A 115,343-nucleotide genomic window follows, 5' to 3' on the forward strand; every position below is an offset into this window, starting at 1 on the left:
TGGCACTGCGCGAAGCCATCGGACCGAACACCTGCGCATTCTTGTTCGAGCCGATTCAAGGCGAGGCCGGCATCCGCATCCCGCAAGACCATTACTTGCGGGAGTGTTATGAGCTATGCCAGGCGAATAACGTGTTGTTCGTTGCGGACGAGATCCAAACCGGATTCGGCCGAACGGGTCGTCGTTTCGCCAGCGATTGGGAAGGTGTCACGCCGAACCTGTACATCATGGGCAAAGCGCTCGGCGGCGGGGTGTTCCCGATCTCAGCGGTCGCCGGTGATCGTGAGATTCTTGAGGTGTTCGAGCCTGGCTCCCACGGCTCGACGTTTGGGGGTAATCCACTCGGCTGCGCCGTAGCAATTGCTGCACTGGAGGTCATCGAGACTGAGAAGCTTGCAGAGCGCTCGGATGAACTTGGTGCTTATTTCCTCAACCGGTTACAGGAAATTCAATCCCCGTTGATCGTGGAAATTCGCGGCCGCGGGCTGTTCATTGGTATTGACCTTAAGGTTCCAGCTCGCCCCTTCTGTGAAGAGCTAAAATCGAAGGGTTTACTGTGTAAGGAGACACACGAACATATTATTCGTTTGGCTCCTCCATTGACGATCACAAAGGAAGAACTTGATTGGGCTTGGCAGCAAGTATATGACGTGCTAAATGACGCGTAAGCAGGGCGACTTTGCTCGGATTTCAACGTAGAGACGGCCTTTTTCGACCACTCAAGCTTCCTTTCCGAGTATGCCCAATTCACAAAAAGGCTCCAACTCTTCTAAGGAAAGTTGGAGCCTTTTTTCATTCTTTTACAAAAACCAGTGTCCCAAATCGCTGTGGCATATGGAAATCCACTTTACCGGTAGGTGACCAAGCCCAATAATGTCGATTTCCTTCTGGATCATCATCAATTCTATATAAATTCCAGCGCCACTCGACACCATGATGAGGCTTCAGCATCCGCTCCTGCTCTAACTCCAGATCTGCAAAAGGAATGCGCAGATTATAAATCCGCCACCCGTCTACCTCATCGAAAACCTCGGTATACATTCCCTTCGCATCCCATGATACATCAACCTCTTTATTCCCATCCAGGCTATTGTAAATCAAAGCATCGAATACGACGTTGCGCGGACTCACTTCGAACTCGTAATAGACTGTTCCGCTGCCGATTGTATCCACAAATATCTCTACGACATCTTCCAAATAAATAGGATCATCTCGACGCGCCATTGTCGCCACGACGTGATCATCCTCGCATTCAAATCGGATATGTAAGGAATCCCTTGTCCAACAAGCACGAAAGCGAGTCTTGAGTCGCGGCTTCTCACCCGTTACAACATCCCTTAAATAATTGACCTCAAAATCTTTCCAATCAAAAAATCCATCTTCTGCATCGATGTAGCGACAGACATATCTCATCCCAGCTGTCATTCCTCACTTTAGAATTAACTCTTATATACAATATTAATATCATATTCGTTATGTAAAAAGGTAGAAATTTGATCTCTCGCTTCGGACTTTACATCTCTCAACCAGGAAGCGTCCAGCTTCTCAATGGTTTCCATTCTTAAATTTTCGTATTTCGTTTTCGCTTTTTCCATCCGAGTCACACGATTTCTTGTAAATAGGAACAGTGAAATACAAGCCAGAAGCGAACCCGATAGGAGCGTGTTTGAAATAAGCAAATCGAGAATGGCTAATGCATTGCCGCCTGAAACCAATAAAACCTTTCGATAGAAAGAGATAATGAAATAGAGAATCAAGCCACTTGTCAGAATCGCGAAAAAGGGCTGAGTATATTTGATATTGTCCCATTTCCGCTTCCTATCCCGAAGTTTGTAAAGCAATTTAATCGTATCGTCACTTAAATTAAGATCAGGCCATGGCAAAGGTTCTCTTGGCATAAGGAATTCCCCCCTCTCTGCCAGTGTATGCTTGTTCGCAGCTATTCTTTCCAGAAAAAAAGACCGAAAGCATCTCTCTTCAACCTAGGCCGAAGATGCTTTGGGTCTTTGAATTCAACTAGAAACGTTTTTTCCCTACCAGAAACTTCTTATTTCCTTTTTTAGCCGTCACAGGCACATGTTTATAACTGCGTACCATCGGATTTTTGCATAATGGACAAGTTGGTAAAGCTTCCGTAACGAATTCTTTGCGAACCCATGCTTTACAATCTGTCTCTTTACATTTCCAAATTTCAATCTGTTCGACTTCTGGCTTTTGTTCTTCTGTCACGGTGCTCGTTGATGTAGACATTCAGTATGTTCTCCCTGTTTCGTAGATTAGACTACTTATTATTATACAGATCAGATCGAATATCAAGTCTTTCCCGTGTTCAAAACTATTTACCAGTGGTAGAATTGAAAATGCAGTTACAATTTAGACACAGAATACAAAGGCAGGATATGGCATGACAAACTTACTTCGAGAATGGAAGTCTCAATTTGATGGATACAGCCGAAATATTATGCTGTTCTTTTGGTTTAACTTTGTATGGAACTTAGGTTTAGGCATGTTTGGGCTCGTCTATAACCTATATGTTAAAAGCTTAGGCTATGAGCAAACGACAGTCGGCAGTATCGTAGGCATGACGTCACTTGCCGCGGCTATTATTCTAATACCCGCAGGCATCATGAACGATCGATTCGGACCTAAACGCATCATTACGTTTGGTCTCGTTTTCACTATTGGAGCATTGACAGCACGCTCCCTTATTGAAGCCAAAGAGGGCATGCTCATCTCTTCCTTCTTCGGCGGAATGGCACTTGCTGTAGTTTCGGCAACCATCCTGCCTTTTATGGCTAACAATTCTACCCCACAGCAGCGCGTTCATCTATTCAGCTTTAATATGGCGCTTGTTATGCTTGCGAACGTAATAGGTATTGCACTGGGTGGGGTTCTCTGTGACTTTTTCCAATTCATTATCGGATTAGACGAAATTCGAAGCTTGCGCTTTACACTATTGATCGGAGTTAGTTTCGCTGCACTTGGCTTTATACCTGTAGCTTTATTCAAAAAAAGTGAGCAAGAAATACAGCCGCGCAGCAATTCTCTAAACTGGAAGCAAACGTGGAGCGTTCACAAACCATCCCTTCAAGTCATTGGTATTTTCTGTTTACTAGGCTTACTGTCATCATTGGGAGGGGGGATGATTGTCCCCTATTTAAATGTGTATTTTGAAGATCGATTTGGCGCTTCGAAGTCCGCAATTGGCATCGTTGTCGCACTAGGTCAAGGCGCTACAGCGATAGCTTTTCTCATCGGACCCATGATTGTGAAAAGGTATGGGGAAGTTAAATCTGTCGTTTACCTCCAGTTAAGTTCAATTCCATTCCTCCTCTTAACGGCCTTTTCGGCTAACTTTTATTTATCTTCGGGTGGATACTTGTTCAGACAAGCATTAATGAACGCTGCGAATCCTTTCTACAACTCGATCAAAATGAGCTACGTCCACCGTTCCCTCCGCGGGTTGGCATCCAGTTCAGGAGAAGCTGTTTTTAATTTAGGCTGGTTCTTAGCATCTCCCGTAAGTACAGGCCTTGTTTTCCGTTATGGCGCTTATTACGGTTACGCGTATGCTTTCTGCATCACAGCTGTAGTGTATACAGTAATCTCCTATTTATTCTATACCTTTTTCGGAAAAAATCGGTTCAAACCCGTTGAAGAATCCGTATAAAAAATGGTTCTTTCTATCGTTGACTTGGGCGATGGAAAGGAAATACAATAAATGAGAGCGCATACAATTATACTGCTCATTATCGAAGATCAATTGTGAGGGGACTTCCAAAATGAAGAATAAAATCATCTTTAATGGACAAAGTATTGTCTTAACATGGATGATCTCCTATATCGTCATTCTCCTTTTACCTGTGGCAATTGGCCTATTATTGTATGTGGAATCGAGTAGAACACTGAAAGAAGAGATTCAGCAAGCGAATGATTCCTTATTGAAACAAGTACGCGAAGTGATGGACAACCAGTTTAAAGCTATGGAACAATTGAACTTCGAGATCACCTGGAATGTGAATATGCAGGAGCTGCTTTATTCCAACAAGTATGAAGCTTTCCCTAATGAATATAGATATGACGTCTCTCAAATCGCACGCAATCTCTCAATCTACAAAACCTCCTATCCACTGATCGATTCTTTCTATGTCTATTTGTATAAAGATCAATCTGTCGTTCTTCCCACTACCGTTCGATCAAGCAGCTTTGCCTATCAAACCTTACATATGAGCGATGCCTTCCCCTTCTCAGCCTGGCAGGACATCATGACTCGAACCTATTTCAAAGGCTTTATTCCCATGTACCGGGTTGGCGATGATAACATTCTGCAGAAAACAGTAGCCTACATCAGTACGTACCCCATTGAGCATAATCAGCCGCTAGCTACCAACGTCATTATGGTCGATCAGTCACGTATTCTTGGTGCCATTCAAAATATGGAGATTTTCAACAAAGGTCACGTACTCATCCTCAATGAGGAGAATCAAATTTTAGCTTCCAATTCCAAAGATACGCTTCCAACTGATTTTCCTTACAATAAATTAGAGAACACTCCAAACTTCTATTTTTCCGGTTCAGATGGTGAGAAATATGAAGTTTTCAATATTCAATCACCTCGTTCCAAATTAAAATACGTATCGATCATGCCCAGTACGATTTATTGGCAAAAGGCTGCTCATATCCGTAATCTGACTTATATAAGCATGGGGATCAGCTTGCTGGGCGGGGGTATTCTGACGATTGTCTTTCTTCGAAGAAATTATAATCCCGTTCGCCGCCTGGTTCATGCATTTTCCAAAAAACAGACCTTTAAATCTGGTCAACGCTACAATGAATTTCATTTCATTCAAGAAGCCGTGGATAGTACGCTGATTGAAATTGCTGATTTCAAAAGTAAAATGGAGCAGCAACGGCACATTGTCCGCTCTCACTTTATTGAAAAGCTCCTGAAAGGAAAGCTGGACAGCCAAATTCCTATCGATGAAGCCTTAACAACCTTTGAGATGAAGCTAGATCGGCAGCATTTTGCCGTCATGCTGTTCGTTGTCGATAAGAGTGAAACCTTCACTGATCGTGTTAACCATATGCCAGAAGCGGATAAATGGAAACTTCTTCAATTTATCATTATGAATGTTTTAGAGGATCTATTATCCAAGAGGCACAGGGGCTATGTAGCAGAAATCGATGATACGCTTGCTTGTTTAGTAAATTTGACGATGGACGATGGACCTAGTCCGAAAGAGGAGCTGCTTCGCATCGCAGAAGAAGCTCAAACGTTCCTCTCTTCCACCTACGACATTCACCTAACAATTTCAATCAGCAGCATCCATGAGCACATCACCAATGTCCCGCAGGCTTTCCTAGAAGCTTTAGATTCCATGGCTTATAAGCTGGTTATGGGAGGGCGTGAGATTCTCGCATATGACGATTTGCAAGTTAATGTGGTTTGCGAGTCTAAGACTGGCTATTATTATCCCATGCAGGTTGAACAGCAATTTATGTATGCCGTGAAATTGGGTGAGCTTGAAGAGGCGCGGAGTATCCTTACCGAGATTATGCATAAAAACTTTGAATGTCGTGAGATTTCTGTCTCCCTAACCAAATGCCTGATGCTGAATCTGGTAACGACTATGATGAAAAGCATTAGCGAAACCGGGGATATCCAGGAAAGCTTCTTCATTCGTAATCCTAAACTCCTCGACCGCCTGCTATCTAGCAAGACCGTCCAAGAAATGCATCAGCAGTTGAATGATATGCTGGTTCAAGTTTGTGCATACACATCAGCTAAACGTCAGCAAACAATATCTCAATCCAGGCAAAAGGCGCTTCATCAATTGGTGGAGGAAGTTTCGGCCTATATCGAACACAATTATACAAATGCCAATTTGAATGTTACGATGATTGGCAGCCATTTTGACCGCAAAGCCACCTATCTGTCAAAGCTATTCAAGGATTATGTGGGAGAAGGGTTACTCGATCGAATTAACAAGGTCAGGATCGACAAATCTAAGCAGTTACTAAGACGTCAGGAGCAATCCGTTGGCGATGCTGCTTATGGGGTAGGCTTCAATGATATCAATGCTTTCATCCGTGTTTTCAAAAAAGTAGAGGGCATCACACCGGGGAAATACAAGGAACTCATTGAAAAATAATCACTTCGTTCGAAAATAGACTCACTACAATTGGGGCAGCCGCAGGGTTGCCCTTTAAATCAACCGTTTCATGCTTCAAATTGGCTATTTTCTTGATTCAATTGGACATTTTGTAGAGCATTCACACAGAATTCGAGAAGCAATTGGATAATTTGCAGATGGTTAAATTGTAAGCGTTATCATATAGTGAAAAAAGACATATGGCACCTCTACTCGCACAATCATAGCCAGTTTTTCCGGCGAAAAACTCAGTAACGCTTTCGATGCCAGTTTTTCTGGCGAAAAACTCAGTAACGCTTTCGATGCCAGTTTTTCTGGCGAAAAACTCTTAGGAGGTCAACCATGCAAAAAAACAGAAAGAAAATGTTCGCCGTTCTGGTTGCAACAACATTGATGGGGAGCTTAACTGTCGCATGTACATCGAATACCCCAACCGCAAGTAATAGCGCTAGTCCTAAAGCAACTACCGGGGGAACGGCTGCTCCTAGTGCAGCAGCTGTTACTTACCCGCTTAAAGTGGACAAAACGTTAACTTATTGGGGAGAAATTACTGGCAACCTAGTGGGTGTTAAAGCAGCTCATGCGGATGTACCCTTCTTCCAAGACTGGCAGAAGAAAACGGGTGTTAATCTAAAGTTCAGCGCTCCTCCTACGAATCAAGCCGCACAAACTCTGAACGTCCTGTTAGCGTCAGGAGATCTGCCCGATATGATTGAGTTTGATTGGCAGGGTCAGTTCCCTGGCGGACCTGAGAAGGCGATCAAAGATGGATACATTCTAAAATTGAATGATACGATTGATAAATTTGCACCGAATTTGAAGAAATTTCTCAAAGAGCATCCGGAAATCGATAAACAAGTAAAAACCGATAACGGCAGCTATTATGCCTTCCCTTTCATCCGTGGCGATGATGTTCTGCGTGTTTTCCAAGGTCCCATCGTCCGGAAGGATTGGCTCGATGATCTTGGTCTGCCTGTTCCACAAACCATTGATGAGTGGTATACGACGCTCAAAGCGTTCAAGGAGAAAAAAGGAGCAACAGCTGCTTTCTCAGTGGTAAGTGTTCCTAGACCTTTCCAAGAACTGGCAAATGGCGCTTTCGCAGGCGCTTTTGGCGTGACGCGTGATTTCTACACGGATAATGGAACGATCAAGTTTGGTCCCGCTGAAAAGGGCTATAAAGACTTCCTGGCCACCTTCCACAAATGGTATGAAGAAGGTCTGATTGATAAAAACTTTGCAACGGCGGATGGTAAAGCCTTAGACGCCAACATGGCTTCCGGAGCAACAGGCGTTACCGTAGGAAACGCAGGGGGCGGTATCGGTAAATGGCAGCCGCTTATATCGGCTAAAGATCCTAAGGGTGTCCTCATAGGAGCTCCATATCCGGTACTTAAAAAAGGCGACGTTCCTATGTATGGCCAAAAAGATCCAGCTAATGCTCCTGGTGGTTCCGTCGCTATCACAGCTTCTTCCAAAAATATTGAAACCGCAACAAAGCTTCTTGACTATGGTTACTCCGAAGAAGGTCATATGTACTTCAATTTCGGAACCGAGGGCACTGCTTATAAATTAGAGAACAACTACCCGAAATACACGGATTTGCTCATGAAAAATCCGGATAAATTAGCTCCGGCACAAGCCATGTCACTTTATATCCGTGGCAACTATAATGGACCGTTCGTACAAGATAAACGGTATATTGAGCAATATCTCGCTATGCAAACACAACGGGATGCCCTTACCACTTGGCAAAAAACAGATGTTGATAAACATAAACTGCCGCCAATTACGGCTACACCGGAAGAAAGCACAGAGCTTGCCAAAATCATGACAGACCTCAATACCCTTGTTGATGAAATGACTCTAAAAATCATTTTAGGCACAGAGCCAGTCGATAGCTTTGATAAATACATGGAGAAATTCAAATCCGTTAAGCTAAGTCGTGCTCTTGAAATTAAAAAGGCATCCTTAGATCGTTATAACAAAAGATAGAAAACAAGCCAGGGGAAGGGCAGCGGCCCTCCCCACTTTACTAAATCCCACGGTGAAAGGAGAGATATCATGCGTAAAGCCGGGGAAGCTACCTTCCAAACTCGCTTCAAGCGCGATTTTCTGCTGAATAAATATTTATACCTGATGATGGTTCCCGTTCTGGCTTACTACTTTACTTTCCATTATGCGCCGATGTATGGAGCCTTGATTGCGTTCAAAGAGTATACTCCTAATAAAGGCATTCTGGGTAGTGCGTGGGTTGGCTTCCAACATTTCAATGATTTCTTCAGCAGCTATTATTTCTGGCGAATTCTCAAGAATACGGTCATTATATCCCTCTACTCCCTATGCTTTGAGTTCCCGGCTCCCATTATTTTGGCGGTTCTCATTAATGAGCTTACGAATAAGAGGTTCCAACGCTTCGTTCAGACGGTCACATACATGCCGTATTTTATTTCACTGATCGTTATTGCCGGTATGATCAAAGATTTTACGAATAATGGCGGTTTAATTAATAACTTTCTGACTTACTTTGGCGCCAATGATACGGCTATGCTGCAAAAACCGGAATTGTTCCGAACAATCTATATCTTATCTGAAATATGGCAAAAGATAGGATGGGAATCCATTATTTATCTAGCCGCACTCATGGGCATTGATCAAGAGCAGTACGAAGCAGCGAAAATAGACGGGGCCAGCCGAATAAAACAAATATGGCATGTTACCTTGCCGGGTATTCTCCCTACCATTGCGATCATGTTCATTCTGCGTATGGGGAATTTATTGAACGTTGGCTTTGAGAAAATTATTTTGCTCTATAACCCCAGCACCTACGACACGGCTGATGTCATTTCCTCCTTCGTATATCGAAAAGGGTTGATTGAATTCGGTTGGAGCTACAGCTCAGCCGTTGGTTTATTCAATTCGGTCATTAATCTAGCCCTACTCATTTTAGCAAACAAAATAAGTAAAAAAATAAGTCAAAACAGCTTATGGTGAGAAAGGAGGTACTGAAGTGAGAACTAACTATTCAGACAAAATCTTTGTCACGGTCATCCACGTTTTATTGCTTTTGCTTGTTGTCGTTACCTTGTATCCACTTCTCTATGTCACCTTCGCTTCCATCAGCGACGCTGGCCAATTGATTACTCACAAAGGTTTTTTGTTTAAGCCACTAGGCTTCAGCATTGAAGCTTACAAAAGCGTTTTTCATAATCCTGCGATTCTAAACGGGTACCGAAATACGCTGTTCATCCTCTTTTTTGGTGTCACGATTAACCTAACTGTAACTGCATTGGGCGCGTATGTGCTCTCTCGTAAAAATGTCATGTGGAACCGTGTATTCATTTTCATTGTTGTATTAACGATGTTTTTCAGCGGTGGACTTATTCCGCTCTATCTCGTTGTTAAGGGCGTTGGTTTAATCGACTCGCTTTGGGCGACCATTTTCCCTTTTGCCGTTAACACATTTAATCTGATTATCATGCGTACAGCATTCATGGCGGTTCCAGAAAGCCTAGAGGAATCAGCGAAAATGGATGGGGCCAATCATTTTGTGATTCTTTTTCGTATCATCATCCCGCTTTCCATGCCCGTCATTGCCGTGATGATTTTGTACTATGCCGTTGAGAAATGGAATGGCTGGTTCTATGCATCCATCTTCCTGAAGGATCGTGAACTCTACCCGCTCCAGCTCACCTTACGGGAAATATTAATTGCGAATAACACCGATTCCATGTCATCAGGCGCTAATGCTGCAGAGCAATTTCAGATTGGGGAAACGATTAAATATGCAACCATTATGGTAGCTTCAGTGCCCATCCTGGTCCTATATCCTTTCGTGCAAAAATACTTTGTTAAAGGCGTCATGATTGGCGCTGTCAAAGGTTAAAACAAATCGCCGTTCGCCTCTTCCGAGGTGACGGCGATTTCTATAAGAAAAGCTATTTACGATCATTAATCGCTTTGATCATTTCAACTGGAATTTTCGGCTTTCTATCATAAGTGAGTAAGCCGTTAATTTCCTGCTCAACATCAGTTAATTGCGTGTAACAGTAACCTTGTACAACACCTGAATTCAGTAGTGGACGCATCACGGCCCGCAGCTTTTGCTCATAATCTTCGTCATTATCCGCCCCGGAATACCCCCAGCCTTCCCATTCGCTCTTCTTGTAAGCAATACCGCCAAATTCTGTAACAAGAATCGGTTGGCCTTCATACGGGAATCCTTCAACAAATAAGCGGCGGTTTGCCGGCATCGCTAGAACAGCCTTATCGCTTGCGCTGTAACGCTCTTTCAGCACTTCTTCACGCCACTCATAATCATGAATGGTGAACAGATCCGTTTTCACTAGCTCCCAACCATCATTAGACACAACTGGACGCATCGGATCGAGCGATTTGGTCAAATGATACATGGTTAATGCATGCTGCTGCTGCAGGTTATCAATTTGGATATTGGGAACTCCCCAGCTCTCATTAAGGGGAACCCAGGCAATAATCGAAGGATGGTTATAATCGCGCTCTATGGATGCTATCCACTCCTTCGTAAATCGTCCAACATATTTCTCCGTGTACTCGTAAGCATTAGCAGCCTCACTCCAGATAACCAAACCAAGCTTATCGCACCAATACAGGAATCTTGGATCCTCCAGCTTCTGATGCTTTCGCGCGCCGTTAAAGCCCATCGCCTTCGTTAGTTCGACGTCTTGTTTGATCGCGTCATCACTTGGCGGCGTCAAATTTCCGTCGGGGAAATAGCCTTGATCCAGAACCATTTTCAAAAAATAAGGGCGGTTGTTTAAACATAATTTGCCATCCTCGATCGATACTTTACGCATGCCAAAATAACTCGTAACCTCGTCTACAACTTGATTATCATTGATCAGCTTGAACGTGACATCGTATAAATTTGGATGTTCCGGCGTCCACCAAGCGCCTAGGCCATGATCGTTGAAATCCTTCAAACCAATTTTTCTCGCTCCGGACCCACTCCGAATCGAATACGTATCTTCCGAAACGAGTTTTCCCTTAAATGAAATCTCTACCTTCAGCAGTTGCTTGTCCTGTGCCTCGGCACCTTGAATAAAGAATTGGAATTCCACTTGTTTCGCATCGATATCCGGCGTAATTTTCACTTTATCTAAGTAGGCGTCAGGAGAAACCGCTTCTATCCATACGGTTTGCCAGATACCTGTCGTTCTTGTATAGAAAATACTTGCCGAATCGGCATGCCAGTATTGCTTGCCTCTTGGCAGAGTTACATCTTTGCTATAATCTACGGCTTGAACAACCAGCTTGTTCGTTCCATCCTGAAGGGCATCCGTGATGTCCGCATGAAAAGGGGTATGCCCGCCTTCGTGCTTCGCAACAAGAACCCCATTCACCCAAACCGAGGCTTCGTAATCCACCGCTCCAAAGTGAAGCAAAATCCGCTTATTTTGGAAAGAGTCCGGTAAGGTTAAATCTCTGCGGTACCACACAACATCATGAAATTCATTGCTGCCAATGCCGCTCAATTTACTTTGAAACGCGAATGGCACTTGGATAGTCTTGGATAACGCCTTACTCCCTAAATGCCATTTCTCTTTATTGCCCACTCGATCATCATCAAATTCAAATTCCCATTCGCCATTCAGGTTCATCCAGCTGTCTCGCACAAATTGTGGCCTTGGGTACTCTGCTCGCGGTTGGTTGATCATAAGTAAATGCCACCTCCATAAGATTAATTTTAAAGTTAATTAAATTAGATGAATATAACTAAGACTATTATCATTCCGAGCCTAAAAAATGTCAATATGTGTTATTTGATTAACTTTAAAGTAACACAAAAGCACCTCTTCTCAGAGGTGCTCTGCTTATCTTTTTGATTAATCGATGTATCCGGCGAACCCATTTTTCATTAAATAGTCCATCTCTGCTTCAAGAATCGTATCCACCGCAAGCTCCGTCAATTTCACATCGGGTCTGCTCAAAATATGATCGATTAGTTCATCACTGTCGATATCAACTTCCCCTTTGGCATTTTCTTCTGCTTTGTTAATAAAAGCTTTCTCAACCTGCAATACCAGCTGAATTTGCTTGGGATCTGCCTTCGTTTTCTCTACGATGAATTGTAAAAGCTCTTGTTCGTTTAATTGCTCAGTCATTTAAGGTCATCTCCTATTTGTTGTTTATGACTATTGTAGCATAGTTGTCCGAATTTTATTTTCCCTCCTTTATTACACGAATTACCCGAGGCTTGCTAACAACTCTTTGTTTATCGATTGGCTATTTGGTAATAATATCTAAAAGCGCTATCTGTGACTGCGTTTTCTAACCGTTAGGAATGTGAACATTCCTTGAAGTCATTGCATTCATCAAAAAAATAAGATATATTTTACTCTTGCAATAAAGTTCATATATAATATGTATATTTTTACAAAAAAATACATCGTAAGATGAAGAGGTGTACAATTATGACATTGAAAAAAACAGCAGCAGGAGTTCTTCTGCTTACTATGATGGTTTCCGGAGCAGCATGCTCCTCCGCACCAAAGACGTCTTCAAGCCCAGCTCCAACAACTAGCGCAACCGCTGCTCCGCAAGCAACTGCAGAGAGCCAAGATGCTGTCAATATGAAAGGCTATATCGGGGCTAGAATCGCTCAAGAGAAGGTAGGTTTCTTATTCGGAGAAGCTAAATCCAAAGATGGAAAGTTGATTCTTAACCCAGTCGCTGCAGACAGCAAAGAAAAAGCAGTGAAATTCCTTTCCAGCTATTTCGATACAGCAATGGCAGACAAGTTAGCTGCACATTACTTGACTGAACAAAAGGCAGATGGGGCCATTGTAACGAATACCACATCGTTCTTCCCAACTGACCTGCTCAGCACAAAAAAAGAAGAAATCACTTTCGATGCAGCTAATACGAAGGATCAAGTCAAATTCACTACCAAAGATGGCGTAACGTATACGACGAAAAAAGTGAATGACAAGTTCGTTCTCGGTGAAGTAGTGAAAAAATAAAAGAGCTTTCTCATAAGGACAGGCGAATGTTAACATTCGACCTGTCCGTTTATTTTCATTTGCGGAAGAAGGCAAATAGGTTAAAAAAAGAGACCCACAGCAACGGGCTGCGGGTCTTAAGGTATATATATTTTAAAGGGGGTCGAGTTCTATTATAAGCCTCTTTCATTAAGCCTAGATGAATAACACATTTCTTTTTGATTACAAATTTTATAACATTATGACAGTTAACTTCCTTTATGGCACTTTTATGGTAAATGGTACGATGAACACTTCATTCTGATGTTGAAACTGACCCCAGATTTTGTAGATGCCGCTTTTGGGGAAATTGATGGTGAAAGCTGCTTTAGGGCCCGAATCTTTCGTGTCATTGGGGTGGACATGTACGTATTCTTTGGCGTCTTCGCTTATGGCAATCACATGGCCCAGACTGCCCAAATAAGGTTGTAAATCGGTTATAGGCATTTTCGTTTCTGCACTTTTAATGGTGAAGATCATGTCTAAGCCCATTCCTGCCATCAAGTGGTCGAAGGAAAGGGTTACTTCTTTGTCACCTACTCTTTTTGTAAGATAAGGATCCGGTTGAAGCGTTTCTTTCTTTTTCTCCTGACCGTTAATCGTTACCCAGTGCGTTTGCACTGTCTCCCCCATTCCTTGCGGGGTAAAATCAGCGATAAGCTGGTAGTAGCCTCCTGCCGGGAACTTTGTCTTGATTTCAAATCGTCCCTCACCGACATATTCCGGATGTAGATGGTCAAAATAGGAAAGATCCTTACTGACGATGATCAAATGCATCATTTTCTCATGCATGATATCGAATTTATCAATGGGATTATTCCATTTATCTTGAATGAGTATCGTGACCGCAGCATCTTCATTAGGCATATAGTTGGTCGACGCGACTGAAAAATGAGCTATCGCATCATTGCTATGAACATGATCTGATGGAGAGACAGCCTTCATAGGCATCCCCATCATATTATGTATAGGGGCTTGCTTACCACAAGCAGTTAGCAGGATTGAAATAATACCAATAAGAACAGAAACCGAAAGCCTCATTGGATTCTTCTGTGCGTAATCGGTGTCGTTAGAATACTTAAACCCATAGAACATAACCCACAGATAAACATAGTTCCTCCCCAAAGTTCAGGTGCCCAATCCAATGTTTGATGCATGCTCATATCCGCAAAATATAAGCCCCAGATTAAAACAGGTAAAAGGAAGAAGACAACCCGATACTGCCAAACGCAGGATTCCTTGTTTTTGATCGATCGGAACAATATATCCCCGACAATCCCGCTAATCAATAGAATCACAATAGAGCCGTAATGGGAAAACCCATCAAGAACAGCCATCAATACCGCTTCAAAGACAAAGAAATAAGTCACAGTACCAAACGGAAGCTTCCATCTTCTTAATACTAGCATAATGGGCAAAACGAGAAGCATCGTTGTAACCATAAAATCCACGACGGCTCTTGCGACCGCATCATCTTCCCTTGCCATCCACAAATTTTGGCGGAATGACCAAGCGTACATGAGGAAAAAGGCCATAACAGCAAAGGTTAATGCCACCGAGGTCAAAGCAGGTAACAATTGACGAAACGATGGTGCTGCCTCATTCTCAGAGTGACTCATCGCGCGGTACGGACTGGTCAGAATCATAAGTGCCCCCGTCAATAAAATCAGATGCGTTGGGCTCAAGAGTGCAGCAATATTCTTCTCGATTCCAAGTACAGTATGCCAGTACATATCACCAAGACCGCCAATGAAAAAAACAATTACCCCGGCTACCCCAAACTTATAACCAGTCGGAATCGCCTCTGCCCAAGATGCCTGATGATTAGCCCTAGATTTGTTCTGATAGGTCAAAATAAATATCCATACGGCACATGCCAAATACCCCGAATACAAGATTGCATGCCAGGGTGTAAAAAAGGTTTCCACCGCACCGTGGTTATGTGCAAACCCGTCGATAAACAAGCCTACGATAAGCCACATCCCCATCAACATCGTGATAGAGTGCTTAAAATTACCGATATTCTTTCTCGTTAACGTCGTTGGCAGCTGCATTGACAAACCGATCATCTCCCTGAAATTTGTCTTTATATCCGTATTATAATACATATACTGGATGATTGAATATGACTGGATAGAAAGTAGGCTCTCTGTTGACTTCCTTTAGCGTCCGAATCCGCCAATGTGAATCCTGCTGCACTTGAAAGCGCAGTACGCGAATCATCTGAGCAATTATTTACGACAATGTCCTGTTATGAATTTGCGAAAATGATTGAGGTTACTCAATTGGAAGCACTCTGGGGACGCTTTGATGCTCGAGAGCATCCATCCTTCCTGGAGCTAGAACAGCTCTATATCAGAAGAACGCATGGACACAAGGTTTGCTCAAATTGGGCATCGATGATCCTCGATTAGCTGAAATTCTTGCCCAGCGATTTGCTCGCGAACGAAGAGAACGTCCCTTGGTTTATGAAACAACTTTCGAGGTTCTGAATGCTTTGCAATACAAGTATCAGCTATGAGATAGCCACATTGCCTGAATTGCTTGCCATTTTACTTCCTGAACAGCGTTAACTAAGAAACGCGAAAAAAAAGAGGCACCCTAGGATGCCTTCTCTTCTTCCTAGATTATTTTGAAATCCGGCTTCACCTTTGTGAAATTTGGGTTCTTCCCAGCTACCATCAGACCCATGCCCCAGTCGAAATGCGTTTTTTCGGTCGGAAAATCACTTGGATCACGGTACTGGAACAACACATTCCTTCTCGTTCTTGAACTGCGATTGGATTCTGAGCCATGAATCGTCAGGTAATTAAAGAACAGCACATCGCCGGCTTCAGCAACACACGGCGTCCCCTCTTTGATCGGATATTCCTTATGATTCAAGTAATAAGAGCCTACGTGCGGCAAATTACCGATGTTATGTGAGCCTGGGATGACGCGCAGGCAGCCATTTTCTTCATCAGCGTTATCCAAATGCACACTTGCAGCCAGCATCGTGTGCCGCTCATGAGGGAAATAAGGGTAATCCTGGTGCATCGGGAACGCTGCGCCGTTCTCTGGCGGCTTCACAAGCATTTTGGAATGATGCAGCTGCACGTTAGGTCCAATAATCTGGGTAAGCACAGCAGCCATATTCGGATGAATTACTGCTCGCATAAAAGATGCATCGTGATAATGCACATCATGAAAGCCTTTTAAGACAAGCTTTTTCAGCTCCTCTGCGGGGAGGAAGTCTCCTTGCCATTGTGCATTATGGTCAGCTTTCGATTGGGCTGCACGTGTAATAATCTCCTCTACGGCTTGTCTCATCTCCCCCACTTCCTGCTGATTGAAAACACCCTTAACGAGTAAATATCCATTTTCTTTATAAAATTCTACATCCTTTTGTGAGATCACAGACCATTCCTCCATCTTTGTGGTTGATATTAAATTGCTTTCTTATCTATAATTATAGGGAAAAGAATAGCGTTCTGTCTTTTTCTCCAAAGGACAGCTTTTTGCAGAATAAGGACATTTTATACATTAAGGATGATGATGGATGTACCTGTGTAAAGATACAAATTCCATGTTGAATGAAGTCGTAACGGTTATTCTTGGACCAGCAGCATGCTTTAAAATTCAATATTGGGGAGTTGACCCTTGCTTATTCGACAATCAGCCCCATAAGCATTCTTTCTTTGAGGTTTGTTATATCATTGGCGGTGAGGGTGAATATACAGAAGAAGGCGTTATTTATCCCCTAAGGGCAGGTACACACTTTTGTTCAAGACCGGGTATTACTCATCAAATCCGAACGAAAAATGGTCTATTTATTGTTTTTGTAGCTTTTGAATTGGATGAAACACAAAGCGAAGATACGATGCGTGAAGCCTTTAGCGATCTAGCAGAGCATGCCGAGGTTTGCATGTATGATGCGGATCATCACCCAACTGCCCTCTTGTGGAAGTCACTCTTGATTCGAGAGGGACATGGCAGCTTGCCAGCTGCTGCAATTCCTTCACTTGCCTACGCTCTGCTAGTTTCCTTTCTCACCTTATTCGGAAAAGACAATCGTAAACCGTTCGTTCATCGTAAAAATACGAATATGCTGCTTCAGCGAGCCAAGCTTTATATCCGCGATAACTTATCCCAGCCCCTACATCTTGGACATGTTGCTGGATATCTCAATGTTTCTGAGCGCCATCTTTCTCGCTTGTTTTCAGAGGGTATTCATGAAACCTACACAGATTTCATCCGAGGTGAACGCATACGCCAAGCAGCCCACCTGCTGCTGACAAGTGTGCTTTCGATTAAAGAAATTGCGGAAGTCACGGGCTTTTCTTCCGTTCATTACTTTTCTCGTACATTTATGGAAGAAAAAAAATTACCTCCAGGTAAGTTCCGCAAGCAGGAACAGAATTGAAGGTAGAGGGGGAAGCCATCTTTTATTTAGCGTGCTTAACGGCTGTATACCAACGGATTCAGCGCGGTAGCTGCCAGATCGCCTGGATGAGCACCGGGGAACCACGCTTTCAAATCGTTCTCGCGCGCCTTACTGTCCGGCTCCGCTATACGAATTCCGTCTGCATAATAGATTACAGTCATTACTTTACGCATCTTTTCTGTAGGATTACCAGGCGCGCTGTGCAAGGTCCACCCCGCGTGGAACGTTGCATCCCCCGCCTCCATAGCGCCGTGCGACATCGTTTCGAAGCCTTTGCCTTCAATGTAGCCGGCAAGCGTACGGTGGGATTCGTCGGAAATGACCATTTTATTAATATAACCGATAAGATGCGACTCCGATGCAAAGGTCATAGATCCCACCTCTTGCGAAATGGGTACTAGCGGCATCCACATCGTGATCGTTTTATCCGTGTTTAGCGGCCAATAGATTTGATCTTGATGCCAAGGCGTATGACCTCCATAAGGTTCTTTAAATAGGGCTTGATCATGATAGATTCTTACGCCATCCACCCCCATTAAATCAGCGGCAATTTTGGCAAACCGTTTAGCTAACACGAATCGGCGGACTGCTTCACTTTTCTCCCACAAATTTGAGATTTGGATAAACGCTTTACCATACGTATCTCGCTGCTCAAGTGGCTTATCCTGTTTATTTAATTCCTTCACCAAGTGACTAATGACGGGCTCGTAGGAAGAGACTTCTTCCCTGCTTGCCACCTGTCTAAGAACAATATGTCCTTTTTTCTGATAGCTTTCTTTCTGCTGCGCAGTCAGCTCATAGTTGTCTTCCAAAGAGGGTAACTCATTGATATTACTTGTTTCTTGCATGCTCATCCTCGGATCACCTCTTATTGTATATTTATAGCTTTATTATAGTAGTCAGCTAGTACGAAATCTTTGTCAAACAAGGTTTTATTATTGTCAAAAACAACTGGATTAGATGTACAATTAAGCACTACAATAAGAGATAAGAAAGAACTATTGCAGTCAGAAAGGATTCTGCATGCTCACCGAATTATTGAAACTACATCCGATTGTTCCTTTCGTAAGGCAAAGCGAGTTCGCCGTTCGCAAGCCGTGGACTTATCCAGAACGCAGGTTGCTTGATTACCTCTTCGTTTATATTCAAGAAGGTACTTGCTGTTTCAGTGTAGATCATCAGAAGTATATGTTTCAAGCGGGTCAATTCTGCCTTGTACAACCAGGAAGTTTGCTGTCATTGGAAGGGCTGACGAATACCATTACGCCCTATATTCATTTTGATTTATATTATAACGCCGAACGCGAAAACAGTTTCCCCACCCGTCCCGGTCAGATTGATTTATCAGCTTACTTGAATCTGCTGCAGCCAACAATCAACGATATCTATGGAATTCAAATGCCGGTGCATGTTAGGCCCTCTAACCCGTTAAAATTGAAAGAAACACTCTTTCAAGTCATCGAGCAGGCCGAGCTGCAGGATCCGCTCATACAGCTAAAAACCCAACATTTAGTTACAGAAATCATTATTTCGTTACTAGAAACATATTACCAAGGGACACAAACACCAACACATACGTTTGACTGGATTATTTCTTACTTTTCACATCATCTGAGTGAGCCCATTTCCTTAGAAAGTATGGCCAATCGAGCCAACTTGTCTATTTCTAGATTTAGCATTATGTTTAAACAGCGATACGGCCTATCCCCACACCAGTATTTGATCAACATGCGGGTTAATCATGCCAAGGAGCTGCTTACAAACACAGATCTTAGTCAAGAGTCCATTACGCTCTATTGCGGTTTTGCAGATTTGCATCATTTTTCCAAAACATTCAAGAAAAGAACAGGCTGCACACCTGGGGAATATCGAAAGGCAACCAAGTGCATTTGATAACCACTAAAAAACTAAAAAAATCCCCTTCCTCCGATAAAAATCTCGAAGAACGGGGATTTCTCATTTCCTAGGAAATAGTCTAAACTAGTCGAAATACACGGCTTTTCCTGTTTTCGCTGATTCATAGATCGCTTCTAAAATTTCGGACACCACACAAGCTTGCTCCGGTGTTACAATAGGATCTGTATCATTCTCAATGGCTTGAATCCATAAGCGCATTTCTAAATCCGGTGCACTTTCTGTCTCACCGTCATAGAAGGCAACGCCGCCAGCATTCAGTTCAACTTCGGTCGTGAATAAGCGGCTGTGCTTCTCGCCGTTAATGCGAAGACCGCCTTTCATGTCCGCGCCGCCCTCTGTTCCACTAAGCGTACATTTCGCTTCATCCACTTCAAGTGTGTTCAGCGCCCAGCTCGATTCTAGAATAATGGTAGCACCATTTTTCATTGTAATCATACCGAAAGCGGAATCCTCAACCGTGAACTTGGAAGGATCCCAAGGTCCCCAAGCATTTGCTGCATTTTCACGTTGGGATAATTTATGATATGAAGTACCAAGAACGACTTTCGGTTCATAATTATTCATCATCCACATGGTTAAATCCAGTGCATGCGTACCGATATCGATCAACGGGCCTCCGCCTTGCTTCTCTTCATCAAGGAATACGCCCCAAGTAGGTACTGCGCGGCGACGAATTGCATGAGCTTTAGCGAAATAAATCTCACCCAGCTCACCTTCCGAACATAATTGGTGCAAATGCTGACTATCGCTGCGGAAGCGATTGTTGTAACCAACGGTCAGCTTCTTACCCGTGCGTTTAGCTGCTTCCACCATACGGCGTGCATCTGCAGCTGTTTTGGCCATCGGCTTCTCCGACATGACATGCTTGCCTGCTTCTAGTGCAGCAATCGTAATTTCCGCATGCGAGTCGTTTGGCGTACAGACATGGACGATATCAATGGTTTCGTCTTTCAGGACCTCACGGTAATCTTCGTAAACACGGGCTTCGTCTTTACCATACTTCGTAGCAGCTTCTTGTGCCTTTTCAGAAACAATATCACAGAAAGCAACCATTTCTACATTCTTTAATTTGTTCAAACTTGGCATGTGCTTGCCATTGGCAATGCCTCCACAGCCGATAATTGCAATTCGATACGTTTTGGACATGATGATCCTCCTTAGATATATATCCATTATGCTTCTCACATCTGCTCATAGCTAGTACTATATAAGAGTATAACAAAAACCAACAAAAATAAAATTTCTGATTCTGGCGAAAATTGTATGCAATTGTGCCATGATGGAGGTTAATAGATGCTAATTAATGAAATTTCCAACAAGCTTGGCGTCACAGCCAGAGCCATTCGATTCTATGAGCAAAAAGGACTGCTGACTCCAACCAAACAGAAGGAGAATGGTTATCGAACTTACAGCGAGCAAGATGCGTGGAGATTACAAACCATTATCTCTTTAAGGTAAGTCGGAATGACACTTGAAGATATTCGGCTAACATTAACCCAAACCGATTTAAATGCTCAGGACGAAGTCCTAAACGCCCTTCAGATGCAGCGTTCCATGCTGTTCCAACAGTGGACAGAGATGAAGCAAATGATCGGAACCATGGACCAGATGATCCTTGCCGCGCAAGGGAGTGATCGACTGCCAACTGAACTGCTCTATGAATTGGCTAAGCAAAGCAAAGAGCTGCGTGACCTTCGGTTAAGCTGGCGCGACCATTGGGATTTCGATAGGAAGGCTTCACAGTTTGATATGCTGCTTCAGGCCGCTCCCTCTTTTGTAGATATCGCAGATAACGAGCAACAGACTGACAAGAGCAGCCTTCCTGTACATACAAGTTATCAAGCCGCTTTAGCTAAAATCACCCAGCTTGTTTCCCCGATTCATAACCGAAAAGGCCTGGATGTAGTAACAGGTACCGGCAACTTGGCTGGTAAGCTCCAGCAAATGGGGATGATCATGTCCGCCATCGACCAATCGAAACAAATGCTCAAGCTATGCGCAGCCAAATATAGGCAAACATAGAACTCAAGCTCGGCAATCTACCCCAAGAAAGACTTATTTCTAACCAACCTCATCTCATCTGAGGCCACTAAGCTGCCTATGATGCATGAGCAGGTCGAACTCTACATGACATATACACATTTAATGGCGTGGTTACATACACATACAAGTCATGTTACATCGGAACAAATTGGGGACAGCATCTACGTTGTTTACGCGCAAAAATGAGCCTGGGCCGCTGTTTAACCAGCACCCTAGGCTCATTATTTTTTGACGATATTCGCTACCAGTTTGTACCCAACTCCACGGATGGAATCAATCTGAACCGATTGCTGATTCATTTCCAGCTTCTTACGAAGCGAGCTCACATGTACATCTACGGTTCTCTGACCTCCAATGTAGTCGAAGCCCCAAACAATATTCATGAGGTCGTCTCTTGTCACAACAACGCCTGGGCGCTGTACGAGATAAAGCAGGACCTCAAACTCCTTTGGTCTTAAGGGAATAGATTCCCCATTCAGAACAACTTCATATTTCTCTGGATAAATGAACAATTCACCAGCCTGAATCACTTTCTCATTGGATTTTAGTTTGTCGGCTATCGCATCATCCGATTGTGTTCTGCGCAGAACAGCTGAGACTCGGGCAAGTAATTCTGCCACCCCAAAAGGCTTTGTTATATAATCATCAGCACCATGCTTAAGACCTTGAACAACTTCATCCTCTGCATTACGTGCTGTTAATATAATAACAGGGGTGCTGTTTCCTTTTTGTCTTAGCTTCGCCAATACTTCGAATCCGTTCAGTCCTGGCAGCATAATATCCAGTATAATTAAGTCATAAGACTGCTGCAGCGCCTCTTGAAGCCCATCTCCACCATGATCGACAACCTTCGTATTATACCCTTCCTGGGAAAGATTGTAAGAGAGTAATCGAGCTAAAGTCGGCTCGTCTTCGATAACTAATATTTTTTGTGCCATGGGATCCCCCGCATTTACAGTTTATTAACATTGCACAACCTTATATTACCACAGCATTATAAAGACAATGTAAATGCTTCATCAACCCCATGTAAATTAGTGTATGACAGGTAATTCGATCGTGAATTTTGTCCCTATTCCGACCTCACTATCGACGCGAATCGTTCCTTTATGCAGCTCAACTAAATGCTTCACAATGGATAATCCTAGTCCCGTTCCGCCTGAGCTTCTAGAGCGCGCTTTGTCTACACGATAGAATCTCTCAAAGATACGAGGTAAATCCTTCTTAGGAATCCCCATCCCCGTATCGGATACGATCAAACGCAGCCGCTCATAGTCACCATCCGCATTCTTATCAAGCGGTTCTACACGTACCTTGACCTTACCGCCATCTTGCGTGTATGCAATACCATTGGAAAGCAGATTGATGATAATTTGCCGTAACCGATCTTCATCCGCCTCGATATACATATCGTCATCGAGCTGCATACACAGCTCAATATGCTTCTTCTCCGCTTCTTTTTTTAATACGCTGAAAGATCTTTCCAGAAATTCAGGCAAATAGATTGGCGAGAAATTCATCGGAATCCGCTTCGATTCAATTTTGGATAACTCCAGAATATCCCCAATCAACCGATTCAACCGCTCACTCTCATCAAAAATGATTTGTAAGAACGATACGGCCGTTTCCTTATCGTTAAGTGCTCCTGCAAGCAGCGTTTCAGCAAATCCCTTCACGGCTGCAATAGGTGTCTTTAATTCATGTGATACATTCGCCACGAACTCACTGCGCATCCGCTCGAGTCTACGTACAGCCGTGATATCGTGAATCACGATTAGAACACCGGACCATTCTTCATCTTCTTGGGCGATTGGGCTTAAATGAATATCCAGAATGCGTTCCGCCGGGTAATAAAAAATCATCTCATCACGAATCGGCTCTCGCGTCTCTATACATTCTTGAATCAGCTTCGTAAATTCATACTGCTGCTTGGCTTCATTATATCTCTTTCCCAGCAGTTCTTGTGAGGAGAAGCCCAAAATATATTCCGCTGAAGGATTTAATAACATAATCCGTTCTTCTCGGTCAATCATCATGATACCGCTCATCATATTTTCCATAACGCCTTGAAGTCTGCGTTCATTTTCCCGAATCCGTGTCATCTGCTGCTGCAAGCTCTCAGACATCCGATTGATCGCCTGGCCCAGCTGTCCAACCTCATCATTGCTATAAGCCGGAACGCGAGATCCATAGTTCATATTCGTAATCTGCCCAGCTACTTTGGTCATTTTTTCAATGGGACGGGTGATCCCTTTTGCAATTCGGTAGCTAACGACACCTGCAATCAAGAACAAGACGATTAACCCTAAAATGAGAAAATACCATAAGCTGCGGATCGACTTCCCCACCTGCTCCAGGCTCATGGAAATACGTAAAAACCCTGTTGTTACCTGGGCATCGTTTTTTACCGGAATTGCTGCATACAGCATGTTTTCCATGAGGGTATCGCTGTATCGAGTACTATAGCCAACTCCATTTACTGCTGCCGCTGCAATTTCCGGTCGATTCATGTGATTGTCCATCTGCTCTGGATTTTGATCTGAGTCACCTAACACTTTTCCGTCTGCACGAACATAGGTCAATCTTTCATTTGTTGCTTCTTTAAGCAGTTTGGCTTGTCCGGAATAGTAGGAAATCAGTTCGGCATCAGTACCCTTTCGGTTCCAATCACCAGTTGCCATTATCACTTGAAGCTCGCGTTCCATGTTATCTTGCAAAGACTGTACGTGAGAATCCTCAAGCACCTTAGCCATAAAAATGCCGGCGATCAGCATCGAACATCCAATCAATAAAATCAAAATAAAAGTGAGTTTGGCACGGAATTTGGTCATCTGATATCTAGCCTCCGATAGATCAAGTCTGTCCATATTTTATGAAAACAAAAAGGAAAGGGCTACTCTACATAGTAACCTTTTCCTCCATGCCTAATCCAGTTATTTATTTGTAAAGATGAAAAAGAACGTACTCGTTCTGAATATTATTTGAAAACAGGCTCTTTTAGAGCTGACAGTTTCTCAAGCGAATTCTTCTCTACGTCAGCATGCAAGCTGTTGCCATGTGAATCCATGGTTACGATAGCAGCGAATCCTTCTGTTTCTAAGTGCCACATTGCTTCCGGAATTCCGAACTCCATGTAATCAACGCCTTCAACCTTCTTGAAGCATTGTGCGTAGTATTGTGCCGCACCACCAATAGCGTTCAAATATACGCCGCCATGCTCTTTCAGAGCTGCCAACGTTTTCGGTCCCATTCCGCCTTTACCGATAACCGCGCGAATCCCAAACTTCTTGATAATCTCGCCTTGGTAAGGCTCCTCACGAATACTCGTCGTCGGTCCAGCCGCTTTTACATGCCATTCGCCAGCTTCATCCTTACTCATAACCGGTCCACAGTGATATATGGCAGCGCCATTAAGATCTACTGGTGCATCATGGTCCATCAAATACTTATGCAGAGCATCGCGTCCTGTATGCATCGTACCGTTGATGACGACAACATCGCCGACTTTCAGGCTGCGGATTTGCTCTTCGGATATTGGCGTCGTCAAGACGATCTCACGGCGCTCTTCTTGCGGCACGTTCTTAACCGCTTCAGCACTTGCTTCGAAAGCCTCTTGGAACGAAACCTCCGTCCCTCTTGGATAGGACCAGCCATTGATTTCTCCGGTTTCCGCATTCAAGATTACGCCTTGACGGCGGAACGCCCAACAGTTGTAAGCAACCGAAACGAAGAAGCTTGCTGGCAAACGGTTCATGACACCGACTTTACAACCCAGCAGTGTCACTTGACCTCCGAAGCCCATCGTACCAATACCGAGCGTGTTTGCATGCTCCATAACGTACTCTTCCACTTTACGCAGTTCCGGATGTGGATTCACATCGTCAACGTGACGGAACAATTGATGCTTAGCCAATTCGTAACCGCTTGTACGGTCGCCACCGATACCAACACCGATAAAGCCGGCGCTGCAGCCTTGACCTTGCGCTTGATAGACTGCGTGCATCACGCATTTACGAATACCGTCAAGATCACGTCCTGCTTTACCTACACCCTCAAGATCGGCAGGCAAGCTGTACTGGATATTTTTGTTCTCACAGCCGCCGCCTTTGAGGATCAGCTTCACTTCAACGTCATCACGTTCCCACTGCTCAAAGTGAATAACAGGTGTTCCAGGTCCGAGATTGTCACCGCTGTTTGCTCCTGTAAGGGAATCTACCGAGTTCGTACGAAGCTTGCTCGCTTTAGTTGCATTGGCTACAGCTTCGAGAATTTGCTTCTTCATGATAATTTGGTTTGCCCCAACCGGACAGTGTATAATGAATGTTGGCATGCCTGTATCCTGACAAATTGGAGATACATTGCATTCAGCCATATGAATGTTATCGGAAATACGGGATAGGGACAACGCAGAGCGGGTTCCTTTGTCCTCGTTCTCCCCAGCGGCTTGAACCGCACGACGCACATCACCCGGAAGGTTTGTGGAGGTTTCGACAATCAAATCGTAGACGCTTTGATAAAAATGCTGCATGACTAGAAATGGCTCCTCTCTCGACTAACAAATGATAATAATTACAAACTATTATAACATACAAGGAGATACCCTGACATGTCCAAAAGAATCGCTATTACGATTCTACTGAGTCTAATAGGCCTCACGCTTCTGCTTACGCCGCTGCAGGCTAAGCGATCTCCAGATATCTACTATCAGGATCAGGTTGCCGTCCTCATGTATCATCATATCCATGACACAGATAAAAGCTCAAGTACGATCACTACAGCGCTGTTCCAGGAACAACTTCAGTCTTTGCTGAGCAAGGGCTATCATTTTATTACATTGAGCGAATTCAAGCAATATATGGAAGGTGCAACGGTTCCTTCCAATGCCGTTCTCGTCACGTTCGATGACGGGTATCAGAGCTTTTATACAGCGGCCTATCCTATACTTAAAAGCTTACGTATTCCCGCTGTGAACTACGTGATTACGAATGATTTGGCCAACCCGATGGGTTCCTACATCCCTTCAATGTCCAAGGAACAGATCAGCGAAATGACCCATGCGACGAATTTTATCGATATTGGCTGTCATACCAATAACCTGCATCACAAGCTGTCTGATGGTAACGCAGCACTTGTTGGAAGATTGGATGCGGAGAGCGATGATGCCTTTAAGCAGCGAGTGCTCAAGGACACACAAGCATGCGTCGGCAAGCTTGCAGGGCTAACGGACGCGCCGCTAGACACGATGGCGTACCCGTTCGGCATCACGTCGCCTATGGCGACGGAACTTATTCAGCAGGCGGGCATCCGCTACGCCTTCACGATCACCCCCGAGATGGCTACGCGCAGCACTGATCATCTGCTTATCCCGCGGATCAACGCGGGCAGCCCAGGCATCACGCCGGCGCTGCTCCACCGCTCGATCCAGCGCCGGGTCTTGGCGCAGCCGGGCAGCGCGCCGCTGCGCGTGGACGCTGCCGCTGCCGCTGCGCAGCTCGGCGGCAGCGCAAGTGCGGAAGGCGGGGCGCTGCGCCTCCGCCTCGGGAGAGAGGCATTCACCCTGCAGGTGAATGCCAAGGCAGCGACGCGCGGGGTTACGCGCGTCGTACTGCGTGAGCCCGTGCTGCGCGAGCACGGGCAGGTCACGATCGCGCTCGACGATCTTGGGGCGCTGATCGGGCTGCCGCTCGTCTACACCCCGGCCACCGGGACGGTGGCAGCGCGGGTGACACCGAGCGTCAAATAGAAAAGGCCGTCTGGCTTCTTCTTGCCAGACGGCCCTTTCTTTGCGCAATCAATTGGCTATTCCGCCAACTTGCGGTACGATAGGAAGACTTGAAATAGAAGGAGTGCAAGCAGCCCGATGAACCATCACTTTTTTGCTTATTTATACCGTCTTAAATATATCGATCGCTGGAGTCTCATGTGGAACATGCGCAGAGATACCGTTGCTGAGCATTCTTACTACGTGTCTGCAATCGCTCATATGCTTTGCACCATCGCCAATGAAGTCTATGGCCGCAATGTACCAACAGATCGCGTCGTTTCCATTGCTTTGTTCCACGATGCATCCGAGGTATTAACCGGAGACATCCCTCAACCCGTGAAGCATAATAACGAGAAGATCCTGCGAAACTTCCGCGAAATCGAAGATGTTGCCGTCGAACGTCTCATTCAAACCATTCCTCCTGAGATCAGCGGCATCTACCGCAATCTAATACAAGATCCTGACCCTGAGCTTTATCGTTGGGTGAAAGCCGCAGACTTGCTCGAAGCCTACATCAAATGCTTAACAGAGCTCTCTACCGGCAACCGCGAGTTCGTAGTTGCGAAACAGCAAATATTAGAAAGCCTGCAGAGAATGAATATGCCTGAAGTCGATTATTTCCTCGAGCATATGAGCGCATCGTTCGAGAAAACATTGGATGAAATCACATTGAATTCGTCCCAGGAAAATTAAGGACCTTTCAGAAATCAAACAAAAAGAGCATGCCATCAACGAAGATGAGCATGCTCTTTCTTTTTCGCACGAACTTAAGCAAATAATTGTGGATTTGTCATAAATAAAACAGCGACGATAACCGCTGCCGCTGCGATCCAGCTAAATGTTTTAATTTTCGCAGCATCGGAAGCTGTACTTTTTCCTGCTTTGCTATTTGCAACCAGCTTCTTGATTCTGCCTCCGATCATACCTGTGACCGCTCCTATAATAATCAACAAAACGACAGCTAGCGCCATCCACAGGGCGGATGGTTTAGGATCTACTTGACTAATCATAGCTCCACCTGTAAGGAATGTCACGATCAACGAAAATTGGGCAACTCGGTTCAACGTGGACAGAAGTCCCATGAAGATCTCTAGTGCAGCACCGGATAAAGTAGCAGCACGTCCCACAATGAAAGGGAACACGACATACGAACCAAGCAATAAGGCACTAATTACATGTAAAAAAATCATTACTTGATACATTTTGATAACCTCCGCAATTTTAATTAGAATGGATTCCCTTCAGTATACCGAATAGGAATCTTCTGGACAAGAAAGCGATGTCATAAAAACTGTAAATTCACCATATCTACATAAAAATGTGACTAAAACAGCAGAAAAGAACCCCAGGTACTCAAAAAGGGTCCAAGGGTTCTTTGTACTCTGTATTTAAGGCAGCGGCTGGAGGAGTATCTCCTAGCGCGTTGTACGGAAACGCTCACCGAAATTGGTAGACAACCAATCTGAGCTTGCAACAATTGCATCGCTGCCAGCCTGCTTCCGCTGTGCTCCTTCTCATTAACATCTCCCTCCATCCATTTGGAATAAATGACCAATTCAGTGGCCTGTAATAAATTCCTATTTATAAAACCAAAAAAAGAGCCAACTCCCTAATAAATAGGTAGTTGGCTCTTTGCATGAAAATCGATTAGCCTGTTACAATTTTGATTACGTTGCGAACGGAGTTAGCCGTTTTGTCCAAAGCTGTTTTTTCTTCCTCAGTCAGCTCGATGTCAAGAATTTTCTCGATACCGTTAGCGCCAAGCACAGTCAGAACGCCCATGAACAGATTATCATAGCCATACTCGCCTTCAAGAAGGGCAATGGTAGGGATGATACGTTTTTTATCTTTAAGGATTGCTTCAGTCATTTGCACAAGAGAAGCTGCCGGTGCGTAGTATGCACTACCGTTACCAAGCAGGTTTACGATTTCGCCGCCGCCAGTACGTGTACGTTGAACGATAGCTTCAATGCGCTCAGCTGGGATCAGCTTCTCGATTGGCACGCCGCCAGCGTATGTGTAACGAACGAGTGGAACCATGTCATCGCCGTGTCCGCCGATAACAACCCCTTTTACATCCTCAACGGATACATTCAGCTCTTGGGAGATGAATGTCAGGTAACGAGCTGTATCGAGTACGCCGGATTGACCGATTACGCGATTTTTGGGGAATCCAAGTGCTTGAAAAGCTACGTAAGTCATCGCATCAACTGGGTTACTCAAGATGATAACGATGGAGTTAGGAGCTACTTCTCTCACGTTCTCACAAACGGATTTCACGATGCCAGCATTCGTGTTAACCAGATCGTCGCGGCTCATACCCGGTTTACGAGCGATACCTGCTGTGATGATGACAATGTCGGAATCAGCAGCATCTGCATAGTTGGAAGTACCTGTAATTTGGCTATCGTAGCCTTGAACTGGACCTGCTTCGAGCATGTCGAGCGCTTTCCCTTTTGTAGGGTTTTCCAGTTGCGGGATGTCGAGAAGAACAACGTCACCAAGTTCTTTTTGAGCTAACATAAGAGCAGTTGTTGCTCCCGTGAAACCTGCGCCGACAACGGTAATTTTATTACGACGAATTGCCATTTGAGATGTGCCTCCTAATAGTTTTTAGTAGATCAACTTTTTCTCAAAAGAATTAAGCCATGTTTTTGATGATTTCGTTCGCGAACTCGGAACATTTGATTTCTTTCGCGCCTTCCATCAAACGAGCAAAGTCATAAGTGACGGTTTTGTTATTGATGGATGTTTCTAATCCTTTGTAGATCAATTCAGCCGCTTCCAACCAGCCAAGGTGCTCGAGCAGCATAACGCCGGATAGGATTACGGAACCTGGGTTAACTACGTCAAGACCCGCATATTTAGGAGCTGTACCATGCGTAGCTTCGAAGATTGCGTGACCAGTCAAGTAGTTAATATTCGCTCCTGGAGCGATACCAATACCACCAACTTGTGCAGCAAGTGCATCAGACAGGTAGTCACCGTTCAAGTTCAATGTTGCGATAACGTCGAAGTCAGTCGGACGAGTCAATACTTGTTGCAAAGCGATGTCGGCGATAGCATCTTTTACGATGATTTTGCCAGCTGCTTCTGCATCTTTTTGAGCTTTGTTAGCTGCTTCTGCACCTTGCTCTTCTTTAATGCGGTCGTATTGTGCCCATGTGAATGTTTTGTCTCCGAATTCACGCTCAGCCAACTCGTAACCCCAGTTTTTGAACGCGCCTTCTGTGAATTTCATGATGTTACCTTTGTGTACCAATGTAACGGTTTTACGGCCATGTTTGATTGCGTACTCAATCGCTGCACGAATCAGACGCTCGGAACCTTCGGAGGAGACTGGTTTAATACCGATACCGGAAGTCTCTGGGAAACGGATTTTCTTAACGCCCATTTCATCTTGAAGGAATTTGATGACTTTTTTAACAGCGTCGGAACCGGCTTCCCACTCAATACCTGCATAGATGTCCTCTGTGTTTTCACGGAAAATAACCATATTAACCAGCTCAGGACGTTTAACCGGTGAAGGAACGCCATCGAAGTAACGGACTGGACGGGAACATACGTAAAGATCTAATTCTTGACGAAGTGCCACGTTCAGGGAACGAATGCCGCCGCCGATTGGCGTTGTAAGAGGTCCTTTGATGGACACGATGTATTCGCGCATAGCTGTTAATGTATCGTTAGGCAGCCAGTTGTTGAATTTGTTAAAAGCTTTCTCGCCAGCAAATACTTCGTACCAAGCGATTTTCTTCTCACCTTTGTAAGCTTTCTCAACAGCAGCATCCAGAACGCGTACAGAAGCAGCCCAGATATCAGGACCTGTTCCGTCACCTTCGATGTAAGGGATGATCGGGTTGTTGGGTACTTGCAGAACACCATTCTCGATGGTGATTTTTTGACCTTCTTTTGGAAGCTCGTAGGATTCGAATTGTGGCATGATAGTTCCTCCTAAAATTTATGTAGATTAGTTTATCAAAAAGTTACTATTGCGCGTTACGTTGCGTGCTTTTGGCAGTGCCTTCCGACCGCTGTTATCATCCTGTCCAAATGAATTTATTACAAGGAGAGACTTTGATCTCGATCAAAGATCCCTATATATGGTATGGACAGGATTCTAAAGGCGGCCACTACGTTTCTCCAGGCACTGCCAAGCACTCCACTTAGCTACATAGCTGCTGCGAGAAACTTCCTAAGAAATTTAACTCGTCACCGTAGAAGTATGTAGGTAGACACACAAAAAGTGACGGGAGTTGCGGTACTCCCAGGGGTGAACCTGATGGAGATGGGTACCGAACTACCCGCACCTTGAGCTTAGATCAATGACAATTAGCGAGCGCTAATTGGGATATATTTTTGGTTAACCGGACCTGTGTACTCAGCGCGAGGACGGATTAAGCGGTTGTTCTCGTACTGCTCTAGGATGTGGGCAGCCCAACCGGATGTACGGCTAATCGCGAAGATCGGCGTAAACAGGTCGCGTGGGATTTCCAATGTTGTATATACGGAAGCCGAGTAGAAGTCTACGTTCGGTTTCAAGCCTTTTAGGCTAGTAACCAACTCATCAGCTTTAATGGACATTTCGTACCATTTCAAGTTGCCAGTCAGCTTACCTAGCTCATATGACATTTTTTGCAAGTGCTTCGCGCGCGGATCTCCGTTTTTGTAAACACGGTGTCCAAAGCCCATGATTTTATCTTTGCGCTCTAACTTATCGTTGATGTAAGGAACTACGTTTTCTACAGTGCCGATCTCTTCGAGCATTGCCATAACTGCTTCATTTGCACCGCCGTGAAGAGGTCCTTTAAGCGTGCCGATTGCAGAAGTAATACCGGAGTATATGTCTGTTAATGTTGCAACAGTAACGCGTGCAGCGAATGTGGAAGCATTCAGCTCATGGTCAGCATGTAAAACTAATGCTTTGTCCAGAGCTTCAATAGCGACCTTATCCGGTTTGTTACCTGTCAGTTGGTACAAGAAGTTAGCAGCTACAGAAGAATATCCTGGGGAAGCTAATGGTTCTTTACCTTCACGGATACGCGCGAATGCCGCGATGATGCCAGGAATTTGTGCTTGCAGCTTGATCGCTTTGCGCACATTGGATTCTGGACTCAAATCGTTAGCTTCATCATCATACAGCGCAAGAGCGGATACGGCTGTACGAAGAGCGGCCATGGAATTAACATCTTTCGGGAATGCTTTCAACTGGTTGATAACAGCATCAGGCACCTTGCTGTAAGCGTTCAGGTCGCTTTGCAGTTTCTCGAGTTCCGTTTGCTTAGGCAACTTACCGAACCAAAGTAAATAAATAACTTCTTCAAATGTCGCATTTTCTGCGAGGTCATCAATATCAATCCCGCGATATGTTAGTACTCCATCTACTATGGAGCTGATCGACGAGGTCGTGGCTACAATTCCTTCTAAACCTTTGGTTGCAGACATGGGAATCTCTCCTTAGCTTACTCTATTAGCAAAAAATTGCTTTTTTCCTAACTTTAATAATAATGTATTTTGCTCGGTAAGTGAACAAAAGAGGACATAAAACTTCATTATCACTACCATAAAGAATCTTTTTGGCAGAATTCGCCTCTGTCTTTTGGATCCACATCTTTAAACGCACGATACAAGTTTTTGTTAATTTCCTCGATTTATGCAACCAAGGAGTAAAAATTTGTCGAGACAGGTTGAGATTGATACAATGTAGGCACAGTAATAGTGATTTTTCTCTGAAAAAAGGAGCAAATACATGAGCAGCGACACAAGTATCGGCATCATTGATATCGGGTCCAACTCGATTCGACTCGTTATCTACGAAATCAATGCCCTGGGGGCATACCGTGTTGTGAGTGAGCACAAAGATTCAGCTAGACTCAGCGAGCGCATTGGTTACGATGGCATTTTACATAGCAAAGATATTATTTCCATTGTCCCCATTCTATCCCACTATGCTCTGCTATGCAAAGTTCATGAAGTTCAGACGGTAAGAGCCGTTGCAACGGCAGCCATACGTAATGCGAATAATTCAGCCGAAATTGTACGCGTTCTCGAAGGGCAGACCGGACTAAGCATCGAAGTCCTGAGCGGCACGGAGGAAGCTCGCTATGGCTACGTAGGTGTGGTTAATTCGATCGATATTCGGGACGGCCTGATCATTGATATTGGCGGAGGGAGCACGGAAGTCACTTTGCTTCGTGACCGGAAATTGCTGCACAGCGTTTCCTTTCCTTTCGGTGCGGTGAACACCACACGTCAATTTATGAAAAATGAGAATCTCACCGAGCAGGAAATCGTAGATATTCGCCAGATGGTTCAAGTTGCAATTTCGGATCATCCTTGGATTACGGATTCTCCGAATCTGCCTATGATTGGACTAGGTGGAACGATTCGAACTCTAGGAAAAATGAGTCAAAAACGCAGTAAATATTCACTCCAGCTTGCTCATAATTACGTGTTAAAACCAGGAGAGCTTAATGCCTTCCTTACCTTGTTATCCTCATTACCTATAGAAAAGCGAAAAAAAATAGATGGTCTCTCCAAAGAGCGTGCAGATATTATGGTTCCGGGACTGATTATTCTGGATACTCTATTCGAAGCGGCGGGCGCATCCGGGTGCATTATCAGCGGGTCAGGACTTCGAGATGGCCTTTTCTATGAAACACTCGATCCTAAGCACCCGATCAAGCCTGATGTACTTGAAGCAAGTATTCATAATTTACTTTTACTCCATCCGAACGCTGCTGAGAAACATGTTAGGCATGTGGATAAATTCGCAACTCAGCTTTATGAAAAGCTCTCTGCAAGATCTGAATTGGAAGAACAAAACCAACGATATATGCACACGGCTGCCCTCCTGCATCGAATTGGAGCCAGTGTTCACTATTATCAATATCTCAAGCATACTCAGTACATGATGGCATGGTCGCGTATCGACGGTCTTAGTCATCGAGAAATTGTCATTTGCTCCTTCATTGCTACTTATAAAACAAAAAGCCGGACCCACCAGCAAATCCTTGCATACAAGGACCTGCTGGCGGAATCCGACGAGGCATTAATTGTAATGTTAGGTACACTTCTTAAGTTAGCTATAGCCTTGGATCACAGTGAGACACAGCCTGTTCAAGAGCTGCAATTAACACAAACTGAAACGACTTTGACCCTTAAGCTGTTATGTGTCCACAACCCCATCATGGAGTTAAAGGAACTCGGCGCTATAGGCAAAGAATTTGAAAAAGTCTGGGGTCTAAAGCTTAAGATTCAAGCCGGAGTTTTTTCCAAGAAGTAATTTTCATCGCCTCGAACTGACTCCGATATGGGGTCAGTTCATTTTTTATCCGACTGTACATCCCGTTCGGCATCAGTTCCCTTGCTTTAACGTTATCGCGTAGGCTGACATTTAGAATTTGAATCATCACTTTCTTCATTTGATTATCAATGACTGGGCACATCAGCTCAATACGGCGACTTAAATTACGTGTCATCCAGTCAGCCGAAGATAAATAGACATCAACTAAACCGCCATTTTCGAAATAATAAATGCGTGAATGCTCTAAAAAACGATCTACGATACTCCTAACCGTAATATTCTCACTAAGCCCAGACACTCCTGGACGTAAACAGCACACGCCGCGGATAATCAATTCGATCTTAACACCCGCTTGCGAAGCCGAATACAAGGCATCTACCATTTCTTGATTGGATAGTGAATTCATTTTAGCAATAATTTTGGCTGGTCTGCCCGCTTTGGCATGCGCTGCCTCACGTTCAATAAGTTCGAACAGCTTATCTTTTAAATCGGTTGGAGCCACAGCGAAGGACTGCCAATCATGCGGAGCAGAGTAGCCGGTAATCTCATTGAAAAGTGCCGAAGCGTCTTCACCAATTACGCTGTTTGAGGTGAAAAGTCCAACGTCGGTGTATAGACGAGCTGTGCTATCGTTATAGTTACCCGTTCCCACATGTACATAACGGCGCAGCGTATGCTCCTCCTGTCTAACGACTAGCGTTATTTTAGCATGAGTTTTGAGCCCTACAAGTCCATAAACGACATGACAACCTGACTTTTCTAGCATTCTTGCCCATGCGATATTCCGCTCTTCGTCAAATCGGGCTTTCAGCTCAACAACAACTGTGACCTGTTTTCCGGACTCCGCGGCTCTGGCTAGCGCTTGAATAATCGGTGAGTTTCCGCTCGCCCTGTACAGCGTCATTTTGATCGCCAGTACGTTAGTATCATAGGCAGCATGGATGATGAAATCGGTCACCGCGTCAAATGTTTCGAATGGATGATGCACAAGTACATCCATTTGTTTGAGAACCTCGAAGATATCATTCGTATCCTCGAATTCAACTGGATATTTGGCAATGACACGCGGATAGCGAAGATTTTCATAGCCATTTAACGAACTTGCCAGCTTCATAAAATAAGTGATATCCAGCGGTCCATCAATTTCAAAAATTTGCTCTTCAATCTCAAACTCATCCTGAAGCTGGGCAAGAGCATAGGGATGAATCCCTTCTTGCACTTCAAGTCGTACTGGAGAGCCCCAGCGCCTGCGTCTAAGCTCCTTCTCGATCTCTTCAAGCAGATCTTCCGCCCCTTCTTCATTGAGCGTTAAATCGGCGTTACGAGTCACTCTGAACCCATGCACAGAAATCGGGATGTATCCACTGAATAGCGATTGGATATGGTGCTTCATCAATTCTTCAAGAAGAATAAATTCCGTCTTTTTACTATTCGGCCGTGTTGGGACAGGAATGTAACGGGATAAATTGCTGGGAACTTGAACGATAGCAAAATAAGGCTCATCATCCGGGTCATCCCCATCTCGCACAAGAAGCACGGCTAAATAAACGGACTGATTATGTACAAGTGGAAATGGACGACTTTGATCCACAGCCATCGGAGTTAATACGGGAAAAATGATGTCATGATAATACGCATCCATGGCTTTCTTCTGGCTCGTATTCAAATCTTCATATTCAGCGAACACAATGCCTTCTTTGGTCAACAGTCTCGTTACTTCACGATACGTTTTATACTGTTCTGTCACCATTTTGGCCGTGCGCTTCATAATTCGTTTAATAAGACCCGCAGGGGTGTAGCCCGTGAAGTCTTTCTTGGTATATCCAGCCTTGATTTGATCCTTGAGTCCTGCGACACGAACACTCATGAATTCATCGAGATTGCTAGAAACGATAGCCAGAAATTTCATACGCTCAAGCAGCGGAGTGCTCGAATCTTGAGCTTCCTCCAGAACACGCCAATTGAACTCGATCCAGCTTAAATCACGGTTTAAGTACTTGGTCGAAATCTCTTTGACTTCTTTGTGCTCTTTAGCTTCCTTCAAATCAGGTTCTCGCGCAATACCCATAAAGCCTCCAATTTTGTTGTCTATTTTTGCCATATTGACATCTATATTGTACTATGTGCCCTGTACACCGACAATGCGGATACCCCTCTATTACTATATGAAGATTTTGTAAAGGAATGTTTGTTTCCTTATTTATCCATGTTCATGTTACAATAAAAAGACTTGAACTTAGGAGAGAAAAAACTTTGGGTATCCTGAATCCACGATTAGTTCACCAAATTTTCAGGGGCATTTGGGTTGCATCTATTATTGTTTTAATTAGCTTCGCTTTCTATTATGTAATTCCACTTATTTACCCATTTATTTTTGGCTGGATCCTAGCACTTATGCTTAATCCTCTTGTGAACTTCTTCCAATTCAAATTAAAATTTCCACGTTGGCTTGCCGTCACCTTATCTATGATGATATTTTTGGGTGCCATGCTTACGGCCATTTCCTTACTTGTCGCAAATATCGTTGTGGAATTAGGTTCGCTTGCCGAAACCTTGCAGTTTCAGATTAACAGACGGATGGAGCAATTCAATGTGTTCATTAATTCTTCAGCTTTCCAGAATTGGATTGAACGCATTAATGAGTTTTTTGAAAATAACCCGAAATATCAAGAAACCGTCAACAATAATCTTTCTTCAACAGCAGGCTCGATTGCAGATGTCAGTAAATTCATAATTAGTTATGTTTTTGACACGCTAAAAAGATTTCTAACCTCACTGCCGAATATCGCGACAATTACAATTATCGTCATGCTGGCCACCTTCTTTATCAGTAAAGATTGGTATCAGCTTATCAGAAGATATAAAGGAATCTTCTCCGAGATGATTGTGAAGACGACCCGCTTGATACGGAACGACTTGCAAAAAGCATTGTTTGGCTACATGCGCGCCCAGCTGATCCTCATTTCGCTTACAGCTCTTGTGGTCATCATCGGATTACTCGTATTGCGCGTTGACTACGCGATAACCATTGGCTTATTAACAGGCTTAGCAGACTTGATGCCTTATTTGGGGACCGGTGCCGTCATGGTGCCGTGGATTCTGTATGTGTTCTTCGCGCAAGGAAACCTTTACCTTGGAATTGGACTAAGTGTGCTTTATGGCGTCATTGTGATTGCTAGACAAATTATGGAACCTAAGGTGCTGGCCTCCTCCGTCGGCTTAGACCCTCTGGCTACGCTAATCGTTATGTTCGTCGGACTGAAGCTATTCGGACTGCTTGGGCTCATTATTGGTCCTGTAAGTCTCATTATGATTTCGGCTTTCTATCGCGCAAGAATCTTTCATAATATTGCTGCTTACATACAAAAAGGCTCGGTTCCTCCCGAATAGGTGGATGACCGAGCCTTAGTTTTTACATACCGCGAACAACTACCGTCCGGCTTTATCTGCGATTTATGAAATTAATTCGGCCTTTGCCGATTTGTTTTTGGATCAGCGCAAGCAGCATAACTCTGAAGATCGGTCTCGTGTAGGGAAAAACAAGCAGAAATCCGAAAATATCTGTAATGAAACCGGGCATGATTAATAAAATACCTCCGATGAAAATACAGATTCCATCAAGCAAATGCTGTGCAGGCAGTTGGCCCTGCGACCACTCATACCGAGCATATTCCAGTACTTTGCGGCCTTCGCGCTTGGTAAAATAGGCACCTAGGAAGCCGCTTAAAATAAGAAGCGCGAATGTGGTCCAGCCGCCGATAAGATGTCCCATGGTGATGAGGAGTGTAATTTCTAACGCAGGAACAAGAATAAAGATGGCAAGAATAATACGAAACATAAGCTCAGCCCCTTTTAAGAATACTTAGATAGCAGCTGCCATAATTCTGGCGCTTCCTTCTCTATACGTATTGGCTTCCAAGAAGGATTCACCCAAACATGCCGCGTTGTTCCTGTCACAAGTAATTCGCCGGTAGGTTCTGCAGCAGAATCTATGGTCAGATCCGTCATTTCTTCTGATACTTTACGGATTTCATAGGCAAAATGGAGCCGAACGCCGGTCATTTCGACCACACGCGTATGGATGGCTACTAAATCGTCGTAACGAGCCGGCTTCTTGAATTTAACCTCCGCCTCAACAACCGGCAGCAAGTGCCCTTTGTCCTCGATTCTACGGTATGGATAGCCAAGCCCTCTAATTAGCTCGGTTCGCCCGATCTCGAACCACGTCAAATAGTTGGCATGGTAAACAACTCCCATTTGATCCGTTTCTTCATATCGTACGCGAAGCTGATGCTGATGCCAACGTTCCTGAGTCATGATAATGAATTCCTCCAGTGACAAATTCTTAGATATCATTATAACACAGCTCGGACGTTGAGGATTGTGCCGTCACCCAGGAAAGTAATTTATATAAAAAAAGAGTGAAGCCGAGAATACATCTCGCTTCACTCTTCGTTATAACTAAAGAACGCTCGCTTGACCGGAGTAGATAACCCCAACTTCCGGATAGATCGAAACTTGTGTACTGTCTTTGATGATTTCTACTGCGTTCTCAACGCCGACAATAACCGGAATCCCAAGGCTTAGTGCTACTACTGCCGCATGGGAAGTGATGCCGCCTACTTCGGTAATCAGCGCCGAAGCTCTTTGTATGGCCGGCATATATTCTTTATCTGTCGACACGGTTACAAGTACTGCACCGTCTACCATTTTAGCATTAGCTTCTTCAGGAGTACGAGCCGTTACAACAATACCGCTTGCCGTTTGCATGCCGATACCTGTTCCTTTGGCAATCATCTCACCAACTTGATGAACCTTGATTAAGTTCGTAGTTCCAGAGCGTCCAACAGGGACGCCTGCTGTAATAACGACGATATCTCCAAGAGACACGATACCTGTTTTAATACTGCTGTCCACCGCAAGGTTGAACAGCTCGTCCGTTGTTTTCGCGGTATTTCCCTTCACCGGAATAACACCCCATACGAGGGATAAACGACGAATCACTTGCTCGCTAGGAGTAACTGCAATGATAGGCGCTTTCGGACGGTATTTGGATACCATTCTAGCTGTATATCCACTTTCCGTAGCCGTTAGAATCGCTTTTGCACCCAACTCCAAAGCAGAGTTAGCTACCGCTTGAGAAATCGCTTCGGTTACCGTAACTTGTTGGGCTTGTGCTTGACGAAGGAAAATTTCCTTATATTCCAATGCTGCTTCCGCACGCTCAGCGATACGAGCCATCGTTTGCACGGATTCAACCGGGTATTTACCTGCAGCAGTTTCACCTGACAGCATCACAGCATCCGTACCGTCGAAAACTGCATTCGCAACGTCACTAGCTTCTGCGCGCGTTGGACGCGGGTTACGCTGCATCGAGTCGAGCATCATCGTTGCCGTAATAACCGGCTTACCTACGATGTTACATTTTTTGATCATTTGTTTTTGAACAACAGGAACGTCTTCAGCTGGAATTTCAACACCAAGATCTCCACGAGCAACCATTAGACCATCGGAAACTTCAAGGATTTCGTCTAAGTTATCAACGCCCTCTTGGTTTTCGATTTTACTAATAATTTGGATGTGCGATGCATTATGTCTTTCCAGCAATTCACGAATTTCCATAACATCACTTGCTTTCCGAACGAAAGAAGCTGCGATGAAATCTACGCCTTGCTCGATTCCGAACACGATATCGTTCGCATCTTTTTCAGTGATACCTGGAAGGCTGATTTTCACGCCTGGCACGTTAACACCTTTTTTGCTTTTCATTGTTCCACCATTGATAATACGGCACTCGATTTCTGTTCCGCGAATATCAACAACCGAAAGACCAATCAAACCATCATCGATTAGAATGGTAGATCCTACCTCAACGTCACGCGGCAGATTCGAATAAGTAACCGAGATACGGTCTACATCCCCCAAAATTTCTTCTGTTGTCAAAATGATGTGCTTGTCCTGAACGAGCTCAATCGGCTCTTCTTTCAATTTACCCGTACGAATTTCCGGTCCTTTGGTATCAAGCAGAATAGCGGCTACTTTGCCTGTCTCAGCAGATGCTGCGCGAAGGTTACGAATACGTGCGCCATGCTCATCAAAATCTCCGTGGGAGAAATTAAGACGGGCAACGTTCATTCCCGCTTCAAGAAGTTTTTTCAAATTCTCAAGTGATTCGCTTGCAGGTCCAATGGTACAGACAATTTTCGTTTTACGCATGGTTTCCCTCCTGAGTGAATGTGAACCGACCTATATCTCTAAATTTGCGGTAACGGTCCTCGAGCAGCTCCTGTCCGTTCATACTTAGCAAATGCTGAAGCTGTTCCCAGATAGCTGTTTTGATGAATTCTGCTTGTGTTGCCGGATCTCGGTGTGCGCCGCCTTTGGGCTCCGGAATAATACCGTCGATCACGCCCAGCTCCAAGATATGATCCGCAGTAATTTTCATAGCTTCTGCCGCGTGTAAGGCTTTGGAAGCATCTTTATATAAGATGGAAGCTGCGCCTTCGGGACTAATAACCGAATAGATAGCATTCTCCAACATTAACACCTTGTTTCCTACACCTAATGCGAGTGCGCCACCACTGCCGCCCTCTCCAATAACAATACAGATGATCGGCACACGAAAAGAGGCCATTTCCAGTAAATTTCTGGCAATCGCTTCTCCTTGACCACGCTCTTCTGCAGCATTCCCTGGGAACGCACCTTTGGTATCAATAAACGTAATGATAGGACGTTTAAATTTGTTAGCTTGACGCATCATACGCAGCGCTTTACGGAATCCTTCCGGATGCGGACATCCGAAGTTGCGAGCGATATTATCCTTCGTATCTTTCCCTTTTTGATGACCGACAACAGTGACAGGAATTCCGTTCAACTTGGCTAGTCCGCCTACTATCGCAAGGTCATCCCCATATAGTCGATCGCCATGAAACTCTATGAAATCTGTGAAAATAGACAAAATATAATCAATCGTCGTTGGCCTTTGCGGATGACGAGCTAACTGCATTTTTTCAGCAGAAGACATACTCGCATAAAGTTCATCCTCCAGCTGGACGTATCTTTCTTCCAAACGGCGTATTTCCTCTGAAAAGTCAATTTGTTTCTCTGCACCGAATTTACGCAGTTCAGCTATCTTGCTCTTTAGTTCCGCCAGCGGCTGTTCAAACGGCATTTCACCCGCCATAATTCGCCTCCTCCTTCACTCCGTGCATGTCCAACAGCTTGATTAACGTAGGTCTCATATCCTTACGGCTTACGACCTTGTCGAGCTGACCATGCTCGAGATTGAATTCAGATGTCTGGAAATTGTCCGGCAGTTTTTGTTTAATTGTTTGTTCAATGACACGGCGGCCCGTGAATCCAAATGGCGCTGCCGGCTCGGCAATAATAATGTCACCCAACATAGCAAAACTCGCGGATACACCACCGAAAGTCGGATCCGTAATGATCGAAATAAACAATCCGCCTTCGGCACTGAGTTTGGACAAAGCAGCGCTTGTTTTCGCCATTTGCATCAAACTAAGAATGCTTTCTTGCATACGTGCTCCACCTGATGTGGAGTAGATGATAATGGGAACTTTCTTCTCAATAGCGGCTTCGACCGCCCTAGTTATTCTCTCTCCAACAACGGAGCCAAGTGATCCGCCCATAAAATCAAAACTCATAGCCGCAACAATAACCGGATAGCCACCAATCGTACCTTCCCCGGTAATAATCGCATCTTGTAATTTCGTTGTACTCTTCGCTTTATCTAATTTCTCTGCGTAATCAGGGAACTGCAATGGGTCTTCGGAGATCATATCCGCGTCATATTCCAAAATCTGGCCTTCATCGAGCGTTAATTGGATACGTTCCATTGCGCTTAAACGATAATGGTAGCCGCAGGCTGTACAGACTTTAAGGTTTTTCTCAAGCTCTTTGCTCGTTTGAATCGTACCGCATTTCGGGCATTTATTCATTAAACCTTCGGGAATTTCCCTTTTTGTTTTCTCAGAAGGAATCGTTGCATATTTACGCTTTTGAAATAAATCCTTTAGCACATTTCCACCTCTAATTGGCTATTATCGTGAATCGCTGACAAGCCATGTTACTTATTTCTACTTTTCACTATCTATGTAAAATAGAATTGAGCACTTCTTGCACTTCTTCTAATTCCCCTTCGGGAACAACGATTTCGAACTGATTTTTGGATAAGGAGATACCCCTGACTTGTACGAGAAATCCTTCTTCCGTCAGCCTCTGTTTAATCCGCTCTGCAATTTTCGCGGTAGGAGCTATGTATATCACCGTCCACATGAAAAAAAAAACCTCCTATGAAGTACAACTACACGGATTAGGGCAAGTTAGCAACGATGATAGTAAACATCCTTTATAAGCACAGGCACACACAATGGAATAATGATATCATAATTTCTCTTTTTCCCGCAACAGAGCACTTTCATGAAAAAAAGTGAAGTCTGAACTATTAGGTCTAGTCCAGACGTAGTTTACTGCTATAATCAGGCGCATGCTCATTCTGATGAGCGATTCTGGCAGAAGCAGCTGCCGCTAATCCACAGATCAAATCATCTAAAAAAACATGCACAGAACTCCGATCATCATTCAAGGTCCGGATTATACCCATTTTTTCTTTATCCAGATAACCAAAACTAGTTAAGCCAATCATCCCATACACATGAACAATGCCCAGGGCCAGAGTTTCATCAACACCGAACAGGGGTTCATCTGCCTCAAGAATTGACTGCAACGGCTCGGGTAACAGCTTCTTCTCCGCCAATTCATCAAGCGCAATACCCGTGTATAGCGTATACTGCACTTCCCGCTTGGAAAGAACAGCCAGCACACTTTCGATACACTCTTCTTCGGAAAGTTGATCATTATAGGGCTTTTGCAGCCTGAACACAATTTCAGAGATTTGTTCTACCGTTACACCACGCTTTTGCAGCAATTGGATCATATGTTGTTGTTCGGTCATAAGTCCTCCTCCATCGCATGTATTGACCCTGAAATGCCGGGTTCCTATTCATATGCGGAGGAAGCATTCTTTATTTCACTCTGACCGAATCTTTGCCCATGATGGTCTCAATCATCCGGATCAGATCCTTGGAAGGATCGACCAAATATTGATCACTCAGGGCCAAGAGCTTGTTGCTGCTTTCGTAGAATAGCGCAACCGCGAGCGGTCCTTTGTACAGCTTCAGCAGCGCCTTCAGCTGCAGCAGTTTGTCCGGCTGCTCGCAGTCAGCCGAGATCTTGACGAACACCCGCTGCGCCTTCGGCTCCGCAGCGGTTTTCTCGCTGCCCGCAGCCTGCGGCCGGGCAGCGCTTGTCCGCGCAGGCTGCGATGCAGCGCGGGGCTCCTGGCGGCCCGTTGAGGCGGCCGCCTGCGTTACGGCGGCGACGCTCCGCGCACCGCCAGAGCCGGCTGCCGCACGCGCAGGCTGCCGGCGAAGCCGTTGGACGCCCGCAGGGTCGTCCAACGCGACAAGCTGCTCCGCGAGCAGCTTGGGCGGGTCCTCGTCCTGAAGCTGCAGCTTCGCCCGGACGAGGACGAGTCTGCCCTTCTGCACGAGCGGAGCCGCGTTCTTCCAGGTCTCGGGAAACAACACCACCTCGGCTTTATCGATTCGATCCTCTAGCTCCATGAATGCCATGGGCTGCCCCTTCTTCGTGACGATCGTTTTATTCGAAAGGATCATCCCAGCTACAAGCACCTCGCTATTATCCGGCAGCTCGCCCAGCTGATGAATCATAACCGCTTCCATCTCTGCTAGCTGCAACGCGAAGGCATCAAGCGGATGCCCGGATATATACATGCCAAGAAGTTCCTTCTCGAGCTCCAATTGTTTGCTCTGCGGCATCTGTGGAATGTTCGGAACCTCCACTTCCCAGTTCGGTTCCTCAACGAAGCCGAAAAGGTGGAGCTGCAGATCATCCCGCTCCTTGCGCCATTTCGTAGCGGAAGCAATCGTTTCATCTAGTATGGCCATCAGCTGAGCGCGATGCCCGCCAAGGGTATCAAAGGCCCCTCCTTGTATCAGTGATTCAATGACCCGTTTATTACACACGCGTAAATCAACTCGTCTGCAGAAATCAAGTAAGCTCTCGAAGGGCGATTGCTTACGTTCACTAAGAATAGCATCGATCGCTTGGGTACCCACATTCTTAATCGCTGCAAGTCCAAAGCGGATCGCCCCGGCCATAGGATCAGGTGTAAACACCGTTCCGCTCCCATTCACATCCGGCGGCAGCACAGCCAGCTTCATCCGTCGACATTCATCCACATATTCGGCTACCTTCCTGTGATTCCCCATCACCGCCGTTAACATAGAAGCCATGAAATAAATCGGATAATGCGCTTTTAAGTAGGCGGTTTGGAATGCCAGCACCCCATAAGCCGTTGCATGCGCTCGCGGGAAACCATAATCTGCAAAACGCACGATCATATCATACACATGGTTAGCATCTTCGGCATTAAACCCTTGACGCAAGCTGCCCGAAACGAAATGTGCCCGTTCTTCATCCAGCACTTCCCTTTTCTTCTTGGAAACAGCTCGTCTTAACAGATCCGCTTCACCTAAGCTAAAACCAGCCATTGATGAAGCAATTTGCATAATTTGCTCCTGGTACACGATAATGCCGTACGTATCCCGAAGGATAGGTTCTAACGTGGGGTGCGGATAGACGACCTCCATCTGTCCGTGTTTCCCAAAAATATATTTCGGTATAAACTCCATCGGACCTGGACGGTACAAGGCCAAAACGGAAATAATATCTTCAAAAACAGAGGGCTTCAAATCCTTCAACACTTTGCGTACACCTGTTGACTCCAGTTGGAAGACGCCCGTCGTCTCCCCCTTACTGAGCATACCATAGGTCACTGCATCCTCATCCATATTAAGCACATCAAAGTTGAGGCGCACGTCTTCCATCTGTGCAATCCAGTCAACCGTTCGTTCTATAATAGACAGCGTCCGCAAGCCGAGAAAATCCATTTTCAACAGTCCGATGGCTTCCAAATGTTCCATCGTATACTGGGTAAGAGCTGTTTGAGCCGTGCCTTCTTGGAGAGGAACATACTGCGTCAACGGTTCTCTGGAAATAACAACACCTGCAGCATGTGTTGATGCATGGCGCGGCATTCCTTCAACACGCATCGCCATTTCAAGCAATTCTGCTGTCTTGGGCTGTTTGGATACCAGCGCTTTTAAATCAGAGCTAACCTGAAGTGCTTCCGCCAAGGTCATACCTAGTTGATTCGGAATCGCCTTGGCCGCACGATCAACATCTCCATATGGTACATTTAGTACACGTCCGACGTCCCTTACCGCGGCTTTGGCCGCCATCGTCCCGAAGGTAATAATTTGCGCGACATGCTCGTGCCCATATTTGGCAACCACGTAGTCAATCACTTCATCCCGGCGTTCATCGCTAAAATCGATATCAATATCCGGCATCGTAATCCGTTCTGGGTTAAGAAAACGTTCAAACAACAGCTTATATTTAATCGGATCCACATTCGTAATGCGCAGTACATAAGCAACTAGACTTCCGGCAGAAGATCCTCTGCCTGGTCCCGTCATGATACTCTTCTCGTGAGCAAAACGGATGAAATCCCATACGATCAAGAAGTAATCTGAAAATCCCATCTTCTCAATGACACCTAACTCATAAGCAAGACGTTCTTCCGCTTGTTTCCGCAGCGGTGAATCCTCTGAATACCACTCCGGATTAGAAGAATAGCGCTGCTCTAACCCTTGTAAACAGAGTTCCTGCAAATATTCTCCAGCCGTGAGATGCTCAGGAATAGGACGAAAGCTTGGCAAAATCGATTTGCCGAACTCTAGTTCGAGTTCACAGCGTGAAGCCACAACGTTCGTATTCGTAAGCGCTTCGGGAACATGAACGAATAAACGGCTCATCTCCTCTTCGCTTTTCAAATACATCTGGCTCGTTCCCATGCGAAGACGGTCCGTGTCCTCCACGGTTTTGCCTGTACCAATACAAATGAGGATGTCCTGCATCACATGATCCGGTTCTGTCACATAGTGCACATCATTCGTGGCGATAAGCGGGATTCCCGATTCTTTACTCAGCTCGATCATCGAGATCATCACTTTTTTCTGTTCAATCATCCCATGATCTTGAATTTCCAGAAAGAAATCATCACCGAAAATGCCGCGATAGCGTTCAGCAGCTTTTTTGGCTTCATCGTGACGATTGTGAAGCAAATGCTGAGAAACCTCGCTGCCTAAGCAGGAGCTCAGACAAATAAGTCCCTCTGAATGCCTGGCTAAATGTTCCAAATCGATACGAGGTTTATAGTGAAAGCCCTGTAACTGTCCGATTGAACAGAGCTTCATTAAATTTTGGTAGCCTTGAAAGTTCTTAGCGAGCAGAATGAGGTGATAGATAGGCTGTTCTTGTCTCGTCCCTTTATCGCGAATGGAGCCTGCTGTGAAATAGACCTCACACCCAATAATAGGTTTGATGCCTCGTTGTTTGCATGCCTTATAGAAGGCGATTGCACCGTACATAACACCGTGATCCGTCAAAGCCAGAGAGGTCATGCCAAGATCAGCCGCATGTGAAACAAGCTCCTCCATACGTGCGGCACCATCTAATAAACTGTATTCACTATGCACGTGTAAGTGTACAAACGAACTCATCAGCATTTCCTCCCTTCTCTCATTTTATTCCTTACATATTATCATATTGTAGCTGATCTTTCCCATACATTAAGTATAGAGAGTTTGTCCTCTTTAACTCAGTTAGAAAGGAAGCGATAAGGACATGTATGTCTTTTTGGCCGATATTATCATGCATTTCGCAATTTCCTTCGGGGTTGTATTCGGAGGCAGCATGTTAAGTGGAATTGCTGCCGTACTCACCCTTCAATCACCTACGGAAAAAATGCTGACTATTTCAGAAAACATTAAAATCTGGGCCATGGTGGCTGCAGTCGGCGGCACGATTGATCCGATACGCTATATTGAAAGCCATGTAGCTGTTGGGCATTTGAATCCGGCGATTAAACAAATCGTTCTGATCGTCGTTGCCTTCACTGGGGCACAGATGGGCACTTCACTCATTCAAATGATCTGCAGGGGAGGCCATCAGTCTTGAGGATCCCTCCTTTTGCCCGATATCAACGTCTGCTTTCGAGCTTCGGACTGATGGTTTCGGGGGCCATAATTGGGAGCGCAATTTATATGAGCATACATCAGCACACCTATAATGAGCTCTATGTGCAGATGCATAAATATTTGGAAGAAAACGCCGAACTTCGTTCCGATATCGAGAGCTTAAATAAAACGCGAAATAAACAATCATTGATTAATGTAGTCAACGTGCATTTACTTCCCAAAAGCCAAAACGATCTCATCAGTGAAGATATTCAGAAAGAAATCGAGGGGGATGTGAAGAGTGAGCTCAAACTCGTAATTGGTCAAAAAGTCGCGTTCGTGCGGGACTCTCAGCCCCTTTATGAAAGAATTATTACCCAGCGGACATATGTTTTACATGATAAAAAGTATATCGTTGAGGTCAAATCCATCGTATTAATTCAAACCGAGCTGACCGTCTGGATTACAGCTCAAGAAAAACGAACCTAACGATCTAGATAGTCGAAGATTGCAATCTTTCGATAAAATCGCTAAAGTAAACAGTAAAATCGCTTAAAGGACGGATTATACATATGTTCGCCATTCAAATCACTTTATTCTCCCTTATTTGCATACTGCTAGGGCTGTCCGTGTATTTCAGCTTCCGCTCTCGACGCGAGGCGGATATGGCCAAACGCGGTTTATTCTCGGCTCGCATGAATATTTGCATGGGATTGATGCTAGTTCTGATCGCGGTCACCCAAATCTTCTTCTTTAGTGAATCCAGCTTTCGCCGCATCTTCGGCACCGTTCTTGTCTTGCTGGGTCTGTTCAACTTATTCGCCGGCATTCGCAATCATGGGCACTTCGATCGGATGCTGCGTTAGATCACTTGAGCGGTTAGCATCGCTTTGGAAACCAAAGTGCCTGCATGATATATTTCTACATCTATTTTGCCAAATTTACGGCTCACCTCAATGATGGTGGGTCGTATTTCTATTTTCGAATCTATTTGCAGTGGTTTTAAGAAATAGGTCGACATATTATCCATGACGAGATCACCCTTCTTGTGTTCCTGCACAATGCGGTAAGCTGCCTGGGTCATTAACGTTGTGAGAACACCTTCCGATACCGTTCCCAGATGATTTGTCATCTGCGGAGTAATGACGCCGTGAAACTGCAGCGCCCCCTTCTCATCCCTGACCTCTTCTAGTCCGGACCAGATTAAATCCTCAAACGTTTCGCCATGCTGCGGCTGCTTTTGGATATACTGCATGGCTTTCAGCACATCACTGCGGTTCAATACACCCAGCATCTTGCGGTTCGTATCAACAACAGGCAGCAGTTCAATGCCTTCCCATACCATCATATGAGCAGCAGAGGCTACAGAGGTTTGAGGTGAAACGGTTAGGGGACTGCGCGTCATCAGTTTATCCACCGTTTGCAAAGAATTGGCACCCACCATATCCTTGGAGGTCACGACACCAATAATACGATTCCACTCATCGACAACGGGAAAACGGCTATAGCCCGTATCCTCCGACATGCGCTGCCAGTCTTTCAATGTGCTATGTGCCTTAAGCGCATAGAGGGAAGCACCTGAAGCTAGGATGTCCTCTACAAGCATAATCTTCTTCTTAATCAATCGATCATATATTGCTCTATTAATCATTGAGGCTACTGTGAATGTGTCGTAACTGCTCGAAATAATGGGCAGCTCTAGCTGGTCAGCTAGTACTTTCACCTCTGAACTGGTATCAAATCCCCCTGTGATCAACACACCTGCGCCTTGTTCTAACGCACAGAAATGGGCCCTGTTTCGGTTACCTACGATAAGAAGGCTGCCAGCCTCAATGTAACGCATCATGGCGTCCTGCTCCATCGCCCCGATGACGAACTTGTGCAGCGTCTTGTGGAGTCCACGTGAGCCTCCAAGCACTTGTCCATCCACCATATTCACGACTTCAGAAAAAGTCAGTTTGTCAATGTTTTGCCGCAGTTTCTTTTCAACTCTCACGGTTCCGATCCGCTCTTTGGTCGAGACCAAACCTTGATTCTCAGCCTCTTTAATTGCTCGGTAAGCGGTGCCTTCACTAACTTCCATGTTCTTTGCAATCTTTCGCACCGAGATCCGGCTGCCGAGCTTCAAGCTTTCAATATAACGTAATATTTGTTCATGCTTTGTTAAATTATCCACGGATTGTGTATCCAACTGTTACACCTCATTTACTTGTTCCTGTACTACTCTGTACTACTAGTATAAGCGTTCCAAAGGGTAAGAACAATGAGGAAAGCTTTCTTAAAGAAAAAATCCAACCCTATTGGATTGGATGCTTTATTCTTATTATAGCAAACATATGTTCGTTGTCAAAATGGAAATCTCATCTTAGCGCTATTTGCGAAATTGCAGCATTTTTCTGCGACCTTGGACAAGCTGTTCCAACTTCCATCTTTTCATTCGATTGATGCGGCTCAGCTCTTTGCGTTTCTCTTCATCCACACCCAGTATTTGGTGCAGATGAGACGCTATCACGAGAAGTGCCATCGCGATCCAGATGACACTAAAAATCATAGGCAAGGACCCCACATCTCGAAACTCTAACTGGGGAACGGAGTAAAATAGCATGCCTAATGCTAAGCTCATGTACACAACATTTTTTAAGCCTTTCAACATGGTCACACTCCTTTCGCTCTGATAACCTCAAACCTGTCTCTTACCTTCTTCATTGTATGAGACAAGTTCTTGTTATATGAGTTCAAAGCGAAAGATTAAAGGCTTACTCAACCAAGAAGCCCTGTTCGCTCAGGAACGCTTTCATGTGCTCGCGCGGCCGCTGCGCTTTGGCGGCCATTTCTTTGGACCAGGTCGTATCCACTTTCCCGTCGGTACGAACCTTCATATAGTCGCGGATGCTCTCATCGTACACGTCGACTGCGACTGGATTGTCCGTATACCGATTCTCGTGGTACACGGCTTCTCGCGGAAGCCGCGGGCGCTGCAGCGGCTCTTGATCCGGCATACCGATGCACATGCCGAAGACGGGGTACACCAGCTGCGGCAAGCCCAGCAGCTGAGACACCTCAGCAGGCTTGTTGCGCAGCCCGCCGATAAATACTACGCCGAGGCCAAGCGACTCGGCGGCAATGGCTGCATTTTGCGCAGCGAGTGCAGCATCTACCGTGGCAACGATGAAATTCTCAGCATTGCCAGTAACCGGCGTGTCCCCATGACGGTGGACAGCCTGCGCGTAGCGGTGCAAATCGCCGCACCATACAAGGAACAGCGGACACTCGCTGACGTAAGGTTGATTGCCAGCAAGCGCGGCAAGCTGGCTCTTGAGCCCTTTATCCGTAACGTGGATAAAGCTGTACGCCTGCATATTGCTTGATGTAGAGGCCGCTTGAGCAGCTGCCAGAATAGCGTTCAACTGCACTTCACTGACAGGTTGATCCGTAAACTTACGAATCGAGCGATGATTTTGCAATAAAGTAATTATTTCGTTCATGCTTGAACAACCTTTCTTCTGTAAGAGAATTTATTTTTGAGACTCTCACCGCTATGGTCGACAAACCATCATAACGGATCCTTCATTGTCTGCATATCTAATTTCAGTATCTGCTAAACGAAATTTTTTAAAACCTAAATCTAGGAGCCGCTCCTCGCGTTGGCATTCGTTCTATGAGCCTCCCCATAGCTGACAATGGCGAGGAGAAGTCCTGCGATAATCAGCTTGCGGAATTCGTTGCTTTCATGACTTCAGCAACGATTTGATACGATTTTAACCGCGCCTCATAATCAAAAATCTGAGCGGCGATAATCCATTCATCGGCTTCCGTTTGCTGTTGCAGAATTCGCAGCTTCTCGCGCACGGTATCCCTATTCCCTACGATGGAATAACTCAATTGTTGGTCAACATACGCTTTTTCCTGAGGAGTCCACAGAGGCTCCAAACTGTCTACCGGAGGATTCAACAGACCTCTTCGACCGCGGATAATATTTAAGAACTGCTGCTGCAGCGAGGTAACCAGCCTTTGGGCCTCTTCATCCGTATCGGCGGCAATAATGTTAATCCCCACCATAGCGTAGGGCTTATCCAGCGCTTCCGAAGGACGGAAACTGCCGCGATACAATTCGAGTGCCGGAAGCAGATAATCCGGGGCAAAATGGCTCGCGAAAGCGAAGGGTAGCCCAAGCTGTCCTGCCAGCTGAGCGCTAAAACCGCTAGAACCCAGCAGCCAGATGGGAATATTAAGTCCTTCCCCCGGAACGGCTCGAACACCCGGTACGGCGGATTCTAGCGATGGATCCAAGTACCCGCGCAGCTCATTGAGCATTTCAGGGAAATCATGTCCATCGCCTCCTAAGCCGCGGCGCAGCGCACGCGCAGTTAACTGGTCAGACCCTGGAGCTCTGCCCAAACCTAAATCGATGCGACCAGGATACAACGATTCCAAGGTTCCGAACTGCTCCGCTATTACAAGTGGAGCATGATTGGGCAGCATGATGCCGCCAGAGCCTACACGGATTTTTTCTGTCCCGCTTGCTACATGACTGATGACTAAGGATGTGGCCGAACTTGCGATTCCCGGCATATTGTGATGCTCGGCGAGCCAATATCGATGGTAGCCCCATTGCTCGGCATGTTTCGCCAGATCCAGTGAACGGTGAAAGGAATCTCTAGGCGTCCCGCCTACGATAACAGGAGCTAGATCTAAAATAGAAAAAGGAATCATTTAATGGTCAACCTCCATTTTATATAACTATAAGCATGTGCTTACTTTTTGTAAATTAGTATATTTTTATATGAAAACAAGCCTCTGCAATAATAGGCAGATAGCCTATAGCTTTCAGAAGCTTGTCCGAATTTATTCTAATCAGACTACTATCGCTTTGGTCTTTGGGCGAGCCCAGATTTGGTGTGGAAGTCATTCAAGCCGTGAAAAAGGAAATGCCTGCTGAGATGCCGCATCTTTCCGCATCTCTGCTGTCGAGTACGCTGACGGCGGATACGATATCGATCATGCGATTGAACTGTCCGGCACTGGAAGTGCCAGTCGTTGCTGTAGGCATGCTGGAAGACCCAGCACTTGCTCAATCTATCGTTGGCAACGAGGACGCAGATTTAATAGCCATCGCACGCGGTATGCTGCGAGTTCCTTACTGGGCTGTACACGCAGCCATTACCCTAAAAAATGAACAAACTAACATCCCGCACAGTACAAAAGCGGATACTAAAAAACACAGCCTCCGGGAGTATTTATACGCGGAGGCTGTGTTTTTTGTTGAACGATGTTCACCTCATAGCCATCGGAAACCATACTTTTCAGCTAAACCCAAACTTTACCTACCATGCTGAGAAAAAGCATTTATAATCAAAATAAATTACTCTCAGAGGTGTTAGAGATCAGGCGGAACCAGAAAGGGAGGATATGGCTTTCATGAAGTTACACGTGTCACAGGTTTATACCATTACGGGATTTATGATATCCATGGCAAACACAACAATGTTCACAACTTATGCAGTCTATTATATCATGACGCTTGGATTGAACCCATTCCAGCTGCTTATGGTGGGAACGGTATTGGAATTAACTGTTCTTATTTTTGAAGGAATCACGGGCGTTATCGCCGATACATACAGCCGTAGGACATCGGTCATCATCGGGATGTTTGTAGTTGGTGGGGCGTTCGTGCTCAAAGGCAGCGTGATTTGGCTGCCGATGCTTAGTCCGATGATCTCGCTATTTATTGGCCTTCTCATTGCAGAAGCCATACGCGGTATGGGGGAAACCTTTATCAGTGGCGCCCATTCGGCTTGGATTGTCGATGAGGTTGGGGAAGAGAACGTTGGCCGTATTTTCCTGCGGGCTAAGCGATTGTCCCTCTTCGGTACATTGACAGGTATCGCATTGAGTGTAGGCTTGTCTACTGTAGCAACGAACCTGCCGTATCTCATAGGTGGTATGATTTATTTGGGTGTAGGCGTCTTCCTTGTCTTCTTCATGAAGGAGACGAAGTTTGTTCGTTCAGCACGTGCCGCTGACCCCTCGAATTGGCAGAACATGAAGACGATGTGGTTGTCTGGCACGAAGGTCATAAGCGGGAATCCCCTACTGCTGATGATACTCGTCGTCACCTTGTTTAGTGGTGCCTCTTCAGAAGGATATGATCGGCTTTGGGAAGCGCATCTAATAAAAGAAGTCGGCTTCCCGCTAGGCAATACGCTTCCTATTTCCGCATGGCTCGGTCTAATTGCTGTTCTCTCCACTTGTCTCAGCCTGTTTACCATGTGGATTGCCGAGAAGCGGTTGGATATGGGCAGCCAACGTGTCGTCTTCGTCGGCATGTTCGTGCTGACCGCGGCACGTATGGCCGCCCTACTCTCGTTCGGCTTCTCTCCGAACTTTGCTTGGGCGTTGGTCTCTGTTCTCGTTCTCGGCGCAATCAGAACTCTCAGTGCACCAATTTACGACACGTGGCTCAACCTGAACATCGACAGCAAGTCCCGAGCAACCGTCCTCTCGATGATGAGCCAATCGGACGCACTCGGCCAAACCTGTGGCGGGCCGCTTGTCGGTTGGGTCGGCAACCGATTCTCGATCCGAACGTCGCTTGTGATTGCAGCTGTGCTGCTATCTCCGATTCTTGTTGCTTTTAGTCGGGTGCTTCGTAAACGCTAAATACAGTAAAAGGGAAAGCTTTGGCTTCCCCCAAAACAGACAAAAGACCCCGCAGCAGCAAGGTCTTCCCTTCACACTTCACTCAAATCGATAGCAGCTTTCTTACTTTGCGGTAGAGCAGAGTCAGTACCCAAGGAATCGCGATAATGAGTACAAAAACGATCACGTTGTACATATTGAATAACAAAATTGAGCCCGGCATATGAACCTTATACTTCCAAAGAGATAGCAGCGCTGGATGCATCAAGTACACACCAAATGATACTGAGCCTAGTGAAATGAGAAATCTTGCCAAATTGGCTGATTTTTGCAGAAGCCATTTCGCTATCCAGATAAAGCCTACACCTATTCCAATACTATAGAGCAGCCATAGCAGCTCATACCACGTATTTTCAAACTGATATCCTTTTAATCCCAGTAGAAAGAGCATTGTATACGCAATTCCGCTAAAAATCGCACCCGGAAGAATCCAGCCCTTGTTACGATCGAGCCAAGAACGAAATGCCCCGTAGTTCATACCGATTGCACCACCAACAAGGAAGTACCCGAAATAGGTGATACAAAGCTCTGGTTTATGGCTAATCGTACCGAACCAATGACTATAAATATACACGCCCGCCTGAATAGCTAATCCCCACAGTGCCAGCGTTTGTCGAAACCAACGCGCATTTCTTACGGCCCAAACTAGCAGCGGAAACAGCAGGTAAAACTGCACGATAATAATCATGAAATACAAGTGATAACCGGAATCAGCCCATTTTAATTGCTCCAGAAACACACGTAGATCGACCTTTATGGGATGCCCAGGCGTCCAAAGCCAAGGATTATATATATAGTAGAAAAACGACCAGACGATATAAGGAACTAAAACCTGACGGACACGTTTCCAATAAAAGATGACGGCCTGCTTGGCGCTCCAATTATCCGTATATATGTAGAACAAAACGATACCACTCAAAAAAATAAAAACAGGAACGGCAAAATAGCTGATTTTGTTTAAAAATAAAATGAGCAGCTGCGTGCTGCTTCCCTTTAAAGCTGGATCCACTGTCCAGTCCGCTGTAACGTGAATCAGGACGACAGCTAGGATAGCGAATGCTCTAACGATATCGAGCTCCTTGATTTTTGGTTTTGCCATGTCGGTTTCAAGTCCTCTTTTCCTAATAAATACCCTTTAACTATAGACAGTTTCGACACTTTTCGCAATATCAAGACCAACAAAAAGTTCCTATATCACTGAAATAGGAACTCCTTTCCTCTATACAGGATACGTCTCCTGCTCCCGAACCTGACGCTTGCGAGGGCGAAAAACAAAACGAACGGCCGTTAAACCAACTAACAGGATCCCCGTACTGACATACATGGCTTTGATAAACAAATTTGAACTGTCTGTGCCTATATAGAGCCCATGAACCAAGGATAAAATAAAAATGGGGTATGACAGCAGGTGCAAGGCAAACCATAGCTTCCTTTTTAATTTATGACGAATGTCTGTCGTAAAGATGAGCAGCAGCAGTCCATACAAAGCAATAGTACCGATGCCATTCAATCCTGCAGACTGCTTGGCTGTAAAAGGAATCAAAATTTCCTTCCATTCAAAAGGCATGAACGTATCGATGACTAATAGAACGGTATGCAGCAGAGCCAAACATGTGCCCAATTGATTCGCAGTCGTGTGCCAGCGGAGCAATTGCGCCTTCATTTGACCCTTCCATGTTGGAAAACTATAGGTAATACCAAGCGCCATCCCGACAAATAAACTGAGATAGGACAAGATACCAAATAGACGGATAAGTGTCCAACTTGGTAAATCAACCAGAAATTGAATCATTGTTTACTACCCGCCTTTCTCATTCGAATCATATATAAAGTCTGCCTCGAGACCCATCCATTGACCAAAGGACACATTCGTGGTTGGCTTCACATGATGGAGGGATCCATCCTCTGTGTAAATAAGAGCTTCCATTCGCTGCGTACTCCGCCTAAAAAGGGATAACCCCTCTTCGATGCCTAAGATGCACACTACTTTCGCCCAAATCTCGCAATCAACCAAATGATCACCCACAACCGAACACTGAATCACAGAGGAGCTGCTTGGCTTCATCGTACGGGGATCAATAAGATGATGCATCCTTCCCTCGCTGGTTTCCCAGCTTCTGCGCTGCGTATTGGATGTAGCAACAGCCCCATCCACCATCAAGAGCAGCACTTCATCTGACGGTTCGGTTCGATGAGGATTAGCAATCGCAATCACCCAAGGTTCTTCATCAGATGCGCCTCCCCATACTTCAACATCGCCCCCCGCGTTAACGATCCCACTTTGTACATGCCATTCCCTACGAAGTGAGGCCGCAAGTCCTTGGACTGTCCAGCTCTTCACAATGCCGCCTAGATCCATTTGCTGCTTAGCGGTCATCTGTACGGACTGCATCGCCGTGTCCAAATCCATTTGTAGGCAATCCATTTGAGTTGACGATATTGGATCAGTTGATACCTCTACCGATACATCGCCATTGCTTAAGGTCTCGAAAGTACGCTGATACCCATATCGCTCAAGGGCGGGAAGGATTGAAATATTAAAGACACCCTCCGTAATTTCAAAATAATGCCGGGAAAGCTCAAGTACAGCTGCCATTTCCTTCGACACCATACATCGGCTACCAGCCTGTTGGTTTAATCGTGAACATTCACTGGTTGGAAGAAATCGACTGAATCGTTCCTCCGCACTTTTAAAATGCGAAATGATTTCCGTTTCGAATCTCGATATCTCGTATTCTGAAGCTAGCAATACTTGAATCTGTGTATTCATCGATCGAAAGCTTAACTCCTGGAGCAAAACGCATCATCTCCTTACTCATTACGAAGCCTGACTTCTTGTATGTGGTTTCAACTGAGACTGAGAAGACCCCGTCGCACCGTTTGCCACCCGGTCATGATTTCTTCTCCGCGGATCCGTGTTATCAGTCATTCGATTATTGGAATGCTCCTTCTGAACAGTTACTGGAACAATCTTCTGTTTCGCCGCTGAAGCTGCAGTCACAGCAGCTAGAAACTGCGGGCTAGCTTTAACCTCTTGAAATAAATAAAAGAGGAGAACGCCCATAACGATTCCGATCTGCCATTTCCTCCACTTTGACCTCTTCATCCTGATCGTTCCTTCCCTCTGCTCGTTTATACCTATCTTCATTATAATGGCTTTACTGTCCATTAGCCTGAGCATAGCCTTAACAAAAACTGAAAATTTACTGAAATCAGAGTTTCATATGTATGAACGTAAGTCTCACAAAAGGAGGCTATCCGATTAAGTAGGTCTACTACTTCTCGGATAGCCTCTTTTTAATTTCAACATCGCCATCGATCCGAGAGCGCATTTCTTTCATTCCCCTATATTCGATGCTTTCCTTTATTGCATTTGCCAATTCATAAGCCTTATCATGTACATTCATGTTTCTTTCCCCCTAATTTTTCCCTTTTATGGTTGGGCTCTTCCGATAATACTTTCAGATAGATACCTAAGCACCAAGGGATATATGTCCTCATATGATGGAGTAGTTTACTTTGCTTAAGCAGCAATGCCATTTTTGATGCTGGAAGGAGTGTTCGCTATTGACCAGGACGAAAGTTGGAATATCCATTCAAGGCACCAGCATCTATTTGGATGATCGGACCGTTGTTCTAAGTGAATCCATTGCTAAAAAATGGAAAATTCCGTCCAATCAAACGATTTCCATGCGATTCGGCTCTGCCAAGCAGGATATCAAAGTTGTCTCCGCCGCAATGAAGAACAGTTTACGTGTAAATCCTGTTCTCGCTTCAAAAATCGGTCTTCATAACGGGGCTCAGCTCAATCTCAATTATAGGCAAAATACGAGGACCTTGTCGATCGGACCCCTGATTGGTGTTATGATTAGCCGCGTTTATGCCGGTTCACCGGATCGCCCATTCGGTGCTATCACCGCTTTTTGTAAAGAAATGACGGATGCGTGTGAACTATTCGGGGCTATTGTGTGCTTTTTTCCGCCTGATGAAATGCATGGAAATGCCCAAACATTATCCGCGTATTCGTATTCCAATGGTTCCTGGAGCAAAAAAACGTTTCCGATTCCCAATGTCATCTATAACCGGCTCACCTCGCGCAAATTCGAAAAAATGACGAATGTTCAACTATTCATGAAGGACGTCAAAGCACACTTTGCCACTAACATCTTCAACGAGAAATATTTGGACAAAACGGAAGTATTTGAAGCCCTGCGCAAAGATAGCAGCCTCCATGGATATTTACCTGAATCCTATCTCTTCAAAAATTATCAGATGCTGAAATCCATGGCTGCCCGCCATAGTGTCCTATTCCTTAAACCGATTACCGGAAGTCTTGGTAAAGGTATTATTCGCATTCGCAAAGAGCATGGAGAAGCCTTTACCTGTCATTTTACAAATCTCGCCGGTGCTCGTAAACAATCTTTCGCCTCGTTAACCGATGTGTTCAAGGCATTATCCGGCAAGCTCAAGACACAACGTTATCAATTACAACAAGGACTTGATCTCATCACTTCTGACGGTAATCCAGTTGATTTCCGTGCACTTGTGCAGAAAGGGGCTCAAGGTGAATGGGCAATAACCTCGATTGTTGGGCGAATTGCCGGAACACAGCATTTTGTCTCTAACCTGGCACGAGGCGGAAGTCTAACAACTGTGGCTCAAGCACTTGCTAAAACACTGTTTTCGTCGCCCACACGTGTCTCTGTCATGGCACGTTTGCGCAAGGCTTCTCTGGATATCGCCAAAGGGATCGAAACACAAATCCCCAATCATTTTGGAGAGCTAGGGATCGATCTTGCTGTAGATAAAATGGGTAAGGTTTGGTTGCTCGAAGTGAACTCCAAACCATCCAAGGATGATAACACTCCTCTTAATAATGAACGAAAAATAAGACCTTCTGTGAAAAAAATCGTTCAATATGCTCGTTTTTTAGCGAAGTTCTGAGGTGAAACCATGAGGCAATGCACACATCATCCCTTGTTAGGGATTATGGTCACGGAATTGAATGGAGAGCTGCCTTTTGCGAGTTCAGACTTTTATGAGCGTCTCACCTACTATGGTGCTACTCAGGGTCTAAACGTGTTCGTTTTCTCACCGAATCGAATCAATTGGAAGCAAGAAATCGTGCGGGGCTACACCTATGTGAGTGAGAGGCAAGAGTGGATCAGGAAGCTCTTTCCTCTTCCCTCGCTGATCTATGATCGATGCTTCTTTAGCAGCAAAGACAGCTATCATCAATACCGTTTCCATGTGCGCAAACTGCGTGGCACACCCCATATTCGTTTTCTCGGTTATGGTTTGAGCGGGAAGTGGGAAGTGGATCAAATCCTACAAAAGGATAGTACTTTGCAGCTCTATTTGCCTGAAACGCGCATGCTCACAAGTGGCACCGGCCTTAGGAAATGGCTTTATGCAAAGAGCGATGTCTTCCTCAAGCCACAGGGCGGCAGTCAAGGCAGAGGTGCTATGCACCTACACAAAGTAAGCAAAACGGACGGAAATAGCTCTTTTCATATAAAAGGGCGCGATGCCCATAATCAGTCCATAGAGCATCAATTTAATCACTTTGATCCTTGCTGGTATTGGCTCCGTAATCAGATTGGGATGCGGCCTTATCTCATGCAAGACTACCTAGCCCTGCATTCAACTGAGGGTATGGCTTTCGATGTACGTTCTCTCGTGCAAAAAAACGGCCGTGGCTTGTGGGAAAGCACCGGCATGGCCGTACGGCTCGGTAAACCTGGAAGCATAACCTCCAACCTGCATGGCGGAGGCACAGCTGAAGATGTGTCCTCATTCCTGACAAAGGAGTTCGGTGACACCAAAGCATCGGAGTTAATTGCAACTCTCACAACGCTTTCAAGCCGTATACCCCCTGTACTGGAAAGCCATCATGGGCGACTTGCGGAGCTCGGGATTGATCTGGGGATCGATACCTATGGTCGCGTGTGGATTCTGGAAGTGAATTCGAAGCCGGGCAGGACGATTTTTGCGCGACTGGGAAACGAAAATGCACGCATGAAATCCATTGCAAACCCCATAAATTACGCTGGATTTTTACTAAACAGAAAGCTAGTTAAGCTTGGCTTTGCCGGTAAGTGCCCGGGTAGGCAGATGGTCAAGTCTGCCTGCTTTGACACGGAAAGCCCCGTAGGGCAACAAGTTTAGGAGGGTAACCTAATGAGTTTGACAACGTGTATGCTCCACGCCGTACAACGAACAGATAGATCGGTCTACTTAACAAGTGAACTCGTCAAAGCTTTACGGTTAACCGGCAATAAATCGATTACTGTAAAGGTCGGCAGCAAAGCCTCAACACTACCGATTCGCCTGATCAAAAAGAGTGGTCAGCATATGTACATCCCGCTTTCCATGATGGCCTCTTTGCGTATTCCTCGAACTGGGAACGTATTGGTTGCCAGCAACAATAATAAAGAACTCCGTATCGGTCCAGTCATTGGTATCCTAACCAATGTGAATAACAGTACTTCTCCTTTCGGTTCAAAAACCGGATTTATTCACCAAATTATGAATACGGCCTCTAGTAAATCCTTTATTTTCGCTTTCAGTCCCCGCAGCGTGAACTGGATTCAAGAAACCGTTACAGGCATAATCCCGAAAGAAGACGGAGGTTGGATTCGCAAAACGTTCCCATTGCCAGATGTCGTCTATAATCGGCTTTCTAGCCGCAAAGCAGAGAAATCAGCAGGTATCGAGGGCTTCAAGGATCGATTTGTACGAAGAGGGATTCCCCTTTTTAACTGGAGCTTCTTTGATAAATGGGATGTCTACAAAATGTTAGATGGTGATGATGCTTTCAAATTCGTCCCGGAATCCCGGATTAATCCTTCCGCTGATCAAATTAAAGAAATGCTCGATAAACACAAATTCATTTACTTGAAACCAACAGCAGGCAGCCTAGGCATCGGTATTTACCGCGTGACGTATAACCCAAAGCGAGGTTACTTCGTTCGCTACCGCAAAGGCGGTAAAAATGTCCTCATTCGTTACGGAAAATTCGATGGTTTGATGCAAATGCTCGGAACTGGACGTGGTCGCCTAACAAACTACGTGGCACAACAAGGGATTCGTCTTATAGAAATTGACAGCTGTCCCATTGATTTCCGTTTCCATTTGACGAAGAACGGTAATAACAGTTGGGTCGTAGCTGCGATCGGCGCGAAAAAGTCCGGCAAAGGCAGCGTCACAACCCATATCCGCAATGGCGGTCAGTTGATGACGCCAGAGCAGGTGCTTCGTCAGATTTACGGCAATCGTGCGGAGCAAGTGCTTACCAATGCCAAAGAAACAGCCATTAAGCTCGCCGAGGGCATCGAGAATAACTATAATCATTTGCTCGGAGAACTCGGATTCGATATCGGTATTGATCAAAGTGAGAAAATTTGGATGTTTGAAGCGAATGCCAAACCGGGGAGATCCATTTTCAAGCACCCCTCATTGAAAGAAGGGGACACTGCCACGTTACAAAATATTTATGAGCACTGCCTCTTTTTGAGCCGCTTCCGCACTAGGAGGGAAAACTAATGGGTTTCTTCCTGCATGAGAGAGGACCAAAGCCTACGCTTGCCATTCTCACCGTCAAGGATAATAATCGGGTATTCCGCGGTAATTTGGACAATTTCCTGGATTTAATTCAGACCGGTGAGCAACTTGGTGTTGATGTTTACGTCGTGACTACGAATGACTTCAACTTATCCAGCCCTCAAATATTTGGCTATCGCTTTAATCCCGAAATCAAAAAATGGAGCAGGGAACTCGTTCCCGCTCCACAAGTCGTATACAATCGTATTCCCTATCGCAAGATGGAAATGCAGCCCGAGGTCCAACAAACCATTCAAGCATGCAACCGCAGCTCCAGCGTTCAATTATTCAATCCTTCCTTCTTCAACAAATGGACATTGTTCAGTTGGTTGAACAGTGCCAACGAAAGCAAACCTTACATGCCCGACACGAAACAATTAAGCTCGGCAAACGATCTGACTCAGTTATTGCGTAAACACGCCGTTCTCTATTTAAAACCAGTTAAAGGAAAAGCCGGGATTGGCATCATGCGGATTGAGCAGATAACAACTAAAAACGACCACATTCAATATCGGTTGAGCCGCCAAGAGGATAAAAAGATGGTCTATAGCTACCACGACTCCACCGATGATCTTTGGAATGAATGGAATAGACACCGCGGCTCCAATGATTACATCGTGCAGCAGGGAATCGCTTTAACGAGATATAAAAAGCGGGCTTATGATTTACGCGCTTTGATCCAGAAGACTTCCAAAGGGGTATGGAGTGTATCCGGCATCGGTGCTCGTGTTGCGGGTAAAGCCAGTATCACGACGCACGTGCCGCGCGGCGGTTCAATCGACGAGCCGCTCAAGCTGCTTTCGCATGGCTTTGGTGACAAGGAAGCGAAAAATATTCTGAAGCGAGTTCGTAAAGCAGCGGTTATACTTGCCAAGCAAATTGAGAAATCAGCCGGCAATCAACTTGGCGAAATGTCGATGGATATCGGAGTCGATACTGCAGGACATATCTGGTTCTTCGAAGCTAACTCTAAACCAATGAAATTCGATGAACCAAAAATTCGTCAAAAATCACTTGAACGTATTATTCGTTACAGCCTCTACTTAATCAATCATGGGAGAAGAAGGTGATTATGCTTGTCTCCACTTCGACTGGGCGTACTCGCTATATATTTAAGCAAAAGTCGGCTCGAAGAGCTTTCATATTTTCAACGGCTTAGTAAGGAAGGAAAGAAACTCGGCCTTCAAGTCGAAGTATTTACTCCGGATGACGTCGAAAGTGACAATGCCGTACGCACGTTGACTTATGATTCCGATCTAGAGAAATGGATTCGCCGACGCACTTCATTCCCCCCTATTATCTATGATCGCTGCCGGTATAAAGCAGCGGCAAATTATCAAATGCTCAAAGCATTTCGTAATCGTCATGCAAAGCTTACCTATTTAAGTAAACCATTAGCCAATAAATGGTCGATGCATCAAATCCTTTCCGAGAATGAAAGCATTCGTGCCTATTTGCCAGCTACAGTGCGATATAGCTCCGTACAGGAGTTGCTGAAGTTTCTAAAGAAGCATAAACTGATCTATGTCAAACCGAAAAATGGCACAGGCGGAAGAGGCATCTTACGTATTGAACAGCTCGGCCCTGATCTTTATTTATTACAGGGAAGGAATCAGCAGCGAACCATCATCGCCCCATACCGCGCAACAGAAAAGCAGCTTATGATCAAGCTGCACACGCTGAAGTTAAGCCCAGACTTTGTGGTTCAACAAGGGATTCAGTTGACTTTGAAGGATGGCCGCGTGCATGATTATCGCTTGCTGATTCAGAAAAATGGGCGTGGCGAGTGGGAAGTGACCGGGTGTGCTGGCCGAATTGGTCCTTATCGGAGCATCACTTCGAATCTTCATGGCGGCGGGAGCGCGGTAACCCAATTTAAATTGTTAGCGTATCGCTTTCCTTCTGTAGAAAAAAAGGAAGCCATTAAGAATGAGATGAACAGCTTTGCTCATAAGCTCGCTAATTATTTGGAAAGCAAATTCGGTAAGCTGTGCGAGTTAGGACTGGATATAGCCGTAGATCCCAATGGTCATGTTTGGCTCCTTGAAGTCAACCCCAAGCCTTCTCGAGAAGTATTTCGTAAAATTGGGGAAACCGCGAATTATCAGAAGGCGGTTACAAGGCCACTAGAATACGCGATCTGGATGATGAAACAAAAGAAAAGAAAAATAGAAGAACAAAACACAGAAGAACAAAACACAGAAGAACACATAGCCGAACTATAATGCAAGCAAACGGAAGCGTCAACGATAGGCTGTAACCTGCTTCCGGCCTACATATGCTGAATATGCCCCAGCGTTTGAACAAAAATTTGTTCAATATGATCATCGTCAAGTGAATAAAAGACCGTTTTTCCTACTTTACGTCTTTTGACAATGTGAAGATCCCGTAAGTAGCGCAGCTGATGAGAAACAGCAGACTGCCCCATCTCCAAAGTTGTTGACAGATCATGAACGCAAAGCTCACTTTGCAGCAGCAAAAAGATTATTTTTACTCTAGTCGGGTCTCCTAAAGCTTTGAACACCTCAGCTATCCCCACTGCTTGATCTTCCGTTAGTTGGGGTTCTTGCCCTTGCCTAGAAACTCCCGCACCTGTGCAAGATTCCTCACAAGCCTCAAGATAAGCTTTTTCCATAGAAATCCCTCATCTTCCCTATACTTTTAATTCCGAATGGACATTAGTCGAGTTTTCGATTTGAATGGTTGCGTGAGTGATGTGAAATCGTTCCTCAATTAGATGAATCGCTTTCTGTAAAATCACTTGACTATCCTGATCGTCTGCAATGAGTAAATGACAGCTTAAGGAATCAAGGCCTGACGTAATCGTCCAAATATGCAAATCATGAACGTTGATAACCCCATCAATGCCCTCCAATATTTGTTTAACTTCTACTAGAGAAACAGCCGCGGGAGTTCCTTCCATCAAAATATGAACGGTCGATTTTAGAATAGCCCAAGCCCCCTTTAGAATAAGCAGAGACACGATGATGCTAATGATCGGATCCGCAACATACCAGCCGAAGATCAACATAGCCCCGCCGGCTACGATTGCTCCTACAGAGCCTAAAGCATCACCTAGAATATGCAGATAAGCGCTGCGGAGATTCAGATTGCCATGCACATCCCCTTTACGCATAAGTGACCAAGCACTTAACAAATTCGCCATTAACCCAACACAAGCTATGAGCATCATCGAACCGCTAGCAACAGCAGGAGGATGAAGAAATCGTCCGCATGCTTCCCAAATAATGAGGCCTGCGATCAGAAAAAGTGTAACGGCATTGAATAGAGCCGATAAGATTTCTATTCTAAGAAAACCATAGGATTTATTGGTTGAGGATGGCTTGGCTGCGAACCAAAGTGCAATAAGACTTAAGGCAAGTGACCCAGCATCACTTAACATATGGCCCGAATCCGAGAGCAGCGCCAAGCTGTTGGTCCATAAACCACCTACAAACTCTAATATCATGATTCCAACTGTGATAAACAGCGCAATTAGGAGTCCCTGTTTATTTCCGCCCTGACCATGATGGTGATGTCCATGGTGCGTGTGATCATGTCCGTGGCGGCCAACATGACCGCTGCAATGAGAGTGTTCCTTGTGAGGATGTGATTGTTCTTCAGATTCATGATGATGCATGGATTTCCCTCCCCGTTCTCTGCCCCCTAGTTGGAGTGCTGTCAATTGCATTATACATCGCATTAGATATATGAGCACCTACTCATATATCAATCATAGTAAGTTAAACATGCGAATGTCAATGACGTTCTTCTACAAAAGAAAAAGACCGATTCATTTGCTCATCACATGAGCTTGAATTGGTCTAAGCGAATGATTATTGAACCTTTAGGTCCCTGTTGCTACCTTATTTGCTCCAGCATCTACAACATCTGGATCAAATGTAATCGTTGCATTAAAGAGCGTGCTGGATATTGTGAAATCTCCCGTAATCCCACCACCGCTGCCTGAATTCGATTTGGCTGCACTTGTCGGAGCTATAACGACAGTATCTCCGTTCACCAGGCTTCCTTCATTCCTGACAATGTTGAATATTCCTACAAAAGAAGGCATTCTGATCAGCACCCTTTATCTGTCAATGTGCTACAGTGTATGCCCGCCTAACCCTGTTTGCGACAACCATCATCTAAACATATTCAAGCAGCTCGGTGAAGTTGCGGATTCGAATATGCGCGCCTTCCAGCTCTCCGGATTCTCGGAATCCGGCATAATCGCAAGCCGCTACGGTTAGGCTATTCTGGAGTCCTGCCTCCACGTCAGAGGAACGGTCTCCCACCATCCAGGCAGATTGAATCTGATGTGTTTCCAACAGTATTTTTACTAAATCCACTTTGGATCTCGTTTGATATTGCCCCGCGCTGTACAATCCTTCGAATAAGTGTCCGAGACCTTTGGCTTCAATGACATGCCTCACGTAATCCTCCAGTCCATTGCTCGCTACAAATAACCGAATTCCTTTGTCACGTAAGACTTGTAGGGTTTCAGCTACGCCTTCATACAGAACGCCTTGCCCCTGCTGCAGTCCTTCCATTTGATACCTAAGCAGCAGCTTATCGGCTTCCTGACGAGTATCAATAGAAGCATCTGGTATTACCCTCATCCATATGTGCTCTAGAAGCATACCCAGCGCTCCCAGGATACGATCTTCGGGTGGAGTCTCCCCGGTGAAAAGATCTTTTGCTCTAAGCTCATCAAATGTTGCATGGTAAGCCGGCAGTAGAAGGGTCTCCGTTTGAAATAGCGTTCCATCCAAGTCAAAAAGCATAGCTTCGGGTTGGCTTCTCTGGCTACTCATCATCCAGCTCCTTCTCACGTTCATGGATTAATAAATGATTGTTATGATCTTAGATAAGGATGGCAAACATATCCTTGTAAGTCAATGCTTCTATTTGGGAAAAAGCCTGTTGCCGGAACGAAAAATTTCAGTTATGATTGAAATGAGAATAATTCTATAAAAAAATGATTCTTTTATGCAAAACAACTTCATAATTGAACAAAAAAATATGTATTTATATGCACCCCCTACTTGATAACTTTTCTATGAAAGTGAGGAAGACGATTTATGAACCTTCATATTTTTCAAAATCAACAAGAGCTGAATGAAGCAGGAGCTGGCATTATTACCTCGCTTGTCCAAATGCAGCCTAAGGCTGTTCTAGGCTTAGCCACGGGTGGAACACCTGTAGGCATTTATGAGGAGCTAGTTAAAGCTTACGATAAAGGACGAGTTAGCTTTAAATCGGTCACTACCTTTAATTTGGATGAATATGTCGGCTTGCCGGTAGATCACCAAGAAAGCTATCATGCTTATATGCAGCAGCATTTGTTCGCACATATTGACCTACCCGCTTCTCAGGCTCATATCCCCAATGGGAATGCAGTAGATTTGGAAGCAGAATGCGAGCGATACAACCAACTTTTAGAAGAAGCGAAACAGATCGATTTACAAATCCTCGGTCTAGGCCATAACGGGCATATTGGCTTCAATGAGCCTGATCATTCCCTGATCAGCGGCACACACCGTGTGGAATTGAAGTCCGAAACACGCGAAGCGAATGCGCGATACTTTAACGCCATCGATGAAGTTCCTACCCACGCCCTAACCATGGGTGTAGGCACCATTTTGAAAGCCAAAACGATCCTGTTGATCGTTCGTGGAGCCGATAAAGCAGAAATCGTACATCGCGCGCTTACAGGTCCGATTACAACTGAGATACCGGCAACACTTCTACAAACTCACCCACACCTTGTTGTTCTTCTTGATGCTGAGGCTGGGAGGTTATTCGAATGAGTGAACTTGTCATTACGGGGGCTAAGATCGTTACGGGACAGGGGATAATCGAGCATGGCTATGTTCATGTGAAGAATGGTGTTATCACTTCGGTTGGTGATATGTCCGAGTGGGATCCTACTGCTTCTTCTGCAGTGTCCGTCGATGCCCATGGCAGCTGGTTGTTACCCGGATTCATCGATGTCCACGTTCATGGCGGATACGGCGCTGATTTCATGGATGCCAATCCAGAGACACTGAATACCATTACGCGGTTTCATGCGCTCAATGGCACAACCTCCATGTTGGCAACGACGATGACAGCGACTCGAGATGCTATTGATCGTGTGCTTGACGAAGTGCACCTTTATATGAGCCAACCAATGCCTTACGCTGAGCTTCTTGGCGTCCATATGGAAGGGCCTTTCATCTCGCCCAAATGGGCGGGCGCACAGGATCCGAAGCTTATGGTGGCGCCGCAGCTCCCATGGCTTGAAGACTGGCACGAGCGCTACCCGCAGCTCGTCAAGCAGTTGACCCTGGCCCCCGAACGCGAGGGGGGCCTAGAGCTGATCGCGTGGTTGCGCGATCAAGGTATCGTTGCCGCCTGCGGCCACACCGACGCGACCTACGCCGACATTCAGTCGGCGGTTCGCGAGGGGCTCACTCATGCGGTGCACACCTACAACGCGATGAAGCCGCTGCATCATCGCGAGCCCGGAACCGTCGGTGCGATACTCACCGACGAACGCGTCAGCTGCGAGGTGATCGCTGACGGGCACCACGTACACCCAGCAGCGATTCGCCTGCTGACGCTGGTGAAGCAGCCGCATGGCTTGCTGCTGATCACGGACGCCATGTCCGCCGCGGGGCTCGGCGACGGCCAGTACGAGCTGGGCGGGCAAGCCGTGACCGTACAGTCGGGCGTTGCCCGGCTGACGGAAGGCGGCGCGCTCGCCGGCAGTACGCTGACGATGATCGAAGCGCTCCGGTTTATGGTGCGCGAGGTCGGTGTCAGCGTCGAAGACGCGAGCCGCTTCGCGAGCGGCAACCCTGCGAGGCTGCTGCAGCTGGAAGCGTCGCACGGCTCGATCGCGCAGGGCAAGCAGGCCGACTTGCTGCTTGTCAGCCCTGAACTAGAAATCGAACAGGTATGGGTTCGCGGCAAAGAAATAAAAGCATAAGATTTACGCACATTCCTTTTCGATACAAGCTCCACTTCGTTATAATCACGAAGTCGGGGCTTTTTTTCGTCCATCCCTATTCAGCTATTGTCCAATTGCAGGAAATGACAAACACTTGTCGAAAAACCACTAGCATCATAAACATGCACGCACAAGAAAGGACTTGGCTTCCGTTATGATCTATTTGATTAAAATCGCTTACACCTTATTGCTCCCACCGGGAATTATCATTCTACTCCTTGTGAGCATCGCCTTTTGGCTGCAACAAAAAAAAGAGTACATCGGTACTCTTCTCGTTGGGTTGGCCGCACTTCTTCTTTGTGTATGCGCAATGCCATATTTCAGCAATTCGTTGCTAAATTCTATTGAAAGAAGATACGCACCACCGGTTCAAGTGTCCGGAGATGTGCTTGTTATGTTGACGGGAGGAGCAACCTTAGATACCTTAGACCCTCTTACGAAAGGCGAAGGATATCTGACCGGGAACACGGCTGCCCGCGTACTAACGGTTGCAGAACTATTTCGGAGCACGAAGCTGCCCATCCTTTTATCAGGCGGTCAAGTGTTCAGTGACTCGGGCAATGAATCTCAGATTGCCAAACGGCACCTCCTTACGCTCGGTGTTCCCGAATCTGCTATTTATATAGACGATACGAGTCGCAATACCGAAGAAAATGCCCTAAAAACACAAGCTATTCTTACAGAAAAAGGCTGGAAACGACCAATTCTCGTCACATCTGCGTTCCATATGGCCAGATCCGTAAAGCAATTTCAAAAACTCAAAATTGAGGTAGTCCCCTTCCCAACCGACTATATATCCCAGCAGAAGCAGCATCTGAGTGTAGGCAAATTCATTCCGTCTTCTAACGGTTTATCCAACACAACGATCGCGTTGAAAGAATTCTTAGGTTTGCTTGCAGCAAGGAATTAGTGACACTAAATCCTAACCTTCAACTTAAAAAAACTTCTTCTCCTCCCTGTCCTCCTTCAATATTTCAACAGCCTCTCTAAAGCGGAGGGAATGCACAATCTCCCGCTCGCGGAGAAACTTTAAGCTGTCCTGAAGATCGACGTCGTCCGTTATATCAATTAACCATTGATAGGTGGCTCTTGCTTTCTCTTCGGCGGCAATGTCTTCGTAGAGGTCGGCGATAGGGTCTCCTTTGGCTTGTATGTAAGCGGCCGTCCACGGCACACCGGATGCATTCTGATAGAAAACCGCTCTATCATGGCTCACATAATGATCGTCCAGACCTGCCGCCTTAAGCTGATCTATCGTGGCATCTTTTGTAAGCTTATAAACCATCGTTGCAATCATTTCTAAATGGGCAAACTCCTCCGTACCGATATCGGTTAACAGCCCCACCACCTTATCAGGAATCGAATACCGCTGATTCAAGTATCGCAAAGCCGCAGCAAGTTCCCCATCTGCCCCCCCATATTGTTCAAGAAGCAGTTTGGCCATCCGAGGATCGCATTTACTGACTTTGACCGGATACTGAAGCTTTTTTTCATAAATCCACATGCGTTTTCCTCCTTCTCAGACTTGCCATGGCCATGGAGGTTCACACCACTGCCAGGGTTGTTTGGTGTAGGCTTGACCGTATGACATCAGAGGGCCGAATTCCAACTCAAACTGCTGCGCAATTTGTTTTCTCTTCTGTGTGAATTGATTATATTGTTGAATTGCGCCTAGATCATCTGGATGCGTATCCAAATACAGCGTCAGCTCGATTAAAACGAAATCAACAGCCTGCAGATCGTGAAGCTGTCTGTAATAAGACTCATGTACCGCGGGTTGACTCATGTCTATGGGCTCCCTTCCACTGCTTTTGATTCATAAGGGCCGTAAAGCGCAGGCCAGAGCGTTCCTTTTTTTAATGCTTCATAGGGGCTATACTGTGGCAAGCCGGGCGGTTGAAAGTTTATATATAATTGTGGCGGCGTGTTATACAATTTCACGCGGATAGGCGGACAAGGATCAAATGGACCAATGTAGGGATAGTATTTTTTGAATTGCGAATACATACGTCTCCTCCTCTTCTAACATCGAAGTAAATGAAATCAGGCATAGCGACAGAGTCCTATATGCTCGTTATATGCGGCATGACTTGACCAAAATAACAAGTTTTCCAATATCCATAAAAATAGAAAAAGTCCCTGTTTGGTTGCTATTATAGCAACTAAGCAGGAACTTCTGTTTATTGGGCAGCTTTTGAGGGCAACGGAGCAGATTTGCTGCTCATACAAATAGTACAGCTCGTCACTTTTCTTTTGAATATTGATTTATTGGTATACTTTGGATCAGTCCATCTTGATGTTTAATTTCAAGAGACCTGCTTTGCGCATCGCTTGATAAATAATAACAACCAATGGCCCTAGAAATAGTCCTGCAATTCCTAACAGCTCAAAGCCTACATACAAACTAATCAAAGCAGCGAGCGCATTAATCCCTACAGCATCACTCAGTACTTTAGGCTCGACAATGCGGCGGAATATCGTCAAGACTAAGAATAGGACTAACAACCCCACACCCATCCCCGTGTGTCCAAGCAGCAGCTGATAGACGAGCCAAGGAATGAACACTAGTCCTGTACCGACTACTGGGACGAACTCCATAACCATAACTAATAAGGAAATAGCCAGCGGATAATCAGCATTTAATACTAGTAAGCCTACGAACGTGACTAAATACGTTAACACTGCCATTATGAGCTGAGCCCGTATGAAACCAAAGATGGCTTCCCGCATATAAATTAGAACATTTTCCATCTTCCTTTTGGATTGCTCCTCAAACATAGACAGAAAAGCAATCTTCAGCTTAGGTAAACTAAACATAAATAAATATAAAGCGATGACGAATACGATCATTAAAATAAATAAATTTGGAATTTTTCCAGCCAAGTTAAGAAAGAATCCAGAAATACCGCTTAAAGCATCAGTTAACGCCTTTGTTAAAGTTTCTGTACTTCGTTCCAGCCAAGTTTGCAATTGTGCGGCCATCTCTGGTGACAAGGATTCATAGAACACTTGTGTTCGGATGACAGCCTGATCGATATACTTATTCACTTCATCCATATAATTGGGTGCTTTGCGACCAAGGTCAATAAGCTCGGTAACGACGTTTAACCCAATGAAATAAAATAAGGTTAGCGTCAACAGTGTAAAGAGGGTACTAATGATCGACGCTGCAATTAACCTGTTCACCCTTATTGCACGCATAAGAAGTACGGTCAGAGGGTCCAGAAAAATAGCTGTTACCAAGGCGAGTAGGAATGGCAGCCCTATGGTAAACAATCCGTACAGTAGCAATAATCCAAGCACCATGATTAAGATGGTCTTAGCCGACATAGGTACTCCTCCGCTTATTCATTTCCAGGTTTGATTAAGTTAATTTTCGTTATGTGAATGCGTACGATACGTAGTCGATCCACTTCGGACACTTCAAACATGTGATTGCCAAAAGCCACTCTTTTTCCTTTTACCGGAGCACCTTCAAGCTTTTTAAATAACCAACCACCTATAGAGTTAACATCATCATCCTCTATGTCTAGATCCAGCATGTCGTTTAAGTCTTCGATCAGTACTCGGCCATCTACGGACGTATACTTATCTTTTACCTCAACTCCAGGGCGCTCATCGATATCGAACTCATCGTGCATTTCCCCAACAATCTCTTCCAGAATATCCCCCAGTGCTAGAAGACCAGCCGTTCCACCGTATTCATCAACAACGATAGCAAGTTGGGAGTGTTTTTTCTGCATTAATTTCAATACACGACTGACTTCCATCGACTCTGGAACATTGAGAATTGGACGAATAAAGTTTTTAATTTCCTGCTCTTCATCCGGATCAGCTGTCAGTAAATCAGCAATGTGTACGAAACCGACAATGGTGTCTTTATCCTGATCAGCAACAGGGTAACGTGTATGCTTCGTCTCATGGACTATACGCAAGTTATCAATAAAGCTTAGCTCTAGGAATAGACAATCCATATCCGTCCGAGGCAGCATAACCTCACGGGCAATGAGTTCTGAGAATTCAAAAATATTATCGAATAGCACCATTTCATCTTGATCGATATGGCCGCTTTTGACACTTTCATCCATAAGGATTCGAATTTCTTCCTCCGTATGAGCTGCTTCATGCTCGCTTGCGGGTTCTACACCAATCCATGATAGAAATTTATTAGCCGCACCATTCAGCAGCCAGATAATCGGGCGAAACAGCTTGTAGAAAAATAACAGCGGCGCAGAGAGCCATAGCGAGGTTAATTCCGCTTTTTGAATTGCGAACGATTTCGGGGCTAACTCGCCGAGCACAATGTGCAAGAACGTAATAAATCCAAATGAAACGATGAAAGACAATGTAGTCGTATAAACCGAAGTCTCTACACCAAACGTATGTAAGAGGGGTTCCATAATCAACTCCGAGATGGCAGGCTCACCAACCCAGCCTAGTCCCAGAGAAGCAAGTGTAATCCCCAATTGTGTTGATGATAAATAAGTATCTAACTGCGACGTTACCTTGATGGCATACTTTGCTTTGCCGTTGCCTTCATTGACAAGCTGTTGAATGCGGGATTGTCGAACCTTCACAAGCGCAAATTCAGCAGCAACGAAGAAACCATTGAGCAGTACTAATATCATGACTACTATCAGGTTAAGAACAATGGAACCGAAATCAAACGAAGTATGTGGCAATGCGTATATCTCCTTCAGAAATATGATTAGATAATAGCTTTACGAGTTTTGAAATCAACAGAACGGTAATATGAGTCGGCTACCAGCAGGTTAGGCCCGCAGCAGGAGGCGCTGCTGCAGAAGCAGTTCACGCGCTGATTCAGAGGATTATTTTCCCAACGGGCAAAGATTGTATCCAACTGGTCGTCATGGATGCTGCCCAAAGGGGGTTCATTCGCAAAATCGGTTACGAACACCTCTCCTGTAAATGTGCTTACGTTCAAGCGATTTCGTCCATCCGGATCATTCCGTACTGTGACATTCGGCTCCTCACGAAGCCTTTTAACCAAGATTTGATCCTCTTCTAAATCGTTACACGAAAAGAATGGAAGTGTGCCGAACAGCATCCACATCTCACGATTCCGGCTGTCGAGCAGATGATGAATGCTCGTTCTTAACTCGTCCAGAGAGACCATTGGCAAATGGGAAGCAAAGGAGCTGGCATACATCGGGTGAACCTCATGACGCTTGCAGCCCATTTCATCAATTAGTTTATGAATCTGCGGCAATTTTTGATACGTTCGTGTATTAATCATCGATTCTGCAGAGACATAAAGCCCGCCTTTGCTAAGCGCTATTGTATTTTCTACCATGCGTTTATACATACGTACCGCGGTTTCTTGACCAACTGGACGTTCGCTATTAACAAAGCCTACTTGGTGGAAGTCGTCTGCATTCAAGTAATTGAAAGAAATATGCATGACATCCAGATAAGGAGCGAGAAGCTCATAACGCTCTAAATCAAGCGTTAAATTTGAATTGATTTGTGTACGAATGCCACGCTCACGCGCATATTTAAGGATTGGCAGCATATAGTCTTTGACGATTTTGATGTGGTAAGAAGGCTCCCCGCCTGTCAGGCTGATCGTCTCTAAATGCTCAACCTGATCCAGCTTATTCAGAATGATTGGCAAAGGAATACGTGGACCTTCCGTCATAGTTAACGAATCCCCTACCGCGCAATGCTCACATCGCATATTACACAGATTCGTTATCGTCAATTCTACACTCGTTAGTACGTGTTTCCCGTATTTTCGATAAGACCGGATAGGGTCCCAAGGATCATTAGCGGGGGTTAGCTCCGGTAAGATGGAGCGTGTTCCATTCATATTCATGCTGTTTACACCTGACCTATCATTTCCTATTCACTAGCTAATTCTTCCTATTATGCCTATACCTATGCCCTTTATTGTAACTTATGATTCGTAAAAAAGGAAACAGCTGCTAGAACGTATTCTTCCACTACGGCTTTTCTGCTTCCGTTTGCGATCTAATCCGTAACCACCTAGGCGCCCACCAGTTCGCATCCCCAAGCAGTTTCATAAGTGCTGGAACGAGCATCACGCGAACAATGGTTGCGTCTATCAGAACAGCCAGACCCAGACCTAGACCAAGCGCCTTCATAATCTCGATATCTGTAAAAATAAAGGAACCGACGACAACGACTAAAATAAAAGCTGCACTTGTAATTAAGCTCCCAGTTTTCTTAAGCCCTTCAGCCGTACTCTTATCATTATCGCCACTTAACTCATACTCCTCCATAATGCGAGAAATCAAGAATACCTCATAATCCATCGATATGCCGAACACTACACAAAAAATGATGACAGGCAGCGTTGCACTTACATAACCAATGGACGTAATGTGCAGTAAATCTGCCATATAGCCATGTTGGAAAACTAACACAACAACACCTAGGCTTGCCCCAAGACTGAGCATGTTCATTAGAACAGCTTTAAGCGGCAGCAAAACAGAGCGGAAAGCAAGCAATAGCACAAAATAGGTAATCCCCATCACGAAGGTCAACACTTTAGGGATTTCATTTTGAATACGATCAATGATATCAAGACGATAAGCGGGTCCGCCGGTGACTGCAATACCGAGTCCATCCTTACTCAAGCCGCGAAGCTCTCGCACAAGCCCATCGGTCGCAGGGTCGTCAGTATCTTTCTCAGGTACAACAATCATTAGAGCTGTGTGCCCTTTCGCTAATTTATTGCCTTCTATTTGTGCTTTGGCACCGGAATCCTTTAACATACCGGCTAATTCGGCATCTGAGCGTTGACCAAGTGAGCTGATGAAACTTTGTACTTCTTTTACGCCAGTAACGCCTTTAACCTTTTCACCGTATGCCCGAATCTGACGAATGGATGCCTCTTCCCACACTTCTCCTTCTGTATGGATAACAATTTGGATGGGGCCCATCATACGGGAATCATAAGCCGCCTTTAGTAAATCTGAACCATATCGGGATTCATAGTGAGGAGGCAGCACCTCTGCATTTGGAACACTTAACTTCATATGGAGGGTGGGTGTCATGGTGTAGATAAGCGCACCGCCGACAATAACAACAAGTAGAAATGGCCGTTTCATTACGGCATTAGCGATCCATTCCCAAAATCGGGACGTTTCTTGTTGGCGAAAACGTTTAGGGACCACCTGTAAAGAGTTAATCCGTTTACCTAGGATGCCCAGTAGGGAAAGCAGCATCGTATTCGCGACAATCACCGATATCGACACGACAATTACGCCTCCCAAGCATAAGGATCGGAAAAAATTTAGATCAACAAACATCATGCCAAACAATCCAATCAGCACCGCAATACCGGAAAAAAATATCGATTTCCCCGCAGTCTGACAGGTCATCGCAACGGCTTCAGCCACATTGTTCTGGGTCTTGAGCTCCTCCCGAAATCGACTAACGAGAAACAACGCATAATCAATTCCTACAGCAAGTCCAAGCATCGTCACCATATTCGGTAGGAAGTTCGATAAGGATTGGTGCTGTGCAATAAAATAAGTAATCCCTAACGTCAAGGTTAGGCTCATTAACCCAACTATCAAAGGGAGTAGTGCAGCAACTAATGTGCCGAAAACAATTAATAAGACAATGAGCGCAATAGGCAGACCAATAGCTTCCGATTTAGCAATATCGTGTTTACTCGCTTCCTGCATGTCATGCAAAATAGCGGGTCCACCCGTCACATATACTTTCATCCCAGTTGGAGGATGCACGCGTTCTTTCAGTTCTGGATATTTCTCCAGTGCCGGGTCCGTATCTAGAGAAAGTGACACTGTTACAGCCTGCACATCTAGATGTCCTTCTTTTCGAGGTGTCGAGACGAACTTCACACTTTCTACATAGGGAAGCTTTATCAATTCGTTAAGCGAATCCATGATCTCTTGTTGATGAGTTTTTCCCGTCAAATCGAGACCATTCCCCGTATAAACCAAGTTCAGCTGTGTAAGCGGCACGCCAAGCTCATCTCGCAGCTGGATGAAGCCTCGATCGGACTCACTTCCTTTGGGCGTGAAGCCGTTGTCCTTGAGCATACCCGGTGTTTTCTGAGCAAATATAGCAAAGCTGAGGAGCAGCAGCAGGCCAATGATAAGCACAAGCCATCGGAATCGGTACATGGCGTATCCCCATCTCCAAAACTTCCCTTTCACAGCTGTTTCTCTCACATACATCCCCCTAATCTGCAAAAAGAACCTGGGATCCCAGGTTCTTCATGTTCGTTATCTATATTCTTTCTCAAACTAGTGTCGGCATACTCGAATCCGTGTCCAGATCGTCTATTTTAATTTCCCCGATTTCTGAAATTAACGTAGAAAGCTTCTTTGAAAGGTCAATTTCGTACGGTTCCTTTAGCTCTTTGCCCGACTCATCCTGCAGTACACGAATGATTGGCCTTTGAGGCACTGTTATATTTAATTTGGATACGATGCCAAATTCCCCAGTATTCAATCGAACCGTAATACCTAAGGGATAAATCGCGATTTTATCACGGAATAAAGCGATCTGACTTTGATCATACTGCGTGCCAGACCCTGTGAATAACTGCTCCATGGCTTCATGCGGCAGTAGGGGTCTTCTATATACTCTTGTAGTCGTCATAGCGTCATAAGAATCAACTAACCCGATCCATTTGGCAAATTCATTAATCTCTGAGCCTTGAATCCCACGCGGATAACCGCTTCCGTTAATTCGTTCATGGTGCTGAAGCGCACAATGCGCCGAAAGAAGAGGAATATTGGGTTCGTCCTTCAAAATCTGAAAACCATATGTCGTATGATTCTTCATCTCCGTAAACTCTTCGGGGGTTAACTGCGAAGGCTTGCGTAAGATGCCAAGCGGCACCTTCGTTTTGCCTATATCGTGCAGCAACGCACCTAACCCGAGTGTCTCCAGGTTTTCACGACTGTAACCATAACTAATTCCCAGCATAATAGCATAGATACTCACATTCACAGAATGCTGAAATAAATAATTGTCTTTAATATTCATATTATTGAGCATAACCATAGCACCCTGATGGGCGCTTAAATCGTCAATAATCATTTTCATCACATCACGGAAATTTCGCCCAATTTCATAATAACTTACGGCTCCGCGCTTGTTCGAATCTTCCATTACCTTCTTAAACGTGTCACGAATTTCGCTAACAGCTCTGTTTCTGGTTTCATCTTGAATGATATCTTCTTGAATAATGTCATTGGTTCGGGAATCTTCAATATATATATAATCGATACCATAGGTAAAAAGCCGATCAATAAGTCTCTGAGTAAGCTCAACATTAATGGCCAATAACACCATACCATCGTCGTTGTATATATTCTTGGCCAGCCTCATTCCAGGATGACACATGTTGATCGGCATTAACAGCATTTCAGGACCCCCGCATAGCTGAGCGTTATTTTCTATCTAAATGTAATAGATTTTACAGAAAAGTTCAATATAAAAAACCGCATCCTTCGACGCGGTTCGCTAAATTCATTACTAATGTTTAGCTTAAGTACATATAAAGAGCGAATATGATCGCTATAGCGAATCGATAGTAAGCAAAATACGTTAATTTCATCTTCTGAACAAGCTTGATGAAAGAAACAACGGCTAACAGGGCAACGATGAAAGCAACAACAAAACCTACAACGAAGAAGGCTAAGTCATTGGATGACAATGCATGATAGTTTTTAAGAAAATATACACCTGAAGCTCCAAACATAATCGGAATCGCCATAATGAATGTAAAGTCCGCAGAAGCTGCGCGGCTTACCCCAGAGAGCATACCCCCAGCAATGGTCGATCCAGACCGGGAGAATCCTGGCCAAATGGAAAGCAATTGCCACAATCCGATGAAGAATGCTTGCCGATAAGTCAAATCATCTAAGACCATAGTACTAGGCTGCTCTTTCTTTTTCTCTGCAATGATCAACAGAATTCCGCCTAGCACAAGACCAATCAACACAGTTGTTGAGTTAAAAAGCTTCTCATCAACGAAATGATTGAGTGACAATCCGATAACACCCGCAGGTATGATACCAATGAGAATGTGAAACAAATTCAGCTTCTTTCCCGACTTACTCTCGCTTTTCCTTTTCACTAAGCCGAATAAGGATAAAATCCGTTTCCAATAAATAATCACGACGGCCATAATGGCTCCAAGTTGAATGACAAAATCAAAAGTCTTCATCACTGCGTCGTTTTGAGTGTTCAGTAAGCTTTGCGCTAGAATCATATGTCCCGTAGAAGATACCGGTAAAAACTCGGTCAACCCTTCGACGATCCCAATGATGATTGCTTCAAAAATAGTATGCATGGTTTCCCCCTGAATGTAAGTGTTAATGAAATACCCTGTCCAATTAACTATTCTACTTGTATAGAGGTGAATCTGACAACACTTTCACAAAAGATTATTACTTTATTTTCTTACTCTCTTGTAGCAGGAGGCCTTCTATCCGTGAATCTGATAAACTGGCTGCTCGCAATCGCTTGATCATCACGAAGTTCCTTAGCGAGTACATCACGAATAAATTCGGGCAGCATATAGGCCACTTCCTTACCCCGACTTAGGGATAAATAGCCAGAGCCGAAAGTAAACATATCAATCGTACCGACGACATAGTCACGTTCAGGGTTTAAAAGCTCATCGCCCACGTACACGGCGATGACACGTTCGTAAGGTGCACGGGAGCTGTCCATCTCGACGGTTAACCCATCGACGCAGAGCACGCCCAGCACCTCGCCCCGGAAGCCGAGGCCGCGAATCGGCTTCTCCTTAAACTCACTAAGCAGTGACTCTTCGAGCGCTTGCAGCAGATCGGCCCCGCTGAGCAGCATGCGGCAGGGATTGATCGGTCCCGGGCAGATTTCTAGCAATCTGCCGCGTGTCAGGCGCCCCTCCTTCAGTCCCTGAAGGAGCTGGCCGCTATTGACCAGCCCGATCTCGGCGCTGGTCCAGCGGCGAATCCCCGCGGCAAGCAAGTTGCCGAGCGGGGATTCGCCGTACCAGTCGAGGCGCAGCGGCTGCCGCAGCTGCGCCACCTCGGCATCCAGCGCCGCCGCGCTGGCGATGCGGTAGTGCTCCAGCAGCGCAGTAACGTTGCTGTCTTCTTCGCTATCGTCCGTCATCGGGACGACGCGGCCGTGGAGCTCCACGATCCGGCGTTGCGCCGGGTCGTATGCAAGTTCAATATGGCCGGCATATTGCCCAAACTTGCCGGCCGCGCATATATAGGAGCCGCTGATCATGAGCGGCTCCTCAAGCACATGATGTGTATGACCGCCGAGAATCACATCGATGCCCTCCAGCTCTTCAGCCATGCGTTGATCCATTCGAAGTCCTAAATGGGACATTATAATAATGATATCAACTTGAGGGCGAAGAAGACTAGTATGGGCTTCTACCGCTTCTATTGGATCCTTCGCATGCCAACCAAGCAGTTCATAATAAGCTGGATAAGCCGCTGTTACCCCAATGAGCCCAATCTTCAGTCCTGATTTCTCAATCGTAAGTGTATCAAGCATCCAATCCGGAGTCTCATTCGTCGCTATCTCGATAATGTTACTTCCGATAATTGGAAATCTCGCATATTCCTTCACAACCCCTCTTAGCAATTCAGGTGTGAACGTCAGCCCTTCATTATTTCCAACAACCATCGCGTCGTAACCTGTTGCGTTCATAATTTCCAAATTCGCAATGGCATTCGTGCCTTCCGTTTCCGGGCGCATTCGGTCCATATGATCCCCAATATCGAGTGTCAACACCTGATTGGCCGGCCATAGCCGGCGTACGCGGTCAAAATAAGCGCTAATTTTGGGCATCTGCTCAAAATGACTATGTAAATCATTCGTATGTAAAATAACGAGTCGTTGCAGTGGCTCAGACATACCGTTCACCTCTTTTCGTAGGCATAAGCCAGATCCAAGCATGTCTTATCTTATGCAGCTGGTGTCCATCTCATTTCTGGAATTTCAACTCATCCAGCAGCACTCTGTTTTTGAAGCCGTAGGTCGCTTCGTCCCCGAGCGCCGTATCATGTAGAAACCACACCTTTACAACACTTTTGACATTGAGACATTCGCTGCTGCCATCAGGCACATAGAGACGAATCGGATAGCCCTTCTTAAGCGCCTCTCCACCTTGGTTATATAGAAATAAAGCAGTATCTACCTGAGACCAAGGCATAAGCGCTTGAAACTCGTCAACTGCCTCTACTTTTACATGAGTAGGCTCTTCTGCATACTCTCCATTACGGCTTCTCTTCCAGCTTCTATACCACGATTTTAAATCAAAAGCTTCTCCTTGCACATTCGGCACTCGGTCCTGAAGCGCTAACTTCTGCTCAGCAAGAGCAACCATTTCGGATATCGTGAATACTTCATTCGTTATATGTGGGTCTGACACTTGTATGCGCATTTCTGTTTGCATAAATACCTATCCCCTTCCATCCCTTTAGCTCCATTTGTCATCACCAAAGGCTTTACCCATTATACCATTTTCAGGTCAAAATATGATATGCTGTAAGAGATTCCTACCACTATTCATTAGGAGCAGAGCCGTGAACATTCACATCCAACTCTTCGCAGGTCTAGTAGACCTTTTCGGGACTTCTGTCCTACATATACATGTAGAACAAGAGTCTGTTTCTATCGAACAGCTCAAAAAGCAAATCAATGCTGCCTATCCGGCTGCTTCCGCTCAATTGATGACCTGTTTTTTTGCAAAAAATCAAGCTTATGCGGGTGATCAGGAAATGGTCACAGCGGCAGACGAAATTGCACTCATTCCCCCTGTGTCAGGCGGACAACCTTCTAATTACGAAATCACCCACGACACCATTGATGTAGCCGAAGTAACATCTAAAGTAAACAATCCTAATCATGGTGCTTCGCTTGCCTTCATAGGAACAACAAGAGAGATGACCAATGGGCAGCGAACTGTCCTATTGGAATATGAAGCCTATATACCGATGGCATTGAAAACCATGGAAACAATCGGTCACGAGATTGAAGCTCGGTGGCCGGGCACGTTTTGTGCGATTACACATCGTTTGGGCAAAGTGGCTATTGCTGAGGCTAGCGTTGTCATTGCCGTTTCCTCCCCGCATCGGGCTGACTGCTATGAAGCGAGCCGGTACGCGATAGAACGTCTGAAACAAATCGTGCCCATTTGGAAAAAAGAAATATGGGATGATGGTTCAGAGTGGAAGGGCAGCCAAACAGGCCCTTGGAACCCGCTCCAAACGCCACAGTTTGAATAGACCCGATTGGAGATGAGCTTACTTGGACTCACATTTACATACAGGACAAAATGATGTCGTTGATTCGCGCTATTCCCGGCAAGTTCTCTTTTCCCCTATAGGCCTGGAAGGCCAGCGCAAACTTATTGGTAGTCGAGTCGCAATCGTAGGAATGGGCGCTTTGGGCACAGTTCTTGCCAACCATATGGTTCGTGCCGGGGTCGGATATGTACGATTGATTGACCGCGATTTTGTTGATACAAGCAATTTGCAAAGACAAATGCTTTACGATGAAGAAGATGCAGCTACTACTACTCCTAAGGCGATTGCAGCAGCAAGACGCTTACAGTTCGTGAATTCGCAGATCACGATTGAGCCACATGTGACTGATCTAAATGCCACGAATGCTGAAGAATTGTTAAGTGATGTGGATTTGATCTTGGATGGAACGGATAACTTCTCGGTCCGCTTCCTCATTAACGATGTGAGTATTAAACTAGGTATTCCCTGGATTTATGGCGGTGCGGTCGCCTCCAGAGGCGTCTCTTTGACGATCATTCCGGGACAAACTCCTTGCTTGCGCTGCTTATTTACGCAAGCCCCTGCTGCAGGCATGACAGAAACCTGTGATACCGCTGGTGTTATAGGCGGAATCATTCACGTTGTCGCTTCATTTCAAGCAACCGAAGCTCTTAAACTGCTTATTGGCGCAAGCGAACATCTCAATCTCCGAATGCAGCAATGGGACTTATGGTTCAATCAGCATTCGGCCATTAGTGTAGCCGGCGCGCTTAAATCAGATTGTCCCGCCTGTGCAATGAAGCAATATGATTACTTAGAGGCCGGTGTGGAAAGCGACACGATTCAATCCTTGTGCGGACGTAATTCCGTCCAGATTCATCCGGTCATTCCTTCTACCAGACCGCTTGAATACTGGGAAGAACGCTTGAAACCACTTGGACCGGTAGAGAAAAATCGCTTTCTGTTAAAGTTCCAAGCTGCCCCCGATTTGCATATGGTCATTTTCCCTGACGGGCGTGTACTGATTCAAGGAACCGAAGATTTAATTCAGGCCAAGAGTCTTTACAGCCGTTATATTGGGATGTAGTATAACAATATACCTGCGTGATTATAGAACTAGGAGAGGAACTTCAATGCGTATACATGTACTTCAACTAATCGTTGGTGATAAACTAATTTCCGATTCCTACAATATGGTAGGGCTTCATCTTCTTTCATCAGGTACCGTCGTCGATGCAAGCGATATTTTGATGCTCAATCGACACAATGTGGAGTATGTCGATATATCCCCAAGAGGCAGCGTAGACGTAATAGAGCTTGATAAAACCGTAGCCTACGAAGTAAATATCACGCAATTAAACTCTTTTAACGATTCAATTACCGGAATTAAAGATATCTTTCAATCAGCAGGAAATGGGGATTCCATTACTAACGACGTTATAGAATCCGCTTTCAATCCATTGATCGAGAGCCTAGAGGAAGAGAAAGACGTTGTTTCCTTATTGCTTTCTTTGAACAGCAAAGATGATTATACGTTCCATCACAGTGTACAGGTAGGTATGCTTTCCTACTACATTGCCAAATGGATGAATAAAAGTGAGAAAGAAGCCCTCTTTATTGGAAAAGCAGGCTATTTGCATGATATCGGCAAAAGCAAAATCCCCACAGATATCCTGTACAAGCCAGGTAAACTAACCAACGATGAGTTCAATGAAATTCAGAAACATACCATTTATGGCTACGAAATCATAAAAAACTCCTTAAAGGACAACACGCTTGCTCTCGTTGCTCTTCAGCATCATGAACGAATGGACGGCACAGGCTATCCTTTACGAAAAAAGGGTACAGAAATTCATTCATATTCTCTTATTGTTGCGGTTGCAGACGTTTACAGCGCTATGATCAGCAACCGTGTTTACCAGGAAAAACGTGATCTTCTGTTCGTACTGAAAGAACTTCACAATATGAGTTTTGGACAACTTGATCCGAAAATCACGCAAGTATTTATTCGCAACATGATCCCTAACTTTATCGGCAAAAAAGTGGCCTTGAGCGATGGACGAGTCGGTACGATCGTTATGACGAATCCTTCCGATTTCTTCCGACCGCTCATTAACATCAATAATCAATTCTTGGATCTATCTCAACTTAAGGATGTCGAAATTACGCAAATCGCAATCTAATGCAAACTAAATAATAAGACTGCTGACTGCAATTGCAATCCCAATATAAACGGCAGCCAGCAGCGTACCAACAGCCAGATTCCCTTGTTTTATTTGATCGGACAGCTTCACTCCTGGAGTTAGCCAATCAAAGATCCAGTAGGTAGCCACCAAACAGCTGTAACCTACCGCAAACCATAAGCTCATATGCCAAATCGAAGAATTGGTATATGCGGCAATCCCTAATATGATAGCAGTCGCTACAAATTTGCCGCCCATGGTGATTCCAACAGCTACATTACCATTGTTAATTTCCTCCATATCGCGGTAGGGAGTCATTAAACTAAACACATACATTCCTGCAAATTGCAGCAAGACGATCACAAACAAACTAATGATTAGATCCAAAACGATCATTCTGCCCACCCCCGAAATTTAGCCATTGATTGATCAAAATTGCTGTAATCGTGTACTTCCTCTAGAATAACCTGTACTTCCTTCTTGTTTTTGAAGCTTTCATAGCGTTCCTCAGGAATAGGCTGCTTCACTTTTTGCCCAGTTGGTAGATCAGCCACGGCGAAATAGCGAAATTTGCCATCGAGCTCCGTTTTATAAACTCCTACCAATTTCACATCCGTCTTAATTTCTAATTTTAACTCCGCTAAATCTTTTTCAGCTTCTTCTTTTGTTTTAAACGTCTTAATAGGCTTCCATTGCGACAATGTCACATCGTTCTTCCCTTGACTATCCGTTTTCATCGTCGCCTGCATATAGCTGAGTACCCATATTTGGTCCCCTGTAGCAAAATTCTGATCATTCGAGATACGTTCATTGTTTGGAAGCAGGACCATATCTCCGTCCAACAAATCCCCGACTTTTGCTTGCTGTATCTGATAATCCCATGGCACTTCACCATTCATACTACTTGTATTTGCCGCACTTCCTACTGTTGCTGTTGTCTTGCTTAAAACAGATGGCTTCTTATGAAACGCGCTGCTAATGGCCCAAATGATCACGATGCATACAATGAAGCCCGCAGCCATTAGCCAAAATCGTCTTTGTTTCAAGGTGCTTTCACTCCTATCGCTACAAATTGACTGGCATTTCCTGTAATCATCCCGCCTGCTCGCCCTAATAGACCGCACGGTGTTCCATTTAGAACAAAAAGACCCGTTAATAAATGCTTATTTCCATGGGCAAAAGGCAGCTCAGGTAAATCGGCTCGCTGCTGGTAAACGCGCTGAAAAAACACACTCGTATCAAAGCCGACTTCATCTTTGATCTCTAACTTCCCCTGCACGTTATAGAGCTCAACGGAACCGCCTTCTCTACCGAACATGGATTTGGACACATAATCCCTTGGTAGCGCGGGCGTAGTATAGGTAGGCAGCATATAGGTCTCTATTGCCTTGTGCTCATCCGACGTGAACATATCATTGTTTTCCTCATGTAAGCCCCAAATAATGGCTTGTAGGCCTTTCGATTGCAAGATAACAGCGTGTAGAGGATTGAATAATTGAATGAATTGTTCTTCAATCGCATAAGCAAATGCCTCTCCGCCATCGTCAATACCCATCCATTCCTTCGGGTATAGAGCAAACATTTTCGTGATGGTTTGATTCTCGCCAACCTTAACCACGCCTTCATCGATCCACAAATCCAAACAGTCAACACACGTCATGCTTCTTCCACTGTGAGCTACAAGTGCATCAATTGTTCCTGTATCTTCAGCATGCTGTCCATATGCTATGCAGGCAGCAAAGTCTGGAGCTTCTATCTCCCAAGCCGCGCGGATAAGCTCTTTCATCGCATGATTAGGTGATTCCATCCCCTTTTGTTCACATAACCAAGGTGTAGCGATGGCTGCCTCTACATACCCTGTTGGTGTATCTGCATTCAGCTCTAATAGCTTGATGTCCCCTTGCAGATTTACGGTAAAATCAAATCTTGCATAACGACTAATGAAGCCCGCGGCATTCGGCTCCAGTCGATCTAATCCATCCCACAGCACTTCAGGGATAGACAATAACGCATATAACTCCCTATTTCCTTTCAGATAACGAACGGCTTTATCAAATATGTGCCACAAAACTTCGGCCGTATGGATAAGTTCTTCGTAGGCTTTCCTGTCCATAACCACGAGTTGGTCGATCCAGTAAGCTTCATCTCCCAGATTTGCCCAGGTAAATCCGAGGTCCGCCAGCTGCTGCACCCTATGAGCTCTGTCAGGAAAAGGCGTTCCTATGACTTCATAAACCACAGATTTAACCCCCTGAGCTAGAGCTTGAGCTGGATGAGGAGCTGAAACCACTTGATTTACCGCCAATGCTGCCGGAAGAGGTGGAGGTCGACTTGGAGCTGGATGTTGTACCGCTGCTCGTACCGGAGCTGCTAGCGGAACCCGTATTCCCTGTCGTCCCCGTCTTACTGCCTGATGTTGAATTATTGGTTGTAAACGTGCCTGTTCCACTTGAAGTGGTTGGTGTTTTTGTTGCGGAACGGTTTGAGAATGAACTCGGTTCATACGTTTTCGTCACATAAGGTGTATTCGAACGATAATAATAAGAGCGATGATTACTTCCCCAATTACTCGACGAGTACGGGCTTCCACTATTAAAAATCAGATGGTAAAGCAGTAGATCATCCCATCCAAAGCCGCCGCCACCGCTTACCTGGTTCACAATGATGGGTGTCGTGCTTCCTCCTGATCCAGTCGAGGCACTTCCTGCTGCAGGTGTAGGTGATGGAGAAGGAAATGTCGTTTTATTTTCCGCTGGGATAGGTATACTCCAGTCAACAAAAGGATCGTAATAAGCCTTCACATCTTCTGAAGACCATTCTACCAGCTTAGATGCTCCTGCCCCAGCAGTCGGATTTGGGGACTCCGCGGCGTGTGCCGGAAACAGCAGCATTTGACCAACGAGCATGATTCCTAAAGAGGTTGAAATTACTTTCAACGGTCGTTTCACTGCTTATTCCCTCCCCCTTCTGAACTTACCGTAACCAGTAATAGCTCAAAAACATTAAGATCCAAGTTCAATCTTCCTTCAATCATTTCATATTCCTTGCCGCCAATAAGAACAAAGTTCGCTACATTTAAGGCTTGGATGAGTTTCTCATCCCAGGGCCGTTCACTAATTTTCTGCAGCTGTCCGTCCGCCAATTTTTCGAAAAGAGTAATATTCATCGATTTAATCCTCCCTCATCCGTGACTTCATACTAGATAAAACGCACGAACAGACTTTTTGTTTCAACTTGGCAAAAATAAAAAAAGCCTACCCTTCAGGATAGACTTTAATGAATTAATATACAATGCGTTTTGCTCGGAGAAACGTTGATTTCCAGTACGGTTTACTGATATCAGAGATCTGGACGCCATTCTTTGCCGCGGGTGAAGAATGCAGCATTTGCATGTTCCCAATATAGATACCAACATGTCCAACTGTTTTATTGGATTTGAATCGGCCTGGCACATAGAAAAACATTAAATCACCTTTGCGCAAAGCTTTTCTACTAACCAATGTTCCTACCCTTTCTTGTTCGCGAGCAAGTCTTGGAAGCCTTACGCCATATTTCCCATAAACATATTGGGTAAACGTCGAGCAGTCAAATCTTCCTGTTTGCGGGTAAGGGCCGGTACCGAATTTATATTTAACACCTAAGTATTGCTTGCCTTTGTTAATCATTGCATTTATATCAATGTTCTTCAAAACCGGAATTACTTCTTCCTTGCCAGAGGGGGACCATACTTGCAAGTCATTTCCCGCTTGTAGATCCTTAGAGGCTGGGTTCGTTTCATTCCCCACACCTTTGAAAGGATCCGTTGGATCGTCGCTGAATTCAAGCTCCGCCGCATTCCCGCGAGGATCAGAATCATCTTCATTCTCAATCGGAGCAACGGGAGAAGGATGAATCTTCAATTGTCCATTACTGACTTCGTAGGACATATCTTCTTGAAACAAATCTGCTAAGGATGAGATTGGCAAATAAGCGGAATCCCCCTCCTTGACAAAGGGTTGGTTAACATGAATATCTGAACCATCTTTCTTTGCTTTCGTCGAGTTCATCGTCAATTCATAGTTAGCGTCATTGTCGCCAACTAGCAGCTTCTGATTCGTATCATCCCAGTCTGTCTGGAACTTTAGGGTTTGAACGAGTTCACGGGCAGGTATATAATTTACATTATTAATCACTTTAATCGGCACAATGGCATCATCATTACCTAATGTTGTTAATCCTTTTCCTGCTTGTGACAAGCTATGGGAAAGCGTATTCCCTGTACCTGATTGTATCGTTGGGTTCGGCGTTGGTGCTGAGTTATTTGGGCTAGCATTATTGCTTCCACAAGCTGTTGTAGTGGCTATCAGGATAACCATACTTCCTATTGCTGTTATTTTCAGCCTTTTCAACATACCTTCTCTTCTCCTTTAAAGGACATATTATGATCCTCTATAGAGTGAGATAAGTTGCTTATTAATATGCATGAAAGGCATATTTGACCTGCTTGGAGCAACTTGGAAAGCCTTCATTAAAATAACATGAGTTGCTTAGGAAGGTTTAAATAATCCCGTTATCCACTTGGCAAAATCGACAGTAATCGGAATCAGGCCAAACCCATGCTGCCCTATTACAACAAAACCGTAAGCAGACTCACCCATCCCAACAGCACCAAGAGCTGTTTTACCAATTGCTACAGCTCCTAAGGCTAATTTTCCGACTGCAACAGCACCGATGGAAAGCCAATTGGAAATAGCTACGGCCCCTCCAGCCAAATAGCTAGCGATGGCAACTGCTCCAAACGAAGCCAACCACGAAATAGCTACAGCACCAATGGAAAAAATGCCGACACTGACAACTCCAATAGATACAAGTCCAACAGCAATATCACCTACAGCGAAAACCCCGATCGCTACCCGATGCCTGCCTTTGCGCATACCGCCAGTTCGAATATTAATAATCGGCAAGGAAGGAGACGGCCATTGATAATCAATTTCCCGCTGATTCCAACCTCTGCTCTCCCACATGCCATTGAACCAGTTCTTGCTGCTCATACTGTGTTCCCTCGCTTCTAGGCCTGACGTCCAGGCTGTCTTTACTCATTATCATATCAGCATCCGTTCTGATTCAGAACGGTCTCCAGAAGGCTTACAACTCGGTCTAAAGACTGAGGTAAGAAGAAGGTAATCCTATTCTACTTGTCGAATATGGGCATATATTCAATTGAGGAGTGATAGAGATGGCAGGTTTCTTGAATGGTCTGTTAGGTAATTTCTCGGAGGTTTCCGTGGATGAGCTCACTAGGCAGTATGGGATCTATCTCATGCCTAGCGAAAAGGTGACAACTGGCTTTAAGTTAGTCAGAGATACATTTGTAGTTACAGATGAAAGAATCATTCTCATTGATCATCAAGGTGTAACTGGAAAAAAAACTAGGATTGCCTCCATTGACCTCGAATCCATCTATGATGTAACTATGGAAACGGCCGGTACGGGCTTCGATGATAGTGAATTGACAATTCACTACATCACATCTCCTTATTACAAAGCTAATGATGCCAAGACCGCTGCCTATAAATTTGAGTTTGGCAAAAAGTTCAACCTCCAGCCCTTCTATGTTGCAATTCTGACTCTTGCTACACAAAATCGTAAACGAATTAATGCTTAGCTATTCAAATTATAAAAAGCGTGCCCGAGAAATTCGGGCACGCTTTTCGTTGTACATATTGATTAACCGATGGAACCTTCCATCTCAAATTTAATGAGACGGTTCATTTCAACGGCATATTCCATTGGAAGTTCTTTCGTGAATGGCTCAATAAAGCCCATAACGATCATTTGCGTTGCTTCAGCCTCAGTAAGACCGCGGCTCATGAGGTAGAACAATTGATCCTCAGAAACTTTGGATACTGTTGCTTCATGCTCCAACGTAATGTTGTCGTTCATGATTTCGTTATAAGGAATCGTGTCTGACGTTGACTCATTATCGAGAATCAAGGTATCGCACTTGATGTTCGCTTTGGAGCCCTGGGAATTACGTCCAAAGGAAGCCAGACCACGGTACGTTACTTTACCGCCGTGTTTGGAGATTGACTTGGACACGATTGTTGAAGTTGTATCAGGAGCCAGATGCGTCATTTTAGCGCCTGCATCTTGATGCTGCCCTTTACCAGCTACAGCGATGGAAAGAACCATCCCTTTAGCGCCGCGGCCTTTTAGCACAACTGCTGGGTACTTCATCGTCAGTTTGGAACCGATGTTGCCATCGACCCATTCCATTGTAGCGCCTTCTTCTGCAACTGCACGTTTTGTAACGAGGTTGTAGATGTTCGGTGCCCAGTTTTGAATTGTTGTATAACGAGCACGGGAATTTTTGAGACACACAATCTCAACTACCGCACTGTGAAGGGAGTTTGTGCTATAGATAGGAGCTGTACAGCCCTCAACGTAATGAACAAAGCTTTCTTCATCGGTAATGATTAATGTACGCTCGAACTGTCCCATGTTCTCGGAGTTAATACGGAAGTAAGCTTGCAATGGAACTTCACATTTAACACCTTTAGGAACATAGATGAAGGATCCACCGGACCATACAGCACTATTCAAAGCAGCGAATTTATTGTCGCTTGGCGGAATAATGGTACCGAAGTATTTTCTGAACAGCTCCGGGTGCTCACGAAGTGCCGTATCCGTATCTGTGAAGATAACACCTTGGTCTTCGAGTTCCTTTTGCATGCTATGATAAACGACTTCCGATTCGTACTGGGCAGATACACCCGCTAGAAATTTTTGTTCCGCCTCAGGAATACCGAGTTTATCGAATGTTTCTTTAATTTCTGTCGGAACTTCTTCCCAAGTCTTACCTTGCTTCTCAGACGGTCTTACATAGTACTGAATATCTTCGAAATCCAGATCATCCATGTTTCCGCCCCAACGTGGCATTGGCATTTTAAAGAATTGCTCCAGGGATTTCAGACGAAACTCCAACATCCATTCGGGTTCGCCTTTAATTCTGGAGATTTCTTCAACGATTTCACGAGTTAAGCCTTTACCTGATTGAAAAATTGATTTGTGCTCATCTCTAAAACCATATTTATAATCCTCAAGATCTGGCATTTGTTTTGCCATGATGAATTCCTCCTTAGCATTTTTGTTCAGCAAAAAATTATTATATGCGAACGCTTGTGCGTTAGTTATCGGTCTTTTGGGAATGTTCAATCCCTTTGCGAAGTGCGTTCCATGCAAGGGTTGCACATTTAATCCGTGCTGGGAATTTATTCACCCCAGATAATGCTTCTATATCTTCATATTCAAACTCAGCAGGTTCGCCCTTCATCAAGCCAGAAAAATTATCAGCCATCTTTAGCGCCTCTTCGATTGTTTTGCCTTTGACAGCATCCGTCATCATCGATGCAGAGGATAAGCTAATTGAGCAGCCTTCACCTGTGAACTTAGCCATCTTCACGATTCCATCTTCAACCTGCATCTGCAGCGAAATTTTATCACCACAAGTTGGGTTATTTAGATCAATCGTAACAGCTTCGCCTGACTCAAACTTCCCACGGTTGCGAGGTGTTTTATAGTGATCCATAATCACTCTACGGTATAAATCATCCAATTGCATGGCCGAAGTACTCCTTTGTTTTTTGTAAGGCCAACACAAGTCGGTCAATATCAGTTTCTGTATTGTACAGATAGAAGCTTGCACGAGCCGTGCTGCTCACTTCAAGCCATCTCATTAGAGGCTGACAGCAATGGTGACCGGCACGCACAGCAACTCCTTCCGCATCCAGAACAGTTGCAACATCATGAGGATGTACATCGCCTAGATTGAAAGTTACGAGTCCTGCGCGATTTTGGGTAGGACCATAGACAATCAGATCTTCGATCTGAGTCATACGCTCCAACGCATAATTCGTGAGCTGAATATCGTGTTTAAAAATATTGTCCATACCGACTTCTTGTAGAAAATCGATAGCCGCGCCGAGACCGACAGCTCCTGCGATAATTGGTGTTCCGCCTTCAAACTTCCAAGGCAGTTCCTTCCATGTTGACTCGTAGAGATCCACATGATCAATCATTTCGCCGCCAAACTCAACTGGCTCCATATTCTCTAACAAGGCCTTCTTCCCATACAATGCCCCGATTCCAGTAGGGCCACACATTTTGTGACCGGAAAGCGCGTAGAAGTCGCAATCCAAATCTTGCACATCCACTTTCATATGCGGTGTGCTTTGTGCGCCATCGACCATTATCTTCGCACCATGCTTATGGGCGATTCGGGCGATCTCTTTGATCGGATTAATGACACCTAGAACGTTAGAAACATAAACAACCGATACGATTTTCGTACGATCGGTAATCACATTCTCAACATCTGTTAGCGAGATAGAACCGTCGGGCTGTAAAGGAATATATTTTAAAGTAGCTCCCGTTGCCTTAGCAGCTTGCTGCCAAGGAATCAGGTTGCTGTGATGCTCCATCGGCGTGAGGACGATTTCATCGCCTTCACGCAATACCGATTTCGCATAACTGCTTGCCACAATGTTGATAGCAGTTGTTGTTCCTCTAGTGAAAATAATCTCCTGCTCACTGGATGCACCTATGAACTTAGCAACTTTTGCTCGTGCTCCTTCGTACGCATCAGTTGCACGGGAACCAAGGGTATGAACCCCGCGGTGAACGTTCGCATTGTCCCACTCATAGTAGTGCTTCAGTGCCTCAATCACCTGAATAGGTTTCTGGGAAGTAGCAGCACTGTCCAAATACACCAGAGGATGACCGTTCACTTCTTGATTTAGAATGGGAAAAAGTTCACGTATCTCCGAGGTATTCATTGTCCAAGCTTCCTCTCTACTAAGCTTTGCAGCTGTTCTTCAACGCTTTTAATTGGAATTACGGAAACGACTGGCGCCAAGAATCCATAAATAATTAAGCGTTGAGCTTCTTCTTTCGAAATCCCACGTGACATTAGGTAATGGACTTGCTCTGCATTTACTTGACCAACGCTTGCCGCATGGCCAGCTTTTACATCGTCCTCATCAATAAGCAGAATTGGATTGGCGTCGCCGCGTGCTCTCGGGCTAAGCATCAACACTTTTTCTGTTTGCTGACCGTTACAGCCTGTTGCACCTTTTTCGATCTTCGTGATACCGTTGATGATTGCTGTTGCGCCATCTCTCATAACAGCACGTGTAATCATATCGCTTGTCGAAGCTTTGCCCCAGTGAACTGCGCGAGTGGTCAGGTTCAACTTTTGCTCTTGTGTACCTACACAGATCACTTTTGCATCGGAATCAGAGCCTTTGCCTTTGAGAATGGATGTCGTATCCGATAATGTATTCCCGTAGTTCATTTCACCGACAACCCATTGCACGCTCGCATCGTTATCGATTATTGCACGACGGTATGTCAGATCCGTTACAGACTCTTCCAAATTATGAATGGAAGCATAGTTCACTCGTGCGCCCGGTTTCACGAATATTTCAACGATTCCGTTTTGCACCAAAGGAGCACCCGAAAGGGAAGATACGTAATTATCAACATAAGTGACCGAACTAAATTGCTCAGCGACAATTAACACATGAGGAGCGAAAGTTGCTTCTGCATCATCCGAAACAAACAATGCTTGAAGCGGGATATCCACACGAACTTCTTTGGGAACATAGATGAAAATACCACCGTTCCAAAGAGCAGCATGCAAAGCTGTTAATTGATTTTCGTTCGCTTCAATGGCTTTCATGAAGTAAGGCTTCACCAGATCCGCGTGATCTCGAATCGCTGTTTCCAAATCGGTGAAAATGACGCCTTGCTTTTTCAATACCTCAGAAACCTGGTTGTACACGATACCGGAGTTGCGTTGTACAATCAAGTTATCGGAATTAGCTAATCCTTTGGCAACTTCCGGTAAAGACTCAATAGAAGTCAAAGGAGCTTGCGTTTTATAGGAACCATAGGAGGAAATGCTCCAACGGTCAATTCTCGTCTTTTCTAGTACAGGTAATTCCAAAGAATTAGCTAACGTTAACCCTTCTGTACGAAGGGCAGTCATCCACTCCGGCTCTTGCTTGCTGCGGGAGAGCTCGACGACAGCGTTAGAATCTATGGAAAGTGTTGTTTGAGTACTCATGGTAATCCTCCTAATATAGGGACCTTTGATTGAAGATCAAAGTCTCTCCTCTCTTTAGTACTTCGGCGCAGTCGTGTTCATTGGAACTTTGAATTCTTCCGTGTCTTGACCAACGGTTTCATCCACGATGCCGAGTTCTTCTTTGATCCAGTCGTAACCTTCCGCTTCTAGACGCTCAGCAAGCTCAGGACCACCGGATTTTACGATACGACCTTGCATCATAACATGTACAAAATCAGGTTTAACGTAATTTAGCAGACGTTGGTAATGCGTTATAATCAAGAATCCGCGTTCTTCGCTGCGCATAGCATTAACACCTTCAGCTACGATACGCAATGCGTCGATATCCAGACCGGAGTCAATCTCATCCAGAATGACAAACTTAGGCTCAAGCAAAAGCATTTGAAGAATTTCGTTGCGCTTCTTCTCACCACCGGAGAAGCCTTCGTTCAGGTAACGGTGCATGAACTCTGGGTTCATTTCCAACTGCTTCATTTTGGCTTCCATTTGACGAATGAACTTGATCAAGGAGATTTCGTTACCTTCACCGCGACGTACGTTCATTGCACTCCGCAAGAAGTCAGCGTTCGTTACGCCCGTAATTTCGCTTGGATATTGCATAGCTAAGAACAAACCAGCGCGTGCTCTCTCGTCAACAGCCATTTCGAGAACATCTTCGCCGTCCAAAGTTACTGAACCCTCGGTTACTTCATATTTCGGGTGACCCATCAGCGCGGACGCCAATGTGCTTTTACCTGTTCCGTTTGGTCCCATGATGGCATGAATTTCGCCGCCTTTGATCTCCAGGCTAAGACCTTTCAAAATTTCCTTTCCCTCGACGTTCGCTTTTAGACCGTCTATTGTAAATGTTGATGAATTTGCCATTTTCTTTAAGCCTCCATAATGTTTAAATGTACTAGATAAATGACAACCATTTTAAATGATTATCATTGATTCTCATTAGAATAATTCTATTATAACTTACTAACTGAAATCAAGAAAGGGCAATTACATGAAAAAGGAGAGCATTTTGTGAAATGTCATCTTTTTATTTCGCCAAGGTACGCTTAATTTCAGCAACTTGCGCAGCAAACTCTTCCTCGCCCAAGACGGGAACCAAGGATGAATCATCTGGTATAATAGCTTCCAACTGAATCCATGATTTGCAGCCTATATAGGCCTGCTCAATCGGAATATGTAAGGGTTGTACCCATTTATACACTCTTAATAACATAATATGCAGCGGATTTTTACGCTTCCACTTCAATCTTTCTTCCGTGAAATTTTCTGTCCAAATGTGAAAAGGGATTAGTTTATTCAACTGCTCTTGATCGCTAATTTCAATATCTTCAATCATTCGAGCATAAGAGCTAATCGTTACATGCGTATCCTCAGCACTCCAGCCTACTAGGGATTCATCGATAACCCCCCTGTAACCCTCTTTCAGCAGCTCCTTTCTTTGATGCTCATAAGTCGGATAGAGAAAGAAATCATTGGATTCCACTTGAAAATCTTTTGTTTCCTCAACAATGCCACCCTTACGCATAATGAAAATTTGTGTTCCATCTTCCAGTGCTTTCACAACCGATGCCCATTCTTTCAAGGCCTTTGGTTTCCCCATGACGCCAACTCCTTGTTCTCCTCATTAATTAATCTATCTATTATAAGGAATCTAAGGCGCCAAGACAATGTGATATATGAGATATGAAACTCTACATAAGAAAGGGATGGCGCAAGCGCAGCCATCCCTAAGCTTTCTCTTATTTCGAAGTATTAGCGTAATACGTTGGTTGTATACGGGCAAACTGTTCTTGATTCTGTTTCATAGGATTCGGATCAGCAGCCGTGCTAGGTGATTCCGCATCGAAAGCAATCAGAAACAGAACACAACAAGCGGCTACAATTAGCAGCAGATTCAGGATTTTTATCACTTTGGCATCCTCCAGAACTGTTTTGCCTCAAGTATAGCCAAGTTTCATCATGCTCATGTTTGTTCAAGTTGAAGATTTTGTAAATTTGGACTAACCTAGGAACGATTGCAGCATCCAGCGATGCTTTTCCAAGGATGTTTGAATGGCTAGAAGCATGTCAGCCGTGGTATCATCTTGGACTTCTTCACAAGCTTGCCTCCCGGCTTTCAATTCTTGTGTTAGTATTGTGAAATCTTCAATGACAGCTTCAACCATTTTCGTAGCGGTTTCCGTTCCCAAGGCCTCTTTTAAGGAAGATACTTCGATATAAGCTCTCATTGTAGCTGCAGGTTGACCACCGATAGCAAGTAAGCGTTCAGCTAGCTCGTCCACGTGAAGAGCAGCCTCATTATACAGTTCTTCAAATTTAACGTGCAGTGTAAAAAATTGATTACCTTTCACATACCAGTGGAAATTGTGAAGCTTGACATAAAGTAAACCCCAATTTGCAATTTGCTTATTCAGAACTATCTGAATGGATTGTGTTAAAGATGCTGTCACCATTATAAAGCCTCCTAATTGTTATTTACGAATCGTTTATGTTCATTCACACGCTAATTTACGTTAGAATCACTTATTTTATGTAAATTGTGCAACATTTCCGAAGTTAGTATTTCATGCAACAACATTTTATCTTATACTAGGTAAAGATGAATAATACACAGTAAATTAGTTGGAATTAAATCCAATGAACCATAGGAGGCAACAACATGTCCACATATCATTCTTTAAGTGAAGCCGAAGCCATTGAATACGCGCGCCATATTCCGAATTTGTTTCAATCAGGCGCAGAGCTGACTAGCCACGAAATCGGGGACGGCAACTTAAATCTGGTTTTTCGCATATCAGAAACAGCTACAGGGAAAAGTATTATTTTGAAACAAGCACTTCCTTATGCCAAAGTCGTCGGCGATTCTTGGCCGTTAACACTAGATCGTGCACGAATTGAAAGCGAAGCGCTCTTAATTGAAAAAGCCTTGAATCCAGACCTTGTGCCTCACGTTTATGCCTATGACGCAGATCTTGCACTTACCGTGATGGAGGATTTGAGTGATCATATCATTATGCGCAAAGGATTAATTGAACTTAACCAGTACCCACTCTTTGCTGAACATATCGGTCGTTTTCTAGCAAATACGTTATTCTTCACTTCGGATCTAGGCAAAAACCAACAGGAAAAGAAAATCCAACAGGGTCGATTCATCAACCCCGAGCTTTGCAAAATTACAGAGGATTTAATCTTCGATGATCCGTATCGTGATGCAGAAACAAACAATATCGAAGATCAGATCCGTGATGCGGCTGAGCAGCTTTGGGCGGACAGCGAGCTTCATTTTGAAGTAGCCATCCTTCGCAATAAATTCCTTACTCATGCACAAGCGCTCCTTCATGGCGATCTGCATACGGGAAGTATCTTTATCAAGCCGGATTCAACAAAAGTGATTGATCCTGAGTTCGCCTTTTATGGACCAATGGGTTTTGATATTGGCGCTGTGCTCGCTAACCTCATCCTCAACTTCGCGGGTCAAGAGGGCTGGAGTAAGGATCATGCAAGCCGCGAAGCCTATCGTTCTTATTTATTACAAACTGTGAAGGATGTATGGAAGCATTTCGAAACGAATTTCCGTGCCTTGTGGAATGAACACGGTGTCGATCGTATATTTCAAACGCCCGGCTATCAGGATTACTTCCTAGCCAATCTGCTCCAAGATACAGTTGGATTCGCAGGAACTAAAATGGTGCGCCGTGTGGTCGGACTTGCCCATGTCGCAGATATTGATAAAATCGAAGATGCAGCTGCAAGAGAACGTGCACAGCGCTTGGCGTTAGCTATTGGCACTTCATTCATTCGTTTCAATCGTCAAGTGAAATCAATCGATGAGCTTATTGCCATCGCCACCAAAGAATCAACAGTAGAAAGAGGATTTGTGCTATGACCAACACGAACCAACATGTAGATGGCTTGGTAGGGCAAAACCTTGACGGTCAAGGTGCTTTGCAATCCTTGCGTTGGAATGGCAAGCAGCTTGATCTGCTAGATCAACGATTGCTGCCCGAAGAGATTTTGTATTTGCCGCTGGAGACACCGATAGAGGTGTGGGAAGCGATTCGGCACTTAAAGGTTCGCGGCGCGCCAGCGATAGGAATCGCCGCCGCGTATGGAGTTTACCTTGGCATCCGTGAAGTGGATGCTCAGGCGGATGAGCTTCTGGCGGAAGTCCAGAAGCAAGCGGACTATCTGGCGACGTCACGTCCGACAGCAGTGAATTTGTTCTGGGCGCTAGATCGCATGCGAGCGCGGGCCGTGACCTTGGCAGCAGCGGGCGTAAGCCCGGCTGCCTTCAAGGAAGCTCTCCTGGACGAGGCGCAGAAGATTCAAGCAGAGGACGAGGAGACGAACCGGCTAATCGGCGAACATGCGTTAACGCTGTTCAAGGATGGGTTCGGCGTGCTGACGCATTGCAACGCCGGTGGGTTAGCGACAGCCAAGTACGGCACGGCGCTAGCGCCGTTCTACTTGGCCAAGGAAAAAGGCGTGAACATCAAGGTGTTCGCGGATGAGACCCGCCCCGTACTGCAAGGCGCGCGGCTGACAGCCTTTGAACTCCAGCAAGCTGGCGTCGACGTAACGCTGATCTGTGATAACATGGCCGGCGCGGTCATGTCGAAGGGCTGGATCCAAGCAGTCATCGTAGGAACGGATCGCGTGGCGGCTAACGGTGACGTTGCCAACAAGATCGGTACCTACAGTGTCGCAGTGTTGGCGAAGGCCCACGGGATTCCATTTTACGTAGCGAGCCCGCTTTCCACAATTGATTTGAATACACCTACCGGCGGGGACATCCCCATTGAAGAACGTCATGAGGATGAAATTACCCAAGGCTTCGGTAAACGCACAGCCCCATTAGGCGTGAAAGTGTTCAACCCAGCCTTCGACGTTACACCTAATGAATATGTGACAGCTATTATTACCGAAAAGGGAATTGTCCAAGCACCTTATACGGAAAACTTACGGAAGCTGTTTGAATAGACTTCTATACACAGAAAAAGGCTGTTCCCTAAGTAGATCATTCTACGAGGGGAACAGCCTTTTCTTTTATACATAACTCATTACATTTTCGCGGTAATGATTTGGAGTGACACCATGTGCTTTTTTGAAAACATAGTGCAAATAGTTACTGGAAGCAAATCCATTGCTTTCTGCAATTTTCTCAAGGGTCATCGAGGTTTGCAATAACTCCGTGCATACATGCTTAAGTCGAACTTGTTCTAAGTATTCGCTGAACGAAATGTTCGCCTGCTCCTTAAAGATGCGCTGAAGCTGCCTTGAGCTGATCTGTAGGCGTTCAGCTACCCCTTCAAGCGTTAGCGGACGACGGAAGTTATCCTCGATGAATTGAACGGCAAGCTGATAACGATAGCTCTTCATATCGCGTGCAGGCAAATTCAACCCGTGATGATCCGCTTTATAAGCACCTATCGTCCTTAGCAGCATCTGCACAATGGACTGTTTAATAATGGTATATTGACCTAGCTGATTGCTGCGCCAAGCTTCATAGGCGACTAGAAAGCACTTCATTGCTTCCTGTCGGTCTAATGCAGGGATGTGAGGAAGTTCGCTCAACTGCCTTAAGCAGGCATCTGCTTCTGCGATCTCCCAAGCTTGTCCCCACGCCCCAGACTCCGGTTTAGAGCCTTGCTCATCCTCATCCAGATCCAGCTTTACAATATCAATATGCAGACAAAGTTCACCCATGGCTTCCCGATCATCGGCCTCTTGACGATGACTGACGCCGGGTGCCGTTACATAAAGCATGCCTTCTTGAAGAGGATGTGTAACACCGTCCAAGACTACTTTGCCTTTTCCACAGGGGATATAATGAAATTCATACTCAGAATGTTGATGAAAATCTATAATGGTTCCGGCAGGAAAGGAAGTCAGATGACAGCGCAGTACACGTAGTCCATAAGAACCCCATCGGAAGCTTAGTTCCAAGCGATCCAATGCCCTTGGATTCTCAAGCATCGGTTCGAAGTAAAATGGCTGACTCATCCGTAACACCTTTCCTTTCAAGCTTGAGATAGTTACTGGGCTAATGAATCAAGTCGAACTTGCTGCTTCGTCGCAACAGAACGATTCGAAGCCTCCATCAGCTTCGTTAAGTCCACTGCTAGCCCAATATTTTCAACTGCTTTAGTCCCGTTTTGAATATGGGTAACCCATTGATCAAAAGCAGATGGCTTCGCTTCTGGACCGTTCTCATACGCAACCCATTGGGCGCTCGCATCAGCAAGCTTTTTTGTACGAAGTAAGACTCTACCATCATGGTCGGAATAAAGCACACTGCCATCGGTACCGTGAACTTCGATCACAAACGGTGAAAAGGCGTTCACAAAACCAGCTTCTACAATGCCTAGTGCTCCGTTCTCATACTGAAGGGTTGCTACGGCATTATCTTCCACTTCTCTACCCGTTACATAACCATAAGAAGCGCTTACAGCTTCTGGCAGCCCCAACAATAAACGAGTTAAATACATAGGATGACAACCGAGATCAATTAAGGCGCCTCCGCCACATTGCTCTGCATTATAGAAATGCTCCGGTAACCAACCCTTCGGATTGGCATCTGTAGATATGCCGCCATTGTGTGATAAGCGTGTACGAACGAGTGTAACCTGTCCGAGCAATTCCTTTTCAACAATTTCTTGAATCGCTAACGTATATGATGGATTCAAACGAGGCAATGAAACAGTCAATGTCACACCCGCTTCATTAACTGCATCCAGAATCTCATTGACTTCGTGTAACGTTGGCGCAATAACTTTTTCTGTAAAAATATGTTTGCCTGCTTTCGCTGCAGCAATCATTACGTCGCGATGTAGGTTAGTCGGCGTATCCACAACGACACCATCAATGTCCTTATTTGCCAATAGCTCAGCCAGATCCGAGTAAAAGGTAACTCCGCGCTGCTCAGCTTCCGCTTGTCCGCGTTCTGGAATCTCATCCCAAACCGCAACGATCTCTGTATCCGCATGCTCTGTAACTTGTTTAGCATAGTCCTTTGCATGCACGTGCCAAAAACTTAACATTGCTACTTTAATCATATTAACCTCCAAATAAGTGACTTGGACTCATTGTAACATGCTATAGCAGCCTGATAAATTTCGAATAAGCGACAGTTTGAGGTGCAAAATAACGACATTACTATTTGGTTACAGGTACTGCATTATAATACTCTTCCATCGTCAACTTTTTTGTTTCCAGATCTTTAGATACATCTACCCCTACATAGCGAATGTGCCATGGCTCGTATTGATAACCGGTGATCGCTGATTTGCCTTTGGGATAACGGATAATAAAACCATACTCAGCTGCATGTTTATCAAGCCAATTCGCTTCCTTTGTCCCGCCAAAGCAATCTTCCGCCGCACACTTCCCATCGCTGCTGGTTACATCGATTGCAAGTCCCGTTTCATGCTCACTTGTTCCAGGAACAGCACTGTACATCTTGGCTTTCTCTTCGCCGTCTTTAAGCACATAGCGCTGAAAAATAGATTTTTGCGTCGCGTAAGAACGATAAGCCGAAACACCGGCAAGATGAATACCATCCTTCTCCGCTCCTGCAAAAAGCTTTTCGATCGCACTCGCGGCGATGCTGCGCATTTTACGCTTTTCAATTTTCTCGGCAAATACAAATGCAATTTCTGGATAGACCAAGTCAGTCGGCTCGTAGCTTGCAGGCAGCGAATATTGCTTATTCACAAGAGCTGTCACACTTTCCGGCTTCGCAATGACTTGAATAGCTCCATTTTTTGGCGGAACTGCAGAGACCGCTGGGGAAGCCGTTGGTACCGGTGATGGTTGTTGGGTTATTGTAGAAGATGGAGGAGGAGAGGCCGATGCTGCTGGACTTACTGCGCTAACTGAAGAAGTGGGCGTCGCAGTGGGGCTGACACTAGGAGCTACTTCCCCCTTGCTGCTGCAACCTGTTACTATCGATAACGCCATGAGTATGGCGAGCGAGTATTTCGTCTTGTTATTCATGATCCTAATTATGCCTCCTCAAGTTGAAAAACGTACATATCAAATAGACTACTAATCTGATGTAAAAGTTGCATGGCTAAAAGCATAGATTTTTCAATTAAAAAAGACTGCAATTTAGGTTTTGCGCCTAGATCGCAGCCTTCTCATATTTTATGCGTAAAGGTGTGAGGTTACAAGTTTTGAATTTTTGTAAAATACCCACAGACAAAAGAACAAGTCCGGAGTCACACTTTCAGAAGAGTAAATCCATGATTTGGGTTTGTAATCAAGTTATTTATCCCTTGTCTTGCGGAAGAAGAACAATTCGTCCATCCTCCATCGCAACGCGAACTTTATGCGTACTCGAAGCACCAATCGATTCGAGGAAGTTAGCAGGAATTTGCAGTCTGCCCGCCTTGTCAACGACAGCGTATTCGACATGAGAATCCTCCTCCTCAGCAACGATCCCTTGCTCAAGCTCCAGCAATTCCTCCTGGTAGGATTTGCGCCGCAATATCTCCGAGGAGGTTTTGCCATCTCGGATGGCAACAACTCGATCTACTTTCTTAGCTAGAAGCGGATCGTGCGTCACGATAACAACGGTTAAACCGAAGGTGCGGTTCAGCTCACGAAACAGATCGAGAATTTGAATCGCCATCTTCGTATCGACAGACCCTGTCGGCTCATCAGCGAGCAAGAGCTTAGGCTGATTAGCGAGCGCAATAGCAATGGCCACACGCTGCTGTTCTCCGCCAGAAAGCTCATTTAGCTTGTTATTTTTTCGATGACTCAAACCTACAGCATCCAATAAATCTAAAGCGCGGTAGCGCTTGCGTCGTCCCTGCAGCAGGATAGGCAATTCCACATTTTCCAAAGCTGTCAAATAGGGAATTAGATTGCGTGCATTATTTTGCCAGACGAAGCCAACGGTTTCCCTTTTATACTTCACCAGATCTGATTCCTTAAATTTCAACAAGTCCTTCCCATCCACGTGGAGATTACCTGCCGAAGGTCGATCGAGCCCTCCCAGCATATTCAACAGCGTCGATTTCCCACTGCCACTGTTGCCGATAATCGCCATTAGCTCTCCCTCCTCAATGTGGAGATCAAGCCCTTGCAATGCTACGACTTCTATATCAGCCATTTTATAAATTTTAACTAGATTTTCACAGTGAATCATCCTTAATCCTCCCCAAGCTTAACGGCTTGATGAATCTTAATTCTGGAGAGCATCGTACCTAGCAGTATAAGACCCGTTCCTATCATCAAAGCGACAATGACGTACAAATGCAACTGATCATTCGGATCAAAGCTCACTTGAAAAGGAGGCACTTGACTCGATGCATCGAAAGTTAACTGGAACAAGGGAACATACAATCGGCTCGCTGTATTCCCCGTGAGGATGCCAATCAGCACAGCTGCTCCCGAAGTTAGTAATTGTTCGGCGATTAGCATTCCGATCAGCTGTAAAAAAGAAACTCCCATCGCGCGAAGGACACCAAATTGCAAAATCCGTCCAGACAGCGAGAGCACCCAATACAGTAAAAATCCAATAAAGCTTATTCCTATAGCAATTAGGAAGCCTAGTGTCATAACACCATTCACGGCCAGTTGAAACGGATCATTCTTGGAGCGAACCAACATCTGCTTCGTATCGATTAAATTTAAAACGGACATATGTTTAAGCTCTAACTCCTCATACAAAGCTTGACTGGTCATATTCGGTTTTAGCTTTAGCCAAACATCATAAGGCTCTACAGCCATATTATTTTGAATGTAAGAGAGATGTCCAATGACCAACTTCGGTGCATCCACTTTACTTTGCTTCGTCTTGCCTGTACTGCTCCCTGTTTGGGTGGCAGGCGATAATATCGGATTGGGATTCCAGCTTGGCCAGTAATCAATAATCCCATACACAACACAAGTGGCTCCCTCCACATCACTCCATCCTAAATGTACCACATCGCCCACTTTGGCTCTTGTTTCCTCAGCAACAGACTTGGAAATAAGCACGGCTTTGGAATCGGCAGCCAATAAGTTTAAATAATCATAAAAATGATGATCAAGCAAATGGTCGCGGAGCCAAGCCGTTTGTCCGAATTCATCGGTATCAATGCCCATGAACGCTGTTTTTTTCGATTCTTTGCCCAACGTGAAATAAGCATCATTTTTATAAAACACCCGAGCGGCTGATTCCACACCAGCCAGCTGTGTGAAGGGCAGGAACGGAGGCTCCGTATATTGGACTCGTTTCTTAGTAAGTGGTTGACCATCACTGGAACTCGCTTCTGCCGAAGAGCCTGACGGCCCTGACTGTGGAGTCGGAGCATCATTTTCCCATTTGGTTTGCAGAACAATATCCGCCCCATTCTTATAGCGAATCTTCTCTTCAATATTTTTGTTCATCGTCCTTGCTGCGCTGGCACTAAACAACCCTGTTGCAAGTGTCATGATGATAAATAGCATAATGAATTGATACTGTGTAGTTGAGCGGCCAACTTGGAGCAAGGTTGAATACAAATAAGGAGGCCACCACTTTCGGCCGATGCCGTAGATCAGTTGAATGACCCATGGATATATCCGCAGTAGAAACAGGCCCATAGCGAATATGAATATAGCCGGCACAAGGAAAAGAAGCGGATCCACTTTCATGTCCATGGAGTCTAGTCCTAGGGAAACCAGATCATTCATACGTCGGTTAAAGCTCTGTAATAAGTAGATGGATACAACCAATAAGAGAACATCGAGAAACATTTTATGAACAAAAGAGAGCTTGTTCTTCCTCCCCATCGTTTGTTTAAGACCAACAATTGTAGCGCGAGTGGCGAGTACAGCTGGAATGAGTGTCATACAGACCGACGCGACTACGGCGACTACGGCGTATTGATAGGCCTCCTGATTCAACTTGACTTCCATCGATGCGCGCTGGACAAACTCCAGAAAACCATTCGAAGCACCCAATATTTTTGTTAATTGAAGGCCGATTAAAGGACCAATTAAAAGAGCAACTCCCCCTAATAAAATACCTTCCAACACATAACCAAGAAGAATCTGAGTGCGGCTAGCTCCTCTGCTGCGCAGCACGGCAATCTCTGTTTTCTGTCGTTCTGTAATCAAATTGGCAACCATGAATAAATAGAAGGCTAGTAAAATACTAACGGGCACATTAAGCGACCACAGCATAATTCTGAGCTTTTTCTCTTTCTCACCATATAATTTCAAAGTGTTAATAGCTGGATTTTTGACCGTATATGTGTTGAAATGATTGCTTAAATAGCTGTCTATCCTTACATGTGTGTTAATATAGGCTTCAAGCCCTTCCAGCTTTAATTGATGATAATCTAGTATGTAATTCCAATAGGAAAAGGTGTTATTAAAACTTTTGTTTTTTGTAAAATCTTTCTCAAATAACTCATAGGGAATGAAAAATTTTGTTCGCAAGTCGTTCATATTATTAGTCCAATACAGATCGGCATAATCTTTACGATCGATGACGGCAACCGGCTTTATTCGAATGGTTTGCTTCAATTCCTTGTTTACGATGGTTAGTTCATTGCCAAGTACGATTTTCAACTGTGTCAGCAGTTCAGGAAATACCCACACTTCATATACACCATTCACGCGTTCTGTGGAAGGCATTACACCATCAACAAGACGAATATGTTTTTCGAAATCGGACATGGCTGTCAATTCGGCTGAACGGTTCACTTTAGGGTCTACTTTACTTGGATCACTCGGTGTAAGTTCAAAATTTATTGTGCTGCGCATTATGGTGGAAAGGAGAATCGGCAAGTCAAACCGCTTGCTTTGTTCTGTCATAAAAGCATCCGTTTCCGCTAAAAGTTTATCTCCGCCTTCTTCCTTTTCAGATCCCATTACGTAGGCAAAGTTATATGCTTGCCCGGGATATTGCTGCGTGTCGGTTTGCAGAACTTCCAAGTCTTTGATCAGCATGCGCTGTAAAATGGCGTGTGTATAAATGGGCATCGAGCTTGCAAGTGCTACCGAAATAATTAGCCCTATTAATAAACTAAGCTCTAGCCAACGATTTTTGACCATTTTACGGAGAATCATCAGAAATAAAGCCATTGCAATCCTCCTAAAGAGTGCTAATTATTTAAAATCACATTCTGACCTTCCGATAATCCGGTTCGAATTTCCACTTCCGTAGGTGTGACAAGCCCTTTTTCGACATCGACTTCCTTCCGGCTTTCACCATTCAACACTTGAACGTAATCCCTACCTAGATAAGACCGAAGACCTGTTCTAGGGATTACGATGACATTCTCTCTTTTCTCAACGATAATAGTCATGTCTGCGGATGCACCGATCTCTGCTCCTTCGGTTCCACTCGGTACCCCAACGATAATCGTTTTGGCATTTCTATCGGCTTGCGCTTTATTGTCTGTCGGGGGAGCGCTTGAGGGCGTTCGCAGCACTTTGCCTTGTATATTCCCTGAGGAACCGATCTTCACTTCAACATTCATGCCAACTTCAATACCGGACAGTGTTCCGCTATCTGTAGATTCGTAAGATAGCTGCAGCTGATTAGGATCAGAAAGGACTACAAGCGTACTGAAGGCATCCACAACAGTTCCCTGCTGAAGATCGGTTAAGTAAGTTATGACTCCAGCAGAATCGGCCGTTAACTTCGTCTTTTCCAGCTCAGCTTGGAGGGATGATAATTGAAGCTGCGCAGCTTCAACATCTATGGCCTTCAAGCGATTCACCAGCGTTTGATCAGGATCAACCTGTCGTGTTTGCACACTAGCGATCTGAGCTTTCTCCAGATTCAGTTTTTGAAGGGCAATTCGTGTTTCTAAGTCGCCCTTTTCCAGTTCAGCCAGTACATCACCCGGTTTAACGGTATCGCCTACTTTGACGCGCATTGCAGCTAACCGATGGCCTGACTCTTTAAAATAATAATTGGACGTTTTACTCGACTTGAACGTCCCAACAACACTGACCTTCTTCGTTATGCTGCCTTTCTTCACTTCGTAAAGCTCGAAATTTTCTTTCACTGGTTTGACTAAAGGCGGTTTCAGCGCTTCCTCTTCTTTGGGCAGCAGTGAGCACCCTGCTAGTAAAACCACAGCACCGGTAATAAGAACGAGCCTAGAAGCTAATTTATTAACCTTCATCGACAATGGTACCATCCTCCAATGCATACACTTCATCTACGATTTCCATAATCGCCAGATCATGCGTTGTCAAAATAATCGTCATTCCTTCTTGCACTAAATCCTTGAATAATTTAAGCACTTGGAGACCCATTCGGCTATCTAACTCAGCTGTTGGCTCGTCTGCCAAAATCAACTTGGGTTTGTGCGCAATGGCCCTGGCTATCGCAACCCTCTGCTGTTCCCCGCCGGAAAGTTCGTATGGACGATGCTTCATTCTCGGCTTCAATCCAACGAAATCTAACGCCTCTTCTGCCAAATCCTTATATTGATTGGGGTGAATCCCCGATATGCGCAACCCAAACTCAACATTCTCGTAGGCCGACATATACGGTACTAAGGCAAAAGATTGAAAAATAAGACCGATCTGCTTCCGTCTAACTTCATTGCGCTTTGTCTCAGATAGACTGCTGATCTCCATTCCTTCTAAATAGACGGCACCTTCCGAAGGATGGTCCAATGCGCCTAATATATTAAGCAGCGTTGTTTTACCGGACCCGGATCTCCCGCGCAAAGCCACAAGTCTGCCTCTGGGAATAGATAAATTAGCTCCCCTCAATGCATGAACGGCTCCGGGGCCTTTTCCAAAAACACGTGTAACCCCTATTGCTTGCACCATCGGTAGTTGATCTTCAAGCATATTCAAAGTTAGCACCTCTTTTTTATCCTAATCATGGGACTACCCTCTAAATGTAAACCTTTACATAACAAAAAAATAGACAACCTTTGTTGGAAAAGGTGTCTATTTGTTCGATCTCTACATCGGCTTTACGAACTCTTTCGGCGAGCAACCAACCACGCGTTTGAACGTCTTGGCGAATGTTTTCGCATCTGGAAACCCTACCGCATCCGCGACTTCGTATACCTTCATTTCTCCTGTTCGCAGTCTACGCTTCGCTTCTTCCATTCGGATTCTCGTCAGTGTTTCACTCAACGACTCTCCCATTTCTTTGCTGTATAAATCACTCAAGTAGCTGCGGCTCAACCTGACATGATCAGCCATATCCGAGGTGCTAATCGGTGATGCATAATTCTCCATCATATAAGCAAGAACCTTACGGATAAACGTATTGTGCGAGCGGTGAATATGCTCGTTCCCTAAGGCCAGCTGGTTCTCCATGAGCATACTCATGGCTTGGAGAAGCCGTTCCTTAACCTGTTCGAACTTGCTGCAGGCGTGCAGAGCTTTGCTATAGACGAACAGCTCTTCATAGCGTTCAATCCCTGCGTAGCCGCGTTCACGTGCGTAGCCTGCAGCCAGCGCGAGCAGCTCCTGGATAAAGGACAACACCTTATCCTTCTCGGGGCGCTGCTCCCTCAATTTGCGGCAAAGAGCCTCGGCATGATACAAATACCCCTCGCTGTTGTCGTGCGCGACGCAGCGCAGCAGATCGCTGCGGATGTCGTACGGCACTTCCATGCTCGCTGCCTCCGGAGCATGCACAATCAGGCGATTCCAGCTGGAGCTGTAGAATCGCTCATGAAGCTGCCGCGCGTGCAGCTCCGCGGCATGCTTCACTTGCAAGAGCCGGCGCACGACGACGCCGGCTCCGATGAACCAGTCCGGCGCGTTCGCCAGCCGGACCTCCGCGGCGCGCTCAAGCGCCGCGGCAGCGGCATAGACGCCGCCATCTCCGGCGGCGTCAAGCTCTCCAGCTGCTGCCGGAACGAGCAGCATCACGCTGTCGGCGGCTAGCGGCAGCGCCGCCAGGCAGCCGGTCCAGCGCCAGTCTGCGACAGCTGCGGTTGGCCCGGTGTGCAGCAGCAGACTGACTAGGCTGCTGGATGCACTTGCCCCTGCTCCGTTATGATCGTTCTCCGTCATTCCCTCTCCGAACAACTCCGCCTGCAGCTCAGTTTCGCCAATACTTGTCTGCAAATAAGCCTGCAGCCTATTCGAAAGCTGCATTTGCTTCGTGGATGCCAGCTCAAGCTGCCGATTCTGCTGCTCCTTTCGCTCATGCCACTTCATTTCCAGTTCAAGCTTCACAACCTGCAGTATTTCAAGCAATGACTCTGGTTCCATCGTTGGCTTAAGAATATAGTCCTTGGCACCAAGCTTCATTGCTTCTTTCACGTAAGTGAAATCATCCATACAGCTCAGTACAATGGTACTTATAGGTCTTGCACTTTCTCTCAGCATACGAATGAGAGCTAGGCCGTCCATTCGCGGCATGATAAGGTCGGTTATCACGATATCGATATTCAATGGCTCCAGAAGCCCGCAAGCTTCTAAGCCATCTTCAGCATCCCCTGCATAGGTAAAGCCATGCTTTTCCCAATCCACCAACGTACGTAAACCTAGACGAATGATGGGTTCATCATCCACTACAAGCACATTCATCTGCATTCACTCCTCAAATTGATGGATGGGGAGAGACATCCGGATTGTGGTTCCTTCCCCTGGTTTGCTTCCAATATGCATTTTGAATTGGGGCCCATAGTACAGCTTAATTTTCTCGCGAATATGGGAAATTCCCACCCCACTCATTCGTTCCCTGAGCTTGCCAGATTGCGCTCCTCCTACTGCATGCATAGCATTCCAACCTGAGCTTCCCTCTTCCACCTGCATCCCGACACCATTGTCTTCAACTTGGCACAATAAGAGGTCTCTATCTAACCATGAACGAATCGTAATAATCCCTTCCCGCTTCGATGGTTCGATACCGTGAATAATCGCATTCTCCACAAGCGGCTGCAAGAGCATCCTCGGTACCAAGCAGCCTAAAGTCAACTCATCTACTTCGGTTACAACCTGAATGCGATCACCGTAACGAAACCTTTGAATTTCCATATAATCACGGGTTAGGCCTATTTCTTCACGAAGTGTAATAAACTCGCCTTTTTTACCTAAACTTGCTTGCAGAAGTCGAACTAAAGCACTGACAACCTCTGAAATTTGCGGTGTCTTATGTATTTTAGCAACCCATTTAATCGTATTCAGTGTATTGTAAAGAAAGTGCGGGTTTAGTTGATAATGGAGTGCTTCCATTTCAGCTTCTTTCTTCAGAGATTCTTCCCTTTTCACTTGTTTAATAAGGTCTTCTAAACGATTCAACATTTGATTGTAACTTTGACCTAATTGCGTCCACTCATTGGAGCTCTTGGATGTCCAATACGCTCTCAAATCGCCGCTTTCCGCACGATTCATTAACGTTTTTAGCACATATAAAGGCTTCGTCACAAAATTGATGAAAAGAAGAGAGCTGCTTATGCAAAGTGCCACAACCAAAGAAAGTAATAGTATAAGCCATGTGCGATAATGCGGAAAGGCCGCACTAGATAAGGTAATTGGGGCTTCATAGTAAGACATCCACTGTCCGCCTCCGATCATATCTATATGCTTCATAGAATGAACTACAGTACCATCAACATGCACATAATCGGCCTCACGTTCAGCTCCACGGAAATCGTCGCCCGTGTATATTCCATTTCGGTAAACTACCCTTTTATGTTGATCCATCAATACATAGGCATGAGAAGGACTCTTGAAAGATAGTTCTTTCCACAACTTGTTCATATTGAACCAAATAGTGACCCTTCCAAGCTCCTGCTTACTCGGTTTATCCATAACCGACTCCGAATAGGTCAGTATATATCCGTTAAATTTACTGCTCTCTGCTTCTATGGGCTCAAAACTTTTATAAGGACCTTTTATACGTGTCGCCATCGCTTCAGACCCCTCGCTTTGGGAGCATAGCGTCCTGTTCGATGCAGTTAAAGTCAAGCATACCTGCTCGACATAACGATTCTGAAGCAACTGCTCAGACAGCAAGCTGTTCGAATAGTCGCTCAGCTCTTTTACTTCATTTGAATTCGCAGAATCATCTTTGATTTTGGCATAATTTATAATCCCATAGTCTACCGCACTGCGGTGTGTTATTTCCGATGCATAACGGAATTCCTGATTCATTCTCATAAGCATTTGATCATGTCTTTGTTCCACTGCGGACATGAACTCTTTCTCACTGTAGGCGGAGAACTGTTGATCAAATAAATAAAGCGCACAGAGAATTGGAATCGAAGTGACCATGAAGAGATACAAAAACACGCGAAATTGAAAGCGGTTAAATAAATGAGAAAATAACGATGGCATAAATCACCTTTAGTTTCATATATGATGGTTATCCTCATTATAAAGCTATCTTTTGCCAAAAAGATATAAATAATAAGAGAGGATCGACATGCGATCCTCTCCCTACATACATCTACCTTATAAAAAGTGCTAGAGCACTTTAGACAAAAATGATTTTGTCCGCTCCTGTTCGGCATTCTCGAAAATTTGCTCCGGTTTGCCTACTTCGACAATAACGCCCTGTTCCATAAACATAACGCGGTCGCCGACTTCGCGAGCAAAGCCCATCTCATGCGTAACAACGACCATCGTCATGCCTTCTTTGGCCAGTTGTTTCATAACAGCCAGCACTTCCCCGACCATTTCAGGATCCAGGGCCGATGTCGGCTCATCGAACAGCATAATTTTCGGCTCCATCGCAAGTGCGCGCGCAATTGCAACACGCTGTGCCTGACCGCCTGAAAGCGAGTCTGGAAGGGCATTGGCTTTATCCGCCAAACCTACCTTTTCTAGAAGCTCTAGCGCTTTCTTACGTGCCTTATCCTCAGTCCAATTTCTCACTTGAATCGGCGCCAACGTAATATTATCAATGACTTTCATATGCGGGAACAAATGAAACCGTTGAAAAACCATCCCAAGCTCCATGCGAATCTCATTAATCTTATTTAAAGGATCCAGAATCGATTTACCGTCAATCAAGATACTGCCGCTGTCCGGCTGCTCTAACAGGTTTAGACACCGCAGAAACGTCGATTTCCCCGATCCGGAAGGCCCGATCACAACAAGAACCTCTTGATTCTGAATATCTGCACTTATATCTCGCAGGACAACATTATCCCCGAACGATTTTTTAAGATTTCTAACTTCAATCATAGCCGTCATATCTCTACACTTTCCTTTCCAGATAAGCAAGCAGCTTGCTTAGAGAGTAAGTGAGAATGAAATAAATAAGAGCTGCTGTCAAATAAGGCTCCCACACTTTAAAATATTGGCTGCGCATCGCATTAGACCAATACATCAATTCTGGAGCAGCAATGACAGCGAACAAGGACGAGTCCTTAATGAGCACAATAAACTCATTCCCAAATGGAGGTATCATACGTTTAATCGCTTGTGGCAAAATAACTGTCTTCATCGTTTGGAAATGAGTCATACCTAACGAATGAGCTGCCTCGGTTTGTCCCTTATCAATGGATTGAATACCCGCTCTGAAAATTTCAGCCATATAGCCTGCTGAATTCAAAGATAAGGCCAAGATAGAAGCAATAATGGCGTTAGTTGTACCAATGAATAAAGGAACGATCCCAAAGTGGACGAGTAATATTTGAACAAGCAGCGGCGTACCGCGGAAAAAGTTTACGTATATACTAGTTGGCCATCGCAGGTAGCCACGGTGTGACATTTTGCCTAATCCAACAGCTAGCCCTAATACAGAGCCGAACAGGATGGAAAGAATAGATATGCCGATAGTCCAGAGCGTACCCTTCAGCAATAAAGGTAAATATTCAACAATGATGTCAAAACGAAAATCCATTCCACACTTCCTTTCCTAACTTATTATGCTAATAACAGAACAACAGCATGCGTAAGGTTGAAGTCACGCATGCTGTTGACCTTATTATTTTTGTTCAAGCAATTTCTTCGTATCTGGATCTTGACCAAACCATTTTTTGTATATTTTTGCGTAAGCACCGTTCTCAATAACTTTCTTGATAGCGGGGTCTAACTTAGCTTTAAGCTCGCTGCCTTTAGGAAGCAAAATCCCGTAGTATTCGGCCTCAAAGTTTTTTGCGTCAGAAATCGTGGTGAATTTCTTGTTCGGATTATTTTTCACATATTCACGAACAATCGCAATGTCTGCGACAACTGCGTCAACACCGTTATTTTCAAGCTCCAATAGAGCAAGTGTGTTATTATCCAAACGCTTCAAGGATTTGTTCGTCTCACCCATAATTTTGCTCATGAGTGTATCCGCCGTTGTAGAAAGTTGAACTGCGACTTTCTTGTCTTTCAGGTCAGTCGCGCTTTTGATCGGGCTGCCCTCTTTAACAAGAATCATATTCGTAGATTCGAAATAAGGAATGGAGTAATCGTACGTTTGTTTACGCTCATCTGTAATCGAAACGCTGGAAATTCCAGCTTGATACTCTTTACCTTGCTTAACGCTTGTCAGCATCGTATCCCAACCTGTATTTGTTACATCGTAGGAAAGACCTGCTTCCTTCATTACTTCAGCAAGAAAATCGATATCAAAACCGGTCATCTTGTCTTTGTCCATATATTCCATTGGCGCATAGGAAGCGTCCGTAGCAAATTTGTACTTCGTGCCACCACTTCCTTTGGATCCACAACCTGCTAATGCCACAACTAAAACTACAGCTAGTACAAAAACCGTTAATTTTTTCAAAATAATTCCCCCCGTGCTATGTAATGGACGAATCATATTTTAACACTTGGTTAATAAAATAACAACGCCTTCGTTTAGAATTTCGTTAGGAAATTACAGGAAATGGATAATTCTGCACATTTTTATATTTTCGCACTAAATAAAGCGGTCCTTTTGTTCGTCATCCCTAAAAAAATAAAAAACGCCGAGATCCTAAGACCTCAGACGTTCTATTTCCGAAACTAAACAACACCCTTACATCATTCTTAAAATGGCTTCCTTTCCCGTCATTCCAGCTACGATGCCTAAGTCTTCCGCCGTATACGTCACCGATTCAAGCGGTGCTTCCAGAAGTTCCTCAATCGTTCGAACTCCCGTTGCCCGAGCCGCCACAATATTCCTATCTTTCAAGCGCTCATTGAGCAGCGCAACATCGAGAGCGCCGCACATAATGTAACCTTTATCCGTTGTCACTACCAGCAGCGTCGTTTTGGGCAGTTTAACCTCAATAGCAATAGCTGTATGTCCTTCAAGGAGAATGGGTTCAACGCGCATCATGCTCTGCACAGCTCCTCTTCGCAGTCTTACGGTAGTATATGCGCTCCCTGCTAGTACGGTGTGAGAAAGTATTGAAAAGATGCATGTGATTTTCCCGATCATGTGAAAAGCAAGCTATAAATGAGTATGATATCATGATATAGTTAGCATAAGAGCAATTTCTGGGCAGCAAGGAGGCTATATGAGTCAAGGTAAAGCAAGCACAAGTCCGAATGGACATTTATTCACCGTAGAAATTCTGATTGAAGATGCCACGAATGGCCTTGCCATGGAGAAGCTTCTTCATCTTTTGAATGTTGATACAGTCAAAGATTATCAAATCATTAAGGGAATTGGGCTTGGCAAATTAATTGAACTGAACACGAAAAAAGAGAGTGCGCCTCCGTTACATACAAGCAAAAAGGCAGTGGCTGCAGCACCGCCTTTAACTCCTCCGCCCGCGGCGAAAACCTCAGCCAACAGTGGGGCAGCAGAACATATCATAGACCAGTTGGAGGGCTTCAAAACGAATAATACCCTGATTCGTTTGACGGTCATTAAAGGCAAAGGAATCAAG

General features: G+C 45.0%; 112 protein-coding genes and 1 pseudogene (2 of these 113 running past the window's edge). 35 read left to right on the forward strand and 78 right to left on the reverse strand.

Translation table 11 applies throughout. From position 1 onward, the window contains the following. Positions 1-668 carry the 3' portion of an ornithine--oxo-acid transaminase gene (locus BLT91_RS05160; protein WP_090817622.1) on the forward strand. The gene continues 532 nt to the left of window position 1, outside the view, so the window shows 668 of its 1,200 coding nt (coding positions 533-1,200); the start codon falls outside the window, past its left edge; the stop codon is at positions 666-668. Between the two features lie 124 nt (positions 669-792). Here the strand turns inward: BLT91_RS05160 and BLT91_RS05165 are convergent, their stop codons facing one another. The 3 genes from BLT91_RS05165 to BLT91_RS05175 all read right to left on the reverse strand — a co-directional run bounded on the left by BLT91_RS05165 (position 793) and on the right by BLT91_RS05175 (position 2,250). Next, a complete protein-coding gene (locus tag BLT91_RS05165; RefSeq protein WP_175532100.1) occupies positions 793-1,413 on the reverse strand; it encodes a carbohydrate-binding family 9-like protein in 621 nt (206 codons plus the stop codon). 26 nt (positions 1,414-1,439) lie between these two features. Beyond that, positions 1,440-1,898 (reverse strand): DUF2663 family protein, encoded by a 459-nt coding sequence (locus tag BLT91_RS05170; RefSeq protein ID WP_090817628.1) that lies wholly within the window; start codon positions 1,896-1,898, stop codon positions 1,440-1,442. A 118-nt stretch (positions 1,899-2,016) separates the two neighbouring features. Beyond that, complete coding sequence (locus BLT91_RS05175) at positions 2,017-2,250, reverse strand: cold-inducible protein YdjO-related protein (RefSeq protein WP_090817630.1); 234 nt, start codon at positions 2,248-2,250, stop codon at positions 2,017-2,019. Between the two features lie 154 nt (positions 2,251-2,404). On the opposite strand from BLT91_RS05175, the gene BLT91_RS05180 reads away from it, so the two are divergent. The 5 genes from BLT91_RS05180 (at position 2,405) to BLT91_RS05200 (ending at position 10,038) form a co-directional block, all read left to right on the forward strand. Further along, positions 2,405-3,670, forward strand: a complete 1,266-nt coding sequence (locus BLT91_RS05180) for an MFS transporter (protein WP_090817633.1) — start codon at positions 2,405-2,407, stop codon at positions 3,668-3,670. Positions 3,671-3,782: 112 nt separating this feature from the next. Beyond that, positions 3,783-6,152, forward strand: coding sequence for a helix-turn-helix domain-containing protein (locus tag BLT91_RS05185; RefSeq protein ID WP_090817636.1), 2,370 nt, complete (start codon positions 3,783-3,785; stop codon positions 6,150-6,152). Positions 6,153-6,494: 342 nt separating this feature from the next. Continuing rightward, on the forward strand, positions 6,495-8,147 hold the full coding sequence (locus BLT91_RS05190) for an extracellular solute-binding protein (RefSeq protein WP_090817639.1): 1,653 nt from the start codon (positions 6,495-6,497) through the stop codon (positions 8,145-8,147). Between the two features lie 69 nt (positions 8,148-8,216). Further along, the gene (locus BLT91_RS05195) at positions 8,217-9,146 is read left to right on the forward strand and encodes an ABC transporter permease (RefSeq protein WP_090817642.1); all 930 of its coding nucleotides are present in this window, start codon (positions 8,217-8,219) and stop codon (positions 9,144-9,146) included. Between the two features lie 16 nt (positions 9,147-9,162). Then, positions 9,163-10,038, forward strand: a complete 876-nt coding sequence (locus tag BLT91_RS05200) for a carbohydrate ABC transporter permease (RefSeq protein ID WP_090817645.1) — start codon at positions 9,163-9,165, stop codon at positions 10,036-10,038. 52 nt (positions 10,039-10,090) lie between these two features. On the opposite strand, the gene BLT91_RS05205 is transcribed toward BLT91_RS05200, so the two are convergent. Further along, positions 10,091-11,848, reverse strand: a complete 1,758-nt coding sequence (locus tag BLT91_RS05205; protein WP_090817648.1) for a glycoside hydrolase family 2 protein — start codon at positions 11,846-11,848, stop codon at positions 10,091-10,093. A gap of 168 nt (positions 11,849-12,016) precedes the next feature. Then, positions 12,017-12,295, reverse strand: coding sequence for a hypothetical protein (locus tag BLT91_RS05210; protein WP_090817651.1), 279 nt, complete (start codon positions 12,293-12,295; stop codon positions 12,017-12,019). A gap of 309 nt (positions 12,296-12,604) precedes the next feature. On the opposite strand from BLT91_RS05210, the gene BLT91_RS05215 reads away from it, so the two are divergent. Next, complete coding sequence (locus tag BLT91_RS05215; protein ID WP_090817654.1) at positions 12,605-13,153, forward strand: hypothetical protein; 549 nt, start codon at positions 12,605-12,607, stop codon at positions 13,151-13,153. Positions 13,154-13,390: 237 nt separating this feature from the next. On the opposite strand, the gene BLT91_RS05220 is transcribed toward BLT91_RS05215, so the two are convergent. The 3 genes from BLT91_RS05220 to BLT91_RS05230 all read right to left on the reverse strand — a co-directional run bounded on the left by BLT91_RS05220 (position 13,391) and on the right by BLT91_RS05230 (position 16,567). After that, positions 13,391-14,212 (reverse strand): hypothetical protein, encoded by an 822-nt coding sequence (locus tag BLT91_RS05220; RefSeq protein WP_090817657.1) that lies wholly within the window; start codon positions 14,210-14,212, stop codon positions 13,391-13,393. After that, positions 14,209-15,240: a hypothetical protein gene (locus tag BLT91_RS05225; RefSeq protein WP_175532102.1), complete on the reverse strand. Its 1,032-nt coding sequence runs from the start codon at positions 15,238-15,240 to the stop codon at positions 14,209-14,211. Before BLT91_RS05225 ends, BLT91_RS05220 begins: the two co-directional genes overlap by 4 nt. Positions 15,241-15,793: 553 nt before the next feature. Continuing rightward, positions 15,794-16,567 carry a phytanoyl-CoA dioxygenase family protein gene (locus tag BLT91_RS05230; protein WP_090817663.1) on the reverse strand — a complete coding sequence of 258 codons (774 nt, stop codon included), beginning with the start codon at positions 16,565-16,567 and terminating at the stop codon, positions 15,794-15,796. Positions 16,568-16,709: 142 nt separating this feature from the next. Between BLT91_RS05230 and BLT91_RS05235 the strand changes: the two genes are divergently transcribed. Continuing rightward, positions 16,710-17,573 (forward strand): AraC family transcriptional regulator, encoded by an 864-nt coding sequence (locus BLT91_RS05235; RefSeq protein WP_090817666.1) that lies wholly within the window; start codon positions 16,710-16,712, stop codon positions 17,571-17,573. Positions 17,574-17,608: 35 nt separating this feature from the next. On the opposite strand, the gene BLT91_RS05240 is transcribed toward BLT91_RS05235, so the two are convergent. Next, positions 17,609-18,448, reverse strand: coding sequence for a phytanoyl-CoA dioxygenase family protein (locus BLT91_RS05240; protein WP_254776799.1), 840 nt, complete (start codon positions 18,446-18,448; stop codon positions 17,609-17,611). 169 nt (positions 18,449-18,617) lie between these two features. Between BLT91_RS05240 and BLT91_RS05245 the strand changes: the two genes are divergently transcribed. Next, the gene (locus BLT91_RS05245; protein ID WP_090817669.1) at positions 18,618-19,487 is read left to right on the forward strand and encodes a helix-turn-helix domain-containing protein; all 870 of its coding nucleotides are present in this window, start codon (positions 18,618-18,620) and stop codon (positions 19,485-19,487) included. 87 nt (positions 19,488-19,574) lie between these two features. Here the strand turns inward: BLT91_RS05245 and BLT91_RS05250 are convergent, their stop codons facing one another. Further along, on the reverse strand, positions 19,575-20,657 hold the full coding sequence (locus BLT91_RS05250; RefSeq protein ID WP_090817673.1) for a Gfo/Idh/MocA family protein: 1,083 nt from the start codon (positions 20,655-20,657) through the stop codon (positions 19,575-19,577). Positions 20,658-20,804: 147 nt separating this feature from the next. On the opposite strand from BLT91_RS05250, the gene BLT91_RS05255 reads away from it, so the two are divergent. Both BLT91_RS05255 and BLT91_RS05260 read left to right on the forward strand, forming a co-directional pair. Beyond that, on the forward strand, positions 20,805-20,969 hold the full coding sequence (locus BLT91_RS05255) for a MerR family transcriptional regulator (RefSeq protein ID WP_090817676.1): 165 nt from the start codon (positions 20,805-20,807) through the stop codon (positions 20,967-20,969). Between the two features lie 6 nt (positions 20,970-20,975). Beyond that, positions 20,976-21,533, forward strand: a complete 558-nt coding sequence (locus tag BLT91_RS05260) for a class I SAM-dependent methyltransferase (RefSeq protein ID WP_090817679.1) — start codon at positions 20,976-20,978, stop codon at positions 21,531-21,533. Positions 21,534-21,775: 242 nt separating this feature from the next. Here BLT91_RS05260 and BLT91_RS05265 read toward each other — a convergent pair whose 3' ends face one another. The 3 genes from BLT91_RS05265 to BLT91_RS05275 form a co-directional block, all read right to left on the reverse strand. Continuing rightward, positions 21,776-22,492: a response regulator transcription factor gene (locus BLT91_RS05265; RefSeq protein WP_090817682.1), complete on the reverse strand. Its 717-nt coding sequence runs from the start codon at positions 22,490-22,492 to the stop codon at positions 21,776-21,778. A gap of 96 nt (positions 22,493-22,588) precedes the next feature. Then, complete coding sequence (pnpS, locus tag BLT91_RS05270; protein ID WP_090817686.1) at positions 22,589-24,385, reverse strand: two-component system histidine kinase PnpS; 1,797 nt, start codon at positions 24,383-24,385, stop codon at positions 22,589-22,591. Positions 24,386-24,531: 146 nt separating this feature from the next. Further along, positions 24,532-26,082 (reverse strand): fumarate hydratase, encoded by a 1,551-nt coding sequence (locus tag BLT91_RS05275; RefSeq protein WP_090817689.1) that lies wholly within the window; start codon positions 26,080-26,082, stop codon positions 24,532-24,534. 78 nt (positions 26,083-26,160) lie between these two features. Between BLT91_RS05275 and BLT91_RS05280 the strand changes: the two genes are divergently transcribed. Then, positions 26,161-27,297 carry a polysaccharide deacetylase family protein gene (locus BLT91_RS05280; protein WP_090817692.1) on the forward strand — a complete coding sequence of 379 codons (1,137 nt, stop codon included), beginning with the start codon at positions 26,161-26,163 and terminating at the stop codon, positions 27,295-27,297. Positions 27,298-27,414: 117 nt separating this feature from the next. Then, positions 27,415-28,011, forward strand: coding sequence for a 5'-deoxynucleotidase (gene yfbR, locus BLT91_RS05285; RefSeq protein WP_090817695.1), 597 nt, complete (start codon positions 27,415-27,417; stop codon positions 28,009-28,011). A 74-nt stretch (positions 28,012-28,085) separates the two neighbouring features. On the opposite strand, the gene BLT91_RS05290 is transcribed toward yfbR, so the two are convergent. The 4 genes from BLT91_RS05290 to citZ form a co-directional block, all read right to left on the reverse strand. Further along, a complete protein-coding gene (locus tag BLT91_RS05290; protein ID WP_090817698.1) occupies positions 28,086-28,520 on the reverse strand; it encodes a hypothetical protein in 435 nt (144 codons plus the stop codon). 445 nt (positions 28,521-28,965) lie between these two features. Next, positions 28,966-29,907 (reverse strand): malate dehydrogenase, encoded by a 942-nt coding sequence (gene mdh, locus BLT91_RS05295; RefSeq protein WP_090817701.1) that lies wholly within the window; start codon positions 29,905-29,907, stop codon positions 28,966-28,968. A 52-nt stretch (positions 29,908-29,959) separates the two neighbouring features. Then, positions 29,960-31,258 (reverse strand): NADP-dependent isocitrate dehydrogenase, encoded by a 1,299-nt coding sequence (icd, locus tag BLT91_RS05300; protein WP_090817704.1) that lies wholly within the window; start codon positions 31,256-31,258, stop codon positions 29,960-29,962. A gap of 389 nt (positions 31,259-31,647) precedes the next feature. Beyond that, positions 31,648-32,760 (reverse strand): citrate synthase, encoded by a 1,113-nt coding sequence (gene citZ / locus BLT91_RS05305; RefSeq protein WP_090817706.1) that lies wholly within the window; start codon positions 32,758-32,760, stop codon positions 31,648-31,650. Between the two features lie 304 nt (positions 32,761-33,064). Here citZ and BLT91_RS05310 point away from each other — a divergent pair, with 304 nt between their 5' ends. After that, positions 33,065-34,600, forward strand: coding sequence for a Ppx/GppA phosphatase family protein (locus BLT91_RS05310; protein WP_090817709.1), 1,536 nt, complete (start codon positions 33,065-33,067; stop codon positions 34,598-34,600). Here the strand turns inward: BLT91_RS05310 and BLT91_RS05315 are convergent. Then, positions 34,566-36,689 carry an RNA degradosome polyphosphate kinase gene (locus BLT91_RS05315; RefSeq protein ID WP_090817711.1) on the reverse strand — a complete coding sequence of 708 codons (2,124 nt, stop codon included), beginning with the start codon at positions 36,687-36,689 and terminating at the stop codon, positions 34,566-34,568. The genes BLT91_RS05310 and BLT91_RS05315 overlap by 35 nt on opposite strands. A gap of 185 nt (positions 36,690-36,874) precedes the next feature. Between BLT91_RS05315 and ytvI (BLT91_RS05320) the strand changes: the two genes are divergently transcribed. Continuing rightward, positions 36,875-38,011, forward strand: a complete 1,137-nt coding sequence (gene ytvI / locus BLT91_RS05320) for a sporulation integral membrane protein YtvI (protein WP_254776800.1) — start codon at positions 36,875-36,877, stop codon at positions 38,009-38,011. Positions 38,012-38,063: 52 nt separating this feature from the next. Here the strand turns inward: ytvI (BLT91_RS05320) and BLT91_RS05325 are convergent, their stop codons facing one another. The 8 genes from BLT91_RS05325 to BLT91_RS05360 form a co-directional block, all read right to left on the reverse strand. Continuing rightward, entirely contained in the window at positions 38,064-38,459 is a 396-nt protein-coding gene (locus BLT91_RS05325; protein ID WP_090817720.1) for an FxsA family protein, read from the reverse strand. Between the two features lie 14 nt (positions 38,460-38,473). Further along, positions 38,474-38,938: an acyl-CoA thioesterase gene (locus BLT91_RS05330; RefSeq protein WP_090817723.1), complete on the reverse strand. Its 465-nt coding sequence runs from the start codon at positions 38,936-38,938 to the stop codon at positions 38,474-38,476. A 144-nt stretch (positions 38,939-39,082) separates the two neighbouring features. Next, a complete protein-coding gene (gene pyk / locus BLT91_RS05335) occupies positions 39,083-40,837 on the reverse strand; it encodes a pyruvate kinase (RefSeq protein ID WP_090817726.1) in 1,755 nt (584 codons plus the stop codon). Further along, a complete protein-coding gene (locus tag BLT91_RS05340; protein WP_090817729.1) occupies positions 40,830-41,804 on the reverse strand; it encodes an acetyl-CoA carboxylase carboxyltransferase subunit alpha in 975 nt (324 codons plus the stop codon). Before BLT91_RS05340 ends, pyk begins: the two co-directional genes overlap by 8 nt. After that, positions 41,794-42,660: an acetyl-CoA carboxylase, carboxyltransferase subunit beta gene (gene accD, locus BLT91_RS05345; protein WP_090817732.1), complete on the reverse strand. Its 867-nt coding sequence runs from the start codon at positions 42,658-42,660 to the stop codon at positions 41,794-41,796. Before accD ends, BLT91_RS05340 begins: the two co-directional genes overlap by 11 nt. 67 nt (positions 42,661-42,727) lie before the next feature. Then, entirely contained in the window at positions 42,728-42,916 is a 189-nt protein-coding gene (locus BLT91_RS05350) for a hypothetical protein (RefSeq protein WP_028554922.1), read from the reverse strand. A 175-nt stretch (positions 42,917-43,091) separates the two neighbouring features. Continuing rightward, positions 43,092-43,595 carry a phosphatidylglycerophosphatase A family protein gene (locus BLT91_RS05355; protein ID WP_090817735.1) on the reverse strand — a complete coding sequence of 168 codons (504 nt, stop codon included), beginning with the start codon at positions 43,593-43,595 and terminating at the stop codon, positions 43,092-43,094. A 70-nt stretch (positions 43,596-43,665) separates the two neighbouring features. After that, complete coding sequence (locus BLT91_RS05360; protein ID WP_090817738.1) at positions 43,666-47,289, reverse strand: DNA polymerase III subunit alpha; 3,624 nt, start codon at positions 47,287-47,289, stop codon at positions 43,666-43,668. A gap of 124 nt (positions 47,290-47,413) precedes the next feature. Here BLT91_RS05360 and BLT91_RS05365 point away from each other — a divergent pair, with 124 nt between their 5' ends. From BLT91_RS05365 to BLT91_RS05375, 3 genes are all read left to right on the forward strand, one after another. Beyond that, a complete protein-coding gene (locus tag BLT91_RS05365) occupies positions 47,414-47,746 on the forward strand; it encodes a YtrH family sporulation protein (protein WP_090817741.1) in 333 nt (110 codons plus the stop codon). Positions 47,747-47,832: 86 nt separating this feature from the next. Further along, the gene (locus BLT91_RS05370; protein ID WP_141224932.1) at positions 47,833-48,234 is read left to right on the forward strand and encodes a sporulation membrane protein YtrI; all 402 of its coding nucleotides are present in this window, start codon (positions 47,833-47,835) and stop codon (positions 48,232-48,234) included. A gap of 83 nt (positions 48,235-48,317) precedes the next feature. Beyond that, a complete protein-coding gene (locus BLT91_RS05375) occupies positions 48,318-48,611 on the forward strand; it encodes a YtpI family protein (RefSeq protein ID WP_090817747.1) in 294 nt (97 codons plus the stop codon). Here the strand turns inward: BLT91_RS05375 and BLT91_RS05380 are convergent. The 4 genes from BLT91_RS05380 to BLT91_RS05395 all read right to left on the reverse strand — a co-directional run bounded on the left by BLT91_RS05380 (position 48,608) and on the right by BLT91_RS05395 (position 52,458). Next, positions 48,608-49,936: a DRTGG domain-containing protein gene (locus tag BLT91_RS05380; protein WP_254776801.1), complete on the reverse strand. Its 1,329-nt coding sequence runs from the start codon at positions 49,934-49,936 to the stop codon at positions 48,608-48,610. The two genes, BLT91_RS05375 and BLT91_RS05380, sit on opposite strands and share 4 nt — an antisense overlap. A 180-nt stretch (positions 49,937-50,116) precedes the next feature. Then, positions 50,117-50,398, reverse strand: a complete 282-nt coding sequence (locus BLT91_RS05385; protein ID WP_175532104.1) for a hypothetical protein — start codon at positions 50,396-50,398, stop codon at positions 50,117-50,119. A 103-nt stretch (positions 50,399-50,501) separates the two neighbouring features. Beyond that, the gene (gene nfsA, locus BLT91_RS05390; protein ID WP_090817750.1) at positions 50,502-51,230 is read right to left on the reverse strand and encodes an oxygen-insensitive NADPH nitroreductase; all 729 of its coding nucleotides are present in this window, start codon (positions 51,228-51,230) and stop codon (positions 50,502-50,504) included. Positions 51,231-51,450: 220 nt separating this feature from the next. Next, positions 51,451-52,458: an LLM class flavin-dependent oxidoreductase gene (locus tag BLT91_RS05395; protein ID WP_090817753.1), complete on the reverse strand. Its 1,008-nt coding sequence runs from the start codon at positions 52,456-52,458 to the stop codon at positions 51,451-51,453. A 176-nt stretch (positions 52,459-52,634) separates the two neighbouring features. On the opposite strand from BLT91_RS05395, the pseudogene BLT91_RS32645 reads away from it, so the two are divergent. Then, positions 52,635-52,937 (forward strand): annotated as a pseudogene (locus BLT91_RS32645) (NADPH dehydrogenase); the annotation flags it as partial. Positions 52,938-53,163: 226 nt separating this feature from the next. Continuing rightward, the gene (locus BLT91_RS05405; RefSeq protein ID WP_090817756.1) at positions 53,164-54,405 is read left to right on the forward strand and encodes an MFS transporter; all 1,242 of its coding nucleotides are present in this window, start codon (positions 53,164-53,166) and stop codon (positions 54,403-54,405) included. Between the two features lie 82 nt (positions 54,406-54,487). On the opposite strand, the gene BLT91_RS05410 is transcribed toward BLT91_RS05405, so the two are convergent. The 5 genes from BLT91_RS05410 to BLT91_RS05430 all read right to left on the reverse strand — a co-directional run bounded on the left by BLT91_RS05410 (position 54,488) and on the right by BLT91_RS05430 (position 57,851). Beyond that, positions 54,488-55,543: an acyltransferase gene (locus tag BLT91_RS05410; protein WP_090817758.1), complete on the reverse strand. Its 1,056-nt coding sequence runs from the start codon at positions 55,541-55,543 to the stop codon at positions 54,488-54,490. Between the two features lie 120 nt (positions 55,544-55,663). Next, the gene (locus BLT91_RS05415; RefSeq protein ID WP_090817760.1) at positions 55,664-56,236 is read right to left on the reverse strand and encodes a ferric reductase-like transmembrane domain-containing protein; all 573 of its coding nucleotides are present in this window, start codon (positions 56,234-56,236) and stop codon (positions 55,664-55,666) included. Positions 56,237-56,242: 6 nt separating this feature from the next. Continuing rightward, on the reverse strand, positions 56,243-57,214 hold the full coding sequence (locus BLT91_RS05420; protein WP_141224933.1) for an FAD:protein FMN transferase: 972 nt from the start codon (positions 57,212-57,214) through the stop codon (positions 56,243-56,245). A gap of 48 nt (positions 57,215-57,262) precedes the next feature. After that, on the reverse strand, positions 57,263-57,550 hold the full coding sequence (locus BLT91_RS05425; protein ID WP_141224934.1) for a hypothetical protein: 288 nt from the start codon (positions 57,548-57,550) through the stop codon (positions 57,263-57,265). 169 nt (positions 57,551-57,719) lie between these two features. Beyond that, positions 57,720-57,851, reverse strand: a complete 132-nt coding sequence (locus BLT91_RS05430) for a YlbF family regulator (protein WP_090817768.1) — start codon at positions 57,849-57,851, stop codon at positions 57,720-57,722. Between the two features lie 160 nt (positions 57,852-58,011). Here BLT91_RS05430 and BLT91_RS05435 point away from each other — a divergent pair, with 160 nt between their 5' ends. From BLT91_RS05435 to BLT91_RS05455, 5 genes are read left to right on the forward strand one after another with little or no spacing between them, the layout of a single operon-like run. Continuing rightward, positions 58,012-59,388: a YheC/YheD family endospore coat-associated protein gene (locus tag BLT91_RS05435; RefSeq protein ID WP_090817771.1), complete on the forward strand. Its 1,377-nt coding sequence runs from the start codon at positions 58,012-58,014 to the stop codon at positions 59,386-59,388. Between the two features lie 9 nt (positions 59,389-59,397). Beyond that, complete coding sequence (locus BLT91_RS05440) at positions 59,398-60,612, forward strand: YheC/YheD family endospore coat-associated protein (RefSeq protein WP_090817774.1); 1,215 nt, start codon at positions 59,398-59,400, stop codon at positions 60,610-60,612. Positions 60,613-60,624: 12 nt separating this feature from the next. Continuing rightward, positions 60,625-61,989 (forward strand): YheC/YheD family endospore coat-associated protein, encoded by a 1,365-nt coding sequence (locus tag BLT91_RS05445; protein ID WP_090817777.1) that lies wholly within the window; start codon positions 60,625-60,627, stop codon positions 61,987-61,989. Next, a complete protein-coding gene (locus tag BLT91_RS05450) occupies positions 61,989-63,116 on the forward strand; it encodes a YheC/YheD family endospore coat-associated protein (protein ID WP_090817780.1) in 1,128 nt (375 codons plus the stop codon). The genes BLT91_RS05445 and BLT91_RS05450 overlap by 1 nt, the downstream gene beginning before the upstream one ends. Positions 63,117-63,122: 6 nt before the next feature. After that, a complete protein-coding gene (locus BLT91_RS05455; RefSeq protein WP_090817783.1) occupies positions 63,123-64,271 on the forward strand; it encodes a YheC/YheD family endospore coat-associated protein in 1,149 nt (382 codons plus the stop codon). A gap of 47 nt (positions 64,272-64,318) precedes the next feature. Here the strand turns inward: BLT91_RS05455 and BLT91_RS05460 are convergent, their stop codons facing one another. The 4 genes from BLT91_RS05460 to BLT91_RS05475 all read right to left on the reverse strand — a co-directional run bounded on the left by BLT91_RS05460 (position 64,319) and on the right by BLT91_RS05475 (position 66,860). Then, a complete protein-coding gene (locus BLT91_RS05460) occupies positions 64,319-64,681 on the reverse strand; it encodes an ArsR/SmtB family transcription factor (RefSeq protein WP_090817786.1) in 363 nt (120 codons plus the stop codon). A gap of 18 nt (positions 64,682-64,699) precedes the next feature. Then, positions 64,700-65,686, reverse strand: a complete 987-nt coding sequence (locus tag BLT91_RS05465) for a cation diffusion facilitator family transporter (protein WP_090817788.1) — start codon at positions 65,684-65,686, stop codon at positions 64,700-64,702. A gap of 207 nt (positions 65,687-65,893) precedes the next feature. Further along, positions 65,894-66,118: a spore germination protein gene (locus BLT91_RS05470; protein WP_090817791.1), complete on the reverse strand. Its 225-nt coding sequence runs from the start codon at positions 66,116-66,118 to the stop codon at positions 65,894-65,896. 73 nt (positions 66,119-66,191) lie between these two features. Then, positions 66,192-66,860 carry an HAD family hydrolase gene (locus BLT91_RS05475; RefSeq protein ID WP_090817794.1) on the reverse strand — a complete coding sequence of 223 codons (669 nt, stop codon included), beginning with the start codon at positions 66,858-66,860 and terminating at the stop codon, positions 66,192-66,194. 267 nt (positions 66,861-67,127) lie between these two features. On the opposite strand from BLT91_RS05475, the gene nagB reads away from it, so the two are divergent. The 3 genes from nagB to BLT91_RS05490 all read left to right on the forward strand — a co-directional run bounded on the left by nagB (position 67,128) and on the right by BLT91_RS05490 (position 69,950). After that, the gene (gene nagB, locus BLT91_RS05480; protein ID WP_090817799.1) at positions 67,128-67,856 is read left to right on the forward strand and encodes a glucosamine-6-phosphate deaminase; all 729 of its coding nucleotides are present in this window, start codon (positions 67,128-67,130) and stop codon (positions 67,854-67,856) included. After that, positions 67,853-69,019 carry an N-acetylglucosamine-6-phosphate deacetylase gene (gene nagA / locus BLT91_RS05485; RefSeq protein WP_090817802.1) on the forward strand — a complete coding sequence of 389 codons (1,167 nt, stop codon included), beginning with the start codon at positions 67,853-67,855 and terminating at the stop codon, positions 69,017-69,019. Before nagB ends, nagA begins: the two co-directional genes overlap by 4 nt. 175 nt (positions 69,020-69,194) lie before the next feature. After that, positions 69,195-69,950 carry a YdcF family protein gene (locus tag BLT91_RS05490; protein WP_090817806.1) on the forward strand — a complete coding sequence of 252 codons (756 nt, stop codon included), beginning with the start codon at positions 69,195-69,197 and terminating at the stop codon, positions 69,948-69,950. A gap of 24 nt (positions 69,951-69,974) precedes the next feature. Here the strand turns inward: BLT91_RS05490 and BLT91_RS05495 are convergent, their stop codons facing one another. From BLT91_RS05495 to BLT91_RS05545, 11 genes are all read right to left on the reverse strand, one after another. Then, entirely contained in the window at positions 69,975-70,544 is a 570-nt protein-coding gene (locus BLT91_RS05495) for a manganese catalase family protein (protein ID WP_090817809.1), read from the reverse strand. A 15-nt stretch (positions 70,545-70,559) separates the two neighbouring features. Continuing rightward, entirely contained in the window at positions 70,560-70,826 is a 267-nt protein-coding gene (locus tag BLT91_RS05500; RefSeq protein ID WP_090817812.1) for a spore coat protein CotJB, read from the reverse strand. A 2-nt stretch (positions 70,827-70,828) separates the two neighbouring features. Beyond that, positions 70,829-71,047: a spore coat associated protein CotJA gene (locus BLT91_RS05505; RefSeq protein WP_090817815.1), complete on the reverse strand. Its 219-nt coding sequence runs from the start codon at positions 71,045-71,047 to the stop codon at positions 70,829-70,831. A gap of 276 nt (positions 71,048-71,323) precedes the next feature. After that, positions 71,324-72,370, reverse strand: a complete 1,047-nt coding sequence (gene ytvI / locus BLT91_RS05510; RefSeq protein ID WP_090817818.1) for a sporulation integral membrane protein YtvI — start codon at positions 72,368-72,370, stop codon at positions 71,324-71,326. Between the two features lie 14 nt (positions 72,371-72,384). Further along, positions 72,385-73,668 (reverse strand): hemolysin family protein, encoded by a 1,284-nt coding sequence (locus BLT91_RS05515; protein ID WP_090819725.1) that lies wholly within the window; start codon positions 73,666-73,668, stop codon positions 72,385-72,387. 80 nt (positions 73,669-73,748) lie between these two features. After that, complete coding sequence (gene yfkAB / locus BLT91_RS05520) at positions 73,749-74,876, reverse strand: radical SAM/CxCxxxxC motif protein YfkAB (protein ID WP_090817821.1); 1,128 nt, start codon at positions 74,874-74,876, stop codon at positions 73,749-73,751. Between the two features lie 127 nt (positions 74,877-75,003). Next, a complete protein-coding gene (locus BLT91_RS05525; protein WP_254776802.1) occupies positions 75,004-77,226 on the reverse strand; it encodes an MMPL family transporter in 2,223 nt (740 codons plus the stop codon). Positions 77,227-77,296: 70 nt separating this feature from the next. After that, entirely contained in the window at positions 77,297-78,430 is a 1,134-nt protein-coding gene (locus BLT91_RS05530) for an HD-GYP domain-containing protein (RefSeq protein ID WP_090817828.1), read from the reverse strand. A 118-nt stretch (positions 78,431-78,548) separates the two neighbouring features. Further along, the gene (locus tag BLT91_RS05535; protein ID WP_090817832.1) at positions 78,549-79,361 is read right to left on the reverse strand and encodes an undecaprenyl-diphosphate phosphatase; all 813 of its coding nucleotides are present in this window, start codon (positions 79,359-79,361) and stop codon (positions 78,549-78,551) included. 110 nt (positions 79,362-79,471) lie between these two features. Beyond that, a complete protein-coding gene (locus BLT91_RS05540; protein ID WP_090817835.1) occupies positions 79,472-80,932 on the reverse strand; it encodes a bifunctional metallophosphatase/5'-nucleotidase in 1,461 nt (486 codons plus the stop codon). A gap of 70 nt (positions 80,933-81,002) precedes the next feature. Then, positions 81,003-81,473, reverse strand: a complete 471-nt coding sequence (locus BLT91_RS05545) for a hypothetical protein (RefSeq protein ID WP_090817838.1) — start codon at positions 81,471-81,473, stop codon at positions 81,003-81,005. Positions 81,474-81,603: 130 nt separating this feature from the next. On the opposite strand from BLT91_RS05545, the gene BLT91_RS33450 reads away from it, so the two are divergent. Genes BLT91_RS33450 through BLT91_RS05560 form a run of 3 tightly spaced genes read left to right on the forward strand, consistent with a single transcriptional unit; the run spans position 81,604 to position 84,488 of the window. Then, positions 81,604-82,305, forward strand: coding sequence for a molybdenum cofactor biosynthesis protein (locus BLT91_RS33450; protein ID WP_302847459.1), 702 nt, complete (start codon positions 81,604-81,606; stop codon positions 82,303-82,305). A 22-nt stretch (positions 82,306-82,327) separates the two neighbouring features. After that, positions 82,328-83,392 carry a ThiF family adenylyltransferase gene (locus BLT91_RS05555; RefSeq protein WP_090817843.1) on the forward strand — a complete coding sequence of 355 codons (1,065 nt, stop codon included), beginning with the start codon at positions 82,328-82,330 and terminating at the stop codon, positions 83,390-83,392. A 46-nt stretch (positions 83,393-83,438) separates the two neighbouring features. Next, positions 83,439-84,488, forward strand: a complete 1,050-nt coding sequence (locus BLT91_RS05560; protein ID WP_090817847.1) for an HD-GYP domain-containing protein — start codon at positions 83,439-83,441, stop codon at positions 84,486-84,488. A gap of 6 nt (positions 84,489-84,494) precedes the next feature. Here BLT91_RS05560 and BLT91_RS05565 read toward each other — a convergent pair whose 3' ends face one another. From BLT91_RS05565 to BLT91_RS05595, 7 genes are all read right to left on the reverse strand, one after another. Next, a complete protein-coding gene (locus tag BLT91_RS05565; RefSeq protein WP_090817850.1) occupies positions 84,495-84,884 on the reverse strand; it encodes a DUF350 domain-containing protein in 390 nt (129 codons plus the stop codon). After that, on the reverse strand, positions 84,881-85,534 hold the full coding sequence (locus BLT91_RS05570) for a hypothetical protein (protein ID WP_090817853.1): 654 nt from the start codon (positions 85,532-85,534) through the stop codon (positions 84,881-84,883). The genes BLT91_RS05565 and BLT91_RS05570 overlap by 4 nt, the downstream gene beginning before the upstream one ends. Beyond that, positions 85,531-86,727 (reverse strand): glutathionylspermidine synthase family protein, encoded by a 1,197-nt coding sequence (locus BLT91_RS05575; RefSeq protein WP_090817856.1) that lies wholly within the window; start codon positions 86,725-86,727, stop codon positions 85,531-85,533. Before BLT91_RS05575 ends, BLT91_RS05570 begins: the two co-directional genes overlap by 4 nt. 4 nt (positions 86,728-86,731) lie before the next feature. Beyond that, complete coding sequence (locus BLT91_RS05580) at positions 86,732-87,436, reverse strand: hypothetical protein (protein WP_090817859.1); 705 nt, start codon at positions 87,434-87,436, stop codon at positions 86,732-86,734. Further along, positions 87,433-87,654, reverse strand: coding sequence for a hypothetical protein (locus BLT91_RS05585; RefSeq protein ID WP_090817862.1), 222 nt, complete (start codon positions 87,652-87,654; stop codon positions 87,433-87,435). Before BLT91_RS05585 ends, BLT91_RS05580 begins: the two co-directional genes overlap by 4 nt. A gap of 115 nt (positions 87,655-87,769) precedes the next feature. Continuing rightward, the gene (locus BLT91_RS05590) at positions 87,770-88,879 is read right to left on the reverse strand and encodes a C40 family peptidase (protein WP_090817865.1); all 1,110 of its coding nucleotides are present in this window, start codon (positions 88,877-88,879) and stop codon (positions 87,770-87,772) included. Between the two features lie 135 nt (positions 88,880-89,014). Continuing rightward, positions 89,015-89,518, reverse strand: a complete 504-nt coding sequence (locus BLT91_RS05595) for a hypothetical protein (RefSeq protein ID WP_090817868.1) — start codon at positions 89,516-89,518, stop codon at positions 89,015-89,017. A 185-nt stretch (positions 89,519-89,703) separates the two neighbouring features. Between BLT91_RS05595 and BLT91_RS05600 the strand changes: the two genes are divergently transcribed. Then, positions 89,704-90,132 carry a PH domain-containing protein gene (locus BLT91_RS05600; RefSeq protein ID WP_090817871.1) on the forward strand — a complete coding sequence of 143 codons (429 nt, stop codon included), beginning with the start codon at positions 89,704-89,706 and terminating at the stop codon, positions 90,130-90,132. A gap of 62 nt (positions 90,133-90,194) precedes the next feature. Here the strand turns inward: BLT91_RS05600 and sufB are convergent, their stop codons facing one another. From sufB to BLT91_RS05635, 8 genes are all read right to left on the reverse strand, one after another. Beyond that, positions 90,195-91,592 (reverse strand): Fe-S cluster assembly protein SufB, encoded by a 1,398-nt coding sequence (gene sufB, locus BLT91_RS05605; RefSeq protein ID WP_090817874.1) that lies wholly within the window; start codon positions 91,590-91,592, stop codon positions 90,195-90,197. 61 nt (positions 91,593-91,653) lie between these two features. After that, a complete protein-coding gene (sufU, locus tag BLT91_RS05610) occupies positions 91,654-92,088 on the reverse strand; it encodes a Fe-S cluster assembly sulfur transfer protein SufU (protein WP_090817876.1) in 435 nt (144 codons plus the stop codon). Then, positions 92,075-93,301 (reverse strand): cysteine desulfurase, encoded by a 1,227-nt coding sequence (locus BLT91_RS05615; RefSeq protein ID WP_090817879.1) that lies wholly within the window; start codon positions 93,299-93,301, stop codon positions 92,075-92,077. The genes sufU and BLT91_RS05615 overlap by 14 nt, the downstream gene beginning before the upstream one ends. After that, positions 93,298-94,593 (reverse strand): Fe-S cluster assembly protein SufD, encoded by a 1,296-nt coding sequence (gene sufD / locus BLT91_RS05620; protein WP_090817882.1) that lies wholly within the window; start codon positions 94,591-94,593, stop codon positions 93,298-93,300. Before sufD ends, BLT91_RS05615 begins: the two co-directional genes overlap by 4 nt. 54 nt (positions 94,594-94,647) lie before the next feature. Then, a complete protein-coding gene (gene sufC / locus BLT91_RS05625; protein WP_090817885.1) occupies positions 94,648-95,478 on the reverse strand; it encodes a Fe-S cluster assembly ATPase SufC in 831 nt (276 codons plus the stop codon). Between the two features lie 163 nt (positions 95,479-95,641). Then, the gene (locus BLT91_RS05630; RefSeq protein ID WP_090817888.1) at positions 95,642-96,214 is read right to left on the reverse strand and encodes a DUF1802 family protein; all 573 of its coding nucleotides are present in this window, start codon (positions 96,212-96,214) and stop codon (positions 95,642-95,644) included. Positions 96,215-96,353: 139 nt separating this feature from the next. Then, on the reverse strand, positions 96,354-96,524 hold the full coding sequence (locus BLT91_RS31310) for a hypothetical protein (protein ID WP_175532106.1): 171 nt from the start codon (positions 96,522-96,524) through the stop codon (positions 96,354-96,356). Between the two features lie 90 nt (positions 96,525-96,614). Continuing rightward, complete coding sequence (locus BLT91_RS05635) at positions 96,615-97,067, reverse strand: Dps family protein (RefSeq protein ID WP_090817891.1); 453 nt, start codon at positions 97,065-97,067, stop codon at positions 96,615-96,617. Positions 97,068-97,273: 206 nt separating this feature from the next. On the opposite strand from BLT91_RS05635, the gene mtnK reads away from it, so the two are divergent. Both mtnK and mtnA read left to right on the forward strand, forming a co-directional pair. Further along, on the forward strand, positions 97,274-98,500 hold the full coding sequence (gene mtnK / locus BLT91_RS05640; protein ID WP_090817894.1) for an S-methyl-5-thioribose kinase: 1,227 nt from the start codon (positions 97,274-97,276) through the stop codon (positions 98,498-98,500). Next, the gene (gene mtnA / locus BLT91_RS05645; RefSeq protein WP_090817896.1) at positions 98,497-99,594 is read left to right on the forward strand and encodes an S-methyl-5-thioribose-1-phosphate isomerase; all 1,098 of its coding nucleotides are present in this window, start codon (positions 98,497-98,499) and stop codon (positions 99,592-99,594) included. Before mtnK ends, mtnA begins: the two co-directional genes overlap by 4 nt. 66 nt (positions 99,595-99,660) lie before the next feature. On the opposite strand, the gene BLT91_RS05650 is transcribed toward mtnA, so the two are convergent. From BLT91_RS05650 to BLT91_RS05710, 13 genes are all read right to left on the reverse strand, one after another. Further along, complete coding sequence (locus BLT91_RS05650) at positions 99,661-100,617, reverse strand: AraC family transcriptional regulator (RefSeq protein ID WP_090817899.1); 957 nt, start codon at positions 100,615-100,617, stop codon at positions 99,661-99,663. Between the two features lie 32 nt (positions 100,618-100,649). Continuing rightward, positions 100,650-101,669 carry a Gfo/Idh/MocA family protein gene (locus tag BLT91_RS05655; protein WP_090817903.1) on the reverse strand — a complete coding sequence of 340 codons (1,020 nt, stop codon included), beginning with the start codon at positions 101,667-101,669 and terminating at the stop codon, positions 100,650-100,652. A gap of 100 nt (positions 101,670-101,769) precedes the next feature. After that, positions 101,770-102,609, reverse strand: a complete 840-nt coding sequence (locus tag BLT91_RS05660; RefSeq protein ID WP_090817906.1) for a M15 family metallopeptidase — start codon at positions 102,607-102,609, stop codon at positions 101,770-101,772. A gap of 274 nt (positions 102,610-102,883) precedes the next feature. Continuing rightward, entirely contained in the window at positions 102,884-103,768 is an 885-nt protein-coding gene (locus tag BLT91_RS05665) for an ABC transporter ATP-binding protein (RefSeq protein ID WP_090817908.1), read from the reverse strand. A gap of 2 nt (positions 103,769-103,770) precedes the next feature. Further along, positions 103,771-106,677, reverse strand: coding sequence for an ABC transporter permease (locus tag BLT91_RS05670; RefSeq protein ID WP_090817911.1), 2,907 nt, complete (start codon positions 106,675-106,677; stop codon positions 103,771-103,773). A 20-nt stretch (positions 106,678-106,697) separates the two neighbouring features. Next, positions 106,698-107,729: an efflux RND transporter periplasmic adaptor subunit gene (locus BLT91_RS05675; protein ID WP_090819728.1), complete on the reverse strand. Its 1,032-nt coding sequence runs from the start codon at positions 107,727-107,729 to the stop codon at positions 106,698-106,700. Further along, positions 107,719-108,408, reverse strand: a complete 690-nt coding sequence (locus BLT91_RS05680; RefSeq protein WP_090819731.1) for an ABC transporter ATP-binding protein — start codon at positions 108,406-108,408, stop codon at positions 107,719-107,721. The genes BLT91_RS05675 and BLT91_RS05680 overlap by 11 nt, the downstream gene beginning before the upstream one ends. Before the next feature lie 117 nt (positions 108,409-108,525). Continuing rightward, a complete protein-coding gene (locus BLT91_RS05685) occupies positions 108,526-110,112 on the reverse strand; it encodes a response regulator (RefSeq protein ID WP_175532107.1) in 1,587 nt (528 codons plus the stop codon). Positions 110,113-110,118: 6 nt separating this feature from the next. Then, positions 110,119-111,801 carry a sensor histidine kinase gene (locus BLT91_RS05690; protein WP_217635181.1) on the reverse strand — a complete coding sequence of 561 codons (1,683 nt, stop codon included), beginning with the start codon at positions 111,799-111,801 and terminating at the stop codon, positions 110,119-110,121. A 192-nt stretch (positions 111,802-111,993) separates the two neighbouring features. Continuing rightward, a complete protein-coding gene (locus BLT91_RS05695) occupies positions 111,994-112,716 on the reverse strand; it encodes an amino acid ABC transporter ATP-binding protein (RefSeq protein ID WP_090819734.1) in 723 nt (240 codons plus the stop codon). Positions 112,717-112,729: 13 nt separating this feature from the next. Further along, positions 112,730-113,377, reverse strand: a complete 648-nt coding sequence (locus BLT91_RS05700) for an amino acid ABC transporter permease (protein ID WP_090817922.1) — start codon at positions 113,375-113,377, stop codon at positions 112,730-112,732. Between the two features lie 84 nt (positions 113,378-113,461). Then, positions 113,462-114,253: a basic amino acid ABC transporter substrate-binding protein gene (locus BLT91_RS05705; RefSeq protein ID WP_254776842.1), complete on the reverse strand. Its 792-nt coding sequence runs from the start codon at positions 114,251-114,253 to the stop codon at positions 113,462-113,464. Between the two features lie 231 nt (positions 114,254-114,484). Further along, the gene (locus BLT91_RS05710; protein ID WP_090817928.1) at positions 114,485-114,787 is read right to left on the reverse strand and encodes a YunC family protein; all 303 of its coding nucleotides are present in this window, start codon (positions 114,785-114,787) and stop codon (positions 114,485-114,487) included. Positions 114,788-114,968: 181 nt separating this feature from the next. On the opposite strand from BLT91_RS05710, the gene BLT91_RS05715 reads away from it, so the two are divergent. Beyond that, positions 114,969-115,343: the 5' portion of a hypothetical protein gene (locus BLT91_RS05715; RefSeq protein WP_090817932.1), read on the forward strand. It continues 126 nt past the right edge of the window; 375 of the gene's 501 nt are visible here — the first part of the coding sequence; its start codon is at positions 114,969-114,971; its stop codon lies beyond the right edge, outside the window.

Source organism: Paenibacillus sp. yr247, from assembly GCF_900103825.1.
Classification (GTDB): Bacteria; Bacillota; Bacilli; order Paenibacillales; family NBRC-103111; genus Paenibacillus_E.

Excerpts from the sequence above, each read along its gene's own strand:
- BLT91_RS05165 (WP_175532100.1), bottom strand. The coding sequence starts at position 1,413 with ATGAGATATGTCTGTCGCTACATCGATGCAGAAGATGGATTTTTTGAT.
- BLT91_RS05170 (WP_090817628.1), bottom strand. The coding sequence starts at position 1,898 with ATGCCAAGAGAACCTTTGCCATGGCCTGATCTTAATTTAAGTGACGAT.
- BLT91_RS05175 (WP_090817630.1), bottom strand. The coding sequence starts at position 2,250 with ATGTCTACATCAACGAGCACCGTGACAGAAGAACAAAAGCCAGAAGTC.
- BLT91_RS05180 (WP_090817633.1), top strand. The coding sequence starts at position 2,405 with ATGACAAACTTACTTCGAGAATGGAAGTCTCAATTTGATGGATACAGC.
- BLT91_RS05185 (WP_090817636.1), top strand. The coding sequence starts at position 3,783 with ATGAAGAATAAAATCATCTTTAATGGACAAAGTATTGTCTTAACATGG.
- BLT91_RS05190 (WP_090817639.1), top strand. The coding sequence starts at position 6,495 with ATGCAAAAAAACAGAAAGAAAATGTTCGCCGTTCTGGTTGCAACAACA.
- BLT91_RS05195 (WP_090817642.1), top strand. The coding sequence starts at position 8,217 with ATGCGTAAAGCCGGGGAAGCTACCTTCCAAACTCGCTTCAAGCGCGAT.
- BLT91_RS05205 (WP_090817648.1), bottom strand. The coding sequence starts at position 11,848 with ATGATCAACCAACCGCGAGCAGAGTACCCAAGGCCACAATTTGTGCGA.
- BLT91_RS05210 (WP_090817651.1), bottom strand. The coding sequence starts at position 12,295 with ATGACTGAGCAATTAAACGAACAAGAGCTTTTACAATTCATCGTAGAG.
- BLT91_RS05215 (WP_090817654.1), top strand. The coding sequence starts at position 12,605 with ATGACATTGAAAAAAACAGCAGCAGGAGTTCTTCTGCTTACTATGATG.
- BLT91_RS05220 (WP_090817657.1), bottom strand. The coding sequence starts at position 14,212 with ATGAGGCTTTCGGTTTCTGTTCTTATTGGTATTATTTCAATCCTGCTA.
- BLT91_RS05225 (WP_175532102.1), bottom strand. The coding sequence starts at position 15,240 with ATGATCGGTTTGTCAATGCAGCTGCCAACGACGTTAACGAGAAAGAAT.
- BLT91_RS05235 (WP_090817666.1), top strand. The coding sequence starts at position 16,710 with ATGTACCTGTGTAAAGATACAAATTCCATGTTGAATGAAGTCGTAACG.
- BLT91_RS05240 (WP_254776799.1), bottom strand. The coding sequence starts at position 18,448 with ATGAGCATGCAAGAAACAAGTAATATCAATGAGTTACCCTCTTTGGAA.
- BLT91_RS05245 (WP_090817669.1), top strand. The coding sequence starts at position 18,618 with ATGCTCACCGAATTATTGAAACTACATCCGATTGTTCCTTTCGTAAGG.
- BLT91_RS05250 (WP_090817673.1), bottom strand. The coding sequence starts at position 20,657 with ATGTCCAAAACGTATCGAATTGCAATTATCGGCTGTGGAGGCATTGCC.
- BLT91_RS05255 (WP_090817676.1), top strand. The coding sequence starts at position 20,805 with ATGCTAATTAATGAAATTTCCAACAAGCTTGGCGTCACAGCCAGAGCC.
- BLT91_RS05260 (WP_090817679.1), top strand. The coding sequence starts at position 20,976 with ATGACACTTGAAGATATTCGGCTAACATTAACCCAAACCGATTTAAAT.
- BLT91_RS05265 (WP_090817682.1), bottom strand. The coding sequence starts at position 22,492 with ATGGCACAAAAAATATTAGTTATCGAAGACGAGCCGACTTTAGCTCGA.
- pnpS (WP_090817686.1), bottom strand. The coding sequence starts at position 24,385 with ATGACCAAATTCCGTGCCAAACTCACTTTTATTTTGATTTTATTGATT.
- BLT91_RS05275 (WP_090817689.1), bottom strand. The coding sequence starts at position 26,082 with ATGCAGCATTTTTATCAAAGCGTCTACGATTTGATTGTCGAAACCTCC.
- BLT91_RS05280 (WP_090817692.1), top strand. The coding sequence starts at position 26,161 with ATGTCCAAAAGAATCGCTATTACGATTCTACTGAGTCTAATAGGCCTC.
- yfbR (WP_090817695.1), top strand. The coding sequence starts at position 27,415 with ATGAACCATCACTTTTTTGCTTATTTATACCGTCTTAAATATATCGAT.
- BLT91_RS05290 (WP_090817698.1), bottom strand. The coding sequence starts at position 28,520 with ATGTATCAAGTAATGATTTTTTTACATGTAATTAGTGCCTTATTGCTT.
- mdh (WP_090817701.1), bottom strand. The coding sequence starts at position 29,907 with ATGGCAATTCGTCGTAATAAAATTACCGTTGTCGGCGCAGGTTTCACG.
- icd (WP_090817704.1), bottom strand. The coding sequence starts at position 31,258 with ATGCCACAATTCGAATCCTACGAGCTTCCAAAAGAAGGTCAAAAAATC.
- citZ (WP_090817706.1), bottom strand. The coding sequence starts at position 32,760 with ATGTCTGCAACCAAAGGTTTAGAAGGAATTGTAGCCACGACCTCGTCG.
- BLT91_RS05310 (WP_090817709.1), top strand. The coding sequence starts at position 33,065 with ATGAGCAGCGACACAAGTATCGGCATCATTGATATCGGGTCCAACTCG.
- BLT91_RS05315 (WP_090817711.1), bottom strand. The coding sequence starts at position 36,689 with ATGGGTATTGCGCGAGAACCTGATTTGAAGGAAGCTAAAGAGCACAAA.
- BLT91_RS05325 (WP_090817720.1), bottom strand. The coding sequence starts at position 38,459 with ATGTTTCGTATTATTCTTGCCATCTTTATTCTTGTTCCTGCGTTAGAA.
- BLT91_RS05330 (WP_090817723.1), bottom strand. The coding sequence starts at position 38,938 with ATGACTCAGGAACGTTGGCATCAGCATCAGCTTCGCGTACGATATGAA.
- pyk (WP_090817726.1), bottom strand. The coding sequence starts at position 40,837 with ATGCGTAAAACGAAAATTGTCTGTACCATTGGACCTGCAAGCGAATCA.
- BLT91_RS05340 (WP_090817729.1), bottom strand. The coding sequence starts at position 41,804 with ATGGCGGGTGAAATGCCGTTTGAACAGCCGCTGGCGGAACTAAAGAGC.
- BLT91_RS05350 (WP_028554922.1), bottom strand. The coding sequence starts at position 42,916 with ATGTGGACGGTGATATACATAGCTCCTACCGCGAAAATTGCAGAGCGG.
- BLT91_RS05355 (WP_090817735.1), bottom strand. The coding sequence starts at position 43,595 with ATGACCGAACAACAACATATGATCCAATTGCTGCAAAAGCGTGGTGTA.
- BLT91_RS05360 (WP_090817738.1), bottom strand. The coding sequence starts at position 47,289 with ATGAGTTCGTTTGTACACTTACACGTGCATAGTGAATACAGTTTATTA.
- BLT91_RS05365 (WP_090817741.1), top strand. The coding sequence starts at position 47,414 with ATGTATGTCTTTTTGGCCGATATTATCATGCATTTCGCAATTTCCTTC.
- BLT91_RS05370 (WP_141224932.1), top strand. The coding sequence starts at position 47,833 with ATGAGCATACATCAGCACACCTATAATGAGCTCTATGTGCAGATGCAT.
- BLT91_RS05375 (WP_090817747.1), top strand. The coding sequence starts at position 48,318 with ATGTTCGCCATTCAAATCACTTTATTCTCCCTTATTTGCATACTGCTA.
- BLT91_RS05385 (WP_175532104.1), bottom strand. The coding sequence starts at position 50,398 with ATGTTGAAAGGCTTAAAAAATGTTGTGTACATGAGCTTAGCATTAGGC.
- nfsA (WP_090817750.1), bottom strand. The coding sequence starts at position 51,230 with ATGAACGAAATAATTACTTTATTGCAAAATCATCGCTCGATTCGTAAG.
- BLT91_RS05395 (WP_090817753.1), bottom strand. The coding sequence starts at position 52,458 with ATGATTCCTTTTTCTATTTTAGATCTAGCTCCTGTTATCGTAGGCGGG.
- BLT91_RS05405 (WP_090817756.1), top strand. The coding sequence starts at position 53,164 with ATGAAGTTACACGTGTCACAGGTTTATACCATTACGGGATTTATGATA.
- BLT91_RS05410 (WP_090817758.1), bottom strand. The coding sequence starts at position 55,543 with ATGGCAAAACCAAAAATCAAGGAGCTCGATATCGTTAGAGCATTCGCT.
- BLT91_RS05415 (WP_090817760.1), bottom strand. The coding sequence starts at position 56,236 with ATGATTCAATTTCTGGTTGATTTACCAAGTTGGACACTTATCCGTCTA.
- BLT91_RS05420 (WP_141224933.1), bottom strand. The coding sequence starts at position 57,214 with ATGAATACACAGATTCAAGTATTGCTAGCTTCAGAATACGAGATATCG.
- BLT91_RS05425 (WP_141224934.1), bottom strand. The coding sequence starts at position 57,550 with ATGAAGAGGTCAAAGTGGAGGAAATGGCAGATCGGAATCGTTATGGGC.
- BLT91_RS05430 (WP_090817768.1), bottom strand. The coding sequence starts at position 57,851 with ATGAATGTACATGATAAGGCTTATGAATTGGCAAATGCAATAAAGGAA.
- BLT91_RS05440 (WP_090817774.1), top strand. The coding sequence starts at position 59,398 with ATGAGGCAATGCACACATCATCCCTTGTTAGGGATTATGGTCACGGAA.
- BLT91_RS05445 (WP_090817777.1), top strand. The coding sequence starts at position 60,625 with ATGAGTTTGACAACGTGTATGCTCCACGCCGTACAACGAACAGATAGA.
- BLT91_RS05450 (WP_090817780.1), top strand. The coding sequence starts at position 61,989 with ATGGGTTTCTTCCTGCATGAGAGAGGACCAAAGCCTACGCTTGCCATT.
- BLT91_RS05460 (WP_090817786.1), bottom strand. The coding sequence starts at position 64,681 with ATGGAAAAAGCTTATCTTGAGGCTTGTGAGGAATCTTGCACAGGTGCG.
- BLT91_RS05465 (WP_090817788.1), bottom strand. The coding sequence starts at position 65,686 with ATGCATCATCATGAATCTGAAGAACAATCACATCCTCACAAGGAACAC.
- BLT91_RS05470 (WP_090817791.1), bottom strand. The coding sequence starts at position 66,118 with ATGCCTTCTTTTGTAGGAATATTCAACATTGTCAGGAATGAAGGAAGC.
- BLT91_RS05475 (WP_090817794.1), bottom strand. The coding sequence starts at position 66,860 with ATGAGTAGCCAGAGAAGCCAACCCGAAGCTATGCTTTTTGACTTGGAT.
- nagB (WP_090817799.1), top strand. The coding sequence starts at position 67,128 with ATGAACCTTCATATTTTTCAAAATCAACAAGAGCTGAATGAAGCAGGA.
- nagA (WP_090817802.1), top strand. The coding sequence starts at position 67,853 with ATGAGTGAACTTGTCATTACGGGGGCTAAGATCGTTACGGGACAGGGG.
- BLT91_RS05490 (WP_090817806.1), top strand. The coding sequence starts at position 69,195 with ATGATCTATTTGATTAAAATCGCTTACACCTTATTGCTCCCACCGGGA.
- BLT91_RS05495 (WP_090817809.1), bottom strand. The coding sequence starts at position 70,544 with ATGTGGATTTATGAAAAAAAGCTTCAGTATCCGGTCAAAGTCAGTAAA.
- BLT91_RS05500 (WP_090817812.1), bottom strand. The coding sequence starts at position 70,826 with ATGAGTCAACCCGCGGTACATGAGTCTTATTACAGACAGCTTCACGAT.
- BLT91_RS05505 (WP_090817815.1), bottom strand. The coding sequence starts at position 71,047 with ATGTATTCGCAATTCAAAAAATACTATCCCTACATTGGTCCATTTGAT.
- ytvI (WP_090817818.1), bottom strand. The coding sequence starts at position 72,370 with ATGTCGGCTAAGACCATCTTAATCATGGTGCTTGGATTATTGCTACTG.
- BLT91_RS05515 (WP_090819725.1), bottom strand. The coding sequence starts at position 73,668 with ATGATATTAGTACTGCTCAATGGTTTCTTCGTTGCTGCTGAATTTGCG.
- yfkAB (WP_090817821.1), bottom strand. The coding sequence starts at position 74,876 with ATGAATATGAATGGAACACGCTCCATCTTACCGGAGCTAACCCCCGCT.
- BLT91_RS05530 (WP_090817828.1), bottom strand. The coding sequence starts at position 78,430 with ATGCTGTTAATGCCGATCAACATGTGTCATCCTGGAATGAGGCTGGCC.
- BLT91_RS05535 (WP_090817832.1), bottom strand. The coding sequence starts at position 79,361 with ATGCATACTATTTTTGAAGCAATCATCATTGGGATCGTCGAAGGGTTG.
- BLT91_RS05540 (WP_090817835.1), bottom strand. The coding sequence starts at position 80,932 with ATGTCTGAGCCACTGCAACGACTCGTTATTTTACATACGAATGATTTA.
- BLT91_RS05545 (WP_090817838.1), bottom strand. The coding sequence starts at position 81,473 with ATGCAAACAGAAATGCGCATACAAGTGTCAGACCCACATATAACGAAT.
- BLT91_RS05560 (WP_090817847.1), top strand. The coding sequence starts at position 83,439 with ATGCGTATACATGTACTTCAACTAATCGTTGGTGATAAACTAATTTCC.
- BLT91_RS05565 (WP_090817850.1), bottom strand. The coding sequence starts at position 84,884 with ATGATCGTTTTGGATCTAATCATTAGTTTGTTTGTGATCGTCTTGCTG.
- BLT91_RS05585 (WP_090817862.1), bottom strand. The coding sequence starts at position 87,654 with ATGAATATTACTCTTTTCGAAAAATTGGCGGACGGACAGCTGCAGAAA.
- BLT91_RS05590 (WP_090817865.1), bottom strand. The coding sequence starts at position 88,879 with ATGTTGAAAAGGCTGAAAATAACAGCAATAGGAAGTATGGTTATCCTG.
- BLT91_RS05595 (WP_090817868.1), bottom strand. The coding sequence starts at position 89,518 with ATGAGCAGCAAGAACTGGTTCAATGGCATGTGGGAGAGCAGAGGTTGG.
- BLT91_RS05600 (WP_090817871.1), top strand. The coding sequence starts at position 89,704 with ATGGCAGGTTTCTTGAATGGTCTGTTAGGTAATTTCTCGGAGGTTTCC.
- sufB (WP_090817874.1), bottom strand. The coding sequence starts at position 91,592 with ATGGCAAAACAAATGCCAGATCTTGAGGATTATAAATATGGTTTTAGA.
- sufU (WP_090817876.1), bottom strand. The coding sequence starts at position 92,088 with ATGCAATTGGATGATTTATACCGTAGAGTGATTATGGATCACTATAAA.
- BLT91_RS05615 (WP_090817879.1), bottom strand. The coding sequence starts at position 93,301 with ATGAATACCTCGGAGATACGTGAACTTTTTCCCATTCTAAATCAAGAA.
- sufD (WP_090817882.1), bottom strand. The coding sequence starts at position 94,593 with ATGAGTACTCAAACAACACTTTCCATAGATTCTAACGCTGTCGTCGAG.
- sufC (WP_090817885.1), bottom strand. The coding sequence starts at position 95,478 with ATGGCAAATTCATCAACATTTACAATAGACGGTCTAAAAGCGAACGTC.
- BLT91_RS05630 (WP_090817888.1), bottom strand. The coding sequence starts at position 96,214 with ATGGGGAAACCAAAGGCCTTGAAAGAATGGGCATCGGTTGTGAAAGCA.
- BLT91_RS05635 (WP_090817891.1), bottom strand. The coding sequence starts at position 97,067 with ATGGTGACAGCATCTTTAACACAATCCATTCAGATAGTTCTGAATAAG.
- mtnK (WP_090817894.1), top strand. The coding sequence starts at position 97,274 with ATGTCCACATATCATTCTTTAAGTGAAGCCGAAGCCATTGAATACGCG.
- mtnA (WP_090817896.1), top strand. The coding sequence starts at position 98,497 with ATGACCAACACGAACCAACATGTAGATGGCTTGGTAGGGCAAAACCTT.
- BLT91_RS05650 (WP_090817899.1), bottom strand. The coding sequence starts at position 100,617 with ATGAGTCAGCCATTTTACTTCGAACCGATGCTTGAGAATCCAAGGGCA.
- BLT91_RS05655 (WP_090817903.1), bottom strand. The coding sequence starts at position 101,669 with ATGATTAAAGTAGCAATGTTAAGTTTTTGGCACGTGCATGCAAAGGAC.
- BLT91_RS05660 (WP_090817906.1), bottom strand. The coding sequence starts at position 102,609 with ATGAATAACAAGACGAAATACTCGCTCGCCATACTCATGGCGTTATCG.
- BLT91_RS05665 (WP_090817908.1), bottom strand. The coding sequence starts at position 103,768 with ATGATTCACTGTGAAAATCTAGTTAAAATTTATAAAATGGCTGATATA.
- BLT91_RS05670 (WP_090817911.1), bottom strand. The coding sequence starts at position 106,677 with ATGGCTTTATTTCTGATGATTCTCCGTAAAATGGTCAAAAATCGTTGG.
- BLT91_RS05675 (WP_090819728.1), bottom strand. The coding sequence starts at position 107,729 with ATGAAGGTTAATAAATTAGCTTCTAGGCTCGTTCTTATTACCGGTGCT.
- BLT91_RS05680 (WP_090819731.1), bottom strand. The coding sequence starts at position 108,408 with ATGCTTGAAGATCAACTACCGATGGTGCAAGCAATAGGGGTTACACGT.
- BLT91_RS05685 (WP_175532107.1), bottom strand. The coding sequence starts at position 110,112 with ATGAATGTGCTTGTAGTGGATGATGAACCCATCATTCGTCTAGGTTTA.
- BLT91_RS05690 (WP_217635181.1), bottom strand. The coding sequence starts at position 111,801 with ATGGTCACTTCGATTCCAATTCTCTGTGCGCTTTATTTATTTGATCAA.
- BLT91_RS05695 (WP_090819734.1), bottom strand. The coding sequence starts at position 112,716 with ATGATTGAAGTTAGAAATCTTAAAAAATCGTTCGGGGATAATGTTGTC.
- BLT91_RS05700 (WP_090817922.1), bottom strand. The coding sequence starts at position 113,377 with ATGGATTTTCGTTTTGACATCATTGTTGAATATTTACCTTTATTGCTG.
- BLT91_RS05710 (WP_090817928.1), bottom strand. The coding sequence starts at position 114,787 with ATGATGCGCGTTGAACCCATTCTCCTTGAAGGACATACAGCTATTGCT.